The sequence below is a fragment of the Rhodococcus sp. IEGM1428 genome (assembly GCF_050321865.1).
Lineage (GTDB): Bacteria > Actinomycetota > Actinomycetes > Mycobacteriales > Mycobacteriaceae > Rhodococcoides.
On the sequence record NZ_JBNQFW010000002.1, the window covers coordinates 1,132,907 to 1,246,116 of the forward strand.

Consider the following 113,210-nt stretch of genomic DNA (forward strand, 5'->3'; position numbering starts at 1 on the left):
GAAGCGCGTGTCGAACGAGCCGGCCGGTGTTCGCATCCGGGTCGTCGAGCCACCGCGCTGCGGCCTGGACGACGATGTCCGGGACGTCTCGACTGAAATCGTTGAGATGGTTGGCAACCGAACGTCGAACGTACTCACTGTCGTCTCGGTACAGCCTGTCCAGAATCGGCACCGTGACGCCCGGACGCTCGAGTATCTCGGGGACCCGAACCGACCACGGAAGGTACGGGCGGGTCCCTTCCGATGCCAGACGGCGCACGTGCTCGTCCGAGGATTGCGTCCATTCGAGCGTGATGGCGAGAGAGCGATCCAGATCGGCTCGAAGGAAAGTGCGGATGGCGAATTCCGAACTGAGTCGGCCGGTGAGCTCGGCGAGCAACGACATCCCGTCGTCGAACGCGCTCGAGGTCTTCTCCTCGACGGCCTTCGATGCAACAGCGCTCGTGACGGGCCAGACCAACCAACCCTGGAAGTCCGGATCCGTGGCTGCCCGTCGGATGGTGTCGGCGAACTGGACGTAGGTGCCAGGCAGTCCCGTCAGCAGTGCATCACGTAGCAGATCGGCACGCGCTCTGAGCGCGAGCGGCCCCAGAAGACCTGGCGAGGCGTCGAGTAACGACAGATCAGCGCTCGGTGCGGCGGTGCGAACGGTACGAAACAGCGCGCCGGCTGTGTCCGGTCCGATGAGTTCGTCGGCGAAGGGCATGAGAGGTTCTTACCCCGAAGCAGTGACATCGTAGGGATGCTGACCGTTTGCGGGAACTGGGCGCAGGGGCGAGATCGGCTCCGCTCGTCGTCGTCGGGCACACGGAGATCCGAAATGGTCGCAGCGACAACCAAATTCGGGCGGCGCGAACGTCAGCGGTTCGAATCGGACTGGGATAGCCTTCGCGGATCAACAATGCGCTGGGCTGCTGGTCGACTGGAGTTCTCCGGCCGGACCGGCCCCTGTGCACCATGGGCCATAACCCTGGGGGGTCGCGTCGTGCCCGTCGTCCGTGTCGAGCTGCATCGGGGTGCGTGTTCCCGGCACCGTTCCGGAGAACGTTCACTGTGAGCGGGTGGCTTTCGGTGGTGATTCTCAACGGAATCACCGCTGCTGCGTATCTGGGGATCGTGCTGTTCATCGTCCGGGGGCTGCTGCGAACAGGGCAGCTCCGAACCAACCGGTTGGCGGTCGCGACGGCAGCGATCTTTCTGACCTGCGCCGCTCATCACCTGGTTCATGCGGTGCACTTGCTCGCGGGGTTCGACGGCCATGCCTCGCACCTCGCCGCAGGCTCCGACACGGGCATGCTCGACGCGATGCGCGAGTCGATGGGAGGAAGCGTCGACGTTGCGGTGACGGCGTCGACCGCGCTTGCCGGTGTGATCTACCTGGGGATGCGTCGCTTCTACGGTCCGTTGCTCGGCTCGCCGGCGATGTTCGACCATGCGAGCGAGGCCCGGTATCGGCAATTGGCGGCGAACCTACCGCACACGTCGGTGTTGCTCGTGGATTGTGATCTGCGGTTCGTCCTCGTCGAAGGTGGCGGACTCGTCGCGGAGGGTTACGACCCGCAGCGGATGGAGGGGCAGCTGTTGCGGGATGCGGTGCCACCGGACGTCTACGCCCAACTCGAGCCGCACTACCGAGCTGCGGTGGAGGGCAACGAGTCTTCGTTCGACACCGTCGGCCACCGAACGGGCGCGATCTTCCAGGTCAAGACCAGACCTTTGCGCGATGGTTCGGGCCGGATCGTCGGTGCGATGGTGCTCTCCGAGGACGTCACCGCCGAGCGGGAGGCAAGATCCGAGCTCGAGCAGGCGCGAGCTTTCCGTGACGCTGTGTTGACGGCGTCACCGGACATCACCACGGTGACCGCTGTCGATACCGGCCGCGTGACGTGGGCTTCTCGTAGCCTTCGGTCGCTGCTGGACGGGCCGAATGCGGACGGGTCGGTAGACGACGATCGGCCGCCGTGGAGCGGGCTCGGTAGGCCCGACGACGCGACCGACGGGGACGATCGACTGGACGGGGTGGTGGAAGAAGACGTCGATGTCGTTCGCGCCGCGGACCGGGAAGCGGCATCGCTGCCGGAGGGGGAAAGCGTCAGCATTCGGTATCGAGTACGGGCGTCCGACGGCACCCTGCGGTGGCTGTCACGACGCACCACGCCGTTTCGGCACGGGCCGTCGGGTGCGGTGGCGGAGGTGCTCTCGGTCGTGCGGGAGGTGACCGACGTCGTCGAGGCGGAGCTCGCTCTCGAGCGGGCAGCCCTGCAGGATCCTCTGACCGGTCTCCCCAACAGGATGATGTTGCTGGACCGAATCGGCTCGGCGATCGAGCGCGGCGCGAGTACGGGGGCTGCTGCTGCGGTGCTGTTCTGCGATCTGGACGGATTCAAACGAGTCAACGACACCGGCGGCCACGCTGCCGGTGACGCTGTCCTCGTCGAGGTTGCTCGACGTTTGCGCTCGGTGCTGCGAGCCGATGATTCGATCGCCCGAGTGGGTGGTGACGAGTTCGTTCTCGTCATCGAAGCGCTGCCCGCCGAAAGTGGATTCGGCACGCGAGTGGGCGGTGGATTGGCCGAGCGCGTCGCCGAGCGAATCCGGACGGTGCTCGCGGCACCGATCGTTCACCGGGGTCGTCAGTACGTGGTGTCGGCCAGTGTCGGGATGGTGCTGGTTCGCAAGGGTGCCAGCGCGCAGGAGGTGCTGCGGGACGCGGACTCCGCGATGTACCGGGCGAAGCAGCTCGGCAAGGACCGGATCGAACTGTTCGACGACGCGTTGCGCGCGAACGCACTCGAGCGTGCCTACGTCGAGCAGACTCTGCGGAGTGCGCTCGATTCCGGACGACGTGGGGCCGCGACGCTGAGCGTGGCGTATCAACCCGTCTACGATCTCGAGAGCCGGCAGCTCGCGAGTTTCGAGGCTCTGGCTCGCTTGCGTGACGACAGCGGCGCAGAGATCACGCCCGACAGATTCATCCCGGTGGCAGAGGACACCGGGCTCATTTCCGAGCTCGGTGAGCGGGTGCTCGACGATGCGCTCAGAACTCTCGCGCAGTGGCGGTTCGCGAACCCGCCCACCTCCGTGTCGGACGCCCCCGTCACTATCGCGGTGAACTTCAGTGCCCGGCAGGCTCAACACGTCGACATGTCAGCGGCGGTGGGTGCTGCCCTCGCTCGGCACGACATGGCACCGGTGGATCTCGTCCTGGAGCTGACCGAGTCGGTGCTTCTCGAATCGGGTTCCTCGATGCTGCGTCAGCTGGGCGAACTGCGCGCACTGGGCGTCGGAATTGCCATCGACGACTTCGGCACCGGGTTCGCGAGCCTGCGGTACCTCGCCACTCTCCCGGTCAGCGCGGTGAAGATCGATCGTTCGTTCACGGCCACCATGAGCAGCGATTCGACGAGCAGCAGCATCGTTCGGGCAATCATCAACCTCGCCCGCGATCTGAATCTGGGTTGTGTGGTCGAGGGCATCGAGACTCTCGACCAACTCGACGTACTGCCGAGTTCGGTTCAGGGACAGGGCTATCTGTTGGGCCGGCCGGCGAAGATCCCCGCTGACTCGTGGGGTTCCTGAACTTCTCGCCTGAGCTGCGGCAACCGGGAAGCATTGCGCTTGTCGGTGCGTTGAAGAGAAGTAATGGATGATCCTCTGGTTGCCCCCACCCGACTCTGGACGCCCTCTCGTGTCCTGGTCACCAAATCCGCGTCCGAGTTACCGCACACCGCAGAAATTCTTCGCCGTTGCGAGGCGGCCGGGGTCGACGACATCGACATCCTCCCAGGCGATCGCCTGACCGGATTGCGCGGTGAGTCCGAGCGAGAGACCTACGCGCAAGCCAAGACGACCATGGCCGTGGTGGTGGCACCGCCGAGTGTGTTGAAACCCCAACCCATTCCGCCCAGTGCGGACTGGCGCATCGACCTTGCGAAGGGGTGCCCGGCGCACTGCCAGTACTGCTATCTCGCGGGCTCTTTGTCGGGGCCACCGATCACCAGAGTGTTCGCCAATCTCGACGACGTCCTGGCCGGTATCGGCACTCATGCGGGCCGTGGTTCCATCACCTCCGGCACCGAGGAGCGGGGCCACGAGGGCACCACCTTCGAGTTGTCCTGCTACACCGACCCATTGGGGATCGAACACGTGACGGGGTCCCTTGCGGAGGCCGTTCGCAGAGTGGGCGCGGGTGCGTACGGCGTCGACGTATCGCTGCGTTTCACCACCAAATTCGACGACGTCAACGAGCTGGTGACGCTGGACCATGGTCGCCGCACCCGAGTTCGACTGTCGGTCAACGCAGATGACATCGCACACCGATTCGAGGGTGGAACCGCACGTATGCCGGCGCGGATCGAGGCACTGCGGCAGTTGGCGCTGGCCGGTTACCGAGTCGGTCTCACCATTGCCCCGATCATGCCCATCCCGGAATGGCGGGAGCAGTACGGGCGATTGCTCACCGATGTCGCCGACGCGTTGCGTGATGTCCCCGATCTCGATCTGACCGCCGAAATCATCACTCATCGGTTCACGCCGTCGAGCAAAGACGTGCTGCTGAGCTGGTATCCGGGCACGAAACTGGAGATGGACGAAAATGCGCGCACCGCAAAGAGAAACAAGTTCGGCGGAGTGAAGTACGTCTATCCCAAGGACGCGATGGCCGAGATGCGCAGCTGGTTCACCGACGAGCTTCGCGGGGTCCTGCCCGACGCGCAGCTGCTCTACTGGACCTGAAGTACCCCGTCCTCGGGCGTTTCGGACCTATGCGGGTGCTACGGCTGACTGTGGGCTCGACCGCTGGACCGGTACATCGATCCCGTGCTGTTTCGCTCGAGGAATCCGGTGTCGACGAGCTCGCGTCGTAGTGTTGCGTAGTCGTCGTCGAAGAGACTGCACAGCTCGTTGACGTGATGCTTTGTGGCCCAAGTCGTTTCGCTCATCTGGTCTGCGATCGCTTTCAGGAACGCGGGTCGATCACGGCTGTATCGAGACATCTCCGTCGGTGGGGGAGTCCTACGAGGGAGTTGCAGGAAGCTCTCGAACGTCGACCGGTCGATGACGAGCCCATCGTCGGTGCGAGACACGATCGACAGGGCGATCAGACGCGCGACCGCCTTGTTCAGCGCACGCTCGGCCAGCGAGGTGTGGGACCGAAGCGCGCCCAATGTCGAGACTCCACCGCCGATCGCGAACAGCACCGCTCGAAGATCCGCGTCCGCGAGAACGTGAAGAACGCCGGTTGCGTGATCCAGCAACGATGGATCGTCGTGAATGCCGATGGACTCGAATCGCACCGGCACACCGGTCGAGGCGACCATCTCGTCGGTGAAATTCACGGGGCGGAGGGACTCGGTTCGTCTCCTCAGGAGGCCGATCGCTGTCGCGTCGCCCATCCCGAGCGACGGCAGCGACAGGGCCTCGACGTCGTCGGCGGCGAAATGCAGGATGGCGTTCCACAGTGGGTTCGCGTCAGCGTGCTGCATCGCATTGTCGATACCGACAACTCCGCCTGCCGCGACGTGGGGCCACACACAATGCAGGAACCGGGCATCGTTCACCAGAGAATCACTACCGATCCAGACCAGGTCGAACGGACCGATGTCGTGTAGATGCCTCGCTGGTAGGTCGAACACGGAACCCGAGATGGGTTCGAGGAAATCGAACTTGGGCTGGTTCCCTCGAACGAAATCTTCGACGCTCGAATCGTTGGGATCGGTGACAACGCTCCGAATTCGGGTCGAGACCATGGGTGCGGACAATTCGACCGCCCGCGTCAGCGCAATTGTGGCGCTTGCGGACGCGAGAGTCAGAATCCGTTGTGGTCGAACTATTGTCGCCAGCGCGGCGAGGACCTCGGGTGCGTTCGTGGTGCGGTCGGTCGAGCTGGCAGACACGGTTGACCCTTCTGATCGTCGATGACGATGTTCACCCTCTCACGGGTCGTGGAGCACGTGAACTGATTAAAAGAGGTGGGAGCAGTGGTCACGTGATACGGTACGAAACGTGCCGTATCGTAATGGGAACGAGGAACGTGAGCAGCCGTCCACGTCCGTAGGGCGTCCGCGGGACGTGGAACGGGAAGCCGAAATTCTGAACGCAGTCATCGGCCTGCTGGGTGAAGTCGGCTACGACGCCGTGACATTCGAGGGGGTCGCACGTAGAGCCGGAGCGTCGAAAGCCACTCTGTACCGACGCTGGAAGACCAAGCGCGAGATGGTTATCGCAGCTGTCAAAGCCGGTCCGGCGCAGCGCGTCGACTCGGACGAGATCGACACAGGAACCTTGCGGGGAGACCTCCTGGCGCTGTGTGCACGCCTGCGGCACAGCATGACTGCCGCAGACAGCTCGATGCCATTACTACTCCTGCAAGCCGGGCTCGAGGACCCTGACCTATGCGAGAAGATCGAGCGAGCGACCGGCCCCACCGGTTCGCGGCTCCCGAATTCGGTACTCGATGCTGCGATACGCCGCGGTGAGCTACCCGAGGGGGCGGACCCGTTTCCATTCGAGGAAGTGGTCGGCTCGGTGGTTCTGCTTCGGCGCCTCAACGGGCTCTCGATCGATGACAGCTACCTCGCATCGCTGATCGATTCGGTTGTCATCCCCGCCTTGAAGGCCTCGGCACTCACGACCCGCCGGCTTCCGCCGGGGATCTTCTCCGGCCACCCCGATCACAGAACGAACGAGGAGCAACGATGAACGACATGAAGATCGACGATTTCGACTACACGATGATTGCGGTCGACGAAGAGGTCGAATCGAGTGTCGCCGTAGCAGGCAACGGCCCGGCACTGGTTCTGCTGCATGGCTTTCCGCAGACCCACTACATGTGGCGAGATGTCGCGCGTGAACTGGTGTCCCGCTTCACCGTCGTCGTGCCCGATCTCCGGGGATACGGCGCCAGCTCGAAGCCGGCCGAGCGTGATGCAACGACCTATTCGAAGCGCACCATGGCGAGAGACGTCGTGCGGGTGACGCAGTCACTCGGGTTCGAGCGGTTCGGGTTGGTGGGCCACGATCGCGGCGCGCTCGTGGGCGTTCGTGCGGCACTCGATCACCCGTCGGCGGTGCAGTACCTGGGCATCCTGGATGTGCTGCCGACGGCGGATACCTGGGAAGTTCTGCGGGGAATCGACGCGAAGGTGGCCTGGCACCTGTACTTGATGGCGCAGCCTGCGGGGTTGCCTGAGCGGATGATTCGGGCCGTTGCTGCCGAATTCTTCGGTTCTTTTCTCGACGCGTGGGACCCCGACGGCTCGACGTTCTCGGCCGAAGTCCGTCAGCACTACATCGACAGCTCGGTGGACGCAGTCGACTCCATCGTTGCCGACTACCGAGCGACTGCCGGCATCGACCTCGAGATGGATCTACAGGACCGCATCGACGGCAGGCGTCTCGCCATGCCCGTAGGGGTGATATCTCAGGACTGGGGTTCACAACTGGGCTTCGACGCGGCCGCGCTCTGGGGTGCCTGGGCACCTGATCTGACCTACGAGGCCATCGACGCAGGCCACTTCATGGCGGAGGAGAAGCCGACAGAGATCGCGCGCTTCATCACCCGTTTGTCCGAGCGTGCCGAGGTGTCATCGGTGCCGTCATAGGGCATCGAATCGGTCTCGCGCTCGGTCTATGTCGTCCATATGCGCGGTTGCCCACGCCAGCAGGACGTCGACGGGAGCCCGAAGCGTTTTGCCCAGGGGGGTGATTCGATATTCCACCGCCACCGGGCGGGTGCTCAGAACCGTGCGTTCGATGATCCCGTTGCGTTCGAGCTTCCTCAGAGTTGCGGTGAGGGACTTCTGAGTCACCTCAGGAATCGCGCGCCGGAGATCGTTGAATCGGCAGGGGCGCTCGCACAATTCGTTCAGTACTTGCAGCGACCATTTGTCGAGCACCTGATCCAGCAGTTCACGGTGCGGGGCGGTGATCGTCAGTTCTGAGTTGCCGTCGGCGGTATCGGTCATGAAACCAGGTTCCCTTGAAGTGTCCTTTGTGTACCAGGTATCAACGGTATACCTGAATTTCTTCTACGAAGGGAACACCTTGAGCGTCACTCGATTCACCCCGTCCGGCATGATGCAACCCACCCCGTATCACCACGTGGCGGTGGGTCAGGGTTCTCGACATATCCACGTCAGCGGCCAGATTGCACGGAACGGTGACGGGTCGGCGGTTGCCGAGAACGACCTGGCCGGGCAGGTCGCGCAGGCGCTCCGCAACACCGCGATCGGATTGACCGGTGCCGGAGCGACATTCGAGGATGTTCTGCGGTTGACGTTCTACGTCACGCATTGGGCTACCGAGCTGATCGACGAGTTCATGGACGGCGTCACGCGCGTCGCCGACGAGATCGGACTGCCGACTCCGATGCCACCGGCATCGCTGATCGGAGTGGACTATTTGTTCGAGCCCGACGTACTCGTCGAGGTCGAGGCGACGGCCATTCTGAAATGACCCGCCGACCGGTGACTTCTCGTCGGTGCGTAGGTCGATACTGACAAACCCACCGACCTCAGGAGTGACATGGCCATTCTGACGTACAACATGATCGTTTCCCTCGATGGCTTCGTCGAGGACTCCGCAGGCAGTCTCGATTACGCCATGCCCGACGCGGAGACGCATCGATTCTTCAATCGTCAGACGGAGGAGACCGCGGCCTTCCTGTTCGGCCGTCGAATGTACGAGGCCATGGAGGACTTCTGGACGGCCCCGGAACGCGCCGACGGCGAGGATATCGAGGCGGAGTTCGCACGGCTGTACGTAGACACGCCGCGCACGGTCTTCTCCGACACCCTCGACTCCGTTGCCGACGGGTGTCGGTTGGTGCGCAGTGCCGATGCAGTCGCCGAGGTGCAGCGGATCAAACGAGAGACCGAGGGCACCATAGCCGTCGCCGGTGCCGCACTGGCGAAGTCGCTGGTCGACGAGATCGATCAATTCGAGGTCATCCTCCTGCCGACAATCCTCGGCGGCGGGAAGCCCTACTTTCCGGTCGGGCAGCACCTCGACCTGGCTCTGGAAGAGCACCGAGTGTTCGCGGCCTCCGGGTGGGTCTACATGCGCTACAGCGTCTCTCGCTGACTTCGGCCCAGTCCATCGAGCACAGCGCACAATGAACACATGAGCTCCGGACATCTTCGCACTTGGTGGACCCTTCCATCGCATCAGCTGTGGCTCGACACCGAATCGTCTCGTCTTCTCGATTTCGGAACCTCACTCGACCACCCGGCCGGTGGCGCGGCGTGGTTGGACGACCGCGGGAACCCCGATCTCGATCACCCGGCGCTGACGTACATCACCGCACGGATGGCGCACGTGCACTTCCTGGCGTCGGTCCAGGGGTATCCCGGGTCTCGCAGGAAAGCCGATCGAGTGTTCGACGGCCTACTGACGACGTTGCGGGACAGCACGAACGGCGGGTGGTTCGAGTCCAGCGCCGACGCGACCTCGCCCGATGCTGTCAAGAACGCGTACACACATGCGTTCGTGGTGCTGGCCGCTTCGGCTGCCGCCGCCGCGGGGCACCCTGATGGTCGGGGTCTTCTCGACGAAGCCCTCGACGTCGTGGCCGCACGTTTTTGGGACGAGAACTACGGAATGTGCGCGGACACATGGACTGCCGACTGGACCGAACTCGACGAGTACCGCGGAATCAACGCCAACATGCACATGGTCGAAGCGCTGTTGGCTGCCGTCGATGCGGGTGCGCCCACGATCTGGCGTGAACGTGCAGTATGCATCTGCGACAACGTGTGCACGTGGGCTGCGGCCAACGACTGGCGCATTCCGGAACACTTCACTGCAGAATGGATTCCGCAGCTCGAGTTCAATTCGGACGACACCGCCAACCAGTTCAAGCCGTACGGGGCGACGGTGGGTCACGGATTCGAGTGGGCACGACTTCTGGTGCAGGCCAGCATGGTTGCGACCAGCGCCCACGGCCACGACTATGTCGAGTCGGCGAAGTCACTGTATCACCGAGCGGCGCTGGATGGCTGGCAACCCGGCCCGACCCCGGGGTTCGTCTACACCACCGACTGGTCCGGACGTCCCGTGGTGACCGAGCGCTTGCACTGGGTGCTGTGCGAGGCGGTCGCCGCCGCCGCGACACTGGGGCGTCACACCGGAGAAGATCGGTACGGCAACGACTATCGCGAATGGTGGGACGTCGCCGCCGACTCCTTCATCGACCACGTCGGCGGCTCCTGGCATCACGAACTCGATTCCGACAATGTTCCGGCGGCGACGGTGTGGAGCGGCAAACCCGATCTTTATCACGCCGTCCAAGCGACGTGGATCAGTCGATACGCGCCGAGTTCGAGCATGCTGGCGGTGCTGACCACCGGCTGATGTCGAAGAGCGCTACAGCTGAAAAACCTTCCGCTGGGTCTGTATTGTTTCCTAGTGCCCGAAGGAAGAAGATACAACGCCATCATCGACGTATCCGTCATCGTCACGGTCGTGGCCCTCGGGGTCGCTGCGGCGGGTCTGCTTCGATCGCCGGAGTCGGCTGTCGCCGTCGGTGATTCCGAAGTTGTGTCCGAGCCGATCGAGTATCCGGTGGACATCCCGGGGTGCGCGGAGGTCGAGCCGCCACCGTCGGGTGAGGGCGGGGCGTTCATGACGTCGTCGATCGTTCAGGGGTCTCCGTCATATGACAACCCCGACTATCCGTGGCTCACATCGGGCAAAGCCGGTGCAATGTCCGACGCCGTGCTTGCAGCCTTGCCCGGCGATGTGTCAATCAGTTTGGCGACGCCGTCGATGTCACTCGTGTTTCAACCAGTGGAGGATGACGGCGACGATGTTCCGGTGGGACTACAACCCAGCACCGATGCCATGGGCGAGTTGGAAAGGTCTGGTACGTCGGCGTTCGCAAGCATCAGTGTCCGACCCTCTGACGCCGGCGTGCCGGCCTGTGTCGCAGGCGCGCTCGATGCCAGAACCACCCAGTCGGACGGCACGGTCATCGATACCGACGAAAGTTGGTACGAATATGCCGGCGACCGAACGAATTTCCGCACGGCCACCGCATATCACCCGGATGGAACGCAGGTGATCGCGAATCTCACCGGCACGGAGTCGGCCGAACTTCCGCTCGAGTCATCGGAGTTGGCTCGCATCGCAGCGTTGCCGGAGCTGCGTGTCACGGTGCCCGCCCCGGAGGGAAGTGTTGCGCCTCGGCAGGATTGCTATATCGCGGCGCAGGGCTCCGGGACCGAACTCGACGTACGCCCGGAGGCTGTGGCCGCGGCGAACGACGCGTTGGCGGCAGCGTGGCAGGCGATTCCGAACACACCCGCACTGAATCGACCGATCGGGTCCCTCGTTCCCGGCGGATACAGCTCGGGTGTGTGCACCGACCTGGAGGTGGTCGGAACTCGCGTGGGGCTGTACATCTCGGTATCCGGAGGTGTGGAACTTCCAGTGCCACTCGATCCCTACGATCCAGAGTCCGCGTACGGACCCGTCATCGAAACACGAACGCTGCCCGACGGTTCGGTGGTCGAAAGCTATGACGCCGACATCATGAACAGCTTCGTCTCCGAGGACGGCACCACACAGCTCACGCGTTCGGTAACAGTGACACGACCGTCCGGGGTGCAGGTGTCGGTTCGCTCGACGGTCGACCTCGACCCCACCCAGTACGCACCGCTGGTGTTGCCGGAACCACTGTCTTTCGAGGTGCTCGATGCTGTGGCGCAGGCTCCGATTGCGCAGTGGCCATGACTGATTCGCAGAGAAGGTCCACCATTCGAGCCGGAGTTGCGGTGGCTGTTGCCGCCGTATCCGTCGTCGCTGCAGTCGTCGTGGTATCGATGCAGGATGTTCCCGTCGAACAGCCGTCGGACGTCCAGGCTATGACACCGACGTTCTCGGAGGAGACGACAACCACGCAGGCACCGACCGGGCCAATCCTCGACCCGACGTGGCAGATCGACGCGGAGACCGTCTACGGACGCGAGTTCGCCGCATTTCGTTCTCCCGCAGCAAATCTGCAATTCGATTCGAGTGTCGCCGGGGTGATCGACGCCGGTGATGTTCTCGTCACTGCCGCGGGACTGCCGAATCCTCGGTCGTATTCCGTGGATTCGATCGAGTTCGTGGCCATCGATGCCGAGGACGGGAGTATCCGGTGGAAGAAGTCACCCGGCAGTGTCGACCAGTGCGCAAGCGAGCTCGTGGGTAACGACATCGTCTGTCTGGATTCGTATTCCGACGTCCCGTCCATCGTGAGGATCGGCGTGGACGACGGGGAGGCACGGAGAACGCCGATCCCCGAAGCCTGGTTCCCGTACGCCATCGAGAGCGACGGGCAGTCCGTCTTCCTGCTCGAGGGCAACCCCGAGGACGGCGAATCGGTGTTGCACGGGGGTTCCATCGATGCCCTCGATCGGATGTGGTCGCGCCCGATCACGTCCTTCGCGGGCTGGGACGGCGTCGAGGGCCCGCTGATTCACGTGTCCGACGGACGAGGCCTTGTCACCCTCGGCGGTGAGGCCACATTCTTCGATCCCCGTACCGGAACGCCGCTCGAAGGTCTCGAATTGACCTCCGATACAACCGTCGTCGACGCAGGCGGTGCGGACGTGTGGACGCTGCGCGATCCGTACGCGTCCGAGACGACCGTCGGCAACACCGCTTATTCGTTCGAGGAGAACGCGCTCGTGGCCACCACGGAATCGAACGACGTGCGGTGGCGATGGCCACTGCCCGAACGGTCCGACGGATTCACCGAGTCGGGTTCGATCGTCGAGACCGCGTCGGGGGTGTTCTTTCTCGGAACCGATTCGATCGTCCGTCTCGAATCGGTGCCATCATGACCTCGTGATTCACCGAAAGCACAGTACGTCGAACTATTCGCGGTGGGGGGTTCGCTCACCGGTGTTCGGGTCGACGTCGAACAATTGGTCGGTGCTGTCGGGTGCGTAGACGACGGTGTCGATTTCACGAGCGCGGCGTCGGGCACCGTCTCGAACGGCGAAGAACGCGGCACCGAACAGCACGACGACGGTGACACCGGCAACGATGGCCCACCCTTCGAAGCCGCCCGCCAAGGCGGCGATCAGACCTCCTGCGGCCGCGATTCCGGCGAAAATCAAGATGACGGCCAACATGTTCTCGACCGCCCGTGCCCAGCTTGTCTTGGAAGGCCTTTTCTCGACCATGGGGGATGTTCCTCTCGCTAAGTTCCATCCCCGGATACCCGGAAGTCCGTCGACTATGCCTCCGCTACTGGGCCTTACGTGCGCGGTAGGCGGCAACTGCCGCTCGGTTGCCGCAGGTCGTGCTGCAGAACCGGCGTGAGCGGTTGCGTGAGAGATCGAGAACCAACCCGTTGCAGTCCGGATCGGCACAGACGTCGAAGCGGGACAGCTCGTCGGCGCGGATGACGTCGATCATCGCCATCGCGGTTTCGACGACGATGCGGGTCGCGAGCGGACTGTCGTCGGCCACAGCGTGAACGTGCCAGTCGAGGTCTCCGTGGCGGACCAGTCGCGGCAGGGCCGAGGACTCGGCCAGCAGTCGGTTGACCTCGACCACGGCGTCTTCGCGGCTGCTGGTGAGTAGAGCGCGCAGGGTCGGACGCAGTGCCCTCACCGCCTCGAGCTCGGTGTCGTCGCCGTCGAAGCGGCCGGAGTAGCCCTGCTCGGTGAAGAACTCGGCCAGCTCGTTGCGTGTTGTCAACGTGTCCGGATCCTCGGCGGAGTTGACCAATGCCACGGCGGACAGAAGCGACAGTTCTGCGTCATGAGCAAAAAGCATGTTGACACCTTACCAAGTCGGTCTCTACTGTCACATGTCATGACGGCTTACACTCATGACACGACGGTGGATCTCGCGGCCACACACGACGCTGCTGCCCGCTCGCGCCGGCTGTCGGGGCTCGGGTTCGCGTTGCTCTCGGCCGCGTCGTTCGGGCTCTCCGGTTCGCTGGCCACGGGATTGCTCGACGCCGGCTGGACGGCCGGGGCCGCGGTGACCGCACGGATTCTGTTGGCGGCAGCCGTCCTGCTGATTCCGTCGATCCTCGCGCTGCGCGGGCGGTGGGGCCTGCTGGCGAAGAACTGGAAGCTGCTCCTTGCGTACGGAGCGTTTGCGGTGGCCGGCTGCCAGCTCGCCTTCTTCAACGCCGTCGGACGTATGGAGGTGGGCGTGGCGCTGCTGATCGAGTTCACCTCGCCGGTGGCCGTCATCGGGTGGATGTGGTTCAGGCACCAGCAGCGTCCGGGCCGCCTGACCGTGGTGGGTGCGCTGTTGGCTGCGATGGGTCTGGTGCTGGTGCTCGACCTGATCTCCGGAGCCGACATCGACACGGTCGGCGTGCTGTGGGCACTGGGCTCGATGGCCGGCGCAGCCGTCTACTGGGTGCTCTCTGCCGACGAGAGCAACGGACTTCCGCCGATCGTGCTCGCCGGGGCAGGCCTACTCACGGGTGGGCTCATCCTGCTGGTTGCCGGACTCATCGGCATCATCCCGTTCGCTGCCCCGCTCACCGATGTCACCTTCGTCGATGCGGTCGTTCCGTGGTGGGTTCCGATCATCGGCCTCGGCGTCGTAACCGCCGCATTGGCCTACGTGCTCGGGATCGCCGCCGGCAGACGCCTCGGGTCGCGGTTGGCGTCGTTCATGGGATTGATGGAAGTTGTTGCCGCACTTGTCTTCGCGTGGCTGCTGCTCGGGCAGGCTCCGGCACCGATCCAATTGGCCGGTGGCGCACTGGTTCTGCTCGGCGTGGTCGTCGTCAAATCCGGCGAACGATCCACCGCGGACGCACCGGTGGAGCCTCTGCAGAGCAGAGCCTGAGCTTTCTGGTTCCGACCCTGCCGCTAGCCGTCGACGCGTCCGAACACCACAGCGGCCAGAATGGTGTGGGCGCTCGCGATCACGGATTCGAGAGGTTCGCGTTCCGGGGAAAGCAGCCACTGTTGGGCGATGGTGAGGACCGCGCCGACGAGTCCCATCGCCAATGTTCGACGGTTCGGCCCGGCCAGGCCGCGGCTGGACCCGACGGTCTCGGCCACCTGTAGCACCGTCGCGGAGAACGAGGTGGTGGTCTTGCGGTACAGCGCGTCGACGGTAGGGGATACGCCGAGGATTTCCACGAAGGCAATTCGAGCCGATTTGGGCTGCTCGGCGACGAACGTGAAGAAGCCGGTGAGTGCCCCTCGGAGCACCTGTTCGCTGGAATCCGTCTCGGCCGCTGCTCCGGCGAGAATGCTCTCGCGCATGGCGTCGGTGGCGCGGGCGTAGGTGGCCATCAGCAGGTCTTCGCTGTTGGTGAACGACTCGTAGAAGTAGCGCTTGGTCAGGCCCGCCTCGCTGCACACCTTCTCGACCGTCGCGGTCCGATAGCCGGTGGTGCCGAATACTTCGACGGCTGCGTCGAGCAGGCGGATCCGACGCTCCTGCTGCCGCTGCTGCGGATCGGCACCTCGGTAGGTGCGGCCGACTTCACTGTGATGGGTGGTCACACACAGATCTTGACACCGCTCGGTATCAGATGCAAAGTGTTCGCAGACAAGCATTCGCATCGAGGGGGAGCACATGGCGGCGTCGACGCTACGGAACAAGGTGGTTCTGATCACCGGAGCAGCACGGGGAATCGGTGCCGCCACTGCGCGCGACCTGGCAGGCAAAGGTGCCCGGCTGGTACTCGTCGACGTCGACGAGGCCCCGCTGCGAGAGTTGGCGACGCAGCTGAAGGCCGAGGCGTTCGTCGCCGACGTCCGAAATCTGGACGACATGCAGCGCGCTGTCGACGGCGGGATCGAGGCGTTCGGCGGCATCGATCTGGTGCTCGCCAATGCGGGAATCGCCAGCTACGGCTCGATCATGCAGGTGGACCCGACCACGTTCCAACGCGTCATGGACATCAACGTGATGGGCGTGTTCAACACCGTCCGCGCTGCATTGCCGTCGCTGATCGAACGCAACGGCTACATCCTCGTCGTCTCCTCGCTGGCAGCGTTCACCCCTTGCCCCGGGCTGGCGGCCTACAACGCGAGCAAGGCTGCGGCCGAGCATTTCGCGAATGCGCTTCGGCTGGAGGTCAATTACCGAGGTGTGGACGTCGGCTCCGCGCACATGGCGTGGATCGACACACCGATGGTGCAGGACGCCAAATCCGATCTCACGGCATTCCAGGACTTGCTTGCGGTACTGCCCGGCCCCCTCGGCAAGACGATGACCGTCGAGCAGTGCGTCGACGCCTTCGTCGACGGCCTGGCCAAGCGCAAGCGTCGCGTGTACGTACCGCGATGGGTGGGTGCAGCGTCCTGGTTCAAGGCCGTCATCACCTCGCGCGTCGGCGATCGCAGCATGCTGGCGCACGTGCCGACCATCCTGCCCAAGATGGACGAAGAAGTAGCTCGCCTCGGTAGGTCCGAGAGCGCTCGCAACAAGACCAGCTGACCCCCCACCTAAGGAATCGTTGCTGATATGACTGCCGTACTGACGACCCCCGAGGTCGATGTCCTCATCATCGGTGCCGGCCTGTCCGGCATCGGGGCCGCGCGTCACCTCGGGCACGATCTGCCCGGGAAGACGTACACCATCCTGGAAAGCCGCGGGGCGATCGGTGGCACGTGGGATCTGTTCCGTTACCCCGGTATTCGCTCCGATTCCGACATGTACACCCTCGGCTACAGCTTCAAACCGTGGATGGGGGAGAAGTCCATCGCCGACGGCACCGACATCCGCAACTACATCGTCGAGACTGCGCGAGAAGCAGGCGTCGAGAAGCACATTCGGTACCACCACAAGGTGATTGCCCTCGAATGGTCGTCCGAGCAGCAGTTCTGGACGGTCACTGCGCAGCGTAGCGACACCGACGAAACAGTAACTATCACCGCGTCGTTCGTGTTCTCCTGCAGTGGTTACTACAACTACGACAAAGGATTCAGTCCCGAATTCGCCGGCCAGGAGAACTTCGGTGGTCAGGTGATCCACCCGCAGCACTGGCCCGAGGATCTGGACTACGCGGGCAAGAAGATCGTCGTCATCGGCAGTGGTGCCACCGCGATCACGTTGGCCCCCAACCTCGCTCGCGATGCCGAGCACGTGACCCTGCTGCAGCGCTCGCCGAGCTACATCCTCTCGCTGCCGTCCAAGGACCCGATTGCGCAGGCATTGCGGAAGCGCCTGCCGAAGAAGTTGGCGTACAGCGTGACTCGACTCAAGAACGTGTCGATGGCCATGTTGATCTTCACGTTGAGCCAGAAGTACCCGGAATTCATGAAGAAGCGGATCCGGAAGCTCCAGGAGGGGTGGCTGCCCAAGGGATACGACCTCGACACCCACTTCACCCCGTCCTACAACCCGTGGGATCAGCGGCTGTGCCTGGTGCCCGACAACGATCTGTTCCGCTCGATCCGCAAGGACGAGGTCTCGATCGTCACCGATCACATCGACAGCTTCACCGAGACCGGCCTGAAGCTGAAGTCCGGGCAGCACCTCGACGCCGATATCGTGGTCACCGCAACGGGATTGAACCTGTCCGCACTCGGCGGCGCGACGTTCCGCGTCGACGGTAAAGACGTGGATCTGCCCAGCACCATGGCGTACAAGGGCATGATGCTCACCGGCATCCCCAACTTCGCTTTTGTCGTCGGGTACACCAACGCGTCGTGGACGCTCAAGGCCGACATGGTCTCGAACTACGTCATGCGTCTTCTCGCTCACATGGACGAGAACGGGTACAGCACCGTCGAGCTCGAACGCGATCCCTCCGTCGACGAGGAGCCGTTTCTCGACTTCGCCGCCGGTTACGTGCTGCGGGCCGTGGACAACTTCCCGAGGCAGGGCAGTGAAACTCCGTGGAAGCTGCGGATGAACTACTTCCGTGACCTGCCGGTTCTGCGGTACGGCAAGCTCGTGGACAAGGCGATGAAGTTCGGCCGGCCCCGCGCGAAAGTCTCGGTCGGGTCCTGACGGGAATAGATCCTGTCCGGGATCGTTTGTTCCGGACATGAAAATTGGCATCATCGGAAGTGGACAGATCGGCGGCACGCTCACGCGCCGACTCGCAGCGCTCGGTCACGAGGTTCGGTTCTCCAACTCGCGTGATCCGGAGACTCTTGCCGACCTGGCGGCGGAAACCGGAGCGACCGCGGTGTGGGCCGCGGATGCCGCGGAGGATGCCGACCTCGTCATTCTGAGTATCCCGCAGAAGAACGTTCCGGACCTCGCTCCAGGAATCACCAGTGCTCGCAAGCCCGGAGCGCCGATCATCGAGACGAACAACTACTACCCGCAGCAGCGCGACGGGCTGATCGAGGAAATCGAAGGCGGAACACCCGAAAGCGTGTGGGTGGCCCAACAACTCGGTGAGCCGGTGATCAAGGCCTTCAACGGAATTTGGTACAAGCATTTGCTCGAGAAGGGCGTACCGGCCGGGACCGACGGGCGCATCGCGCTTCCGATCGCAGGCAACGACGACGACTCGAAGAAGTTCGTGTTCTCGGTCATCGACGAGCTCGGCTTCGACCCGGTCGATGCCGGAACCCTCGAAGATTCCTGGCGACAGCAGCCCGGTTCGCCGGTCTACGGCAAGGACTTCGGAGTCGACGCCACCGTCGAGGCACTGAGCAAGGCAACCGAAGAACGCAGCGAGGAGTGGAAGGCCTGACTACAGGGCTTGAACTACCTGACGCGGCCCTCGCGGAGTGTGCGCTCCGCGAGGTCGCGTAGGGGCCCGGTCAGGGCAGAATCCCCGACTCGGCACGAATGCTCGCCCACCGACACGCTCCAGACGAATGTGTCGCGAGCGTTCGACTCGGCCGCGTCGGTGGCCTGCTGATCGGCAAGGTACGGCTGCGCGGCCTCGACCAACGACTGCCATTCCGGCTCGTCGGTCTCGACGATGCCACGCTTGGACATTCCGGCGACACCGCCGGTTCGTAGTACCTCGATGCGCAGGCTCATCTGCCCTCGATCACACCCGATCGTCGTTCGGCTTCCCGGTTGTCTTCACCCCCACGGTAGACCAACCCGTGGCCACGGCCTCGGCAACGTCGGACCCGGCTCCGAATCGCTTGTTCGCCGCCGCGCGTGTTGCGGCGGCAAAGCCGGCGAAGTCCACTGTCGGCGAGAGTCCCCCGGCGGTCATCGTGTCGAACCAGACCTGCCCGACGCGGTCCCACGCCGGACCTCCCAGAGTGGTCGCGGCAACGGCGAACGCACGGTTGGGAATACCCGAATTGATGTGCACCCCGCCCTCGTCCTCGGTGGTGACGACAAAATCGTCCATACTCGCCGGCTGCGGATCCTTGCCCAACACATCGTCGTCGTACGCGGTGCCCGGCTCGAGCAGCGAGCGCAGCGCTTTGCCCTGCACAGCAGGCAGGAACAGACCTTCACCGATCAGCCACGAGGCATCCTCGGCGTTCTGCTTCGCGGTGTACTGCTCGACGAGTGCGCCGAAGACGTCGGAGACGGACTCGTTCAGTGCGCCGGCCTGGTCCTTGTATTCGAGCGGGGTGGTGTACTGCGTGAACCCGTGTGCCAGTTCGTGCGCGATGACGCCCAGCGAGATGGTGAAGCGTGCGAACACCTCGCCGTCACCGTCGCCGAACACCATGCGTGAGCCGTCCCAGAACGCGTTGTCGTAGTCCTGGCCGTAGTGCACCGTCGCGTCGAGGGGCAGGCCGCTGCCGTCGAGACTCGAGTACCCGTAGACCTCGTCGAAGAACGCGTACGTTGCGCCGAGACCGTCGTATGCCTCGTCGGTTGCGGCATCACCGGTGGGATCCTCACCCTCGGCGCGGACCTGCTGGCCCGGGAGGTCGCGGGTCGATTTCGCGTCGGAGATGGTGCGTTCGAGTGTGCCGCCTGTCCGCGGCGCGATGGCGGTACGTGCCTGAACGACTTCTCGTCCCGCCCGCATCTCACGGTCGGCGAGCAGTGTGGCGCGGGCACCGGCTCCCTGGAGCCGTTCGAGCAGAAACGGTGGAACTACAGAATGGAACGTCATACGCGGTGACCCCCTAGGTCCGTGGCATGTGCGGTGCGTAGTTCCCAGTGTGCCCGAGGGCACCGACAATTCTGGTTTGCCCGGCGTGCCGAGCTCACTCGCACATCGTCGACAGATCGACGCGGTCCACCTCGCTCGGGGGACGCAGTGCGGTGACGGTCGCCCAGTTTCGGGCCAGCAAGGAGGCGTCGGAGTCGTCGTCTTCGGCCTGGATCGCGTCGAACCGGACGGTGACGAAATCTTCTCCGCGGTCTCCTATTTCGGCCTGCACCGCGCCGTAGCGAGCCAGTGACGCCGGGACGATTCCGGCGAAGTCGGCGAGGGGAACGTCGGGAATGTTGACGTTGACCACGGCATCGACGGTCAGGTGCGTGACCATCCATGTCACGGCCAGGTGTGCGACGTGTTCGGCGGTCTCCCAATGCGACGGCCGAGTGGCGAGCGACGACAGCGCCATGGCGGGAACCCCGTGCGTCAGGGCTGTCAACGCTGCGCCCACCGTTCCCGAATGCAGAACGGCAGCACCGGTATTGGGGCCGTGATTGATACCCGAGAGTACTAAGTCCGGTACGTCGCCGAACGCCCCTCTCGTGGCGACGAACGCGATGAGGGCCGGCGAGGCCTGCACCGCATAGGCCGTCACATCGGCTAGGCCGTCGATCTCGGTCAGCTCGATACCGAGGTGGTCGTCGACGCCCATCCCCGTCAACGAAGCGCTGGCACCACTGCGCTCCTCGTGGGGCGCGGCCACCACGACGTCGAGGCCGGCATCGAGGGCCACCCGTGCCAGCAGGGCGATGCCGTCGCTGTGCACGCCGTCGTCGTTGGTGATCAGGGCTCTCATTTCTTGCCCGCCTTGCTGTACGGACGCACGTCCACCGATTCGGTCAGCCCGAGTACCAGATCTTTTCGGCCACTACCGAGGCCGCGGCGGGTGACGTTGGCGGTGCCCGCGCCTCCGCCCAGCCGTAGCGCCTCCTGCATCGACATTCCCTGGGCGATTCCGGCGGCGATGCCGGCGCTCATCGAATCGCCTGCTCCGTGGTGGTCGACCATCTGCAGACCCGGGGTGACGATCTCGAGCGCGTCGCCCTCCACCAGAGCCAACGCCGGGTCTCCCGCTCGTGAGATCACGACGACCTCGGCACCGGCGTCGTGCATCTTTCGCATCGACTCGATCAGGTGCTTCGGGTCTTCGGACTCGGCACCGCCGTCGGCGATGAGATCCTCGTGACTGACCTTGAGCACCGTGAGACCGCCGGTGAGAGCAGCCTGCATCGTCGGTCCCGACAGGTCGGCTACCACCGGGACATCGAGCGCGCGCAGGTCTGCGCACAGCCGCTCGTACACCTCGGCCGGCACGATGTCGTCGGCATGCGGACCGCCGAGGATCGCGACGTCGCTACGGGCACCGGTGGCAAGTGCCGCGCCGAACAGATCGTCGAGTGCATGCCTGGCCAGCGGCGGCGGGTCGACCGTGGCCAGTACCTCACGCTTTCCGCTGCGGCGATCGTGCACGTAGGAGCCACTTTCCTGGCCGATATCGATGGAGACGACGGAGATGCCCTCACTCTCGATGATGCCGCGCAGCACGGCACCGATCTCGCCGCCGAAGACCCCGGCGAGGGTGACATCGAGACCGAGCACCGACGCCATTCGCGCGATCCAGTGACCCTGACCGCCTGCGTGTACGTGCAATTCGGTACTGCCGTTCGGGGCGGCGTCGAGAGTCACCGTCAGAAGCGGAGACGGTGCGAAGACGAGGGCAGTGGGTGTACGAGAGGAGGAAGGCACCGATCGCGAATGCCCGATTTGTCAGGTCCGAAACGGATTGAGCGGGAAGGGTCGGTCGAAGATGTCTTCAGAACCGACGACGCAGGCGCATCCCGATGGGTCGTCCGTCGGGGTCGACGAACAACCGGTAGGCGAGTGCGGCGAGTCGCTGTTGCCAGACGGGCGGCACCGAGATCTCGTGCCTGCGCAGTCGGCCGACGGGCCGGGACTTGGCGGACGGGTTGCGATGCCAGTTGTCGAGAGCGGTCGCGCTGGCCGAGACCACATCGAAGAACTGCTGCGGGTCGACGAGGTCTGCGTCGTCGCCGTCGGCCCGTCCCAGGTGCTCGCGGATCAGTTCGAGTCTCAGGTTCCGTGCGTGGGTTCTGGCACCGTCGCCGAGGCCCGCCGGGTCCAACGGTGCCCGATCGTCGCGCTGCTCGTCGACGATGGCCGCGGTCAGCTCCGAATCATGGGTCCAGGAGCGGCGATTGAAGTTGTCCGATCCCACCGCGGTCCACAAGTCGTCGATGATGCAGACCTTCGAGTGCACGTATACCGGTATGCCACGGTCGTTTTCGATGTCGAGTACCAGTACGCGATCACCGCCGGCCGCGCGGATGACCCCGAGCGCAGCCGAGTGTCCCAGCAGCGCAGAAGGAATGGTCAAATTGCTGTCGTCGTCGAGGTGCTTGGGGACCACCACCACCAACTTCAGATTCGGCTTTCGACGCAATGCTGCGGCGAAGACACGAGCCACGTCGACCGACCACAGATATTGATCCTCGATGTAGATCAGCTCGGTGGCCCTGTCGAGAGCTTTGGCGTACGCGCGGGCCGCGCTGCGCTCGCCCTTGGTGGCGAACGGGTAGGCGGGGCGTCGGCGGGGATAGGTGCGCAACAGCTGCACCGAGCACGTGCCCTCCGGCTCCGGGGCCGGCGCCGCCGGAGGGAGTTCCGACGGTTCGCGCGTGACTCCGCGCAGCAGGTCGGGTATCGCGTGCCACGGCAAACGGGAGAGAGCCGCTGGGTCTTCCCAGCGTTCGCGGAAGACGTCTTCCACGTCTCGCACCGCCGGGCCTTCGATCTGCACCTGCACGTCGTGCCACGCGGGAATCTCGCCGTACTCGGGTGGGAAGGGACGTGAGACAGGATCGCCGAAATGATCGGCATCATCGCGTCGAGCACGGGCCAGATCGATGCCACCGACGAACGCGACGTCGGGCAGATCTTTCCTGCCGTACCGCACGACCACGAACTTCTGATGGTGGCTACCGGTTACCAGCACGCGCTGGTCGAGAATGACCTCGCCGCCTGCCTCCTCCAGCCGCAGCGCGAGCTTGCGGTTCTTCGGGCCGGTGAATCCGAGGGTCTCCATGTGGGAGCGCCACACCATTCCCTTGACGATGCCACCGCGGTGCGCGACGGCGGCCAGAGCATCTTCGACGGTCACGCCGTCGTCGGTGAGGAGCTGCTCCGGGTCGCCGCGCCAATCGGTGAAGAGCACCAGATCGTCGCGCTCGGTCTGCTCGAGGGCTCGTGCGAGTGCAGCGAAGTAGGTCTTGCCGTGCACCAGATTCTCGACGCGGTTGCCTTCGGTCCACGCCGAAATTCGAGTGTCGTCGTTGCCCCGCTCGGGCGCGGTGAGGAACCACGGGTGCGCCGGGTCGAAGTGGCGCTCGGGGGCAATCAGAGCGGAGGTGGACCGGCCGAATTTCTCGGCAACTCCGTCTACGACGCGCCGGATGCGCTGCACTATCACGCACGCATCATTTCACCCGGTTTGAAGGCGAGAGTGGGCGGGCACCCCGGCCATATGACTCAGGTACCCAACGTCACGCTCAGAAACGGCAAGCAGATTCCCCAGCTCGGCTTCGGCGTCTTCCAGATCGACCCGGAGGAGACCGCGAAGGCCGTCGAAACGGCGCTCGAGATCGGCTACCGACACATCGACACCGCCGAGATGTACGGCAACGAGAAGCAGGTCGGCGAGGGCATCCGTAACTCCGGAATCGATCGCGAATCGGTCTTCGTCACCAGCAAGCTCAACAACGGTTTTCACCGGCCCGACGACGCGCGTAAGGCGTTCGACAAGACGCTCAGCGACCTCGGAACCGACTACGTGGACCTCTTCCTCATCCACTGGCCCCTTCCCACCCGCTACGACGGCGATTTCGTATCCACGTGGAAGACGTTGGAGGAGTTCGCAGCCGACGGCCGCGCCCGCAACATCGGTGTCTCCAACTTCCAGCCCGCTCACCTCGATCGCCTTGCAGAGGAGACCGATACGGTCCCCGCGGTGAACCAGATCGAGGTGCACCCGTACTTCGTCAACAACGACGTATGGGCCTACGGCCGTGAGCATGCCATCCCCACCGAAGCGTGGTCGCCGATCGCTCAGGGTAACGTCCTCGACGACGCGGAACTGCAGCGAATCGCCGACGCGGCAGGCAAATCCGTCGCGCAGGTGGTGCTCCGCTGGCACATTCAGCGCGGCAACATCATCTTCCCGAAGTCGGTGACGCCGGAGCGGGTCAAGGCCAACTTCGAGATCTTCGACTTCGAGCTCAGCTCCGCCGATGTCGACGCCATCACGGCTCTCGACAAGGGTGAGCAGGGTCGTACCGGACCGAATCCGGATACGTTCGACATGATTCCGGACTAGAACGTAATACTGTGGGCCCGAACGTCTTCGGATGTTCGGGCCCACAGTGTTTCGAGCCAACAGTCGTTCAGCTTTTCAGAGTCGATCCGGTTGCGGCGGTGACCTGCTCGGCGGTCACGCCCGGTGCCAGTTCCACCAGCTCGAGCGTGCCGTCGCCGACGACGTCGATGACGGCCAAGTTGGTGATGATGCGATTCACGACGCCCTGGCCCGTGAGAGGCAGAGTGCAGGCGTCGAGGATCTTGGGATTGCCGTCGCGGTCGGTATGTTCCATGACGACGATGACGCGTCGGGCACCGTGTACGAGGTCCATCGCGCCGCCCATGCCCTTGACCATCTTGCCGGGCACCATCCAGTTGGCGAGGTCGCCGGTGCGGGAGACCTGCATGCCGCCGAGTACCGCGGTATCGATGTGGCCGCCGCGGATCATTCCGAAGCTCAACGACGAATCGAAGTACGCGGCACCGGGATTGACGGTGACGGTCTCCTTGCCCGCATTGATGAGGTTGGCGTCGACCTTGTCCTCGGTGGGGTAAGGGCCGGTGCCCAGGATGCCGTTCTCCGAGTGCAGGGTGACCTTGACGTCGTCGGTGAGGTACCCCGGGATGAGCGTCGGCAGTCCGATGCCGAGGTTGACGTATTCGCCGTCGATCATCTCCGCCGCGGCGCGTTCGGCCATCTGGTCGCGTGTCCATCCTGCACTCATGCTCGAACTCCTGAACTGACGGTGCGCTTTTCGATGCGCTTGTCCTGTGGCCCGGTATGCACGACGCGTTGAACGAACACGCCGGGAAGATGTACGTGGGCTGGGTCGATCTCGCCCGGCTCCACGAGATTCTCTACCTGCGCGATGGTGATTCTGCCGGCCATCGCGGCGAGGGGGTTGAAGTTCATCGCAGTCTTGTCGAACACGAGATTTCCTGCTGTATCGCCTGTTTCGGCGTGCACCAGCGCGAAGTCGGCGTTGATCGACTCTTCGAGTACGTACCGCTTGTCGCCGAACACTCGCGTTTCCTTGGGCGGCGATGCGATCGAGACCGAGCCGTCGGCGTTGTATCGCCACGGCATTCCGCCGTCGGCGATGGGGCTGCCGACTCCGGCGGGGGTGAAGAATGCGGGAACGCCGTTGCCGCCGGCGCGGAGTCGTTCGGCGAGCGTGCCCTGAGGGGTCAGCTCGACCTCGAGTTCGCCGGCGAGGTACTGCCGGGCGAATTCCTTGTTCTCTCCGACGTACGAGGCGGTGACGCGGCGAATGCGTCCGGCGGCCAACAGTATTCCGAGTCCGTAGCCGTCGACGCCGCAGTTGTTGGAGAACACCTCCAGCTCGTCGGCGTCGGTGTTCGCGATGGCCTCGATGAGAGCGTCCGGGATACCGCACAGCCCGAAGCCGCCGACCGCGATGGTCGCCCCACGGCCGATGTCCGCGACCGCGTCGGCAGCGGATGCGTAGGTCTTTCCTGTCACAAGAACTCCTGATGTGTTCGTTGAGTAAACGATGACTTCAGTGAACCTGAGCTGCAGTTCGTTGTGGTAAGAACGGCTCTGATTGCTCGGTCGGTGAACGGATTGAGGAACGGTGTTCACTGAATGGACGTACGATCCTCTGGTGACGTCATCGGAGGCCAACGCGAGTGTGATCGGGAAGATCTGTTCGTTGCTGCGGGCAGCGGGAGCCGAGGAGCCGTCCGGTGCCTCCACCACTGCCCTCGCGCGGGCGGCCGGTATCGCGCGGCCCACCACCCATCGCCTGCTCTCCACGCTCGCCGAACAGGGATTCGTCGATCGTGACACTGCGACCGGCCGCTGGTCGCTGGGGCCGGAGATCTACCTGCTGGGGTCCATGGCGGCCCTGCGGTACGACATCACCGACCAGGCGCGAAAAGTTGTGCAGGCGTTGGCAACCGAGAGTGGTGAGAGTGCGTTTTTGTCGGCCCGTCGGGGTTCGGAGACGGTGTGCCTGCTCCGAGTGGAGGGAAGTTTTCCGCTGCGCTCGCATGTGCTGTACGAGGGAATCCGGCTGCCGCTCGGAGTGGCGTCCGCAGGGTTGGCCATTCTTGCGCACCTACCGGATCGGGAGGTCGACGAGTATCTCGATGCCGTGAACCTGGTGCCGGAGTGGGGAGAGAGTCACTCCGCCGTGGAGATTCGCAGGCGGATAGCGCATACCCGCTCCACGGGATTCGCCGTCAATCCGGCGTTGCTCGTGGAGGGTAGCTGGGGGCTCGGTGCCGCCGTGTTCGATCGCGCCGACAAGCCGGCATGGGCGCTGAGCTTGACCGGTGTCGAGACACGATTCCGCGACGATCGACGACGGGAGCTGGGCAAGATGCTCCTCGATGCGGCGCACCGACTCACCCTGCAACTGGGGGAGCGGCCAGGCCCCGGTTAGCTGTCGAGCTCGTCCAGAATGTCCGCGGCGTCCTGGCTGCCTGCGGCCGCCAGCCTGTGCAGCTCGACGCGATCACCGCGTTCACCGGCAAGTTCGACCAGGATGTCGACGGCATCGGTACTGCCTGCGTCGGCGAGGGAGCGCAGTTCGTCGAGGTCGTTTCGAGAGCCTGCGAGTTCGACCAACTGGTCGAGTGCATCCTGGTCGCCGCTGCTGGCCTGGGCACGCAACTCGTCCAGCTCGGCCGCGGTGGAATCGGGCTCGGTCATGGGTCGGAGTGTAGAACGATTCGTCGGATAGCGGCAGGCCAGCCGACCTTTGTGCGGCCTGTGCGTTCTTGTCGGTGGGTCGAGATAGTCTTCCTTCAGTTCGAACGCATGTTCTGAAATATTGCTCACCGGGGGGTGAAAAATGGGTGCAGTACCGACCGTGTCGCTGGAGGCGTTGACTGCTGCCGCGCAGGCAGAAAATCGTCACGCTGCACGGAAGGTCAACGCCTGCTACCGCGTGCACTGCGACTGGATCACCCACGACACCAAGCACAAGCACTACAGCCGGTACGGACGCACCGAGATGGCAGTGGCGTTGGGATGTTCGGCGACGGTAGCCGAATCGTACGTCTCCGTGGGCGTCGCCCTGCATACCCGACTCCCACTGCTGCGGTCCGCATTCGAGTCCGGGGAGATCGACCTCCCGCGGGTACGGACGGTGTGCCGGATCCTCGACAACCTCTCCGATGACATCGTCACGATGGTCGAGGATGAGATCGTCGAGGCGGCCCGTCGGTCGTCACCGGGTCCGCTGGAGAAGGAGATCTGGGACATCCTGCTGCGGGTCGCGCCCGAAGAAGCGGCAGCGCTGCGGGAGTTCGCGAAGCGGTTCCGTCATGTTTCGTACGGCCCGGCCGGGGAGCTGGCCCGCATCCGGGCCGAGCTGACCGCCCCCGAGGCCGCCGCCGCATGGCAGTTGCTCGAGGAGATGGCCGACACCCTCTGCCCGAAAGACCCTCGCGGCAAACAAGATCGCTTGTGTGATGCGTTCATGGCCCGCATGCACGGCGAACCCCGCCTGACATGCCTGTGCCGACGCGACGACTGCCCGAAAAAAGATGCAGCATTGCCCGATCGCCGGGTGCCGTTGACGATGGTCAGCGTCGACATCGCCACCCTCATCGGGTTGCTCGCCAACCCGGCGTACCTGGCCGGTCATGGATCGATCGACCCCGATCTCGCGCGGGAGTTGGCACGGAACAGTCAGTGGCAGATCCTGCTCACCGACGCTGTCACCCTCGCCGAGAAACTGGGACTGGCGGTGCAGAACCCGGAGACCGGGGAATGGGAACGACGCTCGGACAGCGAGAAGGCAGGGGCTGCAACAGGACCAGAGGCGGGAGAAGGAACGGGAACAGCGACGGAACCAGACGTAGACGCAGATGCCGACGCAGGCGCAGACAGAGACGAAGACGCGGATTCGGCTGCTGATGCGGCTGGTGATGCTGATGCCGATGAGGGAATGGGGTCGGCTATGGCTTCGGGGGCGGAGGCTGGTTCGTCGACCGAACCGACTTCGGCCAGTTCAGCGGGAGACAAGGTCGACGAGACCGAAGAGTCCACGCCCGTACCTGCGACCGACCCGTCGGCAACCCCCGACCTGGGTGCCGCCGATCCTGTCCGGAAGCACGCGGCAGTACGCTCAGGGGCGCCGGTGTCCGACCCGCCAGCGGAGGCAACGTCGGACACCGACCGTGAGGAATCGTCCGAACCGGCGACAGTTCCACGATCACCTGCGGAACTGACATCGCCGGCACTTGATATCGCACCGCGCTGTTCGGAATCAGGCTCTTCCACAACGGCATCCGGCTCCACAACGGCATCCGGCTCTACAACAGCCGATCCGACGGCAGTACCTGAACCAGCGGCGGACACCGCGTCACCGCCTACTCCGAGGCCTCCGTCCGAGCAAGGTTCGTTACCGGATCCAGTCCCAGCAGAGCCCGGCCCGACCGACCCGGCACCTGGCGACGATCGACCTCAGTGTCGCCTCCAGTCGCTCACCTCCGCTGCAGCCCTGTTCTGCACCCACACACCCGTCGTCCGGGGCACACGGCACAGCTCTGCCTTCGATCTGTCCTCCGCAATCCCGTGCAACAACCGAAGCATGCACACACCCGCCGGTCTCTACCTCGGCAACGCATCACTGGCTACTGCTCTCGAAGCAGCCCTTGCAGCGGACCCCACACTCGGAAAATCTGTCGGGCGGGATCCACTGACCGACCGCGCCCTGACCTACCGACCCGACACCCTCACCACCGCCGCGGTCCGCCTCCGCGACCGACACTGCCGCTTCCCCGGCTGCCACCGCCCCGCCGACCGCTGCCAACTCGATCACGTCATGCCGTTCGACCACACCAACCCCCTCGGCGGCGGCTGGACCACCGTCAACAACCTCCAATGCCTCTGCGAGTTCCACCACACCGTCAAAACCGCCGGCTACTGGAAAGCCGTCATGCTCCCCGGTGGCGCGATTCTGTGGACCTCCACCTCGAAGACCTCACGAATCACCCTGCCCGCCAACGGAACAGCCGTACCCATCCTCGGCAACGACCTGAGGCCACACATCCCCACCAATCCCAGACGATCCGGCATCATCGCCTACCCCGACCCACCCGACAACCAACAACCCGAGACAGACGACACGTCAGCACCACCGTTCTGAAATACACCGTTGTAAACGCACCGTTGTAAATGCACCGTTCAGTAGTCGAACGCCTCGAACCTGACGTCTTCACCTGCCACCCACTCCAGAACTGCTTCGTGCAAACGCGGTGCAGCGCATACGAAGAACTGTCTTCGCCCGACGCGTCCCACGGCTGTGACGTCGGCCTCGGTCATTCTTCGGGTGTGTGTTCGGGCTCCGAGCTGTTCGAGAACTCGAAGCTGAGAATGCTGGTCGTTGTCCATCTGTCCGGTAATGAACACGGTGATTGCCACCCCGAACTGGCTGACCCGCTCGACGACGTCGACGGCGAGAGCCAGATCCTCTGCGCGCACAGTCCAAAGCAAGGTCAGTGCGAGCCCGGATTCGTGGGCAGCGTGCGCCTGTGCCATGAATGGAGTGATCCCGACCCCCGATGCCACGACCACGACGTCGTCGGTATTCGGCTTGGTGTCGGCGTACTGGGTGTCGGCGTATCTGACGTCATCCTCGCCGCCGAAGCCCATGACAGTGACAGTCAGGTCCGAACCTGGGGTCCATCGCGACAGCAGTCCGGTGACCGGTCCGTGCTCTCGGACGGTGATCTCGAATATGTTGCTGCCCAACGTATGCGGTGCGCTCGACACAGTGAACGTTCTGACGAAGTCGTCGTTGAGGGAACTCGGGTCATGATCGCGCATGTGCGACCAGCCGCGATCGAGTCGATCCGAGAAGTCGAGGGTGACGTGTTGCCCGGCGCGCCACTGCACCGGCGTCGACGATCCGCCCGGAGCAAGTCGGAATGTGTATCGCGATATCGTCGGTGTGATCGGTAGCTTGTGGATCAGCGAGGCAAGAGTTCTTTCCGCTGGGCTGGGCTGCCGGCCCGAAACCCCGACCTCGCGGGCCAATCTCCTGACCGGCGGGTTGTACGGGGACGGGTCGAGAAGCGTGCCTCGGAACGCAAGGCCGTTTCTCACCAAGCGCACCGCCTCGATCTCGATCCTCACGGCCATTTTACTATGTGGCAGAACACTTTCAGCGGCATCGCCGATCAGTACCTCTGCGCTTCCCGAAAGGTAGAGCACGTCTCCGGTGTCGAAATCGGGAAAGGTGACTCCCACTGCCCGGTCGGAGGTGATGTTCCCCAACGTCTGGTAGAGGCGGTTCCCCGAGTACTCCGGATATACCAGGGTGACGCCCTCCGCCTCGGAGTTGCTGAAGACCCGGACGAATCCTGGTGCCCCGCCGCGGATGTTGGTGTCCATACTCTCGGCACCGTGTCGGCTGGAGATGAGCAAGGTGTCGGATTTGTCGATGATGTTGAGGGCCTCGGCTGGTAGCGGGAGGGAATCGCTGATCAACTGGGGTGAAGATTCGTAAGGTGTTATCGCCCGCTTGTTCAGATACTTGGGGCAGTTCCCGAGGGTTTCGTCGACCGCGATGTTTGCCAGGACGTCGGTGAGCCCGTCATTCTCTGAAGTTGTTGTCTTCGTGCTCTTTACCGCCACGATACCGTCGAGTATCCGTCCTGCGATCTTGACCCGGCCTCGGTGCTCCAGGTCCATGACGAGGCCCGAGACCAGCCTTCCTCGTCCGTTCGGCTGTTCGTCGCGTAAGAGAATTTCGAGCACCGGGTCTGCGGTGTGAGGTTCGAGCTGGGCCTGGAACCTCAACCGCAGGACCCCGTCCGCGGCCGCGGTTGCTGTTCCAGGAGCGCCCCCGAGCAGAGTTGTCCACACGCGATCGTCGACGCCGGTTGTTCCCAGCGCCACGAGTGGGCTCCGACTCATCCAGGGGCCGTACGCGGCGGGCAGACCCGGAACAGTGGGGTTGTCCTCGTAAGGCACCTGCAGCAGACGGTGCATCGTCTCTTCCCCTGCATGCCACTGGCTCGGCATATGGTCGTCAACTGCTCGCATGACGTCCAACCTTTCTCGGATATTGTTGGTCTACATGGCTATTCGAGGTAGAGCCGTAGCGGCGCGGAATCGAGAACGTGTTCGGGTCGGGGCGATCAGGCTGCCTGTCGTGCCCTGGTGAACCGGTGCAGGAAGGCGGTAATCAGGGAGGCTACTTCGTCGAGGTGGCTTTCGAGGAGGAAGTGGCCCCCGTCCAGCAGGTGAACTTCGGCGTCGGGAAGATCGCGCAGGAACGCACGCGCACCGTCGGGTCCGAAGATCTCGTCGTTCTTGCCCCAGACGGCAAGGAGCGGGGGTCGTGAATCGCGAAAGTAGCGCTGCACCGCTGGGTACAGGCGGACGTTCGACGGGTAGTCGGCGAAGAGTTTCAGCTGAATCTCGTCGATGCCGGGACGGGTGAGCAGCGCGTGATCGTGGATCCAGGCGTCGGGGCTCAGCAGCGTCGGATCGGATACGCCGTGGACGTACTGCCATCGGACGGCTTCCAGTTCGAGTGCCGCGCGCAGCGGTGCAGCGTTTTCCGGCGTGCGGCTCTTCGCGTAGGTCCACAGAGGCGCCCAGAACGAGTCCACGAACCCTTCCTCGTACGCGTTGCCGTTCTGGGTGACGATGGCGGTGATGCGATCGGGATGGCGGAGCGCGAGTCGCCACCCGACGGGTGCGCCGTAGTCCTGGGTGTAGATCGCGTACCGGTCGACGCTCAGTTGGTCGAGGAGGTGGTCGGTGACGGCGGTGAGGGTGTCGAAGGTGTAGTCGAAGTCGTCGACGGACGGAGCTGCCGAGTATCCGAAGCCGATGAGGTCGGGTGCGATCACGTGAAAATGGTTGCCCAACAACGGGATGAGGTCGCGAAACATGAAGGAGCTCGAAGGTGTTCCGTGTAGCAGCACGATGGTGGGATCGGTCGGATTGCCGGCCTCGCGATAAAAGACTTCGAGCCCGTCGACGGTGGTGGTGTGGTGATGAACGGCGACCATGGATAACCCCTATGGATAGTTTATGTGGTTACTCCAATGACCGAACCACAATTGTCGTAACCTGTCAAGTGAGCTATGGTGGTTACATGATGACCGAGGAGGCGCGGGCGATCGACGAAGCACTGCTGGTCGACCTGCTCAACACCACGCCGGTGGTCGACGATCGGCCGATCGATCTCTTGGCGGACGATGCGGACGGTCGCGACTGGCTGAATGCTCGCGGCGGGACCGGAAGCGGAGAAGAACTTCGGGTGAGCCGCGCTGTACGTGACGACCTCCAGCGGGTGGTGCGAGGTGCAACGCCACCGTCGTCGCTGTGCAGGTACCTGGATGGCCTCTCGCGGGTGCCGGTGCTGACCGATGACGCGCTTCACTGGGTTCTGCAGGTGTCCGAGGATCGCCGGCTGGCCGCACGGATTGTGCTGGCCTGGGCGGGGATTCGTGAGACGTTGCCTGGCGCACTGCGTCCGTGTGCGAATGACGAGTGCCGCTTGTTTCTGCTGGATCGTTCGCGTGCGGGCACCGCGCGGTGGTGCTCGATGGCCACGTGTGGCAACAAGATGAAGGCCCGACGGCACCGTGCTCGGGCGGCAGGCGACTGACTTTCGCGCGCAGCAGCGCTACAGGCGGACGTATCGGTGACACCGACGACTACCCCTTCATGTACCAGCGCCAGTTCGACGACCTCGACGGCTGCCACTACTCGCCGTTCTGGATGAAGCCGGACGCCGCTCCCGCCACGTGAGCGACCTCGCGGCTGCCCTCGACGTAGTCGGAGCACGGTGGGCACTGCTCATCGTGGAACGGTTGCTCCGCGGGCCGCAGCGTTACGGTGAACTGCAGCGCGAGCTCGGAGTGCCGACGAACATTCTTGCCACCCGGATACGCGAACTCGAGGCGGCCGGCGTGTTGACCCGTCTCCCGCTGGGGTGCCGAGGGCGATGAGGGGAGCACAGGACCTCGAGGACCGTCTCCCGCAGCGCCCAGACCTCCAGCGCTACCGAAGCAGGTTGCGATACGAAATGTCCGACCGGATGTCAGACCAGGTGCTGAATGTGATCGCGCGTGAATTCGATGCGCTCGTCGACGCGGCCGTCGCCTACCTTGTTCACCCACTCCGGATCGGACAGCAACGCGCGCCCGACGGCCACCAGATCGAACTCGCCGTCCTGGAATTGACCGACGAGAGCGTCCAATCCGGTCACACCCGACGCGGCATCCTCCGACCATGCCGAAGTGAACACCGAGTCGAGACCGACCGATCCGACGGTGATCGTCGGAACTCCGGTGAGCTTGCGGGTCCAACCGGCCAAGCCGAGCTTTCCGTCGTTACCGTCCAGCTCGGGGAATGCCGGATCCCAGTGGCGTCGGGTCGAGGCGTGCAACACGTCCACTCCAGCGTGGACCAGTGGCGTCAGGACGCGTCCGAGTTCATCGGGGTTCTGCGCGATCCGAGCGTCGAAGTGATTGCTCTTCCACTGCGAGAATCGGTACACGATGGCGAAGTCCTCGCCGACGGCCGCACGAATCGCAGCAACGACCTGTGCCGGAAAACGGGTACGGGCTTCGAGCGAGCCGCCGAACTCGTCGTCGCGCACATTTGTTGTGGCCCAGAGGAACTCGTCGAGCAGGTAGCCGTGAGCGCCGTGCAGTTCGAGGCCGTCGAAGCCGGTGTTCTGTGCGTTGACCGCAGCCTGTACCCACTGCGAGGTGAGTTCGTCGAGGTCGGCGTCGGTGAATGCTTTGCCGACCGAGGAACCGTCGAGAGCAATTCCGGACGGGCTGACGGTGGTGACGTCTGGGAACAGGCGAGGCTCGGTGCCCCGCTCGACGCCGAGGTGCCACAGCTGCGGGATGATCGCGCTGCCCTCGGCGTGCACCGCGTCGACGACGCCCTTCCAGCCTTCGAGGCTGGCGTCGCCGTAGATCCGTGGCACGCGGGTGTGAGGACCTGCGGCGGGGTCGGGGATGTAGGTGCCCTCGGTGATGATGAGGCCGGTGCCACCGGCGGCGCGTTTGCGGTAGTACTTGGCCACATCCGGGCCGGGGATGCCGTCGGGCGAGAAGGCGCGCGTCATTGGGGCCATGGCGAAGCGGTTGCGCAGCTTCAGCGACTTGACCTCGAACGGCTCGAAGAGCCCGGTGGTGGACAGATGCTGAGTTGTGGATGCAGTTTCGGTCACGCCTGCGCACAACCTGATGCAACACCGAGCTATTCCCCGTGTGGGGCTGTTAGCGTCGGATGCTTATGAGCCCTTCGCCGCTGATCTCTGCCGCCGAACTGCACGATCTCTTCGAGATGGGACGGGCCCCCGTCGTCCTCGACATCCGGTTCACGCTCCAGACCGGGAGCGACAGAGCAGGTTACGAGGCCGGGCACATCCCGCACGCCCAATTCGTCGACCTCGATGCCGATCTGGCCGCCCCGCCGGACCACGGGAGTGGAGCCAGCAGGAACGACCCGAATCACCGCGGTCGTCACCCATTGCCCGACGAGGAGACCTTCGTCGCAGCAATGCGCGGCGCCGGCGTCAGCGACGACTCCTCGGTAGTGGTCTACGACGGAGGACCGGCGACCGCGGCCGCGCGTGGCTGGTGGCTGTTGCGCTACTACGGCCACGCGGACGTGCGAGTCCTCGATGGCGGTCTGGCTCAGTGGGTGGCCGCCGGATTCCCGATCGGCACCGAACCATCGATCGTGGCAGCTGGATCGTTCAGCGCCCGGCCATCCTTGGCGCGCGTCCTCGACGTCGACGACGTACTCGATTTCGCCCGGGACAACGTACTGCTCGACGCGCGGGCACCCGAACGATTCCGCGGCGAGGTGGAGCCGGTGGACCCCGTGGCTGGTCACATCCCGGGCGCGATCAACCGACCGACGACCGACAACGTCGATTCGGACGGAAAGTTCCTGGATCCCGAGGTACTCGATGGCACATTCGGTGGACTTGTGCCGGAAGGGAAAGACGTCGCTGTCTATTGCGGATCCGGGGTGACCGCCGCACACCAGATTCTTGCCCTCGAGTTGGCTGGTATCGACGCTGCGTTGTATCCGGGCTCGTGGTCGGGATGGATCACCGATCCGACGCGGCCGAGGGCATGACACCCTGCCTGAGCTGGCCGTTCACCGAACCAGGGTTGAACTTGAATCTGACTTCAACTATACCTGGGGCATGAAGGTTGAAGGCAAGGTTGCCATCGTCACCGGCGGTGGTGGCGGAATCGGCGGGGCCATCGCTGCTCGACTCTCGGAGCACGGCGCACGCGTCGTCGTCTCCGACCTCGACGGGAAGGCGGCTCGAGCAGTGGTCGACGCCATCGAACGAGATCGGCCGGGGACGGCCGTCGCGGTCGCGGCGGACGCGTCGAACATCGCGGATATCGAGCGGCTGATCGCACAGGCCGAGGCCTCGTTCGGTCCGGTCGATCTTTACTTCGCCAACGCAGGCATCAGCGGCGCACCCGGACTCGACGCCACCGAACAGGACTGGGACCTCTCGTTCGATGTGAACGTTCGGGCACACATACGCGCAGCGCAGCTCTTGGTCCCGGGTTGGCTCGAGCGTGGTGAGGGGTATTTCGTCAGCACCGCCTCTGCGGCGGGTCTGCTCACCCAGATCGGTTCGGCCACATACGCGACGACCAAGCACGCGGCCGTCGGATTCGCCGAATGGATGAACGTCACCTACGGCAACCGAGGCATTCGTGTCAGTTGCCTGTGCCCCATGGGTGTCAACACCAAACTGCTCTACGAGGGACGCGAATCCGGAGATGCGTTGGGAGCGGCCGCAACTGCAGCGGTTCTGAGCGCTGGTGCCGTACTCGAACCCCTCGACGTTGCCGATGTGGTGCTCGACGCGATGGACCGCGAGCAGTTCCTCATCCTGCCGCACGAGAACGTACTGGACATGTACCGCAACAAGGGTGCCGACTACGACCGGTGGTTGCGCGGCATGCGTCGCTACCAGGACAGCCTGCTCGACAACAACCGATAGGGGCCCACTGTGGCATTTTTCGAGACCTCCGACCGTGCGAAGAAATACGAGTCGGATCTGTTGGAGTTCATGGACTCTCACGTCTACCCGGCCGAGGCCGTGTACGAGCAGCAGATGCTCGACTCCGGTGACCCGCATTTTCAGCCCCCGATCATCGAGGATCTGAAGAAGGAAGCGCGCTCACGTGGACTGTGGAATCTGTTCCACCCGCACCCCGAGTGGGGCCCCGGTCTGACCAACCTCGAGTACGCCCCGCTCGCCGAGATCATGGGCCGCAGCCTGCTCGCCCCCGAGGCGTGCAACTGCAACGCACCCGATACCGGCAACATGGAGGTCTTCACGCTCTTCGGCACCGACGAGCACAAAGAGAAGTACTTGAAGCCGTTGCTGGACGGCACCATTCGTTCTGCCTTTGCGATGACCGAGCCCGACGTCGCCAGTTCCGACGCCACGAACATCGCCATGAAGATGGACCGCGACGGGGACGACTTCATCCTCAACGGGCGCAAGTGGTGGACGTCCAACGCAATGCACAAGAACTGCAAGGTTCTCATCGTCATGGGCAAGACCGATCCCGAGGCGGCCACGCACCGTCAACAGTCGATGCTGGTGGTACCCATCGACGCACCCGGTGTCACGGTCCTGCGTAATCTGCCGGTGTTCGGCTACATCGACCGCGAAGGTCACGCCGAGGTGCTCTTCGAGGACGTGCGGGTGCCGGCAAAGGACGTGTTGAAGGGTCCGGGCGAGGGCTTCGCCATCAGTCAGGCTCGCTTGGGGCCCGGCCGTATCCACCACGCGATGCGCACCATCGGCGTTGCCGAGCGGGCGCTCGAATTACTCTGTCGCCGTGCAGTATCGCGAGTGACGTTCGGTAAGCCGGTGGCGATGCGCTCGAACATTCAGGACTGGATCGCCGAGGCGCGGATCGAGATCGAGAAGACGCGACTGCTCACGTTCAAAGCCGCGTACCTGATGGACACCGTCGGGAACAAGGAAGCGCGCACCGAGATCGCAGCCATCAAGGTTGCTGCACCCGAGATGGCACTGAAGATCATCGACCGTGCCATTCAGGTGCACGGCGGCGGCGGAGTGAGCAATGATTTCCCGCTCGCGATGATGTACGCCCACATCCGCACCCTGCGTCTGGCCGACGGTCCGGACGAGGTGCACAAGATGTCGATCGCGAAGATGGAGCTGAAGAAGTACCTCTGAAGGTAGGCCACCGCAGCAAGGTGAGCCTGTGCTAACTTCTGCGGATGAAACGGACATTCCTGGGGTGTGCACTCGGTCTGAGCACCGTATTGACGCTGGTCGCGTGCAGCAGCGGGGCAGCTGACGACGCCGGATCCGAAGCCCGCACTGTCACGATCGACACTCTTGCGGGACCGACACAGATCACGGGAACGCCGGAGCGCATCGTCGCCTTCGGACAGCAGTGGGTCGACGCGCTGCTCGAATTCGACGTGCAACCCGTCGGGTATGTCTCCGCAGGATCGAACGGCGACGAACGCGGGCTCTACCCCTGGCAGTCGGCAGTGAGTTCCGACGCCGAGATGCTCGACCCGGCTGCGGTCGACCAGATGGACGGTGCGGTGCCGACCGAGCAGATCGCGGCGCTGCAGCCGGATCTGATCCTGGTGTCGGGAATTGCGTCGATCGAACCGTATGCAGGTCTGGCGGATTTCGCACCTACAATTTTGCCCAAGTCGGACCGGGTCGAGACCTGGGAATCGCAGATCGAGACCCTCGGGCTCGTGCTCGATCGGGAAGACGACGCTCGGCGAATCATCGACGATGGCCACGCCGTCACCGACGACATCGAGAGGGATTATCCGGGACTCGAGGGTAAGACGGCGGTGCTCTCCCAGTTCGTCTTCGACTCCCAGCAGCTGGCTGTTGTCGCCGACCCCGAAGACGGTGCGGCCCAGGTGTTCGGCAGCATCGGGCTCAGTGTGCCGCAGAGTCTGGTCGATTCACCCGATATCTCTCACGGGCGCATCGTGCTCAGCCCCGAGCGGCTCGACGTGCTGACGGCCGACCTGGTCGTGATGCTTCCCAACGGGGGAACGCGGGAGGACCTGGAGAAGCTTCCGGGATTCTCCAGTCTGCCTGCGGCGTCGGGTGGTGGAGTAGCCGTGGTGGATTACGGGACGGTCGTCGGATTCAATACACCGTCGAAAGCGTCGGTCGAGTACTCGCTGAACAAGATTCGACCGCAACTGGAGGCCATAGCAAGTTAGCTCCGGGGCGTCCAGGCCGGGTCACGGCCGATGAAGGCCATCAGCTTGTCCTGAGCGGACGCGTCCTCGCCGACCGGGACGGCGGGCCCGTACTGTCCGCTGTCCCGTAGCATCTGCTCCATCGGTCGCATGGCGTCGAGGGCCGCAGCGCAGCGATCCTGGCCCAAGTCGTGTTCCAGGCCAAGGGCTTTCGCCAGGTCCCAGGAGTGCATCCAGATGTCGGCGGTGTAGAACATTGCGATCGCCTGGTCCACCGGCATGTCTCCCGTATGAGGGTTGCTCAGTATGCGATCGGCGGGGTCGTCGAGGATGGCCTGGATGTCGGCGACGTGGTGCCTCCATGCGGCTTTCGGGTCGGCGTCGATGTCCAGGGTCTGGAACTCGATTCCCGCGCCGCCGGCGAGAAAGCCGCGAGACCACTCGATCAGGTGCTTCACGACATCGATTGCGGCCCAGCCCGATACCGGGCTAGGGTGTGGCCAGTCCTCGGGCGAGGCGGACTCGACGAGCGCGGTGAACGCTGCCGCGTCCTGTAGGTGCTGCTGTGCCGGCCCCGTTCGTTGCCCGAGCAGTTCGTCGAGTTTGTCGTAACCCTCTTTCACCCCGACATCCATTCCGCTGGAAAGCATCCCGTCGCGAGTTGCGAAGTCCGACATCACACTGAGAACTTTCAGGAGCGTGCCCCCGTCGTCGCGGCCCTCGAAGGTGAGGGTCTCGAGGGCAACTGAATCGGGTTGGCCCTCGTAGGTGAACGTCCACACGATCCGCTCGTTGTTCCTGACCTCGTGGAAGCTGCCGAAGAAGGCTGCGATCTCCTCGCCGTCCCGATCGTTGGCAAATGCCCAGGAACCTCCGGTGTGGCCCTCCCACTTCAGAATTCGCGTGGTCAACGATCTGGGCCCCACCCACCGTCGGTACAGCTCCGGATCGATGTGAGCGCGGAACACCTGCTTCGGTGTTGCATCGAACTCCCGAACGATCTCGATCGTTGGTACTTTCTCGTCCGCGAGTATCTCGGTTTCGTACATGGTTACGACGCTTCTTTCGTGTGCGGGGTCTTCGTCTGGTTGTCCTCGATGTCCATGCTGTCCAGCAGGGCGTCGAGGCGTCGATAGCGTTGTTCTGCTTCCTGTCGATAGCGCTCGATCCATTTCGCCACGAGGCCGAACACCTCCGCGTCCAGATGCACCGGCCGACGCTGGGCATCTTTGCTGCGGGTTACCAGGCCGGCCTCCTCGAGCACCTTCACGTGCTTGGATACGGCCTGCAGGCTCATGTCGTACGGCTCCGCCAATTCGCTGACGCTCGCATCCGAGGCGGCGAGCCGCGCCACCATGTCGCGTCGAGTGGGGTCGGCCAAGGCCGCGAACGTTTTGTCGAGTTGCTCCGTGTGATCCTGCATCGGCTCCTCACTTTCTCGATGAAGCCGAGAGTAAGCCTCGTGACGTGCATAGTCAACCATTTGGTTGAGTACTTCCCTGGCCTATCCTCGTCGGATGGGCATCGGTGAGGACATGGTGCGGGACGTGATCTCTCGAGATCTGGGGCACCCACTACGAGTGGCGATCGACGGGGTGACGGCATCGGGAAAGTCGACCGTGGTGGACGGAACGTTTCTTCACCGGCCGCCGCTGCCTGACTACTGGGACTACACGGTCTTCGTCGACACCCCGATGGACGTCGCACGGGCTCGCGGAACAGTCAGGGATGCGGATGCGCTCGGGGGCGAAGTAGCCGCGGGTATTGCCTTCGACCAGCGCTATCACGCGGCATGCCGGGTCTATCTGGACGAGGTGGATCCGCGCGCGCGAGCCACTCGGGTGTTGCCGGGTATTGACAGCCTGCTGTCAATGGGGTGATGATTGACAGCATACTGTCAATCGATGCGAGGACGTTCCGATGACCACCATTGCGCTCTATGTCACCGACACCATGGCCGACTGGGAATACGGGTACCTCACCGCCGGCCTGGCCATGGCCCGTGAACAAGACCCGGAAGCCAACCGGCTGATCGTCGCCTCGGAGACGGGGGAGGCTGTGACGACGATGGGAGGATTGCGCATCACTCCGGACGTCGGCTTGGCGGATCTGCCGACACTCGACGCGTTGATTCTGCCGGGAGCGGGCAGTTGGGAGTCCGGGCACGACACGGTCCTGAAGCTCGCCGCCGAACTTATTGCGGCGGGGACTCCGGTGGCGGCGATTTGCGGGGCAACATTCGGGCTGGCTCGGACCGGACTGCTCGACGACCGGCCACATACGTCTAATGCTGCCGAATTCCTCACTACTGCAAAGCAATACAGCGGAGCCGAGCACTACCGAGAAGAAAGGGCAGTGTCCGACGGTACGGTCATCACTGCCGGCGCGACGGCACCCATCGAGTTCGCCAAGCTGGTATTCGAGCGGCTGAACGTGTTTCCGCAACCCGTCGTCGACGCTTGGTACGGCCTCTACACGACAGGAGAGCGAAAGTACTACGACCAGCTGGCGGGGGCATGACCGACCGCAGTCCGGAGGGTGATGCGCTGACGGCGGTGGTGCTGCCCGTTTTCGAGCTCAACGGCGAATTTCTCGCTGCCGCACAGGACATCACCGAGCCGACGGGCCTGACTCCGGCCTGGTGGCAGGTTCTGGGGGCCACCCTGGACGAGCCGTTGCCGGTCGCTGATATCGCGCGACGCGTCGGTTTGGGATTGGCGCGGCAGAGCGTGCAGCGGACGGCAAATCTGTTGGTGGACAAAGGCTGGGCGGTCTACGTAGACAACCCTCACCACAGGCGGGCCAAGCTACTCGAACCCACCTCCAAGGGGCGCGAGACGGTCGCCGCACTGAGAGATGCTCAACACGCGTGGTCGGAGGCCGTTGGTGCGGCGGTGGGTGAGGACGAATTGCGCTCATTCGCAGATACCCTCGAGAAGATCCTCGCAGCCTCCCGTCACTACCGCGGCGGCCGTGCATAATTCGGCAATGGCCGTGCTCGCACTACTGCTCTCCGGACTGCTGGCCGGATTGTTGTCGCAATCCGACGGAGTCGACATCTTCGGCGACACCAGCGTCGGCGGCGTGCTGTTCTCCAGCGGTGGAGGGGGAGTTGCGACAGCAGTGATTCTGGCGTCGGGTCTGGCTATGCTCGTTCGTCGGCGCAGTATTTTGGCCGGCCTGTCCATCGCCGCTGCCGTTGTCGCCGGGGTGACGGCGTTGCTGATGCCCTCCGACCTCGCCGAGGTGGTGGCAAGCGGAGTTCTTCTGGGATGCACTGCAGTACAGGCGAACGGTGCACGAGTTCGACAAGCGCTGCTGATCGGGTCGTTCCTTCTGGGCCTGCTCAGTGCAGGCGCGGTCGAGGCCCTGCAATACCCGAGTGTCCCGCGTCGCTACGCCGACTACCTCACCGAGTCCGATATCGGCACACCGGTGGTCGTACCGACCCTCTGCGCCCTCGTGGTGCTGACAGTGTTCTCGGCAGCTCGTGTCGACCGCGGTGACGACTGTTCGCCACCCGGGCGGGACATCCGTACGGTCGGGGCGATACTGCTGGTCTTGGTCGGTGGCCTTCTGCTCGATGTACTGTTCGGGCTCAGCGTGTTTCAGAGCGAGTACGGGTTCGTCGGTCGTTGGTACTTCGGAATCCTCGTCGTACCCGTACTGTTCGCGGCCGCTGCTCTGCTGCCGGGCCGCGGTGGCATGCTCGTTCTCGCCGGGACTGCCGTCCTGCTCACCTCGAACACCACATCCGGTGTGGGTGTCGATGTGTCGGACGGAGTCTGGGTACTCGGGCTCGTGGCTGTCACGGCACTCGCCGTGGCAGCCGGTGTGGCACTCGGAATACGCTGGGGGCGTTCGTGGATCGGCATCACTGCTCTGGCACTGGTCTGCGTGACCGCACTGTTCGAGTACCCGCCGCTGGACAATGTGCACTACGTGGCAAGTCTGGTGGTTTTCCCGGCCGCTGCGGCCTACCTGTACGTCTCGTGCACGCCCTCGGCCCCCACGACCTCGACCCCCACGGCCCTGACCCTGGGTCTCGCGATACCGGTGGCGATCACGGTGCCGATGGTCGTCACCTACGGCTGGACTGCCTACACACCGTTGACGTCGATCGACACGAGCACGTTCTCTCCCAGCATCGACCTGTGGCTCTCGACGGGAGCTGCCTTCACGACGGTGGTGCTCGCCGGCGTCGGCATGTGGGCGCTCGGTCGTCGGCCGGTGACGCATTCGCCTCCGGGCGACCGATAGGACCTCTACCGGCGCCGGAGTACCGTTTTCTGCATGGCTTACAGATACCTCGGAAACAGTGGACTCAAGATCTCGGAGATCACCTACGGAAACTGGTTGACGCACGGATCGCAGGTGGAGAACGACATCGCCACCCAGTGCGTACGCGCGGCGCTCGACGCGGGCATCACCACGTTCGACACGGCCGACGTCTACGCCAACGGAGCGGCAGAGACGGTGCTGGGCGACGCGCTGAAAGGTGAGCGTCGGGAATCGCTCGAGATCTTCACGAAGGTTTACTTTCCGGTCGGACCCAAGGGCCCCAACGACACCGGACTCTCACGCAAACACATCCTCGAAGGTATCGACGCCTCGCTGCGTCGACTCGGCACCGACTACGTCGACCTCTACCAGGCGCATCGCTACGACGTCGAGACTCCGCTCGAAGAGACCATCGCCGCGTTCGGTGACGTCGTCCGCCAGGGCAAGGCGCTCTACATCGGCGTCTCGGAATGGACCGCCGACCAGCTCCGCGCCGGGCAGGAACTCGCCCGCCAGAACGGCTTCTCGATCATCTCGAACCAGCCGCAGTATTCAGCTCTCTGGCGTGTCATCGAGTCTCAGGTGATCCCGACGTCGAAGGAACTGGGCATCTCGCAGATCGTCTGGTCGCCCATCGCCCAGGGTGTGCTCACCGGTAAGTACCTCCCCGGTCAACCCCTGCCGGATGGTTCGCGCGCCAAGGACGACAAGGGCGGCGACAAGATGATCGCGCGCTACCTCGACGATCAAACGCTCACCCGGGTGCAGCAGCTGAAGCCGATCGCCGATGATCTGGGAATCACCATGGCGCAGTTGGCCGTTGCGTGGGTACTGGCCAACGACAACATCGCCGCCGCACTCGTCGGGGCCTCCCGTCCCGAGCAGATCGCCGAGAACATCAAGGCCTCCGAGGTCACCCTCGACGCCGACGTGCTCGCAAAGATCGACGATGCGCTCGGTGATTCCGTCGAGCGTGACGCGAGCAAGACAGGCTCGCCCGAGGCACGTCTGGTCTGAGCACCCGAAGTTGCCGGTCCGACCGACAAGGCGAAGCGAACAGGGTAGTAAGGACGTATGGACACGATCATCGTCGATACACCTCAGGGCCAGGTTCGCGGTCGGACCGGCGCAGGGATCACCTCGTTCCTCGGAGTGCCGTACGCCGAGGCTCCGTTCGGACCCCGCCGATTTCAGGCTCCGTCGCCGCCGCCCACGTGGGGCGGAGTGCGCGACGCGCTCGAGTTGGGGGCCACCGTTCCCAAGGTGGGCTACCGTCCGCCGACCAGCGAGATCCTCAGTGAGCCGGTGGTACCCGGTGAGGACTGCCTGAACGTCAACGTCTTCACCCCAGATGTCGGCGGCTCGGCACCGGTGTTCGTCTGGATTCACGGTGGCGCATTCGTCAACGGCAGCAACGCCATTCCCACGTACGACGGTTCCGCCTTCGCGCGCGACGGCATCGTGGCCGTGGTGATCAACTACCGACTCGGCGTCGACGGTTTCGCACTGATCGATGGAGCCCCCGCCAACCGCGGGATGCTCGATCAGGTCGCGGCCCTCGAATGGGTACGCGACCACATCGCTGCCTACGGCGGCGACCCGGCCCGGGTGACCATCGCGGGAGAGTCTGCGGGCGCGATGAGCGTCGGCACCCTGATGTCGATGCCCCGTGCCGAGGGACTCTTTCAACGGGCGATTCTGCAGAGCGGAGCCGGCCACCACGTCATCACCGCCGAGACCGCCGCGAAGATCTCCGCTGCGTTGGCGGCCTCGCTCGGCGTCGAGGCGACGGTCGACGGCCTGGGGTCGGTGCCGGTGGATGCCTTGGTCGATGCTCAGCGTGAACTGTCCGATCGAATCACGGCCGAGGCCCCGACCGGAGCCTGGGGTGAGCTCGCCCTGAACGTGATGGCATTCGAGCCGTACATCGACGGTGATGTCGTTCCGGCGCTGCCATTTTCGCGCATCATCGGTGATGGCGCGAGCGCACAGGTGGACGTGCTGATCGGAACCACCAGCGAGGAACATGCGTTCTTCATCGTCCCGGCCGGAATTGTCCCGCACCTCACCGAGGACTACGTGAAGATGGTCCTCGCCGGGTACCGAGCCGACCCGTCGGCGCTGGACCGGTACCGCGAACAGCTGCCCGACGCCTCGGCCGGCGAGCTGATGATTGCCGTCATGACCGACTGGTTCTTCCGTATCCCGGCCACGCGTCTGGTCGAAGCCCGCTCCGGTAACGCCTTCGTCTACGAATTCACCTGGCGCTCATCACTGTTCGACGGCGCACTCGGGGCCTGTCATGCGTTGGAGATCCCGTTCGTGTTCGACATGCTGCACAAGCCCGAGACCGCACGAATCACGGGCCCGAATCCGCCGCAGAAGGTTGCCGACGAGATGCACCGTGCCTGGGTCGATTTCGTGCGCGACGGCTCTCCCGGTTGGGACTCGTACGGCAGCGACCGTGCGGTGATGATGTTCGGCGACGAGCCCGGCGTCGCCCTTGACCCGAGACCGGCAACACGCGCGGTGTGGGACGGGATACGCTGAGCGGCTGCGCCGCATGTGCACGGAACCTCGTACTCTGCTACGAGGTTCCGCGCACGACCGTCACCGAAGGTGATGCACTTCCTGCAGCCCGTAGACCGGGGTGTCGATGCCCTCGTAGCGCGCCTTGATCTGGAGCGCGAGGTAGAGCGAATAGTGCCGCGACTGATGCAGATTGCCGCCGTGGAACCAGAAGTTCTCCTGCTGCGTCGGCTTCCACATGTTGCGCTGCTCGCCCTCCCAGGGGCCGGGATCCTTGGTGGTGTCCGATCCGAGACCCCAGCATTTGCCGACCTTGTCTGCGGTCTCCTGATCGATCAGGTCGGCGACCCAGCCGTTCATCGAGCCGTAGCCGGTGGCGTAGACGATGAGGTCGGCCGGCAGCTCGGTACCGTCTTCGAGGACGACGCCGGTCTTGCTGATCCGCTCCACCTGTCCGGCAACGAGTTTGATCTTGCCGTCCGCGACGAGCTCGGATGCGCCGACGTCGATGTAGTAGCCCGAGCCCCGGCGCAGGTACTTCATGAACAGTCCCGAACCGTCGTCACCGAAGTCGTGTTGGAAGCCGGCCTTCTCGAGGCGATCGTAGAAGTCCTTGTCCTGCTCCGCGATCTGCTGATACACCGGGATCTGGAACTCGTGCATGATCCGGTACGGCAGCGACGCGAACGTGAGATCGGCTTTACCCGTGGTCATTCCGGACTCGACGGCCCGCTCGGAGTACAGATCCCCGAGCGCGATCTCACACAGCGAATCGGACTTGACGATGTGCGTGGACGAACGCTGCAGCATCGTCACATCGACGCCCGTCTCGTACAGCGCCTTGCAGATGTCGTGCGCGGAGTTGTTGGAACCGACGACCACCACGCGCTTACCGACATAGGCATCGGGACCGGGGTGTTCGCTGGAATGGTGCTGCTCGCCCTCGAATTCGTCCATGCCGGGGAAATTCGGGACGTTCTTCTTACCGGACATTCCGGTGGCCATCACCAACTGCTTGGGCCGCAGGATCACTTCCTCACCGTCGCGGTCGACGACGACCGTCCACTCCTTCGCCACCTCGTCGTAGGTGGCGGACTTCGCGGTGGTCTTGCTCCAGTACGGAACTTCCATGACCTTGGTGTACATCTCGAGCCAGTCGCCGATCTTGTCCTTCGGCGCGAACACGGGCCAGTTCGGCGGGAACGGCAGGTAGGGGAGGTGGTCGTACCAGACCGGGTCGTGCAGGCACAGCGACTTGTAGCGTCCACGCCACTGATCGCCGGGGCGTTCGGCGCGGTCGACGACTATCGCAGGCACCCCCAACTGTCGGAATCGAGCTCCCAGCGCGATACCGCCCTGACCGCCACCGATCACGAGGGCATATGGCTGCACGCTGTAGCCGAGTTCGTTCTCCTCGATCTCCTTCTTCTCCGCCCAGTTCTGGGTATCGGCGTTGGAGCCGTGCACCGCGCCTTTGATGCGGGACTTGCCTTGACGCTCCTCGTGGCCCTTGAGTTCCTGCATGGTCGTCAGCAGAGTCCAGGCCACGTCGTCGCCGGTGTCGGCGTCGACCGTCAGGCGCAGATGCCCTTTACCTCGGCTCGTTGCGGTCTCGAACTCGATCCACGCCGAGATGACGCCGTCCGCCTCGTCGGGCACCTCGGTGGTGTGGAAACCCGTCGGATCGGTGTCGTCGAGTCGCTGCGACAGCATGTCGCTGACGCCCTCGCGACCCTCGACGGTCTTGAGATTCCAGGTGAACGTGACGAGATCGCGCCAGAAGCTGCTGACGGCGAACATGCCGGCAACTCGGGGGATGTCTCGTGCGACCAGTGCGTCCTCGAAGCTCGTCAGCCAGGCGTCGACCCGTTCCTGCGGGGTGTGCGTGCGGGTGATCGAGGCCGGCTCGATGGTCTGGGTCATCAAAACTCCTAGCGGTTCGTGGTGCCTTCTATGTGACCCAGCACACTCCTCTTGTGGGTGTGGGTCGAGAGTTGCAATGCGTTGCAGCGGCTCAGGCGGGTGACAGCTTCTTCAGCCCCAACGACTGGAATCCGACGACATAGATCAACGTCCAGAGCACCAGCCAGTCGATGAAGCCCAGCGCGTTACCGGAGATGCCTGCCGCCACGACGGGCTCGTGCAGGACGTGCTCCGCAACGACGAAGTAGTAGGCCAGGAACGTGCCGATCGCCAGGGCGAAGGTCAGCACTGCGCGTCCCGCCGCGGGGAATCGATTGCCGAAGCCGTTGGCCCAGAAAATCATCCAGAAGGCCCAGCACACTCCGATCTGCGCCGGGAACTGGTTGATGACGCTGCCGAGTTCAGCGGTGGCGTCGGACCCGATGAGCAGTTTGGCGAGTGGAACCATCAGAAAGTAGATCGCGGTGCCGAGCGCCGCGTTGCCGACCGTTGCCGCCAGGGCGGTCCGTCCGCCGCCACCGGCCAGTTTCCACGGCCAGTTGTCGAGGGTCTGGCCGGTGAGGATCACCGAGACGACGATCGAGTAGAACCAGCCCAGTGCCGTGTCGACGGACATCAGTGGATCGGTGGCCGAGAGCGAGACCGACGGCAGTCCGAACACGAAGTACAGCGCTAGAGTCGGGACGGCAACGAAGGCGATCTCGCACAGCCCGATCAGCGGTTGCTTCATGCGCAGCACGGTCCACGGCCAGTGCTGCCAGTTCAGGACCACCATCACCCAGGTTCCGAAACCGAACAGCACGAACAGCGCACCGGCGAAATAGCCCAGTCCGCCCTCCCGGGAGCCGGCGAAATCCGGATACAACGCCCCGAGCCCGCTGCCGAGGATCCAGGTGACGGCAACGGCGAACACCGCCGTCGATGCCAGGATCGCGAGCCCGCGCATCGGTTGCTTCAGAGAGTCGAATCCCACGAACTCGCAATCGAATCCGATGAACACGATGAAGAGAATCGCCCAGAACAGCGCGGCGTTGAACGGCAGAGGATAGAAGTGCCACGGACTGGTGGTGGGGTCTGCCAGCAGATACCACGTCGCTAGCGACACGGCCACCACGACGGCGAGGTTGGCAACTCCGAACACGAGCCAGTTACTTTGTGGTGGAGTAATTTTCGGCTTGCTCAGTGGGCGGTCTGCGGTTGCGGTCATGTGCTGCTCGTTTCGTTCGAGGCGAAGGTGACGCCGTCACTATGAGCTGAATCACACCCGACCGTCAGGGTTGCGGGAGGTTGCACTGCGGCCGGCGCAGTGCAACGCGGTGCAACCCTGGCGGTTGTGCTCCGGGTCACATAAACCTGTGTGCATCCAATCCAGTCAGGAGTGAAGACCGATGCGCGCAGCTATGTACTACGGACCCAACAAGGTGGAGATCACCGACGTCCCCGAGCCCCATCCCGGTGAAGGGCAGGTCAAGATCAAGATCGGGTTCAATGGAATCTGCGGAACCGACCTGCACGAGTACTACGCCGGCCCCATTTTCATCCCCACATCGCCGCATCCGCTGACCGGTCAGGAGATGCCGCTGATCCTCGGACACGAGTTCTCGGGCACCGTCACCGAGCTCGGCACAGGAGTCACCGGCGTGAAAATAGGCGACCGCGTCGCCATCGAGCCGCTCTATCGCTGCGGACGCTGCGGGCCGTGCCGGGCGGGCAACTACAACATCTGCGCGCAGATCGGCTTCCACGGACTGATGTCCGACGGCGGAATGGCCGAGTACACCGTGGTCCCCACCGACATGATTCACGCGTTGCCCGACAACGTCTCTCTCGAACTCGGAGCCCTCGTCGAGCCGATGTCGGTCGCCTATCATGCTGCGACACTCGGAGATCCGAATCCCGAGGACACCGCGATGGTGTTCGGAGCAGGACCAATCGGTATCGGGCTGTGGTTCGCACTGCGCGGCAAAGGGCTCGACAACGTCTACGTCGTCGAACCGTCGCCGACGCGTCGAGCATCGATCGAGGCTCTCGGAGCGAAGACCCTCGATCCGACGGCTCTCGACATCCCGGCTCACATCGCCGACCTCACCGACGGCAAGGGTGCCGACGCCATCTACGACGCGGCCGGCGTGCAACCTGCCGTCGAGGCCGCGCTCGGTTGTATCGGTGCGCGTAAGCCGCTGGTCAGCGTCGCTATCTACGAAAAGCCTCTCACCACGCCGCTGCAGAAGCTGGTGATGAACGAATCCCGAATTCAGGGCTCGCTGTGCTACACCTCCGCCGACTACGAGGCCGTCATCGATCTGATGAGCCAGGGCCACTACGACACGACGGGCTGGGTGGACAAGATTGCGCTCGACGGCGTCATCGACGACGGGTTCGAGGCGCTGCACGCAGGCACGAAGATGAAGGTTTTGGTCGATCCTTCGACTGGAGCATCCGCATGAGCGCGGTGTTGGTGACGGGAGCGGGGCAGGGCATCGGCCGGGCCATCGCATTGCGGTTGGCATCCGACGGTCACGACATCGCCTTGGTGGATTTGGCCGAGGACAAGATTGCCGGCGTCGCCGACGAGGTGCGTCGAACTGGCTCGAAGGCAACGACATTCGTGGCCGACGTCAGTGATCGCGACCAGGTGTTCGCGGCCGTCGACCACGCGCACAGTGCGCTCGGCGGCTTCGACGTCATCGTCAACAATGCGGGAATTGCGCAAGTGGCCCCGCTCGACGATGTTCGACCCGAGGACGTCGCGAAGATCTGGGCCGTCAACGTCGACGGTGTGCTGTGGGGAATCCAAGCTGCTGCAGCGACATTCAAGTCTCTCGGGCAGAAGGGCAAGATCATCAACGCGTCGTCCATCGCGGGTCACGACGGATTTGCGATGCTCGGGGTCTACAGCGCAACAAAATTCGCGGTTCGGGCACTGACCCAGGCTGCAGCCAAGGAGTATGCCGCTGAGGGCATCACCGTCAACGCGTACTGCCCCGGCGTGGTGGGCACCGACATGTGGGTGACCATCGACAAACGATTCGCCGAGCTGACCGGCGCCGCGGAGGGCGAAACCTACGACAAGTTCGTCGGCGGTATCGCTCTCGGTCGGGCGCAGACGCCCGAGGACGTGGCAGCGTTCGTCTCGTATCTCGCCGGACCCGACTCGGACTACATGACAGGCCAGGCACCATTGATCGACGGTGGCCTGGTCTATCGGTAACCCCCGTTGATATCGATCTGTGAGCTGGAGCACAATTGACTGTGATGACGCAGTCGACAGGTCCTGAACCTGCGCTGGCGGCCGGCGAAGACCCGCGCCGCTACGCGCAGATTCTCACTGCCGTGTACGACGCGACCATGACCGGCGGCAAGTCGCCCGCACGTCCCCGCGAGGTCATCGGTGACTCGTGGCGGCGGTTGCAGACCCTGGGCATCGACCCCGAACTGGGCAACCCCGCCGAGACGCAGATGGACGTCTCGGATCTCGAGCTCAGCCGACGCGAGTCGGGGTTGTTCGACATCCTGGACGATCTGGCCCGCGGGCTGGAATCGGTGGTGCAGGACGGCGACAACATCCTCGTCGTCGCCGATCGCCACGGCCGCGTGTTGTGGCGCAGCGGATCGACGGCCGTCCTCGACCGCGCCGACGATCTCGGATTCGTCGAGGGGGCCAACTGGGCGGAGGATTCGGTGGGCACCAATGCCATCGGCACTGCACTGGTCTCACGCCGCGCGGTCCAGATCTTCTCGGCCGAACATTATGTGCGGAGCCATCATTCGTGGACCTGCGCCGGCGCGCCCATCCGTGATCCACGAACCGGACAGGTACTGGGAGCCATCGACGTCAGCGGTCCGGCCAAGACGGTGCACCCCACCACCATTGCGCTGGTCGACGCCGTCGCACGGTTGGCCGAATCCCAACTACGCGAGATTCATCGGTCCACCCTCGATCGACTTCGTTCGGTGGCCGCACCGATGCTCGCTCGACTGCAGTCCCCGGCGCTGGCCGTCGACGCGAACGGGTGGGTCGCGGCCGTCGAATCGGTAGCGCTGCGCAATCGCATCCTGCTTCCCGAGGATCTCGCGACGGGACGCTTCTGGCTGCCGACCCTCGGCGTGTGCGACTTCGAACCCCTGCCCGGTGGATGGCTCGTCCGACCCACCAGCACAATGGATTCCGGTTCCGCCGAGGTCGGATCGACGAGAATTCGCATCGACCTGCGCAATTCGCAGAAACCTCGCATCGAGGTGCGCAGCGAAGTGGGGGAGTGGACGCACGAACCGACGCCCCGCCACGCCGAAATTCTGTACCTGCTCGCCACCCATCGCCAGGGGCGTACCGCGTCGCAAATGGCGGCCGATCTCTTCGGCGACGACGGCCGGGCGATCACCGTGCGGGCCGAGATGTCGCGGCTGCGCAAACACCTCGCCGGCATCATCTCCACGCAGCCGTATCGGTTGGACGAATCGGCGACCGTAGAGGTGATCACGCCGTCGGACATGAGTCGGTTGCTACCGCATTCGTCGGCCCCGGCGATCCGGACGGCACGGGGCTGAACCGTAGCGCAGAATCGAGGAATGAACCGCCTCGCCCGAATCCTCGATGCCTCGGATCCGGGACAGGTACGGCTGCGGAGTGCGTCGGCGACCACGCTCACGGTGCTGCTGGCGATGGTGACGCTGGTGTTGACCACGCGCGCCATCGGGCAGCCGGTGACGGTCGCGATGCTCGGAACCGTGGTGGCGATGCAGGCATCGGCGGCAGTGAAGGACAAGGACCAGCACAGTCGGCTCATCACCACCGCGCTGATGGCGCTGCCGGCCTCGGCGGCAGTGACGTTGGCGGCGTTGCTCTCCGAGCTCGGCAAGGTGGCCGACGTCGGCTTCATTGCGGTGTTGTTCGCGGCCGTATGGGTCCGCAGGTTCGGTCCTCGCGGCACTGCGCTGGGGATGGTGGCGTTCATCTCGTACTTCTTCGCACTGTTTCTGCGCGCGACTCCGGGGCAGCTGCCGATGCTCATCGCGGCGATCCTCGGCGGTTTGGCGATCGCGCTGTTCGTGCGCGCGGTGATCTTCCCGGATCGGCCGATCGTGGAAGTCCGTCGGTTGCTGTTCGCCATGCGGGCGGTGTCGGTATCGGTGCTGGAGGCGGCGTCGAGGCGGGAAGACCGTGACTTGAACCTGTTGCGCCGCAGACTCGACCGGCTCGGCAACACAGCGCTGATGATCGACGACTGGCTCGACCGACACGACGCCGGTCAGCTGCTCAGTGTCACCAGCACCGATCTGTCGCTCCGCGTGTTCGACGCCCAGATCGCAACCGAACAACTCGTCAGCTCTCTGTGGGCTCTCGATCCGGCCAAGCCATGGCCCAAAGCGCTGGGCCAGGCGACGACGGCACTCGGGTCGGTCCTGCAGAACACGCCGTCCTCGGAACAGCTTCGGGCCGCCCGTCGGATGGCCGCAACGGCTGCCGAACGTGCCGATCCGTCGACCCCCGCCGGCATCGCCACGGTCTCCGCGCAGCGAGCCGTGCAGGCGCACATCGCTATTCATCACATCACCACCAATGCAGTCTCGGTTGCTGCGAGCCCCGCGCCCGAATCGACCGAGCCCGCGGCAAAGGACGAGCCGAGCGGACTGAACCCCAGCACCAAGGCCGCAATTCAGGTGGCCGTGGCCACCAGCGCGGCGACCGTGTTGGGTGAACTGGTCTCGCCCGACCGCTGGTACTGGGCGGTGCTGACGGCATTCTTGGTGTTCACCGGGGCTTCGACTCGGGGCGAAATCCTCACGCGCGCAGGCCAACGCGTCCTCGGAACCATTGCTGGCGTGCTGGCCGGTGTGGTGATCGCCGCACTGGTGGGCAACAATCAACCGCTGCAGCTGGTGTTGATCGTCGTCTGCGTCTTCTTCGCGTTCTACCTGGTGACCGTGGCGTACGCGTTGCTCTCGTTCTTCGTCACCATTCTGCTCGCGATGCTCTACGGGCTGTTGGGCACCTTCAGTATCGAGGTGCTCGAGCTTCGTATCACCGAGACCGCCGTCGGCGGCGTGGTCGGTATCGTCTCCGCGTACTTCATCTTCTCGACCGGAACTCGAAAGACCATGGTGGACAAGGTCGATACCTACCTCGAACAGTTGGACGCGTTGATCGAGGCCAGTGTCGAAGCGGTGGTGACGCCGGGAGGAGAGACCGACCTGGTGGCGTCGACCCGCGCGCTCGACAACGCATTGAAGGACGTCGTGACGGCCGGAAAGCCACTCGTCCTGGGGCCGACGACCCGCAGCAGGCGAGGGGCGAAACGACTGCTGCGAGTGTTGGCCGTCAGTAGCCGATCTGCCCATGCATTGGCCCGAGCCGGTGTGCTGGCCTCTCGCGCCGACGCGGAAACGGCCCCGTCGGACGACACGGCCCGGGCTCTGCGCGATGCTGCGGCTCTGGTGCGCGAGACCGTACGTCACGTCGAGGCGGCCGCGGCCGGCAAGCACGTCGAGCCGCCGGAGAAAGTCACCGAGACGACGGTCCTGGATGTCATGCTCACCTCCACCAACGCGCCCGGTCCACTGCGGGGTGCGGTGCGTGCACTGAACACGATGAACCGAACTCTCGCTGACGTGCTGAGTCGGGGTTGACCTTGGCACGGTGACAAGGTCTTGGCTGGGCCGCATGAACTCGATGAATTCGGTAAACGGGGCATTGCACCACAGCAATCCGTCGGCCCGGCTGCGGGCCGCGCTCGATCTCGGTACGACACCGGATCTGCAGTTCCTCGACGCACTGCTGCAGCGATGCGCCGTCGAACCGGATTTTCAGGTTCGGGAGATGTTGACCTGGGCCCTGATACGGCTACCCGCGTCGCCGACGGTTCCGCGGTTGATGGAGGAAGTGCGATCCGGCGGGGCACAGGCACGCAGCCAAGCGCTGCACACGTTGTCCAAGATCAAGGATCGGGCGGCATGGCAGGTCATCACCGAGGCGTTGATCTCCGACCCCGACGACGAAGTCGCACGTAGCGCGTGGCGAGCTGCGGTGGTTCTGGTTCCGACCGGAAGCGAAGAGCACCTGGCCGCGATGCTGGGCACGCAACTCGGGCGAGGTGGGCACGACGTCCAGCGGAGCCTGAGTCGCGCTCTGGTCGCACTGGGTTCGGTGATCGAGCCGATGCTGGTGCGCGCCGCGTCGAGCAAGGATATTGCCGTTCGAGTACAGGCGCGGGCGACCGAGACGCTGCTCCGAGACCCGGATGCCGGGTTCGCGTTGTTCGAGGCCAAACGCGCCGATGCCCTTGGCGTAGTCGATACAGCGGGGTGAGATAGGACGATGTTGATCGGTGAGGTGGCGCGGCGGTCCGGGGTCAGTGCGCGCATGCTCCGGCACTACGACCGTCTCGGGCTGGTGCAGCCGACCTCGCGGAGCAGTACCGGTTACCGCGAATACTCCCCGGAGGATGTTCGACGCCTGTTCCACGTCGAATCCCTGCGTTCACTGGGTCTGTCGTTGCACGACGTCGGTCGTGCGCTGGACGATCCGAGTTTTGCGGCCTCGGGACTCGTCGACGAGCTCGCGGCCCGAGCCGAAGAACGCATCGCGCGAGATACGGAATTGCTCACCCGGCTGCGTCGAATCGGCAGTGCCCGACCCGACGATTGGGGGGACGTGCTCGGCACCGTCGCGATGCTCGGCGATCTGCAGTCCGTGAGCGCAGGAAAGCGGCAGTCGGCGGCGCTGGCGTCCGTCGGAGATCGACCGATTCCGGCGGAGGCCCTGGCCGAGGCAGTGCTGCGCGAGCCCGCAACCAACGTGGCCGGCGCACTTCGGTGGGCTCTCGCACAGACGGGTAGCGATGCGATGGGGCCGCTGCGGGAAGGTCTGCGTTCACCGGACCCCGAGGTGCGCCGCCGCGCCGTCGATAGCGTCGTCGAGATTGCTCACCCCGACGCCACCGACGTGTTGCGTGAGGCGCTGGTCCACGACGATGCGCAGATCGGGCGCGTTGCTGCCCTGGAATTGGCGGCCCGAGGAATCACCGACGCCATCCCGACGCTGATCGAGATGGTGCACGACGGAACGAACGATGTGGACGCTGCAGATGCACTCGGGGTGCTGGGATCCGACTCCTCCACAGTTACGGCTCTGATGGACGGGCTCGACGATGTCGCTGTCAGACTGAGAGTGACGCAAGCGTTGGCGAGCATCCCGGGACCGGCAGCACTGCAAGCGCTGCAGGACTTGACCCGCGACTCGGACCGATCGATTGCGCTGACGGCCCAGTACATCCTCGGCCGGAGGGAATGAGCCCTTTCGGTACCGTCGAGGTCATGAAGGCATTCGGATTGTTCGCGGCACTGCTGATCACGTTGACTGCCTGCTCCACCGCCACCACCCCGGCCGCATCCACCGAACCCGTTGCCGAGAATCAGGTCACCGTCGCCGACCGGATGTACTCGCCGAAGACACTGACCATCTCCGTGGGAGAGACCGTCACGTGGGTGTTCGCGGACAAAGGCATGGCACACAACGTCGTCGCCGACGACAACTCGTTTCGCAGTCAACTCATGGAGACCGGCCAGTTCACGCACACCTTCGACACCGCGGGCACCTTCACATATCACTGCACGCCGCATCCGGACATGACGGCATCTATCGTCGTCGAGCCCTGAAACTCCTAGGCTCAGGGGCATGACGGCACCGACCCGATCGCGCAGCATCGCCGCACCCCTCGGTGTGGCCGCTGCGGCTGTCGGTGGGGCAGTGCTGCTGCACGTGCGCGACCCGCGGACCTCGACCTATGTTCCCTGCCCGTTCCACGCACTGACCGGACTGTGGTGCCCCGGATGCGGAGCCACCCGCGCTCTGGGTGACCTCAGCCGCGGAGACATCGCGGCGGCCGCGTCGAGCAATGTTGTTGCGGTGCTGCTCGCCATCGTTGCGGTCGTGGTGTGGGTGTTGTGGCTTCGAGCGCGCTGGATCGGCCGTTCGCTGCCGCGCCCGCGAGTCAATCGTCCGACGGTGATCGTCCTGATCGCTGTTCTCGCCGCCTTCACGGTGGTGCGCAACACCCCGTGGGGCAGCGCAATCGCCCCGACCTGAAACTCTAGGGAGTAGCTGTGCTGCTGGAAATCTTCTCGATCATCGTGCTGCTGGGCGTACTCATCGCGCTCATCCCCACTGCCCGACGCGTGTTCAAGAAAGGTGACGACGAATGAGTGACTCCCTGAAGGATCGGGTGCGCGCGAAGCTGCTCGCACAACTGGCCGACGACGGTGGAACGGCCGCCGAGCAGGCCGAGGGCGACGACCCGCGGCTCAACGCACTGCGCGACGACCTCGAGGCACTCGAGTCGGCGCAGGACGGGGATCCGATGATCGACGACATCGCCGCACGCCACTGGGTTCCCTGACTGTCCTGCCCCTGGGGAGTCAATGTGACGTTGAGTGGCCTTTTCGACGGTCAATGTCACGTTAAGTGGACCTTTCTAGGGTTCGCTCTTGGTGCACAGTTGAGGTGCATCTAGTATCTATGTTGTGCTCGAGACGAAATCTGCTGCCGATACGGCATACGCGACGGTCAAAGAGCTCATCGTTTCGGGTGATCTGCCCGGCGGTGAGCTCGTCAGCGAGGGTGAAATCGCAACCCGGCTCGAGATCAGTCGCACGCCCGTACGCGAGGCGTTTCTGCGTCTGCAAGTGGAGGGGTGGATGCGTCTGTACCCCAAGCGCGGGGCATTGGTGGTGCCGATCGCGGTGGGTGAGGCGGAAAGTGTCGTCGATGCGCGTCGCCTCGTGGAGGCAGGAAGTGTTCGCGCGTTCATCGGCGATGCGGGGGCACGCGAACGCGTCGTCGAAGCACTGCGCGAGAACCTGCAGTTGCAGGAGAATTTGGCGGTCGACGGCACCGCCGCGCAGTTCAGCGCCGTCGACGCCGACTTTCACCGCACCGTCGTCCGAGCCGGCGGCAATCCCTTGCTCGACGCGTTCTACGACGGACTTCGCGAGCGTCAGCGCAGGATGACCGCAGCCTCGGTGACGCGGGATCCGGGCCAGATCTCGCGCATCGTCGACGACCATCGCCGACTCACCGACCTGATCGAGGCCGGCGACGCAGACGGATTCGAGCGGGCCGTCGAACAACACATGCTCGGGGTGCACGGCCTGCGGCCAGGAAAAGGGGGATCGCGATGAGCGAAACGATCACGAACGATCGAGACATCGAGCTGACTGCGCGACGCTGGCTGCTGGTGGCGTCGGGCATGTTCGCCGTCGCCTGGGGCGGTAACGAGTTCACGCCGTTGTTGGTGATGTACCGGCTCGATCACGGCTTCTCGGCCGTGGTGGTCGATACGTTCTTGTTCGCCTACGTCCTGGGCATCATCCCGGCGATGTTGATCTGCGGGCCGCTCTCGGATCGACTCGGCCGACGTCCGATCATGTTGCCCGGCCCCGCAATTGCTGCAGCCGGGTCCATTCTGATCGCACTCGGACCCGACAACGCATACATGCTTTTCGGTGGCCGTGTACTCAGCGGCATCGCGCTCGGAATCGGTATGGCCGTGGGCGGTAGCTGGGTCAAAGAACTCTCCAGCCGTGATGCCACTGCCAAACCCGGTGCTGGAGCGCGTCGTGCCGCGATGTCGTTGACGGCGGGCTTCGCCCTCGGTGCCGGAGTTGCCGGTGTGCTCGCGCAGTGGGCACCGTGGCCGACGCACCTCGCTTACAGCGTGCACGTGCTCATCTGCATCGTCGCCAGTATCGGTATGCTCTCCGTTCCCGAAACACGCACGGCGACAGTGACATCGAAGAGCAAGAAGCTGCTCGACGACCTGAGGATCCCGTCCGCTTCGCATCGACGGTTCCTGTTCGTCGTATTGCCTTTGGCACCATGGGTGTTCGGTGCCGCAAGCGTCGCCTATGCGGTGCTGCCGTCACTGATGGCCGATGCGTTGGCCGACGAGCCCGGGGGCGGCTATCCCGTTGCACTCTCGGCCGCGATGGCGGTGATTGCCCTCGGCTCCGGATTTGCGATCCAGGCCGTCGGGCGACGAATCGACACACCCGCCAATGCGCGAGGCGCTCTGGTGGCGCTGACTCTGTTGGTGTTCGGCATGGCTGTCGCCGCCTGGGCCGCGTCGGTGCTGACCATCGCCGCAGCGCTGATCGCGGCAGCCGTACTCGGATGTGGCTACGGAATGGCGTTGGTCTCGGGTCTGCAAGAGGTGCAACGTATTGCGGGCCCCGACGACCTCGCCGGCCTCACCGCGGTGTTCTATTCGCTGACGTACCTGGGCTTCGCGGTGCCTGCCGTGCTGTCGGCGCTCACCGAGACGTGGCCCGGGGTGGTCACGTATCCGATCATCTTCGGGTTCGGCGCGGTGATGGCTGGAATCTGCGGCCTGGTGGTGCGATCGAAGACGTCTGCTCACCTGCCCTAGGGTCGTGGGGGGGGGGGGGGGGGGGGGGGGGGGGGGGGGGGGGGGAGGGGGGGGGGGGGGGGGGGGGGGGGGGGGGGGGGTGTGGGGAGGGGGGAGGGCTGTGGGTGGTGTTGTCGCGCCAGGCTTCCCCCCGCCCCCCTCCGTGATTTTTTTTTTCTCTCTGCGCACCCACCCACCCCCCCCCCCCCCACGACGGGGGTCAGGACCGCTGACGCGTTGCGATTTGCGTTCGTCGCTGGCGGGTCATCACCGCCGCACCGACAATTCCCGCTGCGACGAGGACCACACCTGCGGCGTTACTGGTGGGTGCGCGCCGACCGGTTCGGCTCTAGGATCAGCGGCATCATGCTGCAGTCCGCGCGCACTGTCCCGCCGCACCGAGTGCCTTCGACGGCGGCGCTCGCGGCTGCAACCGCGTGGAACCGACGCGAGGCGTACTGGTTTCTGATCGCCGTGATCGTGCCGGCTGCCTGCTGGTCGAGGTATCCCGCTCTGGTGCCGTACATGTTCGCGATCGTGCTGCTCGGGGCGCTGGTGCTTCGCTGCAGACGGATCGGTCAGTGGATGTCGATGCTGCGATGGGGAGTGATCGCAGACGTCGAGACCGTGGACACGGCACTGCGCGGTGATCACAACCTTCGGCTCGCGCACGCGACCGGCTGGAACGTCCAACGACGTTGGTACACAGGGGTTGTCACCGAGTCTGCGGTGCGGTATCGAGTCGGGGACTCGTGCGGTCACCTGTTCGTTCGGGGACTGCCGTTCACCACCGGGGTGGTGCTCGCGCACTCGAAGCAACCGGCCGCAGCGATGGTCATCAGCGACTTCCCCTGCGATCTGCAACTGGACGGCAAGGGACGCTGGGCGGCGTCGTTCCCGCAAGGCTTCTGGCGACAGGCGTTGGCGACGGTCGCGCTGTACGGCTACGCGATTGCTGGGTTGACGGTGTCGCTCGGGTATCGCTGACGCAGCCGGTGCGGTGGGTACCGTGGAGCGGGTACATCCCGCGTACGACGGGAGCGAACATGAAATACAACTACTCCGGACCGTGGCCGATTTTTGCAGTGCTGGGCGTCATCGTGTTCTGGGTGCTGTTTCAGGTTGTCGCACTCGATGCGAGTGTCGGCCGTGCGATCGCGTCGCCGATCAATCTTTTCGCGTTGCTGTCAGCGAGCTTCTCGACCATCGGCTTCGCGCAGAAGCGCCGTCGGCGAGTCTGACGACAGTCGGTCGGATGGCCACGACCTCGGTCTTACTCTGTCGCCGGTCCGGGGCGTATTGCGGATCGCAAAGCTTCGCCATCTCGGAGTCTTCGCAAACGCGCGCGCATTCGTCAGACGCGCGCATCGTCGTTGACTATTCCGGGCGGTTTTGGCAATCGCGCGCGCATTTGCGGAAGTCGGGGAGACGGGCAGCGGGCAGGAAACTACGGCAGCGACGGAAGTTGCGTGTCCACCAGCCATGCGTCCCACAGACTTCGGGGGCAACCGAAGCGGGAGGCGAGGTCGGTGAAGTCGGCGGTCGCCACGGTGGAGTAGCGGTACTTGGAGGTCCATTCCTGGATCAGTCCGAAGAAACGCTCGTCGCCGATGGTGCGTCGTACTGCATGCAGTGCCAGGGCACCGCGCTTGTAGACACGATCGTCGAAGATGCGCTCGGGCCCAGGATCGGTGAGCTGCAGATCCATGGCCAGACCACGCTGAATGGTGTGCGCTCGCTTGGCCTTGTCGTGAGCTGTTGCGCCGCCGGAGTTCTCGGCCCAGATCCACTCCGAGTAACACGCGAATCCCTCGTGCAGCCAGATGTCGGCCCACTTGCCGAGGGTCAGCGAATTGCCGAACCACTGGTGCGCCAACTCGTGCGCCACCAGACGCTCGTAGTACCGGGAACCCGAACAGTGATTGGCCCCGAAGATAGACAGCCCCTGTGCCTCGATCGGAATCTCGAGATCGTCGTCGGTCACCACCACGGTGTACGACGCGAAAGGGTAAGGGCCGTACAGCCGTACGAAAGTGTCCATCATCTGCGGTTGACGGCCGAAATCGTGGTCGAACTGTGCGCGCAGTCGCGGGGGAGTGATCGCCTTCATCGGCACCGGACCCGGGCTGACGATGCGATGCTCGTACGGACCGATCTGGATGGTCGCGAGATACGTGGCCATCGGCTCGGGCTGCTCGTACACCCACGTGGTTCGGCTGGCGCGAGTTTGCTTGCGCACCAACGTTCCGTTGGCCACCGCGTAGTACGGCGAATCGGTGGTGATGGTGATGCCGTAGCTGGCCTTGGAAACCGGATGATCGTCACACGGAAACCACGACGCAGCACCGTTCGGCTGACTTGCGACGATCGATCCCTCGGTGAGCTCTTCCCAGCCGACCTCACCCCACAAACCGTTGATGGGCTTGGGAGTTCCGCCGTACGTCACCGTCACCACCAACGCCGCACCCGAGGCGATCGGCTTGGCGGGCGTGATCTTCAACTTGCCGCGTTGATGGGTGAACTTCACCGAACGCGAACCGTTGACCGATACCTTCGACACGTTCATCGCCGGGCCGAGATCGAACGCGAACTTCGACACCGTCGCAGTGGTGACCGCCGTGATCTTCGCCTTGCCCGTCAACCGGTTGCTCTCCACCTTGTACTCGAGGTCGAGCTCGTAGCGTGAGACGCGGTAGCCGCGGTTGCCGTTCTGCGGAAGATACGTGTCGATCGGGTTGTCGCTGGAATCGACGTCGAACACCGGTGCCACCAATCTGCCTCCCACGATCACCCCTCGTTTCGGTCGTCGCGAATACGCGGAAAGGGATCACCCTTGGCCCACGGCGCGATCGGATTGCCTTGCCAACGAGTATGCGCGGGAACCGTATCGCCGCGCATCACCAGGGAGGCAGGCCCCACCGTCGCACCTTCACCTATACCCGAAGCGGGCAATGCGACACAGTGCGGTCCCAAAGTTGCGCCTGCGCCGAGATCGACAGTGTCCATGGACATGATCCGATCATGGAACAGGTGCGTCTGCACAACGCACCCTCGGTTGACCGTCGCACCGTCGGCCAACGTCACCAGATCGGCCTCCGGCAGCCAGTACGTCTCACACCAGACACCGCGGCCGATGTCCGCGCCGAGCCACCGCAGCCACATGTTCAGGACGGCGGTGCCCTCGGCTGCGCGCGCGAACCACGGCGCAGCGACGGTCTCGACGAACGTGTCGGCCACCTCGTTGCGCCACACGAACGAACTCCACAGCGGGTGGTCGGTCTTGCCGATCCGGCCCACCCACAACCACTTCGCCAACGCCGACACTGCCGCAGCCACGAAACCGGCGACGAGCAGCACGACACCACTGAGCAGCGCAGCCAACCAGTAGCCGACGGAGTCGGCGATGGCGGTGAGCCCGAACAGCACCCCGAGCCCGATGCCGAACGTCACGACGACAGGAATCAACCGGCAGGTCTCGACGAGTGCACGGGCGATCTTCAACTTCCTGGGCGGATCGAACGTGCGCGACGAGTCCGCGCTACCGGCAGCCCGACGCAATCGCACCGGTGGGCTGCCGAGCCACGACGAGCCCGACTTCGCCTTGTCCGGGGTCGCCGACAGCACCGCGACCAAGCCGTTCTTCGGAACGGTTCGTCCTGGCCCGGTCATACCGGAGTTACCGAGAAACGCCCGCTTGCCCACTTTGGCGTCGCCCAGATGCATCCAGCCGCCGCCGAGTTCGTAGCTGGCGACCATGGTGTCGTCGGCCAGAAACGCGCCGTCGGCGACGGTGGTGAACTTGGGGATCATCAGCACGGTCGACGCTTCGACGTCCTTTCCGATCTTCGCACCGAGGAGTCGGAGCCAGTGCGGCGTCAGCAACGATGCGTAGAGCGGAAAGAGGAACGTGCGCGCCGAGTCCATCAACCGTTCGGTGGCCCAGACCTGCCAGCCGATACGGCTGCGCACGGGGTGGTATCCGCCGACGAGTCCGATGCTGAGCAACCGCACCGCGACAACGGTGATCAGTGCGAACACCGCCAGCGACACCAGAGTGGCGACGGGCAACATCACCAATCCACGTTGGAAGGCGTCGAGCACGGAGTCGGCCGTGTGAATCCACCAGCCCATGAGCACCAGGCTGACACCGATGGAGAACAGTGCCATGCCCGAGAGGAACAGGGATGCGACGCCGTACGCGAACACCCAATGGGTCGCGCGCGGAGGTGTCTCGGCGGGCCACGGATGATCGGCCTTGCCGACCTTCTGCGCAGGCGAACCGGACCACATCTGCCCGGCCTTCACTCGTCCGACGACGGCAGAGCCGGCGGTGACGACCGCGTTCTTGCCGACCTTGGTTCCGGGCAGAAGTGTCGAGCGGGCACCGACGGTGGCCCCGGCACCGATCTCGATGCCGCCGATGTAGACGAGATCGCCGTCGATCCAGTGCCCGGACAGATCCACCTCGGGCTCGATGGAACAGCCGTCGCCCAGCTCGAGCATGCCGGTGACCGGCGGCAGCGTATGCAGGTCGACGCCTTTGCCGATCTTCGATCCGAGAGCGCGCGCGTAATAGACCATCCACGGCGCACCCGAAAGATTGGAGGCACCGCTGGCATCGGTCAATCGTGTTGCCGCCCAAAGTCTTATGTGCATGCTCCCGCCGCGCTTGTATGCACCGGGTTTCAACCCGGCCAACAGGACGCGAGATCCGATCACCGAAATTGCCATCCGCCCGACCGGCGTGATGAACAGGACGAATGCGAGCAGAATCCACCACCACGACAGCGTCGGAGCCCACGACACGTCGCCGAACCACGACATGACGTTGAACAGCAACCCCAGCCAGGTGACCCACTGCAACCCGGTCAAGGTGGTCAACGGAACCGTCGCCAGAATCTGCGCCCATTGGGCGGTGCGCGAAGTGGGGGCGACCTCACGCGGAACGGCCTCGACGACCGGCTTCAGGTCGTCGAGATACAGTGCGAGCGAACCCAATCGGGGATGGTCGTACAACTGCGCGACGGTGACCTCGGGGAACCGCTCACGCAATGCCGTCACCAGCTGCGCGGCCGAGAGCGATCCGCCGCCGTTGGCGAAGAAATCGGCGTTCTCGTCCGATACCTGAGCACCGAGGATGTTGGTCCACAGCTGCGCCACCCACCCCGCCGTGCCGCCGAGCGCCGACGCACCCGCCGAGCCGGGCAGTGGCCACGGCAGAGCATTGCGGTCGACTTTGCCCGAGGTGCGCGTGGGCATCTCGTCGACCAACGCGAGGCGCGGTACGAGCGCCGACGGAAGCTGCTCGGCCAACAGTGTTCGGGCGGCCTCGAGATCGAAATCGGGGTCGGTGCTGGCGAGATAGCCGACCAGAACCGAGTTTCCCGCACCGGTCTTGCGCACGGCCGCAGCAGCACCGCTGACACCCGGAAGTGCTTGCAGCGCATTGTCTATCTCGCCGAGTTCGATGCGTCGACCACCGAGCTTGATCTGATCGTCGGCGCGGCCCTGAAAGAGCAGGCCTTCGAGCTCGAGCTTGACCAGATCGCCGCTCCGATACGCCCGCTCCCATCCGAGTGAGGGCATGGGCGCGTACTTCTCGGCGTCCTTGGCCGGATCGAGATACCGCGCCAGTCCGACGCCGCCGATGACGAGTTCTCCGATGTCACCGACCTGTACCGGAGCGCCCGACGCGTCGACCACAGCCAGGTCCCACCCGTCCAACGGCAATCCGATGCGGACGGGACCCTTCCCGTCCATGATGGCCGCGCACGCGACGACCGTTGCTTCGGTGGGGCCGTAGGTGTTCCAGACCTCGCGGCCCTCGACGGCGAGTCGCTCGGCCAGCTCCGGGGGGCATGCTTCACCGCCGAAGATGAGCAGCCGCACCGCCTCCAGTGCGACCGCGGGCCACAGCGACGCGAGGGTCGGCACCGTCGAGACGACACTGATGTCGCGGGAGACGAGCCACGGACCGAGATCGAAACCGGACCGCACCAGCGAACGCGGCGCGGGCACGAGGCACGCACCGTGTCGCCACGCCAACCACATCTCCTCGCACGACGCGTCGAACGCCACCGACAGGCCGGCGAGCACGCGGTCGCCGGGGCCCAGTGGATCCTTCTGCAGAAACATGCGCGCCTCGGCGTCGACGAACGCCGCCGCGTTGCGATGACTGACCGCAACGCCCTTGGGTGTGCCGGTGGAACCCGAGGTGAAGATGACCCATGCATCGTCCTCGGGAGTGGGTGGCACAGCGCTGTGTTCGGGTTCGTCCTGGGGGATGTCCTGCTTGGGGGCAGTGCCGGCCGCGATACCGCCTGCGGTGACGATGGCCGTCACCTTGGCCTCCCCGAAGACCAGCTCGGCGCGCTCTTCGGGGTCGTCCGCGTCGACCGGAACGTAGGCAGCACCGGCCGCAAGGATGGACAGAATGGCCACGTAGAGCGAAAAGGAACCCGACGGCATGCGGATGCCGACGCGATCGCCGCGCCGGACGCCGGCATCGGCGAGCCACTTGGCGCCCTCGGCGATGTCGTCCAACAATTCGGAGTAGCTGACCGACACGGCACCGTCGTCGATGGCGGGGGCGTCGGGAAAACGATGGGCGGTGTCGCGGAGAACGTCGATGAGCGTCCGGGCGGGAGGAGCGAGAGACGAGCGAAGAAACGCCGCCGGTGCAGGCGCGATGTCCGCGCTCGAACCCGGCAGATCGTTCTCTTGATGCACAGACAACCGGGCGTCCTTATCGATTCGTTGGCAAGTGACTCTGTGGTGCTGGTGAGCAGCAGCGCCGTTGGTTATCTCACGTTCTGTTTGCCAGCAGGTGAACGAGCGCGCGTTCCCACCGCGGAAATCCTACTGCTGCACACGTGTGAGTCCCGGGTTGACAAAACCGCAGCGGGTTTGCAAAGGTTCTGTCCACGGTCACGAGTACCAGCATCAAGCCCCGGCTAGCTGGTCGGCAACCCTCCTTCGCGGTGGGGTGCTCCGGGTGACGACCAGGCTGTTGCCGGAAAACCGGCGCGGCAAGCGCGGACTCGTTCACGAACTCTTCGGTTGCGGGTCCCTCGAACGTGAGGGCTTGATCTGTCATGACATCTGTACTTTCCCGCCCCTGTGCTCCTTTTGCCCCTGTTTCGGGCACGGATCTGCAGGTACCCCTGGTGCAGGGTGGCACGTGCACCTACGCCAACTTCGACTACGCGGCCAGCGCGCCGGCCCTGGCGGCAGTGACCGATCGGATCGCCGAACTGCTGCCGTTCTACTCGAGCGTGCATCGAGGTGCCGGCTACGCCTCGCGCGTCTCGACGGCTGCCTACGAGAAGGCTCGGGTGACCGTCGCCGATTTTGTTGGTGGGCAGAAGGATTCGGTGGTGGTGTTCACGCGGAACACCACCGACTCGCTCAATCTGCTGGCCGCGTGTGTGCCGGGCGACACCGTGGTGCTCGATATCGAGCACCACGCGAACCTGCTTCCGTGGCGTGATCGCCGCGTCGTGGTGGCCGCGTCGACACTTGCCGAGACCATCGACCGTCTCGACGCCGAGCTGGCCGTGAAACCTGCTGCACTGCTGGCGATCACGGGTGCATCGAACGTCACCGGCGAGGTTCTTCCCATTGCGGAACTCGCAGCTCTGGCACATCGGCACGGCGCGCGGATCGCGGTCGACGGCGCTCAGCTGGTTCCGCATCGCCGCATCGACATCGCTGCCCTCGGCGTGGACTACCTCGCCTTCTCCGGGCACAAGCTGTACGCACCGTTCGGTGCGGGAGTGCTTGTGGGCGAACGTGATTGGCTCGACGCCGGTGAGCCTCACCTGGCCGGTGGCGGCGCGGTACGCAGCGTGAGCATCGACCACACGGAGTGGGCCCCAGCACCTCAGCGGCACGAGGCAGGCACTCCCAACGTGCTCGGAGTTGCCGCACTGGCTGCAGCCTGTGAGGCCATCGCGGGATTCGACGACGCCGAGCTGCAGGCACACGAGCACGAATTGTCGTCCCGGCTGCGGGCCGGCCTGGCTGCCCTGGACGGCGTCGAACTACTGCAGGTGTGGGCCGACGCGCCCGACACCGTCGGCATCGTCACCTTCACGGTGGCCGGACTCGACCCGGGTGAGGTGGCTGCGTATCTCTCGGCCGAGCACGGCATCGGCGTGCGGGACGGAAAGTTCTGCGCGCATCCACTGCTCCGCAGGCTGGGCCATGCGGACGGCGCGGTTCGAGCCAGCATCGGCCTCGGCAGTTCCTCGGCCGATGTGGATCGTCTCGTCGACGCACTCGCCGCCCTGGTGGAGTCCGGGCCGAACTGGCACTACGAAGAGGACGGCGGCTGGTGGAACCCCGTGCCGGACCCTCGACCCTTTCCGGGCCTGGTCGACGGGGCCGCCGGGGTTGGATCCCCGTGCACCCCGTCGGACGGTTAGCATGGCGTCATGACCGTGAGTGTCGCGTGGCTGGGCAACCGCCACTGGTGCAACAGATACGTGGATCTGTGCCGCACTGCGTCCGGCTCGTGTTCGATTTCGGCTCCGCTCCGACCGAATGCGTTCTCCGACTTCTAGAATCAGGACCACCACTCATGTCGCACAACCACACTCGCGTCGCTGTCGAATTCGATGCGATCTGGTCCGAACTGACCGTGGCTCCGGACGCGGACATCGTCCGAATCCAGGCCTCCGACCTGCGGGAAGCGCAGCAGCAACGCGCGCGGCTACGCGCCGAAGCCGTCGAGCGCGGCGAGTCGGCCGACAGCACGGCTGTGTTCCTCGACCTCGAGATCCACATCGCGGCCGATGCTCGGACGGCTCGTCGCGAGTTCGCCGGACTGGACGCGCCGATCAGCCCGTCGTCGATCCGCTACGTCGGCACACCGTCGGGATTGGCCAGTCTGATCTCCGACGTCACCGCGGCCGACGTCGCCGACGGGGTGACGTTGCAGGTCCACGACGATGTGAATCGGCAGTCGACATTCCTGAGTTCCGGGGTGCTGCCGCTGCTCGGATCGCGCGGCACTCGGTTCGACGTCGATGCCGTCGACGAAGTCCTCGGAGCATCGCGCATCGCCCCGACCCTCGCATCCTGAGGTCTCGCGTCTTCAGGGCGTCGGCGGGGGTCAGGTGACGTCGATCGCCAAGCCCGCGGTGATCCGCAACAACTCGGCGTACGTCGACCGAAAGATCGTGTTGGTGTGGCCGGCCGCGGCCCACACCTCGGCGTGAGCGGCCAGATCCTGGTCGACGAAAGTGTCCAGGTTCGTGGGGTGGCCGACCGGTGCGATACCACCGATCGGCTGTCCGGTCGCGTGTTTGGCCGTGTCGAGATCGGCCCGTGCCAACCTGCCACCGAGACGCTCACCGGTGTGCTCGAGATGAACATTGTGCGCTCCGGACACGAGCAACAGCACCGGCTCGTCGTCGAGCAGAAACACCATCGACTTCACGATCGCACCCACCTCGACACCCAGTGCCGCAGCGGCATCGGCGGCAGTGTGGGTGCCCTCCGGACTGTTCACCACCACTCCGTGATGACCACGTGAAATCAGAGTGTCGGCCACATGGGCTGCATTCGGATGAAGTAGCCGGGACATGAACCAACCCTATTGCCCCGGAGCCTTTCAGGCAGAGGTGACGAGATCACCGAACAGTCTCAATCGCGCCATCCCACCGTCGGGGAAGATGTCCATCCGAACCTCCGAGACCGGAGTCTCGTGGTCGAGTACGAAGCGATGCCGGGTGTCGGGCTGCAATGTCGTTCTCGGCAACAGCTCGATCCATTCGCCGTCACCGAGCCGTCCGCGCAACGATGCGGCACCCGGCGCATTGCCGAGGAAGCACGTGGTGTCGAGCTCGGCGAGGCGGACGAGTCCGGTGCCCGCCAGTTGCACCTGGACCCAGTCGTTCGCATCGTTGCGTCGACGTGAGGTCTCCCAGCCCTCACCCATCGACCGCGGAGGACCGGGGAACAGCAGATTGTTGGGGGAGCTGTAGAACATGTTGGAGCATGCCGAGACGTAGGCACCGTTCTCGAGTGCGGCCAGGTCGACCGGCCCGGCCGCGAGGAACTTGGGGTCGGGCTTGCCGCGGCCGAGGACTCGCAGGCGAGCAACTCCGCCATCGGGATAGATCGACAGCTTCACGTGCGTCCACCGAGCGTCGGAGGCGACCTGGAATCTGTTCTCGCTGTCACCGTTGACCGGACTACGGGCGACGATGGTGGTCCACTCGGTCTGCGTGCGTAGCTCGTCCGGGGAGGCAAACCCCTCGACCTCGGCGGCCTCGATCGAGATCTCCGGCGGGTAGTTGCCGGTGAACCACGAGGTGTCGACGACGATCGCTGATACGACGCCGGGTGCCCCGAGACGCACGATGGCCTCGTCGTATCCGGCCTCGCGGCGCCGACGCGTCTCCCAACCGTCGTAGATCTGGCCCTTGTGTCCGAACGTCGCCGTCGAATAGTCGGCTTTGCCCGGACTGACGAGATTCTCCTTCTCCGCGAACGTCTCGTCGTTCGCCCACACCACTGCCCCTCCGAGAGTGCGGACGGCGAGATCTGGCAGTGGCAGGGGGAAGGTGGCAGTCATGGGATCACACTTTACTGGTCTCGCGTGAGCTCACCGGGTGGTGTGCCCGCCGACGCCGCAGTGCCGCGGCACCCAGGAGCGCCGTACCGGCCAGGACGTAGAGCGCAAGTCCGAGTGCCGGCTGCCCCAGCCCGGTGCCGGAGAAGTACACGATGCTCCGCACGCCCTCGGTGCCGATGCCCGGGGTGATCCAGCGCCCGATCGAGGCGTAGAGCGACGGCAGCACATCGGCTCCGAATGCTCCTCCCGCGCTCGGGTTTCCGAGGATCACGAACAGTACGATCGCGGCAGGCACCGCAGCGACGCCGATCAGTGCGCGCAGACCCATGGTGACCAGTCCGGTGGCGAAGACCACGCCGGTGCCCAGCAGGGTGAGTGGGAACCAATGGCCGGCAAAGGTTTCCAGAACGTGGGTGGTGAGAAACGCTCCGAGCGCTCCGGAAGCGAGGGAGTACACCGCGAGAATGCCGACGTGTATGTAGGTTTCGCGGCGCGAGGACGGTGCCCCGATCAGCAGTCCGAATGCCGCGGCCAGAAGGTAGCCGCCGACGACCCAGCCGACCGAGAGGTAGAAACCGGACAACCCTCGGTTGTCGTGGACCCCGACCGGGATCTCGTCACGAACCACGAACTGGCGGCCCTGCGCGGCGTCCAACTCGGTGAAGATCGATTGCAACGCGGTGGCCTCGGAACTGCCTGCCGCACTGGCAGTGATGAGCGTGTCCGTTCCGTTCGCGCCGACGACATAGGCCCCGATGATGTCGCGGTCGCGGAGCAGCGAGCGAACCTCGGCGGTGTCGACTGCGGTGCGTGCGTCGAGCGGCGCACCGTCGATGGCGTCCAGACGATCGGCGGTCTGCTGATCGAGTCCTTCCGGGAGGCCTGCTTCGGTCACCACCGCGATCGGGATCGCGTGCGGCGTCGGCTGATGGAACGCCGAGACGTAGCTGAGGATGAAGCCGAGCTGTAGCACCAGGACTGCGGCGGCGAGCAATGACATCTTGCGCATGGGTGAACTCCTGAACCGTGTGAAATCTGCGGGGTCGATTCCCGTGAGTCTTGTCGATACCCGAGGTATTCAATACTCTAGGTATCGTGATTGCCGATGAGCAAGAAAAGTGGGGGTCGACACAGTCTCAGCGACGACCGCAGCGTGCCGACGTGCGAGACCGATTGCTCGCCGCCGCTGCCGACGAGTTCACCGAAAAAGGTTATGCAGCAGCGAAACTCACTGATATCGCGGACCGCGCCGGCTTCACCAAGGGTGCCGTGTACTCGAACTTCGAGTCCAAGCAGGCGCTGTTCGCCGAGTTGCTCGCCAAACGCTCACTCGACCTCGCGGCCCGCGTGCTGGCCCACATCTCCGATCTGGACTCCGGTGCCGCAGCAGGAGCAGGCGGCAACGAGATCGCCTCGTGGGTGGTCGGCGAACCTCGCTGGCCGCTGCTCACCGTCGAGTTCGGAATCCTGGCCGGACGCGACCCGGCCGTCGCCGAGCGCTACCGCACCGACCGTCGAGCGCTGCGGCGTGAGCTCGAACGTCTCATCGCCGAACGCGCGGACCAGTGGGGCGTGGGCGACAAGTTCGATGCCCGACGCGTCGCGACGTCACTGACGGCCTTGATCTCCGGATTGGCCGTCGAACATTCGGTGGATCCGGAGGACATCGACGAGGGAATCATCGCCGACGCGGTGTCCGAACTGTTCGCCGGAGCGATAGCTAGGGCACATCTCGATTGAGGGTGACCGCACCGGGTAACCACGCAAGATGAATGCTCAGAATCCGGATCCGGACGTCACCGCAGGACTCGAAGCGGGTGGCGGCGTCACCCCAGGAGACACCCCGCCCGCCGAGACAGGTATCGGCGGACCCAACCACGAACCGCCGCAGCGCAGCCGAGTGATGCCGATCGTGATCATCTGCGTGGTCGCATTGTTGGCCATTTTGATCGCCGGTGGATTGATCGGTCGCGTCGTCGGCCTGTTCGGCTGATCCCGGACCTGTCTCGGGCGGTCAGTACGGGGGCCACCCACCCTCGGGGCCGAGAAGTCGGTTCAGTCGAATGTGGTTGATCTCCGCGAGCTCGTTGCGCATGATCTTGCGCTCGGTGCGGTCGTCGTTGTCGAGTCGGTGACCCAGATCCACCAGGATCTCGCGTGGCTCGAACCCCTCGGGTCCGAACATCACACTGGCCACGTACGGAAATCCGAAGCGTTCGTCATAGGCGCGAGCAGCGGTTCTCAGCGCTCCTCGCGTGTTCGCGTCCATGGCGGCGCACACTTTGCCGGGCTCCGGAAGATTCGCGGCGAGCGAATCGACGTCCTGGTCCGACAACTCGGCCAGTTCGGCATCGGCGGCGGAGAACAGGTCGGCGCGGGAGCGATAGCTGCGGCCGTCGGCCACCCGTGAAGCCCACGCCACCGAGCAGCAGCACTCGTACAGTGCGTGCACCGCTTTGCGACGCGGCAGGTCGTTGAACGTTTCCAGTCCCAATCCCTGGTGCATCAGCATGTGTCGATAGTGGGCCGACTGCGCCGGATGTACCAGAGCTGAGCAGGGACTTAGCGCAGACGTTACGCGCCGTAACATGCGGTGCGGCAATCTCAGGCGATCCCGCTAGGCTCGCACGCATGACGGAACGTACCTGGAAAGCCTTCTCTGTCGAGATCGCGGACCACATCGCGCAAGTGACACTTCTCGGGCCCGGCAAGGGCAACGCAATGGGCCCCGACTTCTGGAGCGAGAGCACCGAGCTGTTCGCGCAGCTCGACGCGGATCCCGAGGTTCGGGCAGTGGTGCTCGCCGGCTCCGGCAAGAACTTCACCTACGGACTGGATCTGGCCGCGATGGCAGGCACGTTCGGTCCTCTCATGGCAGACAAGGCGCTGGCCGGTCCTCGAACGTCCTTCCACGACACCATCAAGACGATGCAGAAGGCGATCAACGCCGTCGCAGACTGTCGCAAGCCCGTCGTCGCAGCGATCCAAGGCTGGTGCATCGGCGGTGGAGTCGACCTCATCACCGCCGCCGACGTGCGATACGCCAGCGCCGACGCGAAGTTCAGCGTGCGCGAGGTGCGGGTCGCGATCGTCGCCGACATGGGTTCTCTGGCCCGGCTCCCCGCGATCATCGGCGACGGCCACCTGCGTGAGCTCGCGTTGACCGGCAAAGACATCGACGCGGCCCGCGCCGAGAAGATCGGCCTGGTCAACGACGTGTTCGAGGACCACGATGCCACCCTCGCCGCCGCCCGTGAATGCGCGGCGGCCATCGCCGCCAACCCGCCGCTGGTGGTGCAAGGCATCAAGACCGTACTGGACCACTCCCGGTCCTCCAGCGTCGACGACTCGCTGCGGTACGTGGCGGCCTGGAACGCCGCCTTCCTCGCCTCGCACGATCTCACCGAGGCGATCACCTCCGTGTTCGAGAAGCGGCCGGCTCAGTTCACCGGTAGCTGACGTGGTCGAGTTCGCCGAGGAGTTGGGCACCCAGCTGGTTCGATTGCAGCGCCTACGCGAGCGCAACATCGCGCAGATCTCGTCGTCGGGTGGTGTCGAAGGTGCCGCCTACGTCTGTCTGTTCCGGCTCTTGCGTGACGGGCCCATGAGGTCCAGTGAGCTTGCCGCCATGGTGAATTCGGATCCGTCGACGGTGAGCAGGCAGGTGGCTCAGCTCGTCGAACTGGGTCACGTCGAGCGGCTGCCCGACGAACGGGACGGTCGGGCCTTCGTCCTCGCGGTGACGCAGTCGGGCCAGGAAGTTGCCGCGGCGATTCAGCAACGCCGAACCGAGGCGCTCGGGCGAGTCATCGAGAAATGGGACAGGGACGACAGATCGGCGCTGGTCGGGCTGTTGGATCGATTCTTGACCGATTACGAAACCGTCAGGCCGGACCAACCCGATCAGCGCACGGGTAACGTCTGAGCCGCGAGGAACCTGAACAGCGTGGGATCTCGAGTTCGTCCCGTACTCGTGATCCCAGCGACGATCGGGACGCAGGCGATGCCTTACCCGGACGCTCGAACTGCCCGAACGGACGGAGGGAATGTGGTGCCAACCGATCACGACGGGCCTCCCCAGTCCTCCGACCGGGGACCAGGATCGGCTTCGGTTCGGCTCGAACGCCGCGTTGCGAGAGGAATCGCAGTTCTCGTTCCGTCGTTCGGGTTGATCGGCTCGATCATCATGCTGTCCGGCGACGGCCCGGTCGGCGCGACGGCCGTCGTGATCTGCATGATCGTGCTCCTCTCCACCCTGCCGGTGGGAGCGTGGTGGTGGCTGCGCTCCGTCGACGCGTCGCACATGCCCGGGTGGTTCGTGATCTACGCCGACGTGGGCGTGTCCGTGATGTTGCTGACCTTCGACGACCGGGATCTTGCCTTGTACGGCGCAGCCCTGTTCTCGGTGATCGGCACCTACATCGCCTACTTCTCCCGGCGCAACGTGCTCAAATTCCACACCGCATTCGTCAACGCCGTGATTCTTCTGCTCGCCGTGTTGGCCGTCGTCGAGCAGCCGGGCGATCCCGCGTCGATCGTCGCGCGGGCACTGGTGACGGTGTTGGTGGTCAACTCGGTGCTGGCGTTCAGAGCCGTCATTCAGCGCCAACTCGACCTCGCCAATACGGACTCCCTGACAGGCCTGCTCAACAGACGGGGTCTGGAATTGCGACTCGACCGAATGATGGCTCGATTGACGGAGGAGCAGTCGGCGGCGCTGATGGTGGTCGATCTCGATCAGTTCAAGCTGGTCAACGACACCTATGGTCACGCCGTGGGCGACCGGGTCCTGCGCCGAACGGCCCGCCGCCTCACCGCCGCGACGGGTAGACGGCCCTGCGTGGCGCGCACCGGGGGCGAGGAGTTCACGATCGCGGTACCGGTCTGCGGCGACTCGGCCGACCACCTCGCAGACGATATTCGCGAGGCAGTGCACGACGCGAGTGACGACGTGCCGGTCACGGTCAGCATCGGTGTCGCGGTACTCGATGCCGCTCGGTGGCGAGCGGCCGTGTCCTCGTACGCCGCAGCCGAGCTGGTGCGCAACGTGCTGCTCGATGCCGACACGGCAATGTACGAGTCGAAGCACGCGGGTGGAAACAGAACGACGGTGTATGCCGGCGATTGATCAGCCGGCACACACCGTCACTCGTTCGGGGAGAACGTCAGCGCAAGGCGCTCTTGGGGTCGTTCCACAACTGGTCCGTGAAATCCTCGAGCGCGACGAGAACGATGGTGTCCTCGGTGCGGCGCAGGATCGACTTGCTGGCGCGTACCTGAACGACGTCACCGGTCTTGTCGGTCATCCGCCACAGCGAATCCGCGCGGGTGGCCACCGTCGTCAAAAACATGTCGGCGACGTTGACCCCCTCCGGTGCCCGGTCGGGAAAGATGTCGTGCAGGTGGAAGTCCACGCGTTCGGTGCGGTCGAGACCGAACAGATCGTCGAAGGCCTCGTTTGCGAACACGATCGCACCGCTGGGATCGACAGCGAGGATCGGCACCGGAATTCGGTCGAGAACGACCGTCACCGGCAGATCGGGGAACTGCGTCGGATCCGAGATGGCCCGCGAGTCGAGATTGCGCCGATCACCGGCGGCGCCGTTGGAACTGCTGTCGGTCATAGGTCTCCCCAAACTGTGTTTCGTCGGCGCTCGGCCGAGACGAAGTGTGTAGTGCCGAAACGATCAGTGACCCGGATTGTCCGTCAAGCGCTTGAACGATGCGGCGATTTCGGCCTCTGCCTCTGCGCGCCCCACCCAGTCTGCCCCGGTGACGTGCTTGTTGGGTTCGAGATCCTTGTAATGGACGAAGAAATGCTTGATCGCGTCGAGTTCGAACGTCGATACGTCGCTCAGATCCTGGATGTGATCCCAGCGGGTGTCACCTGCAGGCACGCACAACACCTTGTCGTCGCCGCCCGCCTCGTCGACCATTTTGAACATCGCGACAGGCCGCGCCTCGACGATGACACCCGGGTAGACCGACTCGGGCAGCAGCACCAGTGCGTCCAGCGGATCGCCGTCCTCGCCGAGCGTGTTCTCGATGAAACCGTAATCGGCTGGATACGCCATCGCGGTGTAGAGGTAGCGGTCGAGGCGCACACGTCCGGTGACGTGGTCGACCTCGTACTTGTTGCGCTGCCCCTTGGGGATCTCGATGGTGACGTCGAACGGCACGTGCAGTCCTTACTGTCTTCGTCGAGCCGGAGGGGCCCGAGCGGTTACGAATGCGAAAGATGGTGGCGGCGCAAGGCTACCGGACCCGAGGATACTGTTGACTGGACGATCATGGGTACGACCACGGCAATGACGGAGGAACGGTGGCGGGGCTGACACGGCGGTTCCTCGGTCCTACAGCGGGCCGGCGGCGCAGGAAGAAGCGGTTGATCCTGACGCTGTGCGCGGTGTTCGTGGTGATCCTTGCCGTGACCACCGCCGCGCTCGTGCTCCCGTCGGTGTCCGACGGTGCCGAGACCGCGATCGCGCCGCCGCCCGACACCGTGCTGCCGAACCCGAAGATCACTGCCTTTCCCGAGTCCGCACCGTCGCCCAGCTCGGCGGGGCTGGCCGGCGCACTGGCCGGCGTGGTGGACGATTCCGATCTCGGCACCTTCACCGGAACCGTCGCCGACGCACAGACCGGCCAGGTTCTGTGGTCCCGGAACCCCGATGCGCCGATGACTCCGGCCTCGACGACCAAGGTGCTCACCGCGGCCGCCGCGATGCTCGCGCTCCCGGCCGATCACCGCGTCACCACTCGCGTCGTCCAGGGCAGCGGCGAAGGAAACATCGTGCTGATCGCGGGCGGAGACCCCACGCTCACCGCACTGCCGGTCGGCACCGTCGGGTTCTATCCAGGCGCGGCCCGCATCGACGATCTCGTGGAGCAGATCCGCCGCAGCGGAACGACGGTACGGAGCATCAGCGTCGATACCTCGATCTACTCCGGCGACACCATGGCGCAGGGCTGGTTTCCAGCCGACATCGCCGCCGGTTCCATCACCCCGATCGAACCGATCATGCTCGACGGCGGACGGTCCGATCCGCTCGTCGACGAGTCTCCCCGCAGCACAACTCCGGCGCTCGACGCGGGCCGCGCGCTGGCGGCAGGACTGGGCGTCGATCCGGCGGCGGTGACGACGGGTACGGCCGCCGAGGGTGCCGATCAGCTCGCGTCGGTGCAGTCCGCCCCGCTGCGAAACCGCTTGCAGCAGATGATCTATCGCTCCGACAACGTCCTCGCCGAGGCGGTCGGACGCGAACTCTCGATCGACATGAACACGGCGGCAAGCTTTTCCGGCGCGGTGGCGGCCATCGGACAGACTCTCTACACGGCGGGTTTCGATATGGCCGGGTTGGCTCTGGAGGATGCCAGTGGGCTGTCGGTGGACGGCAAGATTCCGGCCCGACTGCTGGATCAGGTGCTGACCTCGGCCGCCGGATCCGAACAGCCGACGTTGCGTCCGATGCTCGACTACCTGCCCGTCGCCGGTGCCACCGGAACGTTGTCGGATCGGTATGCCTCGGGGGATCGAACCGGAGCGGGTTGGGTGCGGGCCAAGACCGGAACCCTCTCCAATGCAAGCGCTCTCGCGGGATACGTCGTCGATGTCGACGGCCGTGTGCTGACCTTCGCGCTGATGTCGAACGACCGGCCACCCGAGGTCAGTCGCCCCGCCCTCGATGCCGTGGCATCGACCTTGAGATTGTGTGGTTGCCAGTGAAGTCAGCAGCAGCGGCGAGTGCCGACGAGAACGAGAGCACGTCCGGGTTCGCCGGTGCGGTCGATTGGTCGGTGGCCGCCAAAGCCGGGGCAAAGCTGGCCCGGCCGGGTCCGGCCACCTCGCGCTACACCGCCGAGGCGGCCGTGGAAGAGCTTGCCGCCGCATCGATTCGAGCCGAGGGGCCGGTTCGTGAGACCACCGGTCTGGCCGACGGACTCCCGGTGCCCGACGCACAGGTGGTCGATCGAGCAGGCTGGATCGCCGCGGCCGCGTCGTCGATGAAGCACCTCACCGGGGATGACGACGACACGCCACCGTCGGGGCTCCTCGGCGGAAAACCCGCAGGACTTCAGGCGGGCGCGATGCTGGCTTTTCTCTCCAGTGCCATTCTGGGACAGTACGATCCGTTCACCGGGGAGAACGGAACGTTGCTGCTGGTCGCACCGAACGTGATTGCCGTCGAACGGGCACTGCGCGTCTCGCCCAGCGACTTTCGCCTGTGGGTGTGCCTGCACGAAGTGACGCACCGAGTGCAGTTCTCCTCCGCGCCGTGGCTCGGCGGCTACATGCGCGAGAACGTGGGGGTGCTCTCCGACGGCACCGACGAGCCACTCTCGGACGTCGCCAATCGTTTGACCGGTGCGTTGAAGGCCCGCAAGAATCCGAGCGGAACGACAAAATCGGAGGACGCAGGCATCGTCGGCCTGCTGCGTGCCACCCAACCCCAGCCGCAGCGCGACGCCATCGATCGGCTCCTGGTGCTCGGTACTTTGCTCGAAGGCCACGCCGACCACGTGATGGACGCCGTCGGGCCGGCCGTCGTGCCGACCGTGACGCAGATTCGCGGTGCATTCGACCAGCGGCGGCGACGCAAGGTCAACCCGCTCCAACGCGTCGTCCGGGCGTTGCTGGGAATGGACGCGAAGATGGCGCAGTACGTCCGCGGCAAGGCATTCGTCGATCACGTCGTCGCCGCGGTGGGAATGGAACGCTTCAACACCGTGTGGACGGGCCCCGACACGCTGCCGCTGCTGTCGGAAATCGAGGACCCGGACGCGTGGATCGCGCGAGTTCTGGGCTAGTGGTCCTACCCGAGGGAGTGGAGCCCGCGGAACGACCCAGAAGGCCCGAGGGCCCCGCGTTGCTCGAGATCAGGCATGCGGTGCGGGCGTGGCTCGGTGCGCACCCCGGTCCGGTTGCCGTTGCGCTGTCCGGTGGCGCGGATTCGCTCGCCTTGACGGCCGCGAGTGTGGCCGAGGCCCCGAACGTGCGTGCGCTGATCGTTGACCACGGTCTTCAGGAGGGTTCGGCCGAGGTCGCGGCAACGGCGGCGGCGCGGGCGCTGGAGTTGGGTGTGGTCGACGCGCGCGTTCTGCCGGTGCACGTCACCGGTTCGGGCGGAACGGAAGCAGCGGCCCGCAGAGCCAGATACGACGCGTTGAATCTCGCCCGCGGCGACGCGTCGGTGCTGGTGGCGCACACTCTCGACGACCAGGCCGAGACGGTGCTTCTGGGATTGGGCCGCGGATCGGGGCCGCGGTCGATTGCGGGCATGACGGCGTTCGCCGCACCGTGGGGCCGTCCGCTGCTCGGAGTCAGGCGGGCGATCACCCGGGCCGCGTGCGTCGAGCTGGGGCTGGAGCCGTTCGAGGATCCGCACAACACCGATACCGATTTCACTCGGGTGCGGCTGCGCCACGAGGTGTTGCCGTTGCTCGAGGACGTGCTGGGCGGCGGCGTCGCCGCTGCGCTCGCGCGGACGGCCGAGCAGTTGCGTGAGGACGGCGACGTGCTCGACGCGCTTGCCGGGTCCGTTGCAGACACCGACGGACCGGACATCGAGGTCTCGGCGATCGAGACGCTCGCCCCCGCAGTACGCCGCCGCGTCCTGCGCCGGTGGTTGCTCGGCCGGGGAGTGACGTCATCGACCGATCGACAGCTCCGAGCCGTCGACGCCCTTGTCGTACGGTGGACTGGCCAGGGCGGGGTTGCCCTGCCAGGCGGAACGCCCGACGCCAGGTTGGTGTGCTCGCGCCGACGTGGCAGGCTGAGCGTCGGCCTGGAGAACGAATGAAGGGAAACCCCGTGTACGAGGGCGACATCGAATCGGTTCTCATTTCCGAGGAACAGATCAAAGCGCGCACTGCGGAACTCGCAGAAGAGATCGCCAAGCGGTACCCCGAAGGCTCCCCTGAAGGCGACCTGCTCCTGGTCGGTGTCCTCAAGGGCGCGATCATGTTCATGACCGACTTCGCCCGGGCCCTGCCCATCCCGGCGCAGCTCGAGTTCATGGCGGTCAGCTCCTACGGATCGTCGACGTCGTCGTCCGGTGTCGTCCGAATTCTCAAGGACCTCGACCGCGACATCACCGGACGCCACGTGCTGATCGTCGAGGACATCATCGACTCCGGTCTGACGCTGAGCTGGCTCAAGCGCAACCTCGCGACCCGCTCGCCTGCCTCGCTCTCGGTGGTGACCCTGCTGCGCAAGCCCGACGCCATCAAGGTCGACGTCGAGGTCGCGAACGTGGGCTTCGACATCCCCAACGAATTCGTCGTGGGATACGGCCTCGACTACAACGAGCGCTACCGAGATCTGCCGTACATCGGCCTGCTGGACCCCAAGGTCTACAGCTGAGCCGAGTCGTTCGGTCCACCCGGTTCGCGTGAACCTCCCCGCGTGAATGGACCATTGCCGCGCCGACACGTATGCAATGGTCCATCGATGCGGATAGGGTGCCGAAGAGGTGGGGAACTGCCGGGGGAGTGCGGTCGTTGGAGGGGAAGAAGCGTCGACGCAAACAGGTGCGTGGACGCAGAGCGCCAGGTATGAGCGAGTCAGATGTCCGAGTCTCGCGCTAGCCTGGAGTATCCGGCGGGCAGGGAGCAGCCAGCGCGCGGGAGCGGACTGAAAGGACACGGCCGAGTCGGCTGAAGCTGTATGAATCGGAAGACAGTAATACGAAATCTTGCCATCGTTTTCGGCATTCTGTTGGTGATCTATGCCTTCAGTTACTTCGGTAACGACACGCGGGACTGGAAGACGGTCGACACCTCGGTGGCGATCGCCCAGCTCGACGATCGCAACGTCGAGTCCGCGCAGATCGACGACCGTGAGCAGCAGGTTCGGCTGACCCTCAAACAGGCTGCCGATGGCACGGACAACGAAACGAAGATCATCGCGAAGTACCCGGATTCGGCGTCCGAGCAGATTTTCGACAAGGTCGATTCCCAAGGTCTCGAAAGTTACAACACCACCGTCACTCAGGAGAGCTGGTTCAGCTCCTTCCTGCTGCTGATTCTTCCGATGGTCCTGATCCTCGGCGTGATCATCTTCGTGATGAGCCGCATGCAGGGTGGCGGTCGCGGCGGAGTCATGGGCTTCGGCAAGTCCAAGGCCAAGCAGCTGACGAAAGACATGCCCAAGACCACCTTCGCCGACGTGGCAGGTGCGGACGAGGCCGTCGAAGAGCTGTACGAGATCAAGGACTTCCTGCAGAACCCGGCGCGCTACCAGGCGCTCGGTGCCAAGATCCCGCGCGGCGTGCTGCTCTACGGCCCTCCCGGAACCGGTAAGACCCTGCTCGCGCGCGCCGTCGCAGGCGAGGCGGGTGTCCCGTTCTTCACCATCTCGGGCTCGGACTTCGTCGAGATGTTCGTCGGTGTCGGTGCATCCCGAGTACGCGACCTCTTCGAGCAGGCCAAGCAGAACAGCCCCTGTATCATCTTCGTCGACGAGATCGACGCCGTGGGTCGCCAGCGCGGCGCAGGTATGGGCGGCGGTCACGACGAGCGCGAGCAGACGCTCAACCAGTTGCTCGTCGAAATGGACGGCTTCGGTGAGCGCACCGGCGTGATCCTCATCGCCGCGACCAACCGCCCCGACATCCTCGACCCCGCGCTGCTGCGTCCGGGCCGCTTCGATCGGCAGATCCCGGTCGGTGCCCCCGACCTGGCCGGCCGTCGAGCAATCCTGAAGGTGCACTCGGCAGGCAAGCCCGTTGCTCAGGACGCCGACCTCGAGGGTCTCGCCAAGCGAACCGTCGGAATGTCGGGTGCAGACCTGGCCAACGTCATCAACGAAGCGGCACTGCTCACCGCGCGTGAGAACGGCACCGTCATCACCGAGGCCTCCCTCGAGGAGTCGGTGGACCGCGTCGTCGGTGGTCCGCGTCGCAAGAGCCGCATCATCAGCGAGCACGAGCGCAAGATCACCGCGTACCACGAGGGTGGACACACACTCGCCGCGTGGGCGATGCCCGATATCGAGCCGGTCTACAAGGTCACCATCCTCGCGCGCGGTCGTACCGGCGGCCATGCGATGACGGTGCCCGAGGACGACAAGGGCTTGATGACGCGGTCCGAAATGATCGCTCGTCTCGTGATGGCCATGGGCGGCCGCGCGGCGGAGGAGCTCGTTTTCCACGAGCCGACCACCGGTGCGTCATCCGACATCGACCAGGCCACCAAGATCGCCCGCGCGATGGTCACCGAGTACGGCATGAGCAGCAAGCTCGGAGCCGTTCGGTACGGGCAGGAACAGGGCGACCCGTTCCTCGGCCGTTCGATGGGCCAGCAGTCCGACTTCTCGCACGAGGTCGCCCGCGAGATCGACGAGGAGGTGCGCAAGCTCATCGAGGCTGCGCACACCGAGGCGTGGGCCATCCTCAACGAGTACCGCGACCTGCTCGACACCCTCGCCTCCGAGCTGCTCGAACGTGAGACGCTCACCCGCAAGGACCTCGAGAAGATCTTCCACAGCGTCATAAAACGCCCGCGGATCACCCTGTTCAACGACTTCGGTGACCGCAAGCCCTCGGACAAGCCGCCGGTCAAGACACCGCGCGAACTCGCCGCCGAGCGCGGCGAGCCATGGCCTCCGGTGCCGCCGGCTCCGAAACAGCTTCCGCCGCAACAGGTTCCGCAGCCCAGCTACTCCGGTTCGCCGCAGCTGAGCAAGGGCGGCTACCCGAACGGAAGCAACGGATACAACGGCGGCCCGGTCAACGGTGCTCCGACGAACGGCGCTCCCACGAACGGTGCCCCGACGAACGGTGCCCCGACGAACGGTGCCCCGACCAACGGTGCCCCGACCAACGGGATTCCGAGCAACGGTGCCACGAGCAACGGCGGCCCGATGCATGGTGGCGGCTACAACGGCGGTGGCCCCAACGGTAATTATGGTGGTGCTCCCAACGGTGGTGCTCCTAACGAGGGCGGCTACTCCGAGGGCTATCGCAGACCGGAACCACGGCCGGCCCCCAACTCGGGTTCACGGCCCGATTACGGCGCTCCGGCAGGATGGTCTGCTCCGGGATGGCCGCCGCGCGATCAGCCGTCGGTCCCGCGCTACCAAGGCCCGACCACTCCACCGGCCCAGAACCAGCCGACTCGTGAGCAGCCGGAATCGGATCGGCCGGAACAGAATCGGTACGAGCCTCCTCAGGGCCAGCCGACCTACCGACAGCACCCGACGTATCAGCAGCCGCCGTCGTACCAACCGCCGACCGGCCAACAGGCTTACCAACCGCCGCAGTATCAGCCGGATCCGTTCCGGCCGGATACGCGGGATCAAGGTCGGACGTCTCGACACGCGCCTCCGTACGGCGAGAACGCGGACGTTTCCGCCCACGAGGAGCCGTCGGCTCCGTCGTGGCAGGTGCCCGGTCCGTCGCAGAACTACCCGCTTCCCGGCGACGACCGTTCCGGCGACACTTCGTCCGAGGATTCGCGGCGCGACGAGCGAGACGGCGACGGCGACGGCGACGAAGGTCCGCAGACGCACCGATGGGAAGGGCCGGGGGGTTCGTACCGCTAGGCCTGTCATTAGGCTTGCTGGGTCGATCGTGACGGTCGGCCCAGCACGTCGTTCGAACTGTGTTGGGCTCATCCGCAATTGTTCTCTTCGGACCGTTGCAGGTGGGCCCAGCCGTCACATTCGTGAAGCCCAAACGGAGGTACGTTCACGTGTCAGTCAATCGGACCGACGAGTCGACCAGCGGCTCGGCAGAAGTCCCGGCAGTCGAGCAGCGAGCGGTAGAGCAGACGGTTGCCTACGCCACCGGGGCAGTCTTCGACCAGCCTCGCGCCGAAGCCGCAGTACGTGAGTTGTTGATCGCCGTCGGCGAGGATCCCGATCGCCCCGGCCTGCTCGACACCCCGGCCCGCGTCGCACGTTCCTACCGCGAAATCTTCGCCGGGCTCTACACCGACCCGGACACGGCGTTGAATACGACGTTCGACGAGGGACATCAGGAACTGGTACTCGTCCGCGACATCCCGATGTACTCCACATGCGAGCACCACCTGGTCTCGTTCCACGGCGTCGCACACGTCGGATACATCCCCGGCAAGAGCGGCAAGGTCACGGGCCTGTCGAAACTGGCGCGCGTGGTGGACATGTACGCCAAGCGCCCTCAGGTGCAGGAACGTCTGACCAGTCAGATCGCCGACGCCTTGATGCGCAAGCTCGACCCGCGCGGAGCGATCGTCGTTATCGAGGCCGAACACCTGTGCATGGCGATGCGCGGAATTCGCAAGCCGGGGGCCAGCACCACCACCTCGGCCGTGCGCGGTCTGCTGCAGTCCAGCGCGGCATCGCGTTCGGAAGCACTGGACCTGATTCTGCGGAAATGACGCGACCGGTCGATACCCGATGAGTCTTGCGAGGAGTATCCCGTCGGCCCCCGTCGTCATGGGCGTTCTCAACGTCACTGCCGATTCCTTTTCCGACGGCGGTCGGTACCTCGACGTCGACGCCGCCGTCGAGCACGGGTTGGCGATGCATCGCCGCGGAGTCGACGTCGTGGACATCGGTGGTGAATCGACGCGTCCAGGGGCCGACCGAATCGATCCGATTCTCGAGGCCGAGCGTGTGGTGCCGGTGATCGCAGCGCTGGCCGCAGAAGGCGTGGTGACCAGCGTCGATACGATGCGCGCCTCGGTCGCCGAGGCCGCCATCGAGGCGGGCGTGTCGATAGTGAACGACGTGTCGGGCGGACGAGCCGATTCGGCCATGGCCGGGGTGGTCGCGGACGGCGGGTTGCCGTGGATCCTGATGCACTGGCGTGCCGCCGGGTCCGAGTATCGGCACTCCGGTCCGGCCGACCGGTACGACGACGTGGTTGCCGACGTACGCAGCGAACTACTGGAACAGGTCGATCGTGCGGTGGCCGCGGGGGTCGACGAATCGGCGCTCGTGCTCGACCCCGGCCTCGGCTTCGCCAAGAACGCCCAGCACAACTGGCAACTGCTTCGCGGCCTACCCGAGCTGGTGGCGGCCGGTTTTCCGGTACTCGTCGGTGCCTCTCGCAAACGCTTCCTCGGGTCGCTTCTGGCCGACGAAGACGGTTCGCCTCGACCGCCGGACGGACGTGAGATCGCCACGGCTGTCGTATCGGCACTCGCCGTCGCAGGCGGCGCATGGGGTGTGCGGGTGCACGACGTCCAGGCGTCACTCGACGCGGTCGCCGTGGTGAAGGCATGGCAGGGTGATCGGGCATGAGCGAGAGCAGTGGCCCCAAGATCAGTGGCCGCGAGATCAGTGGCCCCAAGGTCAGTGGCCGCGCCGGTCTCGGAACGCGTCGCAGCGACCGCATCGAACTACGTGGCCTGACGGTGCGCGGCAATCACGGAGTCTTCGACTTCGAGAAGCGTGACGGTCAGGACTTCGTCGTCGACATCACCGTGTGGATGAATCTTCGTCCCGCAGCCGAGACCGATGATCTGACCGAGACGCTGCACTACGGCGAACTGGCCGAACGTGCCGCGGCCGTGATCTCGGGACCTTCCAGGGACCTGATCGAGACGGTCTCTGCCGAGATCGCCGAGGTCGTGCTGGCATACGATTCCCGCGTCGACGCGGTGGAAGTAGTGCTGCACAAGCCGTCTGCCCCCATCCCGCTGTCATTCGAGGACGTGGCCGTGGTGGCGTACCGGGAGCGGATGTGACGCGTGCGGTGCTGTCGATCGGCAGTAACATCGGCGACTCGATGGGCCACTTGCGTTCTGTGACAACAGAATTGGGATCGCGACTGGTGGCCTTTTCGGCCGTGTACCGATCTGCGCCCTGGGGTGGCGTCGAGCAGCAGGATTTTCTCAATGCGGCCCTGGTGGCCGAGGACGACGCGTACGACCCGTGGGACTGGTTGCGCCTGGGGCAGCAACTCGAGGAAGCGGCGGATCGCGTTCGAGTGCAGCGGTGGGGGCCACGCAGCCTCGACGTCGACGTGATCGTGTGCGACGACGTGATCAGCGAAGACCCTCGACTGCTACTGCCGCATCCCCGCGCGCACGAGCGGGCGTTTGTGCTGCTGCCATGGCTGGACGTCGAACCCGACGCCACCTTGCGCGTCGGTGACGAGGATGTGCCGGTGACCGAGTTGCTGTCGCGATTGAGTGCGGAGGAGCGTGCCGGAGTCGTACGTCTCGACGGCATCGGTGATCGCCTGTGGTGACCAATCCCACCAAGGTCGGGGATGTCTTGGGTATTTTCCTGGTCGCCTCGGTCGGCACTTGGCTGCTGGTCCGGGTTTTCTACGGTTCGTTGCCGCCGATTCCGGTGTACGCCGGGGCGTCGTTGTATCTGGTGGCGGTGGTGGAAGTGGTGACCGCGGTGATCGTCCGCAATCGCATCGCGGAGCACCGCGTGGGCACCGGTCTGCACGATCTGAATCCGTTGACTGTCTACAGGGCACTGGTGCTGGCGAAGGCATCGATGCTGGTGGGGACGGCTGTCGCCGGGGTGTGTGTCGGATTTCTGGTGTATGTGATGCCGCGCGCCACGACGGTGCGGGCCGCGTCGTCCGATCGGGTCGGGGCGATGGTGGCGCTGGTTGCGGGAGTGGCCGTCGTCGGTGCCGCGGTGTGGCTCGAGCAGTGTTGCCGAACCCCGAAAGATCGGGACGACGAGCGTTCCCGGTAACGCACGAAACATTTGATTGTTACCTCGGTTGTGTAAGCGATCGGCCGAGGATGACTATTTGCGAACGGGTTGCCAGTTACCCTTGTGAACATGACAGATCAGACTCGCGCAAAGAAGGGGCGCCGAAACAGGCGTAGTGCGAGCCAGCTGTTTCTTGCGGCGCTCGTCGTGTTCGGCATCGTCGCCAGCGTGTTCCTGTTGTTCACCGAGAGTGTCCAGTGGATGAGGGTCGGCGTTCTGTCGGCGCTGTGGGCTGCCGTGATCGGTGCTTTCGCAATGACCAAGTACCGTCGGGAATCGGCTGCGGACCAGACCAAGGCCAAGGATCTGCAGACGGTCTACGAGTTGCAGTTGGCCCGTGAAATTTCGGCACGACGCGAGTACGAGATGAGCGTCGAGGCCCGGGTTCGTAGCGAATCGCGAATGGAGATCGACGAAGTCGCAGCATTGCGCAACGAACTCGCCGCGCTCCGCCAGAACCTGCAGGTGCTGTTCGACGGCAATCTGCCGACCGAACGTGTCGCGTTGCGGGCCGAGGCGATGAGAATGCAGGAACTCGGCGGTCGACGATACGACAGCTACCAGCCTGCGCCGTCCGGCTTGTACATCCCCGGTGGTGGGAACAGCAACGGTGTCGGAACTCCCTACGACGAGCCGGTCACGGCCGAGACGTCGGTGGTGTACCCCGAAGGACCGGACGAGATGCCGCAGGCCACCGCCGCGCACGCTTCGTACGCCGAGAACTCGTTCGAGACCGAGGAGCCGAGCTACGACGCGACGGCAACGGCGGTGGACGAGGCCGGTGCTTTCGAGCGCCCGGCAGCGCGGCCGCGTCCGTACGGCGCGCCGAGGCCGGCCGCGCGAGTCACTCCGCCCAGCTCGCCGTTCACGGCGTACAACTTCGAGCAGACGCGTCCGCCGGCAGCGGAGCCGGACGCGCAGGACTACGAACCTCGGCCCGCCGCGGAAACGTACGAGGCCGAGGCCGACGTGGCCGAGGAATACCAGGCCCCCGAGTACCAGGCCCCCGAGTACTCGACCCCCGTCGAGCCTCATCAGCCCGAGTATTCCGAGACCGAGCCTGCAGCGGACTACGTTTCCGGTCCTGCTTACGGATCGGACTCGACCCAGGACGGCGACCCCTACCCGGCGTCCCGCAGTGCGCTGCGTGAATCGGCGGATGCGTTCTTCTCGGCCGATCGTGACCACGAGACTTCGGCTGCGGATACTTCCAGTTCGCCTCGGCGCGGTCGTAGGCGCGCAGAGTCGACCGACGAGGATGCCACCGGCGCACACTCGAACGGCCGATCCGTGGCCGAGATCATGGCCGGTCTGGCCGGCGGCGACTCGGCCGACATGACGACCACCGACGCAGGCACCCGTCGTCGTCGCCGTCGCGCAGACTGAGAACCAGATCACACCGGTTTTCCATGGCACCGTCGGTGCCGCTGTCGCTATTGTTCCCTGCAGGACGTCTGGTACCCGCCGAGCGGGACTGGAACGAACGAGAGGAAGTTTTCGGTGACCTCATCAGGGTTCACTGGTGGTCTGTCTCCAGCTCGATTGACGGTGGGTGTCGTCTCGGCCGGGCGGGTAGGTACTGCATTCGGTGAGGCGCTCGAACGCGTCGGACACGTTGTCGTCGGTGCTGCCGCTGTGTCGGACGCGTCGCTCGCTCGGGTGCGCGACCGTTTGCCCGAGTCGCAGGTTCTGCCGGTCGACGACGTCGCTCGCCGCGCAGAACTGCTCATTCTTGCTGTGCCGGACAGCGAACTGGCGTCGATCGTCGCCGGCCTGGCAGCAACGGGAGCGGTGGCGCCCGGCAAGTTGGTGGTGCACACCTCCGGTGCGAACGGCGTCTCGGTCCTCGAACCACTGGCCGCCCTCGGTGCCGTGCCTCTCGCGATCCATCCGGCCATGACTTTCAGCGGCAGAGCCGAGGACACCGACCGGATGACGGCTGCGTGTTTCGGCATCACCGCCAGTGACGAGATCGGCTACGCCGTCGCGCAGGCTCTGGTGCTCGAGATCGGCGGCGAGCCGGTGCATGTGGCCGAGAACAATCGGGCGCTCTACCACGCTGCGCTCGCGCACGGTAGCAATCACCTCGTCACCCTTGTGGTCGACGCGGTCGAAGCGCTTCGAGTTGCGTTGGCCGGACCGGGTTTTCCTGGCTCCGACGCCGAACGTGGTGTGCCCGAGCGTGTTCTGGCTCCACTGCTCGAAGCTGCGCTGGACAATGCACTGCGCAACGGGCAATCGGCGCTCACCGGCCCGGTGGCCCGAGGCGATACCGCCGCCGTCGGTAAGCACCTCGACGTGCTGGGGACCGTCGATCCTCGAATCGCTGCCGGGTATCGGGCGCTGTCTCTTCGCTCTGCGCAGCGCATCGGTGCCAGGGCAGACCTGATCGAACTTCTGGAAGGGAAGCAATGACCCTCGCGGGTAGCTACACCAAGGGGCAGTTGACAGTTCACCACGATCCCGCGGTGATCACGTCGGTGTCCAAGGCCCTACGGGGTGTCGGGAAGCAGGTCGCGCTGGTGCCGACCATGGGCGCGCTGCACGCAGGTCACTTGCAATTGGTACGCCAGGCCAAGCTCACCGGCGCGGTGGTCATCGTGTCGATCTTCGTCAACCCCCTTCAGTTCGGGGTCGGCGAGGATCTCGATGCCTACCCACGAACCCTCGACGCCGATGTCGCTCTGCTCCGCGAGGAGGGCGTCGAGCTGGTCTTCGCGCCGTCGGTATCGGACATGTATGCGTCGGGTCCGCGCACCACCGTCAATCCCGGACCGCTCGGCGCAGAACTCGAAGGCGGCAGCAGGCCAACGCATTTCGCGGGCATGCTCACCGTCGTCGCCAAGCTGCTGCAGATCGCGGCTCCCCATCGCGCGTACTTCGGGGAAAAGGACTATCAGCAGCTGACGCTGATCCGGCAGATGGTGCGAGATCTGAACTTCGACGTCGCCGTCATCGGGGTACCGACGGTCCGCGAGCAGGACGGTCTCGCACTGTCCTCGCGTAACCGGTATCTCGATGCCGAGCAGCGCGATGCGGCGATGGCGCTGTCGGCCGCGCTGGTGGCCGGGGCACACGCTGCGGCGGGCGGCACGGAGGCCATCATCGCCACTGCGCGTGCGGTCCTCGACGAGGCACCGCTGGTGCAGGTCGATTACCTCGAGGTAAGAGACCCGCATCTCGGCCCGGCTCCCGAGCGCGGAGACGGCAGACTGCTCGTGGCAGCCAAGGTGGGCACCACGAGATTGATCGACAACGTCGGTGTCGCCGTCGGCACGGGCTTTCTTGAATACCCCGACGATCCCAAAAGTGGAGAGTGACACGATGTTTCGTACCATGATGAAGTCCAAGATCCATCGCGCCACCGTCACGCATGCAGACCTGCACTACGTGGGCTCGGTGACTGTCGATCAGGATCTGATGGAGGCCGCCGATCTGCTCGAAGGCGAGCAGGTCACCATCGTCGATATCGACAACGGGGCTCGGCTGGAAACCTATGTGATCACCGGTGAGCGCGGCAGCGGGGTCATCGGAATCAACGGAGCTGCAGCGCATTTGGTGAACCCAGGTGACCTGGTCATTCTGATCGCCTACGGGGTGATGAACGAGCAGGAAGTAGCCGACTACGCGCCTCGGGTCGTGTTCGTCGACGAGAAGAACCGGCCGGTCGAACTCGGCAGCGACCCGGCTCATGCGCCTGCGGGCTCGGGTCTGATCACGCCGCGCGATCTGCGGGCCGATTCCGTGCTGGTCTGATTTCGATGCTCCTCGCGATCGATGTGCGCAATACCAGCACCGTGGTCGGGCTGTTCACCGGCACCGGTGATCACTCGAAGCTGCTGCGGGACTGGCGCATTCGAACCGACCCTCATGTGACGGCCGACGAGCTGGCGTTGATGTTGCGTGGGTTGCTCGGAGCCGATTCGGAACAGATCACCGGTATCACCGCGCTGTCGACGGTGCCGTCGGTGCTGCGAGAGATGCGCACCATGCTCACGCGCTACTGGGATCATGTGGTACACGTGGTCGTCGAACCCGGCGTCCGGACCGGTGTTCCGCTGCTGGTGGACAATCCCAAAGAAGTCGGAGCCGATCGGATCGTCAATACCCTTGCCGCGCATGATCTGTACGACTCGGCGTGCATCGTGGTGGATTTCGGCACCACCACCTGCGTCGACGTCGTATCGGCCAAAGGGGAATTCCTCGGCGGTGCCATTGCACCCGGCCTCGAAATGTCGGCGTGGGCGATGTCGACCCGCACCGCCACGCTGCGCGAGGTGGAGATGGTCCGACCGCGGTCGGTACTGGGCAAGAACACCGTCGAATGCATCCAGTCGGGCACCATCTTCGGGTTCGCGGGCCTGGTGGACGGTCTCGTCGGACGGATCAGGCGCGAGGTGCCGGAGGTTACCGGTAAGGACGTCGCGGTCATCGGCACCGGAGACATCGCGGCGCTGATCCTGCCCGAGTCGACCACCATCGAGCACCACGAACCGGACCTGACGCTCGAGGGGCTCCGCTTGGTCTACGAACGCAACATGGCAAAGCGGCGGCCACGCTAGATGTTTCAGTGGCGTCCGCGCTGAATGCTTCGGTGAGCGGGTAGCGCATCGGGCGTTCGTGTGTCAGAATCGTCGGCGTGATGACGTGCATGGCCACCCAGGAGTGTTGTCGAGGCTGACCGCTGCCTCGTTCGTCACACACCCCTGGAGTAGAGCTTCATGCTTTCCACACCTGTATTTTCTGCACCCTCCCGACCCACATTGTCCTCGCGGTCGGTCTCGACGTTTCCGACGCGGCTGCGTCCTCCCGACCTGCTGCGGATCACCGACCAAGGCGCATCGGACGTCCTAGAAGGTCGCTTCGACCACCTGCTACCCGGCGGTGGGCTGTGGCCTACCGACGAGCGCTGGGCCACTCGACTGCATTCCGACGACGATCTGGACCTTTGGTTGATCAGCTGGGTTCCCGAGCGATCCACCGAACTGCACGATCACGCCGGATCGCTCGGTGCACTGACCGTCCTGAGTGGGTCCCTGCTCGAATATCGTTGGGCAGGAACCGAACTGAAGGAGCGTCATCTCGACGCTGGAGATCAGGCGGCCTTCCCGCTGGGATGGGTGCACGACGTGATGCACGATCCGGCGTCGACCACGACCGGGCCCACTCTCAGCGTGCACGCATACTCACCGCCACTGACGGCGATGTCCTACTACGAGGTCACAGAGCGCGCGACTCTGCGCCGCACCCGCAGCGAGCTCACCGACGAACCCGAGAAGGCCACACGATGACCATTCACACCATGACCATCGTCGACATGCTCGAATCCGCTCGCGAGACCATCGACCGCATCACCGTCTTCGAGCTGCGCGACGCAGTCGACCGCGGTGCCGTCGTGATCGACATTCGCCCGCAGGCCCAGCGTGCCGTCGAGGGAACGCTGCCCGGCGCGCTGGCCATCGAACGCAACGTTCTCGAATGGCGTCTGGATCCCACCAGCGACGCGCGTCTGGCGATCGCCACCGACCACGACGTCGAGTGGATCGTCATCTGCTCCGAGGGCTACACCTCCTCGCTCGCGGCCGCGTCGCTCAAGCTGCTGGGTCTGCACAAGGCCACCGATCTGGTCGGCGGCTATCAGGCCCTCAAATCGGCCGGGCTGCTCGGAGTGTTGACGCAGGCCAAGCACTGTGTTCGCGAAGCCGAGGCCGTCGCAGCGCACTGACCGTCCTTACCCGCTCGGACTGTAAAGTATCTGCGCGTGAGTGATACAGCTTCTACCCAGCCCGCCGACGACACCCCGGAGCAGCTACGGATTCGTCGTGCCAAGCGCGCTGCGCTGCTCGAGCGCGGGGTCGAGGCGTACCCGGTGTCGGTTCCACGGACCCATTCTCTGCTCGAGATCCGCACCGAGTTTCCCGAGCTCGAAGCCGACACGACCACCGGTCTCATCGTGGGAGTCGTCGGCCGCGTCATCTTCGTCCGCAACACCGGCAAGCTCTGCTTCGCCACGCTGCAGGAGGGCGACGGTACCCAGCTGCAGGCGATGATCAGCCTGGCCGGCGTCGGCGAGGACGCCCTCGCAGCATGGAAGGCCGATGTCGACCTCGGCGACTTCGTGTTCGTGCACGGAGAGGTGATCAGCTCCCGACGCGGCGAGCTCTCGGTCATGGCAGATGCGTGGCAGATCGCGTCGAAGTCGTTGCGGCCGTTGCCCGTCGCGCACAAGGAACTGAGCGAAGAGACGCGCATCCGGCAGCGTTACCTGGATCTGATCACAAACCCGACCTCGCGTGAAACTGCGCGCAAGCGCATCGCTGTGGTTCGCGAGCTGCGCAACGCGCTCGAGCGTCGCGGCTTCCTCGAAGTCGAGACACCGATGCTGCAGACGCTGCACGGCGGTGCCGCGGCCCGGCCGTTCGTCACCCATTCCAACGCCATGGACACCGATCTCTACCTGCGGATCGCGCCGGAGCTGTTCCTCAAACGATGCGTCGTCGGCGGCATCGAGAAGGTCTTCGAGATCAATCGCAACTTCCGTAACGAAGGTGCCGACTCCTCGCACTCGCCGGAGTTCGCGATGCTCGAGACGTACGAGGCCTACGGCACGTACGACGATTCGGCGAAGATGACGCGTGAGCTCGTTCAGGAAGTGGCCATGGCCGCGCTCGGATCGACGGTCGTGACGTTGCCCGACGGCACCACCTACGACCTCGGCGGAGAATGGACGACGCTGGAGATGTACCCGTCGTTGTCGGAGTCGCTCGGGTTCGACGTCACCCCCGACACCACCGTCGACGAACTGCTCGCGATCGCGGACAAGGTCGGGCTGGACGTGCCGCGCAAGGACGGCGTCCCGATCTACGGCCACGGCAAGCTGGTCGAGGAGCTGTGGGAACACCAGGTGGGTGACGCGTTGACCGAGCCGACGTTCGTTCGCGATTTCCCCGTCGAGACGTCCCCGCTGACGCGGCAGCACCGCAGCAAGCCCGGCGTCACCGAGAAGTGGGACCTGTACGTTCGTGGATTCGAGCTGGCGACCGGATACTCCGAGTTGATCGACCCGATCATCCAGCGCGAGCGTTTCGAGGACCAGGCGCGTCAGGCTGCGGCGGGCGACGACGAGGCGATGGTTCTGGACGAGGACTTTCTCGCCGCGATGGAGCAGGGCATGCCGCCGACCACCGGAACGGGCATGGGCATCGACCGTCTGTTGATGGCGCTGACCGGCCTCGGCATCCGCGAAACGATCCTGTTTCCGATCGTCAAGCCTTCCCAGGCCTGATCGGTCGGTACAGCGCTGTTCGCCAGCAGCGGACATCGAATGGGAAACGTTTTGCATTGTGCCTGCGTTATGAACAGTAAGCAGGCAAGGCAGTCCGTATTCGCGGGCGGTTGCGCAGCATTTCAGGGGTGGAGGGTCGGCGTTAGTAACGTCGGCCAACTACAGTGAGTACCAGTCTTACCTTCAAATGCACAAGCGACCTCAGCGTATGGACACTGCGGCGCTAGAAGAACTGGTGGGCGAGCTACCACCCACCAAGAAGTGAGGGAGAGCGATGTTCGAGAGGTTCACCGATCGCGCGCGGCGTGTTGTCGTCCTGGCTCAAGAAGAAGCCCGGATGCTCAACCACAACTACATCGGCACGGAGCACATTCTGCTCGGCCTCATCCACGAGGGCGAAGGCGTCGCCGCCAAGTCTCTCGAGTCGCTGGGCATCTCCCTCGAAGGAGTACGCAGCCAGGTCGAGGAGATCATCGGCCAGGGCCAGCAGGCTCCGTCCGGTCACATCCCGTTCACCCCGCGCGCCAAGAAAGTACTCGAGCTCAGTCTGCGTGAAGCACTGCAGCTCGGCCACAACTACATCGGCACCGAGCACATCCTGCTCGGCCTGATCCGCGAAGGCGAAGGCGTCGCAGCTCAGGTTCTGGTCAAGCTCGGAGCCGACCTCAACCGGGTACGCCAGCAGGTCATTCAGCTGCTGTCCGGTTACCAGGGCAAGGAGCCGTCCGAGAGCGGCAGCGGCCGCGGCGAGGCGGGCACCCCGTCCACGTCACTGGTCCTCGATCAGTTCGGTCGCAACCTCACCCAGGCCGCGCTCGAAGGCAAGCTCGACCCGGTCATCGGTCGCGCGAAGGAAATCGAGCGCGTCATGCAGGTGCTCTCGCGTCGTACCAAGAACAACCCTGTTCTGATCGGCGAGCCTGGTGTCGGTAAGACGGCCGTCGTCGAGGGACTGGCTCAGGCCATCGTCAACGGCGAAGTTCCCGAGACGCTCAAGGACAAGCAGCTCTACACACTCGACTTGGGCTCGCTCGTGGCCGGCAGCCGTTACCGCGGTGACTTCGAGGAGCGCCTGAAGAAGGTGCTCAAGGAGATCAACACCCGCGGCGACATCATCCTGTTCATCGACGAGCTGCACACGCTCGTCGGCGCGGGTGCTGCCGAAGGTGCCATCGATGCCGCGTCGATCCTCAAGCCGAAGTTGGCTCGTGGTGAGCTGCAGACGATCGGTGCCACCACCCTCGACGAGTACCGCAAGTACATCGAGAAGGATGCCGCACTCGAGCGTCGTTTCCAGCCCGTCCAGGTCGGCGAGCCGACCGTCGAGCACACCATCGAGATCCTCAAGGGTCTGCGCGATCGCTACGAGGCACACCACCGCGTCTCGATCACCGACGGTGCACTCGTCGCGGCTGCCACGTTGGCCGACCGGTACATCAACGATCGGTTCTTGCCCGACAAGGCAATCGACCTCATCGACGAGGCGGGCGCGCGGATGCGCATCCGCCGGATGACCGCGCCGCCAGACCTGCGCGAGTTCGACGACAAGATCGCCGACGCGCGCCGGGAGAAGGAATCGGCCATCGACGCACAGGACTTCGAGAAGGCTGCGAACCTGCGCGACAAGGAGAAGACCCTCGTCGGTCAGCGTGCCGAGCGTGAGAAGCAGTGGCGCTCAGGCGATCTCGACGTCATTGCCGAGGTGGACGACGAGCAGATCGCCGAGGTTCTGGGCAACTGGACCGGCATCCCCGTCTTCAAGCTCACCGAGGAAGAGACCACTCGTCTGCTCCGCATGGAGGACGAGCTGCACAAGCGGATCATCGGTCAGGTCGAGGCAGTCAAGGCCGTCTCGAAGGCGATCCGTCGTACCCGTGCAGGTCTGAAGGACCCGAAGCGTCCGTCGGGCTCGTTCATCTTCGCCGGCCCGTCCGGTGTCGGTAAGACCGAGCTGTCGAAGGCTCTCGCGAACTTCCTCTTCGGTGAGGACGACGCGTTGATCCAGATCGACATGGGCGAGTTCCACGACCGCTTCACCGCCTCGCGTCTGTTCGGTGCTCCTCCCGGATACGTCGGCTACGAAGAGGGTGGCCAGCTCACCGAGAAGGTTCGCCGCAAGCCGTTCTCCGTCGTGCTGTTCGACGAGATCGAGAAGGCCCACCAGGAGATCTACAACACGCTCCTGCAGGTGCTGGAAGACGGTCGTCTCACCGACGGCCAGGGACGCACGGTCGACTTCAAGAACACCGTGCTGATCTTCACCTCGAACCTCGGTACCTCGGACATCTCGAAGGCAGTGGGCCTCGGCTTCTCCTCGGGTGAAGGCACCGGCTCGAACTACGAGCGGATGAAGCTCAAGGTCAACGACGAGCTGAAGAAACACTTCCGCCCCGAGTTCCTGAACCGTATCGACGACATCGTCGTGTTCCACCAGCTCACCAAGGACGAGATCATCCAGATGGTCGATCTCATGCTCAACCGAGTCGAAGGTGCGCTCAAGAACAAGGACATGGCGATCGAGGTCACCGAGAAGGCGAAGTCGTTGCTCGCCAAGCGCGGATTCGACCCCGTCCTGGGTGCGCGGCCGCTGCGTCGCACCATCCAGCGCGAGATCGAGGACCAGTTGTCGGAGAAGATCCTCTTCGGCGAAATCGAAGCCGGCCAGATCATCCTGGTCGACGTCGAGAACTGGGACGGCGAAGGCGCAGGCGAGGACGCGAAGTTCACGTTCCGCGGCGAGAAGAAGGCCATCATCGTCCCCGACGAGGTCCCGGTCGATCTGGCCAAGGCCACCGGAGACAGCGACAGCGAGTAAGTTCCAACAGCTCCACACAACGGGCGATCCTCTTCGGAGGGTCGCCCGTTGTCGTGTGTCCAGCCGTTCCCCCGACCCCCTCAACCCCCCACCGCCGCCCGCCCCGCCCCGACGCCCAGCCCGCCGCCGCCCACTCCGCCGCCGACCCCTCCGCTTTGTGGATCAATGTGGATTTCAGTCAGTCAGACTGCAACAAAGGCGCATTGATCCAGACCCGAGGGACGAGGGCAACGGCGATGACCGCAAGTTCGGCGAGCACGATCCAGAACAGCAGCGTCACATCCGGAGCCCAGCGGGACAGGGTCGAAATGGGGGCACCGGTGAGCATCGGCATCCCGAAGTACAGCGTTCCGCCGGCAATGACGGCCATCACGATGTGTGCAGGTGCCCATCTTCCCGGGGCAGTCCTGATGCGAAGCAGGGTTCGGCCCGCGCAGAGCGCCAGCAACACCGCGAGTGTGCTCGACGCGATCAGCGCGATCTCGTATAGGCCGAGGTCGGTGCTGCGGGGTTCGTCCATTCCGAGTCGGGTGAGGACGAGTGAGCGGGCTGCCGACGCCAGTTCTTCGGCCTCCAGTTCGCCGTATCTGTTGGTCGCGAACACCACGGCCAGGTGGCGTTCGGGAATCAGCGCAACGTGCGTGAAATAGCCGGGCACCGCCCCGGAATGCCATCGCATCCGAGTACCGTCGGGTAGCGTTTCGACGTACCACCCGTCTCCGTATGCCGTGCCCGAGCCCGAGCCCGTCGGCACCGTATCGAGACTGTTCGACGCCGGGTCGGTCAGCTGCCGCGCCGCGTAACGCGAGAGTTCGTCGATCGAACCACCGAGGTAGCCGTAGCCGAGTCCGGCGGCATCGATTCCGGTGTCGACGCGCCGGGGTAATCCGAAGAACGGAACGTGTCCGGGCGCGACGGCACCCACGGTGTGCACTCCGGTTTCACGAGCCACGACGTTCGCAAACGGTTCGGCAGTGATCTTCTCGACGATGGCCTGCAGCAGTAGGTAATTCAGGCTGGAGTATCGGAAAGTGCCGCGCTCGGCAGCGGTGACGTCGAGGGTGGGCACGACGTCGAGTGCCCGGTCGGTTCGTCCCCACACATCGAGTCGGGCGACGTTGTGGGGGAGTCCGCTGGTGTGGTGGATCAGGTCGGTGATCGTGACGTCGTCGGGAAGGATCGAATCACTCTCCGGAAGAACCGAATTCACGGTGCCACCCAGATCGAGGCGATGCTGCGAGGCGAGCGAGTGCACCGTCGCCGCCGTCACCGACTTCGACACCGAACCCCAGACGAACGGCGTACCGTCGTCGATCGGGGCACCGTGTCCGTCCACCCCGTATTCGACGTTCTCGATGACCTCACGTTCGGAGACCACTCGAAAAGCCACTCCCGGCAGGCCCAATTCCTGGGCGACGACCTCGACATCCGACGCGGTCTCACCACCGGGCAAGGTAGGCGATGCGGTCAGGACTGCTGCGACGGTCAGGAGGGCGTGCACGATTCGCATGGATGGAGTGAACCAACGTCACCGGGGTCGACGCCTCGGTGAACACCCTGATTTCACACCTGAGATCAGCTCGAGCGCACGAGGTCTGCGATCCAGGGCAGCACGTCGGAGTATGCGGCCAGTGATCCGGGGAGGTGGTTCGCGCCCTTGTAGGGAATGGCCGGAAACTCGTACTCGCGGTACGTGACCTGCGCGCCCAGATCCTGCCAGCGCTCGCGGAGAGTTCGACTCTGCTCGACGGGCACGGTGTCGTCCTCGACTGCATGCGAGAGGTACACCGGCATGGTGGGAGCGATGCGGCCGACGGTGTTCGCTGCGGTCACCTCGACGAAAGCTGGGTTGCTCAGCTGCTCGATCAGTGGTCGGCCGTCCCGTGTTAGTTCGCTGGTGTGCACGATCTCGGTGGCCGCGGGGTCGGTGGTGCACCAGTTCTGCGCGGCATCGAGCGCGGCGATGCCGTCGGAGTCGAAGAAGCTGCGGATGTTCTCCGCTCGTTCCGGGTAGGAGTTGATCATGCCGTCGACGGCGAAGAGTACGGCGCTGCCGAGAGTCGTGTTGTCAAGGTTGTCGATGTTGAGCGTCGGATCTGCCGGTGGCGCACCGACATACGCCCCGACGATATCGAGGTCCGGGGCGTAGGTGGCAGCGAGTTCGGCGGCGGCCCCCGACGCGAATCCGCCTTCGGAGTAGCCGAATAACACGACCGGGGTGGCTGGGTCGGCGTCTGCCGCTCTGGCTGCGTCCAGCAGAGCGCGGCCCGAGGCGATCCGGTTCAGATACGTGTGTCCGCCGGGAGTGCCCAGCCCCTGGTAGTCGGTTGCGACGACGCGGTATCCGGCGAGGAGCAGCGGCAGGATGGCCGGGGACGACCCGACGGTGCCGAGAACTGCCGAGCCGGCGCAGCGGTCGGCCATGCCGGAGGTGCCGGGTGCGTAGGCGATCACCGGCCGCGGGCCGGGGCCAGGCCACGGAGCGGTGGGGGTCATGGAGTAGCCGGACACGACCATGGGGTCGTCGTGAGTGTCGTTGGACCGATAGAGAATGCGTTCGATGTCGAAGCCCAATCCGAATCCCTTGGGTGAGGTGACCGGCTTTGTCCGCACCACCTCGCCAGGGGCCGCTGTGGCGATGGTCGGCACGGGCGCGTCGTAGAAGTCGCGCAGTGAATCGGCACCTGCCACCGGTGTCGACATCACTGCACTCGCCAGCATCACCGCCGCTGCGATCACGACTGCTCGAGAGCAGTTCTTCATCTGTTGCACCCTTCGTGTCGAGATTCCCGCACTCGATGGCCCGGCCGTGCCGCCGACGTTAGCCTGAGTATCGGTCCTACACAGGGTCGACAACGAAAGGATTGAAGTCCGATGCCAACTCGTACCTCACGCACAGCTTGGAACGGCACTCTCGAGCAGGGTTCCGGCCAGGTCGAGCTGTCCAGTTCCGGCGCAGCGACTTTCGACGTCTCGTTTCCCAAGCGCGCCGCCGAGAATGCCGACGGCACCACCAGCCCCGAGGAACTGATCGCAGCTGCTCACTCGAGTTGCTACGCGATGCAGCTGTCGGCCCTGATCGCCGAGGCGGGTGGTACCCCGCAGAGCCTCGAGGTCACCGCCGACGTGTCGCTCGGTCCCGACCAGCCCGGGTTCAAGTTGACGGGTATCAAGCTGACCGTTCGAGGCGAGGTCGACGGTCTCGACGCAGACGGGTTTGCGAAGGCTGCTCAGGCTGCAAAAGAAACATGCCCCGTCAGTAAGGCGCTGACCGGCGTGGACATCACTTTGGATGCGTCTTTGGAGAGCTGAACAGACGTGTCGCCCGATGTGAGACTGGCGAACGATCGCCAGGTTTGAAATAGTTCGTCAATTGACCCATCTTCGGATGATTCGGTGACGAATCGAGGTCAAACGTCGGGTTCGATCGGCTGTTGCGTACGTTCGGGGTACGCACCGAGCGGCCTAGGAAGGATCGGCCCACCATGTTGTGGACGCGCTTCCTGGGTCTCGGTGCGATTGCGGTGGTGGCCTACGCAATTGCCCCGCAGGGATTACCCCGGAACGCGATCTACGCAATCGTGGTCTCGGCCACAGTGGCTGCCTTCGTGCACCGCTACGTGGGTGAACCCGGCCCGGACAAGCGGACGTGGAAGTACATGGCCGTCGGCTTCGGCAGCTGGGGCATCGGGGACGCGCTGATAGCTGTGATGAAGATCGACGGTGGTCGGGTGCCGACGTTCTCCGCTGCCGACGTGCCCTACCTTCTCGGGTACGCGATCATCGCAGTCGGGTTCGCCCGGGCCGCCGACGAGAACGGTCGGGTGTTCGGGCTGGAGGAACTGTACGAGTGCCTGATCGTCGCCGTCGGATTCGGTCTCGTCACCTGGGTGTTCGTCATCTCCGACGGCTCGACCCGGTCGTTCTCGGAGGCCATGGCCCTGTGGCCGGCAACGGCATACCTCACCGTCGACGCGTTCCTGTTGACCCTCGTCGGCAGTTTGTACCTCGTCACGCGGTCGGCCACAGTTCCCCTTCTGGCCGCGGCCGCAGGGGTAGTGATGCTCGTATCGGCCGACTTCGCGTCCTACGCCGCCGCGAGCAATACCGAGGTCTACCGATCGACGATTCCGAACGTGTTGTGGTTGGCCTCGTACGTCTGCTTCGGAGTGGTCGCCCTGCACGATGTGCAGAAGTCGGCCAGGCGGGCCGCCCGGCCCGGTCCGTTCAAATTCGGTAGGGGCCGGTTTTTCGGACTCTCGGTTGCGGTCGCAGTGACACCGACGGTGATGACTGTGCAGCTGGCCCGCGGCGTCCCCGTCGAGCAATGGGGTTGGGTCATCGTGGGTTCCTCGGCGCTGGTCATCCTGCTTGTCGGGTTCCGGATGGCGCGCTTCGTGCGAACTCTGCGACTGCAGGCCGCCATTCTCGAGGACGTTGCCCGTACCGACGCGGTGACCGGACTCGCCAGTCGGCGTCTGCTGCGGGAGCGGTTGGACACGATGCTCGCCACTCGCGGTGATTCGGACGTCTTCACGCTGGTGGTCGATATAGACCGCTTCGCGCAGATCAACGAGACGTTCGGTTACAGCGTGGGCGACAGTGTGCTGCGCGAGATCGGCCATCGACTCGTCGCATCGGTTCGATCCGACGATCTGGTCGGACGCCTCGGTGGTGATCAATTCGTTGTGGCGATGCGCAGAACTTCCGATCGGATCGATGTGTGCGAGACCGCCGCACAGCTGCAGTTCGCCGTCAGTCGCAAGATGTTCGTCCACGACATCAACGTCGCCCTCGACGCGACGGTCGGAATAGCGGCCATCGAAGAGTCGGCGGTACGTGCACACCGGCCGGAGGGCGCATCGGCGACGCCGATCGACGGTGAGGCGATGATGCAGCAGGCTCACGTGGCGCTGACCGCGGCCAAGACAGCGCAGACCAGAGTCGGTCGATACGAACCCGACATGGATCGTGACCGCCACGATCAGATGCGGTTGCTGGGCGAGCTCGACACTGCGATTCGGGATCATCAGCTTCGGGTGTTCTTCCAGCCGTGCCTGGATCTGGAATCGGGCAGCGTCGATCGCGTCGAAGCTCTGCTGCGGTGGCAGCATCCACGTGAGGGCTTGATCGGTCCTTCGATCTTTCTGCCCGACGCCGAGCGCACCGGTATGCTGCCCGCCATCACCGCGTTGGTGCTCGACGAGGCGTTGGCGCAGTGCAGCGCGCTACGGCGAGGCGGCATCAATCTGTCTGTCTCGGTGAATCTTTCGGTCCGGAATCTGCTCGACGAGACGCTCACCGAACAGGTGTCGGCTGCGCTGGCCAAGTACGCGGTGCCCGCGCACACCCTGGAATTCGAGGTCACCGAAACAACCGCGATGACCGACCCCGTGCGTTCGGTGAACGCGCTGGCGTCCCTGCGCAGCCTGGGAGTGACCATCGCTATCGACGATTACGGCACCGGGTACAGCTCGTTGGCGTATCTGCAGAGTCTGCCGGTGCAGACGCTCAAGATCGACCGCTCGTTCGTGTCGAAGATGAACACCGACGACACCGATGCGTCGATCGTGCGCTCGACCATCGACCTGGCTCGAAGCCTCGGCGTGCGAGTGATGGCAGAGGGGGTCGAGGACGCGGGCACGCTCGATGCGCTCCGACTGCTCGGGTGCGACGGTGCCCAGGGCTACTTCCTGGGTAGACCGATGCCCGCAGAGTTCCTGGCCGAAGCCGTGACGAAACTTGATTCGGAGATGCCGACGAAACTCGAGTGGGAACTCGCTCGCGAACGCATCTGAGCACCGTTGCTCACGATGTGGCAGGCACGTCCAGCACAACCTCGAATTCGAGCAGTGACGCTCCCGACGACACCGGTTTGCCCTCACCGGAACCGGCGTGTGCCTGGCGAGACGGTCCACCGGACCAGGCCTGGAACGACTCCTCGTCGTCCCACTGGGTGACGACGAAATAGCGCGATTCACCCTTGACCGGCCGGAGCAATTGGAACCCGAGGAATCCGGGGGAGCCGTCGACGGTTCCGGCACGCGCGGCGAAGCGCTTCTCGAGTTCGGGTCCTGCGCCCTCCGGTACGTCGATCGCGTTGATCTTCACAATGGCCATTCTCGAGAGATTACTCCGCCGTTATGCTCGGCGGTGATGCTCTACGACGAGGGTGGATCCGGCCGTTCGATACTGCTGCTGCACGGGTTGATGGGCAGTGCGGCCACCTGGCGTCGACAGGTTCCGTGGCTTCGAGAATTCGGGCACGTGCACACCTACGACGCACCCGGGCACCGGCGGCCGGCACCGGCCGAGCTCACGACCGAGTCGTTCGTAGCGGACCTTCTGCAGAGTCTGGAGTCGCTCGGCCCGAGTGTGTTGATCGGCCATTCGATGGGAGCGCTGCACGCCTGGTGCGCGGCAGCACGGCGACCCGACCTGGTGACCGCCCTCGTCGTCGAAGACATCGCGCCGGACTTCCGGGGCCGCACCGCCGACGATTGGGCCACCATGATGCGAGCATGGCCGCAACCCTTTTCCGACGCGGATGCGGTGCGTGCGTTTTTCGGAGACGTTGCAGGACAATACTTTCTGGACTCCTTCGAGCGCGATGACGACGGCTGGCGACTGCACGGCGACATCGACACTTTCGAGGCGATCTCGCAGGAATGGGGTACGCGTCATTTCTGGGACGAGTGGGATGCCGTCGATGCTCCGGTGTTGCTGATCGAGGGCGAACACACCATCACACCGCCCGGGCAGATGAGACAGATGCACGCACGCAATCCCGAATCGACGTATGTGCGGATCGAGAACGCAGCGCACCTGATTCACGACGAGTGCCCCGAGCGATATCGCACGGCCGTCGAGGGGTTCCTGCGCACACTAAGATGATCCGATGCCGCTCGCGAAGCTCAACGGAATCGACCTCAACTACGACGTGACCGGTGACGGCCCACTGGTGGTGCTGGTGATGGGCACCGGTAGTCCGGGACGAGTGTGGCGAACCCATCAGGTTCCGACCCTGGTGAAGCAGGGATACCGGGTCGTCACATTCGACAATCGCGGCATCGCACCGTCTTCCGAGTGCGCAGGCGGGATGATGCTCGACGACCTGGTGGCCGACACCGCCGCCCTCGTCGAGCACCTCGGTGGTGGCCCCGCGCGCGTCGTGGGTACCTCGATGGGTGCCCGCGTCACCCAGGAATTGGCTTTGGCCCGGCCGGATCTGGTGTCGCATGCAGTGATGATGGCCACCTTCGGTAAGACCACCACCTTTCGTGCGCAGATGTCGAAGGGCGAGAAGGATCTCCACGACGCCGGAATCGAGCTTCCCGCGTCGTACCGCGCGGCAATGACTGCGATGCAGAACTTTTCACCGAAAACCCTGGCCGACGACAGTGCGATCGGTGACTGGCTGGCAGTTCTCGAATATTCGGGCGGCAGGAAGACGGCGGGAATGCGGGCGCAGATCGGACTCGAAATGCGCTCCGGGACAGACCGATTGGCGGCGTACCGGGCAATCAGGGCGAAATCTCTGGTGATCGGATTCGCCGACGACCGCATGATTCCGGTGCAGCAGTGCCGCGACGTTGCCGCCGCGATACCCGGTGCGCAGTACGTCGAAATCGCCGACACCGGTCACTTCGGCTACCTCGAACGCCCCGATGCGGTCAACGCCGCGCTCGTGGAGTTTCTGGCGTCCTAACCGTCCGAGCCCTCACCCGCGAGGGCGAACAATCCCGACTCGGTTTGTTCGATCAAGCCGTCGGTCAGCAGTGAATCGAGAGCTCGATCGCGCTGGGTCGGGTCGGTGGGCCAGACGATGTCGAGCTGAGCTCGCTCGACGGGGCCAGTGCTCTCGCGCAGCACCGACATGAGTTTGCCGCGAACCTGTCGGTCGGTGCCCGCGAACTTCTGGACCTTCTTCGCAGGGCCGGTGTGCGCCGGTCTGCCCGCCTCGATCCAGGCGCACTCCGGCAGCGGGCACAGCAGGCACGCAGGATTCTTGGCGGTGCAGATCAACGCGCCGAGCTCCATCAATGCCGCCGAGTATCGGGCGGCCCGGGGGACGCTCACCGGAAGCAGCTGTTCCACATCGGCCAGATCTCGCGAGGTGGACGGATTTCCGGGCTCGGCGTTGCCGTGCTGTGCACGCGCGACAACGCGTCGAACATTGGTGTCCACCACAGGAACTCGCTGACCGTAGGCGAAAGTCGCGACCGCTCTTGCTGTGTAGGCACCGATGCCCGGCAGGCTCAGTAGTGTCTCCACGTCGCTCGGCACCTCGTCGCCGTACTCCTCGGCAAGCACTCGCGAGCACTCGTGCAACCGCAGCGCTCGACGCGGATAGCCCAACTTGCCCCACGCACGCAGTACCTCGGCCTGCGAGGACGCGGCCATCGCCGAGGGCACCGGCCACCGCTGCACCCACTGCTCCCAGATGGGTGCCACTCGCACCACCGGAGTCTGCTGCAGCATGATCTCGCTCATCAGGATCTGCCAGGCGCTGACGCCCGGACGACGCCACGGCAGGTCGCGTCCGTCGGTGTCGAACCACCCGAGCAGAGCCTCGGCATCGATCGGCAACTGTGCGCCCTTCTTCTCGTGTCTGTGATCGGTACCAACAGTAGTGAACCCGACTCGCCCCGCGCCCGCTCCGCGTGCACAATGAAACCCATGCCTGCTTCGAATCCGATCGCTGCCTGGAAGTCACTCAAGGAAGGCAACCAACGGTTCGTCTCCGGAGAGGTCCTGCACCCGTCGCAGGGCATCGAGGACCGTGCTCGCCTCGAGAGCGCTCAGCATCCCGGTGCCATCCTGTTCGGCTGCGCCGACTCGCGCGTTGCGGCCGAGATCATCTTCGATCAGGGCCTCGGTGACATGTTCGTCGTTCGCACCGCCGGTCACGTGGTGGACTCCGCCGTCCTCGGTTCCATCGAGTACGGGGTCGCGGTGCTGAACGCGCCACTGATCGTGGTGCTCGGTCACGACCACTGCGGCGCAGTGCAGGCGACCGTCGATGCCCTCGAAAGCGGAGACGTCCCCGGTGGCTACATCCGCGACGTCGTCGAACGCGTCACCCCGTCGGTGCTCTCGGCCCGACGTGACGGTCACGAGGCGGTCGACGAGTTCGAGGCGCGACACGTCCAGGAGACCGGCAACCTGCTGATGCAGCGCTCCCGCATCGTGGCCGAGAAGGTAGAGGCCGGGGAACTCGCGATCGTCGGCCTCACCTACCAGCTGTCGAAGGGGCACGCTCAGCTCCGCGAGGTCATCGGCGACATCGGCGAACAGCCCGCCTGACTCGTGACCGAGCCCGTGCGAGCGAGTCGTTCGCGCGACACGCCGCGTGGGCTCAGGGAAAGGTTGCCTCCGGCCGCATACGGTTGATTCGTGTTGGAACCGAGCGGGCCTTTGCCTCCCGAAATCTATTGGCGACGCCGCGCGCTCGCCATCGGTGCGGCCGTTGTCGTCCTCGGATTGATCGTGTGGTTCATCGCTTCGCTCAGCGGCGGTTCCGACGACACCGAGGCCGCACCGGCCGGTGTCGTGTCGGCACCGGCATCGACCTCGGCTCTGCCATCACCCAGTTCGTCCGCTACCGAAGGTGATTCCGGCGGCTCGGGTGGCTCCGGCGGCGGTTCCGGTGGATCGGGCGGATCAGGTGGAGGCACCGACTCTGCAGCCGGTGGCGGTGCAGCAGTGATCACCAGCGGTGCACCGGCTCCGGTGATCGCCAATCAGTGCCCGGACCAGTCACTGGCAATCAAGGTGACGCCGGAGAAGGCCACCTACCGTCTGGGTGAAGAGCCCGTGTTCACCGTGGTCATCACCAACATCGGCTCCGCGGAATGTCAGCGCGAAGTCGGTGCCGGTCTGCAGCAGGCGCTCGTCTACACCCTCGACAATCAGCGCATCTGGTCCAACGTCGACTGCTTCCCCAACGCCGCGTCCGATCTGCGTACCTTCAAGCCCGGCGAGCAAGCCGGATTCACGGTCAAGTGGTCGGGCACCAACTCCGTCCCCGGCTGCGGTGAAGAGCGCATCCCGGTGGGTGTCGGTGCGTACCAGGCGATCGCGCAGCTCGGCGAGCTCAAGAGTGTGCCGGAGCCGTTCAACATCACCGGCTGAGTACGGTCGAATCTCATGACCACTTCGACAGCCCTCGCCCGTGCCGCCTACAAGACTCTCGAACCCTTTCACGTCACCGCCTACTTCAATCCCGAGTTGGGGACGGCCTACGAGGACACCGGACTCGACGGTCATGCCTGGTACGTCGGTGCACGGGCCGCCCCGATGGGCCCGTGCGCGCCGAGTGTCGTTGCGGCTGCGTTCTACAACTTCAACCCGGTACTGATCGAGCGCGCGTGGCCTGCCGCTGTGGCCGTCGGTCTGGATGCGGTGTCCGACCGTCGGTGGGCACTGCTCGATTCCGTTCTCGGAACGGCTCTCGGCTCCTTGGCGGACGACCCGGCGCTCGCCACGTTGGCTGGCCGTCTGGGCGATATCGGCGACACCGCCTCGTTCGCCGGTCGGCCGCTCTCCGCAGCGTGGCATTCCACCGAACGACCCGACGTGCCGCATCTTGCCCTCTGGCATTCGATCACCGTTCTGCGTGAATGGCGCGGCGACGGCCACCTCGCCGCCTTGATCGACGCAGAACTCGACCCGACGGAAGCGGCCGTGTTCCACGAGGCCGTCCGCCCGACCCCGCAGCCCGGCCGCCGAGCACTCGGCAAGCGCATCACGCAGCTGACGAGGCAGTGGTCCGAGAGCGAATGGGACTCGGCCGCAGAACGACTCGCCACCCGCGGACTGCTCACCACCTCTGCCGACGGTGAGACTCTGACCGACAACGGCACCGCTCTCGATCAGCACATCGAAGACCGTACCGACGCCATGGCGTCGGCAGTATGGAACAACGTCTCGGACGCAGAGCAGTTGATCACGAGCGCACGGCCGTATGTGAAGGCCGTGATCGACGCCGGGTTCCTGCCGGGGACGAAGACGAAGGCGTCCTAGTCGTACGGACCCGAGATCGAGGCCTCCGCCAGCCTGGACAGGCCCTCCCTGATGTGTCGAGCCCACAGTCCACCGATTCCGTCGACCGATTGCAGATCGGCAGCAGTGGCCGCGAGCAGCCCCTGCAGGGTGCCGAACGCGCCGACGAGTCGATGAATCTGGCTGAACTGCAACCGCGGAACGCGCGTCAGTACTCGATACCCGCGAGGACTCATCGGGGTGTCGAGGGCCTCGATGGTCGCGGGGTAGCCGAAGGCGCGGGCCAGAGTGGTCAGATCCAGCAGATCGACGTCGGTCAGCTTGTCGAGGGCGGCGAGTGCCTTCTCCACCCCGGTGGTGCTCGACGGCTCGTTGCCGGCCAGGTAGTCGCGCACCACCAGTTGGCGATCGACGTCGTTGTCGCCCAACAACTCTTCGAGCTGCAGGGCGAGCTGGCGGCCGTCGGTACCGAGTTCGAGAACGTTCTGTTCGATCTCCACCGACACTCGTCGCACCATCTCGAGCCGCTGCGCGACGGTCAGGGCGTCGCGCAGAGTCACGAAGTCCTCGATTTCGACGACCGAGAGCTGGCGAGTGTTCTCGTCGAGGCGGGCCTTGTAACGCTCGAGGGTCGCGACGGCCTGATTGGCGCGAGAGAGGATGGTGGCCGAGCCCTCGACGACGTGTCTGATGCCGCCGATGTACACGCTGACGATGCTCATCGACTGGCTCACGGAGACAACGGGATAGCCGGTCTGCATGGCGGTGCGCTCGGCGGCACGGTGCCGAGTACCGGATTCGACCGTAGGAATCTTGTGGTCGGGTACCAGCTGGACATTGGACCGAACGATGCGTTTGCCGTCGGTCGAAAGCACCACTGCGCCATCCATTTTCGACAACTCGCGAAGCCTGGTCGGGGCGAACTCGACATCGAGCTCGAAGCCTCCGTCGCAGATCGCTTCGACTTCTTCGTCGTAGCCGAGGACGATCAACCCGCCGGTGCGGCCGCGCAGAACTCGCTCCAGGCCGTCACGCAGGGCGGTCCCCGGTGCGAGCCGAGCAATGGTCTCGCGCAACGCTGGGGACGGCGTGGTGCCCTCCATGGCCAACCCCCTCGTGTTCATATCGGCGTCGTGCTGCGGATCTACTCGTGCGAACACAGAGTACTGCGCTGCTACATGTGGGCAGCCCGACAAAGAATACTGCCCGGTGTCATACGGGGCGCATACGCGTATAGGTCAACGCCTCTCCGACGTTGGTCACCGTCTTGACCTTGATGCCGTCGGGAATGGGGCCTGCGTCCTCGGGGACGATCGCGTAATTGAAACCCAGTCGTGCAGCTTCGGCGAGTCGGCGGCCCAACCCGGCCACGCGTCGCACCTCGCCGGCCAGGCCCACTTCGCCCAGAATCACCATTCCCGCAGGGAGAGGTTGATCGCGCACGGCCGAGGCCACGGCCGCCGCGAGAGCGAGGTCAGCGGACGGTTCGCTGGTGCGCATGCCGCCGACGGTGGCCGCGTAGACCTCGGCCTTGGAGACCTTGACCCCGCACCGGCGTTCGAGGACGGCCAGGATCATCGCCACTCGAGCATGGTCGAGTCCGCTGACCGCACGCCGGGGCGACGGCATCGACGTGTCGACGATCAATGCTTGCAACTCCGCCAGCAGTGGCCGCTTGCCGTCCATGGTGACCGTGACGGCCGTACCGGGGACGGCGTCGCTTCGATGATGCAGAAACAACCCGGACGGATCGCTGATGCCGACGATGCCGGTCTCTCGCAGCTCGAAGCACCCCACCTCGTCGGAGGCCCCGAACCGGTTCTTGACGCCCCGGATCATCCGCAGCGTGGAGTGCTTGTCACCCTCGAAGTTGAGCACCACGTCGACCAGATGCTCCAGCGACCGCGGACCTGCCACCGCGCCGTCCTTGGTGACATGTCCGACGAGCAACACCGCCACCCCGGTGGTCTTGGCCAGGGTGGTCAGGGCACTGGTGATGGCACGAACCTGCGTGACTCCGCCGATGACGCCGTCGACGTCCGCGGCGAGCATCGTCTGTACCGAATCGACGATCAACAGGCTGGGCTCGACCTGCTCGACATGGCCGAACACCGTGGCCAGATCCGACTCCGCGGCGAGGAAGACTCGCTCGTGTACCGCGCCGGTGCGGTCCGCGCGCAACCGAACCTGGCCGGCTGATTCCTCGCCCGTGACGTAGAGCGCGCGGCGATCCGGCGCCGAGCGGGCCCACCGATGCACGACCTCGAGCAGCAGGGTCGATTTTCCGACTCCGGGCTCACCCGCGAGCAGAACGACCGAACCGGGCACCAAACCGCCGCCCAGTACGCGGTCGAACTCGTCGATCCCGGTGGTGTTGGCCTGAGACGTGGCACTGCTGATGGTCGTCAGAGCAGCTGCGGGCGTGGTCGGGATCATCGCCCCGCCGCCGGAACGCAGTGCCGACGCGCCTGCGCGGGTGGTCAGAGGAGCGGCGGTGGCCTGGACCTCGTCCATCGATCCCCAGTTACCGCATTCGGGACAGCGCCCGACCCATTTCGAGACCGAGTGATGACATGCGGAGCATCGGTAGCTCGACTTCAGTTTGACCACTGTTGGAGCCTAACGATCGGCACCGACAGGGTGATGTGACCTCGAGAGGGAGGTCAGTGGCCGCCGCTGTGCTCGGAGACTGCCTCTTCGGAACGCTCGAGCTCGTGACCGGCGTCGACGGGCACGTTGACGACGACCTCGCCTGCGTTCGCGAACTCGAACGTGACCGGAAGGGTCAGGCCCGGACGTACGTTCTCGCTGATGTCGGCCATCTCGACCTTGATCAACTGGATCGGCAGAAGGGGATCGTCGAGCTGAACGTCGGCGGGCGAACCTGCACCGAGCGCGGTGAGCGGAGCGATCTCGTTGCTTCCCGATTCCGCCTCGTCGACGATGGTGATCTGCGCCTCGGGGGACGAGATGCCGGTCAGTTCGTCGGAATCGGCGGGATTGGAGTTGATGGCAGTGAAGCCGAGCTCGACGGTACCGCCGGGCTCGATGCTGTACTCCTGCGAATCGGGGTACACCACGTGGACGTTGCGCAGCTGAATTGCCCCGACGTCGGCGGAGTTGCCGTTGACAGCGGCGACCTGGGTGGCAGTCTGGGAAATCTGGCCTGCGCCGCACGCCGTGAGGGCGAGTGCGCCACCGGCGAGAAGAGCGAGAGTGGCGGCCACTTTACGATGGCGGCCAAGCGGTGTCGCAGCGTGGATTGCAGTCACTTCGGTCGTCCTCCATGTGGTGCCGGGCCGGCTCGGTCCATCTCGTCCACTAGGCAGAGTAGTAGTTCTCGTCCACCGACCGCTCGTGGGGTCTGCCAGCGGCCCGATGATGCCAGGTGGGGGTGCCTGTCAGGAGAAGAACATGCAGAACGGCCCGCGTGAAAATGTGGCCCCGGATACACGTCGAGCCGTCTGTGTCAACCCCTGATTCGGCATCGCTATGCCCCTGACCTGCACCGTTGATATCGGACGTGGTATTCTGGGTAAATCGAAAGGGGCACTTGTCACATGATTTTCAAGGTCGGAGACACCGTCGTTTACCCCCATCACGGAGCGGCGCTGATCGAAGCGATAGAGACACGCACCATCAAGGGTGAACCGAGAGAGTATCTGGTTCTCAAGGTCGCGCAAGGCGACCTCACCGTTCGAGTCCCCGCGGACAACGCGGAGTACGTAGGCGTTCGCGACGTCGTCGGGCAAGAAGGTCTCGACAAAGTCTTCCAGGTGCTGCGCGCACCGCACACCGAAGAGCCCACCAACTGGTCTCGCCGCTACAAGGCGAACCTGGAGAAGCTGGCCTCCGGTGACGTGAACAAGGTAGCCGAGGTCGTCCGCGATCTCTGGCGACGCGAACAGGATCGTGGACTGTCGGCAGGCGAGAAGCGCATGCTCGCCAAGGCACGTCAGATTCTGGTCGGCGAGTTGGCACTGGCCGAAGGAACCGACCAGGCCAAGGCCGACACCATGCTCGACGAAGTTCTCGCCACAGCTTCGTAGTGTGAACAGCTTCGTAGAGTGAGCGGTGCTGCCGGCGACGTAGTCGCGCTGGTACCCGCTGCAGGCAAAGGCCTTCGGCTCGGACACGACGAGCCGAAGGCATTCGTCTGTCTGGGTACCGACTCTCTTCTGACGCGGTCCGTCGACGGACTTCGGGCCTCGGGTGCCGTCGATCGCATCGTCGTCATAGTCCCCGCGGATCTTCTCGACGTGGCTCGCAGCCACGTGGGTGCCGATGTCCTCGTCGTAGCGGGTGGCATCGAGCGCACCGATTCCGTGCGAGCCGGTCTCGCTGCTGTCGGTGACGCGTCCATCGTGTTGGTGCACGACGCCGCGCGTGCCCTCACTCCACCGACGCTGATCGCCCGCGTCGTGGCCGAGGTCCGCGCCGGCCGCTCCGCCGTGATTCCGGTTCTTCCGGTCGTCGACACCATCAAGTCCGTCGACCTCATGGGCGCAGTGGTCGGCACACCCGATCGCGCGAGTCTGCGAGCGGTACAGACACCACAGGGCTTCGACGCCGACGTCCTGCGTCGTGCGTACGACGCGGCCACCGACGTCTCCACCGACGACGCGGGTTTGGTCGAGCGCATCGGCGAAACGGTGCACACCATCGTCGGCGACGCCCTCGCATTCAAGATCACCACACCACACGATCTGTTACTGGCACAGGCCCTGCTGTGAGAGGCGCGTTATGAGAGTCGGCATCGGCACCGACGTCCATCCGATTGCTCCCGGCCGACCCTGCTGGCTGGCCGGATTACTGTTCGAGGACGCGGACGGACTCGAGGGACATTCCGATGGTGACGTCGCCTCCCACGCTCTGTGCGACGCGTTGCTGTCCGCAGCAGGTCTCGGCGACCTCGGCTCGGTCTTCGGCACCGGCCGTCCAGAATGGGACGGGGTCAGCGGAGCTGCCATGTTGACCGAGGTCAAGCGGCTGCTCGACGCGGACGGATTCGCTATCGGCAACGCTGCGGTACAGATCATCGGCAACAGGCCCAAGATCGGACCGCGCCGCGTCGAGGCGCAGGAGGTTCTCTCGCGCGTGCTCGGTGCGCCGGTATCGGTGTCTGCGACCACCACCGACGGGCTCGGCCTGACCGGTCGCGGTGAAGGAATTGCCGCCATCGCGACCGCACTTGTCATGACGGGGTAAAACCACCGGTAGCATTGCTGGTCGTGACCCTTCACCTACACGACACCGAGACGAGGGCCTTGCGGGAATTCACCCCCTTGGTCCCTGGCCATGCATCGGTGTACCTGTGTGGGGCGACTGTGCAGGGTGAACCTCACATCGGTCATGTGCGCAGCGGTGTCGCGTTCGACGTGTTGCGGCGGTGGTTGCTGGCGCACGATTACGACGTCGCCTTCGTCCGCAACGTCACCGATATCGACGACAAGATCCTCAACAAGGCACGCGATGCGGGCCGTCCGTGGTGGGAGTGGGCCGCGACCTACGAGCGGTCCTTCACCTGGGCGTACGACCGACTCGGGGTACTTCCGCCGTCGGCCGAGCCGCGCGCCACCGGGCACATCACCCAGATGGTCCAGATGATAGAGCGCCTGATCGAACGCGGCCACGCTTACGCCGACGAGTGCGGCGACGTCTACTTCGACGTGCAGAGCTTCCCGAGTTACGGCGCGCTGTCCGGCCACAAGCTCGACGACGTGCACCAGGGCGAGAGCGTCGCCGAGGGCAAGCGTGATCCCCGCGATTTCACGCTGTGGAAGGGTGCCAAGCCCGGCGAGCCGTCATGGCCGACGCCGTGGGGCCCGGGTCGCCCGGGTTGGCACCTCGAATGCTCGGCAATGGCGGAGACGTACCTCGGCGCGGATTTCGACATCCACTGCGGCGGGCTCGATCTGGTGTTCCCGCATCACGAGAACGAGCGCGCGCAGTCGATGGCGGCCGGAGACGGTTTCTCGCGGTACTGGCTGCACAACGGGTGGGTGACGATGGGGGGCGAGAAGATGTCGAAGTCCCTCGGTAACGTTCTCTCGGTACCCAATGTGCTCAAAAAGGTTCGGCCGCAAGAGCTTCGGTTCTACCTCGGTG

114 protein-coding genes, 1 pseudogene and 1 riboswitch (2 of these 116 running past the window's edge) are annotated in these 113,210 nt (G+C 64.9%); of the genes and pseudogenes, 79 read left to right on the forward strand and 36 right to left on the reverse strand.

Annotated elements, in window-relative coordinates; translation table 11 throughout:
• Nucleotides 1-706, reverse strand: the 5' portion of a protein-coding gene (locus tag ACQR3T_RS13975) for a DNA alkylation repair protein (RefSeq protein ID WP_428693798.1). It extends 392 nt beyond the left edge of the window; only the first 706 of its 1,098 coding nucleotides appear in the window; the start codon lies at nt 704-706; its stop codon lies off the left edge, out of view.
• A 347-nt stretch (nt 707-1,053) separates the two neighbouring features.
• Between ACQR3T_RS13975 and ACQR3T_RS13980 the strand changes: the two genes are divergently transcribed.
• Nucleotides 1,054-3,579 carry a putative bifunctional diguanylate cyclase/phosphodiesterase gene (locus ACQR3T_RS13980; protein WP_428693799.1) on the forward strand — a complete coding sequence of 842 codons (2,526 nt, stop codon included), beginning with the start codon at nt 1,054-1,056 and terminating at the stop codon, nt 3,577-3,579.
• Nucleotides 3,580-3,642: 63 nt separating this feature from the next.
• Nucleotides 3,643-4,734 carry a spore photoproduct lyase family protein gene (locus ACQR3T_RS13985; RefSeq protein ID WP_428693800.1) on the forward strand — a complete coding sequence of 364 codons (1,092 nt, stop codon included), beginning with the start codon at nt 3,643-3,645 and terminating at the stop codon, nt 4,732-4,734.
• Between the two features lie 38 nt (nt 4,735-4,772).
• Here the strand turns inward: ACQR3T_RS13985 and ACQR3T_RS13990 are convergent, their stop codons facing one another.
• Entirely contained in the window at nt 4,773-5,894 is a 1,122-nt protein-coding gene (locus tag ACQR3T_RS13990) for a DUF2087 domain-containing protein (protein WP_428693801.1), read from the reverse strand.
• A gap of 109 nt (nt 5,895-6,003) precedes the next feature.
• On the opposite strand from ACQR3T_RS13990, the gene ACQR3T_RS13995 reads away from it, so the two are divergent.
• The gene (locus ACQR3T_RS13995) at nt 6,004-6,699 is read left to right on the forward strand and encodes a TetR/AcrR family transcriptional regulator (protein ID WP_428693802.1); all 696 of its coding nucleotides are present in this window, start codon (nt 6,004-6,006) and stop codon (nt 6,697-6,699) included.
• Nucleotides 6,696-7,601 carry an alpha/beta fold hydrolase gene (locus ACQR3T_RS14000; RefSeq protein ID WP_428693803.1) on the forward strand — a complete coding sequence of 302 codons (906 nt, stop codon included), beginning with the start codon at nt 6,696-6,698 and terminating at the stop codon, nt 7,599-7,601. The genes ACQR3T_RS13995 and ACQR3T_RS14000 overlap by 4 nt, the downstream gene beginning before the upstream one ends.
• On the opposite strand, the gene ACQR3T_RS14005 is transcribed toward ACQR3T_RS14000, so the two are convergent.
• On the reverse strand, nt 7,596-7,964 hold the full coding sequence (locus tag ACQR3T_RS14005) for a winged helix-turn-helix transcriptional regulator (protein WP_428693804.1): 369 nt from the start codon (nt 7,962-7,964) through the stop codon (nt 7,596-7,598). The two genes, ACQR3T_RS14000 and ACQR3T_RS14005, sit on opposite strands and share 6 nt — an antisense overlap.
• A gap of 109 nt (nt 7,965-8,073) precedes the next feature.
• On the opposite strand from ACQR3T_RS14005, the gene ACQR3T_RS14010 reads away from it, so the two are divergent.
• The 5 genes from ACQR3T_RS14010 (at nt 8,074) to ACQR3T_RS14030 (ending at nt 12,824) form a co-directional block, all read left to right on the forward strand.
• A complete protein-coding gene (locus ACQR3T_RS14010; protein WP_428693926.1) occupies nt 8,074-8,454 on the forward strand; it encodes a RidA family protein in 381 nt (126 codons plus the stop codon).
• A gap of 69 nt (nt 8,455-8,523) precedes the next feature.
• Nucleotides 8,524-9,081 carry a dihydrofolate reductase family protein gene (locus ACQR3T_RS14015; RefSeq protein WP_428693805.1) on the forward strand — a complete coding sequence of 186 codons (558 nt, stop codon included), beginning with the start codon at nt 8,524-8,526 and terminating at the stop codon, nt 9,079-9,081.
• A 39-nt stretch (nt 9,082-9,120) separates the two neighbouring features.
• Nucleotides 9,121-10,350, forward strand: a complete 1,230-nt coding sequence (locus tag ACQR3T_RS14020) for an AGE family epimerase/isomerase (RefSeq protein ID WP_428693806.1) — start codon at nt 9,121-9,123, stop codon at nt 10,348-10,350.
• A 54-nt stretch (nt 10,351-10,404) separates the two neighbouring features.
• Nucleotides 10,405-11,730 carry a hypothetical protein gene (locus tag ACQR3T_RS14025; RefSeq protein ID WP_428693808.1) on the forward strand — a complete coding sequence of 442 codons (1,326 nt, stop codon included), beginning with the start codon at nt 10,405-10,407 and terminating at the stop codon, nt 11,728-11,730.
• Complete coding sequence (locus ACQR3T_RS14030) at nt 11,727-12,824, forward strand: hypothetical protein (RefSeq protein ID WP_428693809.1); 1,098 nt, start codon at nt 11,727-11,729, stop codon at nt 12,822-12,824. The genes ACQR3T_RS14025 and ACQR3T_RS14030 overlap by 4 nt, the downstream gene beginning before the upstream one ends.
• A gap of 33 nt (nt 12,825-12,857) precedes the next feature.
• Here the strand turns inward: ACQR3T_RS14030 and ACQR3T_RS14035 are convergent, their stop codons facing one another.
• On the reverse strand, nt 12,858-13,169 hold the full coding sequence (locus ACQR3T_RS14035) for a hypothetical protein (protein ID WP_141215839.1): 312 nt from the start codon (nt 13,167-13,169) through the stop codon (nt 12,858-12,860).
• Nucleotides 13,170-13,233: 64 nt separating this feature from the next.
• On the reverse strand, nt 13,234-13,767 hold the full coding sequence (locus ACQR3T_RS14040; RefSeq protein WP_037149106.1) for a CGNR zinc finger domain-containing protein: 534 nt from the start codon (nt 13,765-13,767) through the stop codon (nt 13,234-13,236).
• Nucleotides 13,768-13,806: 39 nt separating this feature from the next.
• On the opposite strand from ACQR3T_RS14040, the gene ACQR3T_RS14045 reads away from it, so the two are divergent.
• Nucleotides 13,807-14,808 carry an EamA family transporter gene (locus tag ACQR3T_RS14045; RefSeq protein ID WP_428693810.1) on the forward strand — a complete coding sequence of 334 codons (1,002 nt, stop codon included), beginning with the start codon at nt 13,807-13,809 and terminating at the stop codon, nt 14,806-14,808.
• 23 nt (nt 14,809-14,831) lie between these two features.
• On the opposite strand, the gene ACQR3T_RS14050 is transcribed toward ACQR3T_RS14045, so the two are convergent.
• Nucleotides 14,832-15,476 (reverse strand): TetR/AcrR family transcriptional regulator, encoded by a 645-nt coding sequence (locus ACQR3T_RS14050; protein WP_032380076.1) that lies wholly within the window; start codon nt 15,474-15,476, stop codon nt 14,832-14,834.
• A gap of 73 nt (nt 15,477-15,549) precedes the next feature.
• Between ACQR3T_RS14050 and ACQR3T_RS14055 the strand changes: the two genes are divergently transcribed.
• The 3 genes and pseudogenes from ACQR3T_RS14055 to ACQR3T_RS14065 all read left to right on the forward strand — a co-directional run.
• Nucleotides 15,550-16,416 (forward strand): SDR family oxidoreductase, encoded by an 867-nt coding sequence (locus ACQR3T_RS14055; protein ID WP_032380077.1) that lies wholly within the window; start codon nt 15,550-15,552, stop codon nt 16,414-16,416.
• A 27-nt stretch (nt 16,417-16,443) separates the two neighbouring features.
• A complete protein-coding gene (locus ACQR3T_RS14060; protein ID WP_428693811.1) occupies nt 16,444-17,934 on the forward strand; it encodes a flavin-containing monooxygenase in 1,491 nt (496 codons plus the stop codon).
• Nucleotides 17,935-17,956: 22 nt separating this feature from the next.
• Nucleotides 17,957-18,631 (forward strand): annotated as a pseudogene (locus ACQR3T_RS14065) (NADPH-dependent F420 reductase); the annotation flags it as partial.
• Between the two features lie 14 nt (nt 18,632-18,645).
• Here ACQR3T_RS14065 and ACQR3T_RS14070 read toward each other — a convergent pair.
• The 5 genes from ACQR3T_RS14070 to ACQR3T_RS14090 all read right to left on the reverse strand — a co-directional run bounded on the left by ACQR3T_RS14070 (nt 18,646) and on the right by ACQR3T_RS14090 (nt 23,510).
• Complete coding sequence (locus ACQR3T_RS14070; protein ID WP_052065549.1) at nt 18,646-18,927, reverse strand: protealysin inhibitor emfourin; 282 nt, start codon at nt 18,925-18,927, stop codon at nt 18,646-18,648.
• Nucleotides 18,928-18,937: 10 nt separating this feature from the next.
• Nucleotides 18,938-19,975, reverse strand: coding sequence for a M4 family metallopeptidase (locus ACQR3T_RS14075; protein ID WP_428693812.1), 1,038 nt, complete (start codon nt 19,973-19,975; stop codon nt 18,938-18,940).
• Nucleotides 19,976-20,069: 94 nt separating this feature from the next.
• Complete coding sequence (gene surE / locus ACQR3T_RS14080) at nt 20,070-20,819, reverse strand: 5'/3'-nucleotidase SurE (RefSeq protein WP_428693813.1); 750 nt, start codon at nt 20,817-20,819, stop codon at nt 20,070-20,072.
• Nucleotides 20,816-21,769 (reverse strand): 1-phosphofructokinase family hexose kinase, encoded by a 954-nt coding sequence (locus tag ACQR3T_RS14085; protein WP_428693814.1) that lies wholly within the window; start codon nt 21,767-21,769, stop codon nt 20,816-20,818. The genes surE and ACQR3T_RS14085 overlap by 4 nt, the downstream gene beginning before the upstream one ends.
• Before the next feature lie 67 nt (nt 21,770-21,836).
• Nucleotides 21,837-23,510 carry a phospholipase D family protein gene (locus tag ACQR3T_RS14090; RefSeq protein ID WP_428693815.1) on the reverse strand — a complete coding sequence of 558 codons (1,674 nt, stop codon included), beginning with the start codon at nt 23,508-23,510 and terminating at the stop codon, nt 21,837-21,839.
• Between the two features lie 54 nt (nt 23,511-23,564).
• Between ACQR3T_RS14090 and ACQR3T_RS14095 the strand changes: the two genes are divergently transcribed.
• Nucleotides 23,565-24,413, forward strand: a complete 849-nt coding sequence (locus tag ACQR3T_RS14095) for an aldo/keto reductase (RefSeq protein ID WP_094609330.1) — start codon at nt 23,565-23,567, stop codon at nt 24,411-24,413.
• 67 nt (nt 24,414-24,480) lie between these two features.
• On the opposite strand, the gene ACQR3T_RS14100 is transcribed toward ACQR3T_RS14095, so the two are convergent.
• Together ACQR3T_RS14100 and ACQR3T_RS14105 are read right to left on the reverse strand one after the other, a co-directional pair.
• Entirely contained in the window at nt 24,481-25,119 is a 639-nt protein-coding gene (locus ACQR3T_RS14100) for a 3-oxoacid CoA-transferase subunit B (protein ID WP_428693816.1), read from the reverse strand.
• Nucleotides 25,116-25,877 (reverse strand): CoA transferase subunit A, encoded by a 762-nt coding sequence (locus tag ACQR3T_RS14105; RefSeq protein WP_428693817.1) that lies wholly within the window; start codon nt 25,875-25,877, stop codon nt 25,116-25,118. Before ACQR3T_RS14105 ends, ACQR3T_RS14100 begins: the two co-directional genes overlap by 4 nt.
• A 142-nt stretch (nt 25,878-26,019) precedes the next feature.
• On the opposite strand from ACQR3T_RS14105, the gene ACQR3T_RS14110 reads away from it, so the two are divergent.
• Nucleotides 26,020-26,802, forward strand: coding sequence for an IclR family transcriptional regulator (locus ACQR3T_RS14110; protein ID WP_428693818.1), 783 nt, complete (start codon nt 26,020-26,022; stop codon nt 26,800-26,802).
• Here the strand turns inward: ACQR3T_RS14110 and ACQR3T_RS14115 are convergent.
• Nucleotides 26,799-27,071 (reverse strand): hypothetical protein, encoded by a 273-nt coding sequence (locus ACQR3T_RS14115; protein WP_428693819.1) that lies wholly within the window; start codon nt 27,069-27,071, stop codon nt 26,799-26,801. The two genes, ACQR3T_RS14110 and ACQR3T_RS14115, sit on opposite strands and share 4 nt — an antisense overlap.
• A 142-nt stretch (nt 27,072-27,213) precedes the next feature.
• Between ACQR3T_RS14115 and ACQR3T_RS14120 the strand changes: the two genes are divergently transcribed.
• Nucleotides 27,214-29,517 carry a DUF222 domain-containing protein gene (locus ACQR3T_RS14120; RefSeq protein ID WP_428693820.1) on the forward strand — a complete coding sequence of 768 codons (2,304 nt, stop codon included), beginning with the start codon at nt 27,214-27,216 and terminating at the stop codon, nt 29,515-29,517.
• Nucleotides 29,518-29,555: 38 nt separating this feature from the next.
• On the opposite strand, the gene ACQR3T_RS14125 is transcribed toward ACQR3T_RS14120, so the two are convergent.
• Nucleotides 29,556-31,418 (reverse strand): pyridoxamine 5'-phosphate oxidase family protein, encoded by a 1,863-nt coding sequence (locus ACQR3T_RS14125; RefSeq protein ID WP_428693821.1) that lies wholly within the window; start codon nt 31,416-31,418, stop codon nt 29,556-29,558.
• A 95-nt stretch (nt 31,419-31,513) separates the two neighbouring features.
• A complete protein-coding gene (locus ACQR3T_RS14130; protein WP_428693822.1) occupies nt 31,514-32,395 on the reverse strand; it encodes an alpha/beta fold hydrolase in 882 nt (293 codons plus the stop codon).
• Nucleotides 32,396-32,481: 86 nt separating this feature from the next.
• On the opposite strand from ACQR3T_RS14130, the gene ACQR3T_RS14135 reads away from it, so the two are divergent.
• The gene (locus tag ACQR3T_RS14135) at nt 32,482-32,997 is read left to right on the forward strand and encodes a CGNR zinc finger domain-containing protein (protein WP_428693823.1); all 516 of its coding nucleotides are present in this window, start codon (nt 32,482-32,484) and stop codon (nt 32,995-32,997) included.
• Between the two features lie 139 nt (nt 32,998-33,136).
• The gene (locus tag ACQR3T_RS14140; protein WP_428693824.1) at nt 33,137-33,340 is read left to right on the forward strand and encodes a winged helix-turn-helix transcriptional regulator; all 204 of its coding nucleotides are present in this window, start codon (nt 33,137-33,139) and stop codon (nt 33,338-33,340) included.
• Nucleotides 33,341-33,432: 92 nt separating this feature from the next.
• Here ACQR3T_RS14140 and ACQR3T_RS14145 read toward each other — a convergent pair whose 3' ends face one another.
• Nucleotides 33,433-34,578 (reverse strand): NADH:flavin oxidoreductase, encoded by a 1,146-nt coding sequence (locus ACQR3T_RS14145; RefSeq protein WP_428693825.1) that lies wholly within the window; start codon nt 34,576-34,578, stop codon nt 33,433-33,435.
• Between the two features lie 65 nt (nt 34,579-34,643).
• Between ACQR3T_RS14145 and ACQR3T_RS14150 the strand changes: the two genes are divergently transcribed.
• From ACQR3T_RS14150 to ACQR3T_RS14165, 4 genes are all read left to right on the forward strand, one after another.
• Nucleotides 34,644-35,498, forward strand: a complete 855-nt coding sequence (locus ACQR3T_RS14150; protein ID WP_428693826.1) for a sulfurtransferase — start codon at nt 34,644-34,646, stop codon at nt 35,496-35,498.
• A gap of 70 nt (nt 35,499-35,568) precedes the next feature.
• Nucleotides 35,569-36,390, forward strand: coding sequence for an SDR family oxidoreductase (locus ACQR3T_RS14155; RefSeq protein WP_428693827.1), 822 nt, complete (start codon nt 35,569-35,571; stop codon nt 36,388-36,390).
• 69 nt (nt 36,391-36,459) lie between these two features.
• Nucleotides 36,460-37,605 (forward strand): acyl-CoA dehydrogenase family protein, encoded by a 1,146-nt coding sequence (locus tag ACQR3T_RS14160; RefSeq protein ID WP_428693927.1) that lies wholly within the window; start codon nt 36,460-36,462, stop codon nt 37,603-37,605.
• A 44-nt stretch (nt 37,606-37,649) separates the two neighbouring features.
• Nucleotides 37,650-38,633: an ABC transporter substrate-binding protein gene (locus ACQR3T_RS14165; protein ID WP_428693828.1), complete on the forward strand. Its 984-nt coding sequence runs from the start codon at nt 37,650-37,652 to the stop codon at nt 38,631-38,633.
• On the opposite strand, the gene ACQR3T_RS14170 is transcribed toward ACQR3T_RS14165, so the two are convergent.
• The gene (locus tag ACQR3T_RS14170; protein ID WP_428693829.1) at nt 38,630-39,661 is read right to left on the reverse strand and encodes a TIGR03086 family metal-binding protein; all 1,032 of its coding nucleotides are present in this window, start codon (nt 39,659-39,661) and stop codon (nt 38,630-38,632) included. The genes ACQR3T_RS14165 and ACQR3T_RS14170 overlap by 4 nt on opposite strands.
• Nucleotides 39,662-39,663: 2 nt before the next feature.
• A complete protein-coding gene (locus ACQR3T_RS14175) occupies nt 39,664-40,035 on the reverse strand; it encodes an ArsR/SmtB family transcription factor (RefSeq protein WP_428693830.1) in 372 nt (123 codons plus the stop codon).
• Nucleotides 40,036-40,129: 94 nt separating this feature from the next.
• On the opposite strand from ACQR3T_RS14175, the gene ACQR3T_RS14180 reads away from it, so the two are divergent.
• Genes ACQR3T_RS14180 through ACQR3T_RS14205 form a run of 6 tightly spaced genes read left to right on the forward strand, consistent with a single transcriptional unit; the run spans nt 40,130 to nt 45,443 of the window.
• Complete coding sequence (locus ACQR3T_RS14180; protein ID WP_428693831.1) at nt 40,130-40,492, forward strand: hypothetical protein; 363 nt, start codon at nt 40,130-40,132, stop codon at nt 40,490-40,492.
• 40 nt (nt 40,493-40,532) lie between these two features.
• Complete coding sequence (locus ACQR3T_RS14185; RefSeq protein WP_428693832.1) at nt 40,533-41,132, forward strand: DJ-1/PfpI family protein; 600 nt, start codon at nt 40,533-40,535, stop codon at nt 41,130-41,132.
• The gene (locus ACQR3T_RS14190; RefSeq protein WP_428693833.1) at nt 41,129-41,593 is read left to right on the forward strand and encodes a MarR family winged helix-turn-helix transcriptional regulator; all 465 of its coding nucleotides are present in this window, start codon (nt 41,129-41,131) and stop codon (nt 41,591-41,593) included. The genes ACQR3T_RS14185 and ACQR3T_RS14190 overlap by 4 nt, the downstream gene beginning before the upstream one ends.
• A gap of 7 nt (nt 41,594-41,600) precedes the next feature.
• Complete coding sequence (locus ACQR3T_RS14195; RefSeq protein WP_428693834.1) at nt 41,601-42,872, forward strand: hypothetical protein; 1,272 nt, start codon at nt 41,601-41,603, stop codon at nt 42,870-42,872.
• 33 nt (nt 42,873-42,905) lie between these two features.
• A complete protein-coding gene (locus tag ACQR3T_RS14200; RefSeq protein WP_428693835.1) occupies nt 42,906-43,910 on the forward strand; it encodes an aldo/keto reductase family protein in 1,005 nt (334 codons plus the stop codon).
• 57 nt (nt 43,911-43,967) lie between these two features.
• Nucleotides 43,968-45,443: a carboxylesterase/lipase family protein gene (locus ACQR3T_RS14205; RefSeq protein WP_428693836.1), complete on the forward strand. Its 1,476-nt coding sequence runs from the start codon at nt 43,968-43,970 to the stop codon at nt 45,441-45,443.
• A gap of 60 nt (nt 45,444-45,503) precedes the next feature.
• On the opposite strand, the gene ACQR3T_RS14210 is transcribed toward ACQR3T_RS14205, so the two are convergent.
• On the reverse strand, nt 45,504-47,345 hold the full coding sequence (locus tag ACQR3T_RS14210) for a flavin-containing monooxygenase (RefSeq protein ID WP_032380101.1): 1,842 nt from the start codon (nt 47,343-47,345) through the stop codon (nt 45,504-45,506).
• A gap of 91 nt (nt 47,346-47,436) precedes the next feature.
• Nucleotides 47,437-48,552, reverse strand: coding sequence for a hypothetical protein (locus ACQR3T_RS14215; RefSeq protein ID WP_428693837.1), 1,116 nt, complete (start codon nt 48,550-48,552; stop codon nt 47,437-47,439).
• A gap of 181 nt (nt 48,553-48,733) precedes the next feature.
• Here ACQR3T_RS14215 and ACQR3T_RS14220 point away from each other — a divergent pair, with 181 nt between their 5' ends.
• The 13 genes from ACQR3T_RS14220 to ACQR3T_RS14280 all read left to right on the forward strand — a co-directional run bounded on the left by ACQR3T_RS14220 (nt 48,734) and on the right by ACQR3T_RS14280 (nt 59,988).
• Entirely contained in the window at nt 48,734-49,792 is a 1,059-nt protein-coding gene (locus tag ACQR3T_RS14220) for a 2,3-butanediol dehydrogenase (protein WP_428693838.1), read from the forward strand.
• Nucleotides 49,789-50,556, forward strand: a complete 768-nt coding sequence (locus ACQR3T_RS14225) for an acetoin reductase (protein ID WP_032380104.1) — start codon at nt 49,789-49,791, stop codon at nt 50,554-50,556. Before ACQR3T_RS14220 ends, ACQR3T_RS14225 begins: the two co-directional genes overlap by 4 nt.
• A gap of 44 nt (nt 50,557-50,600) precedes the next feature.
• Nucleotides 50,601-51,893 (forward strand): GAF domain-containing protein, encoded by a 1,293-nt coding sequence (locus ACQR3T_RS14230; protein WP_032380105.1) that lies wholly within the window; start codon nt 50,601-50,603, stop codon nt 51,891-51,893.
• A gap of 21 nt (nt 51,894-51,914) precedes the next feature.
• On the forward strand, nt 51,915-53,972 hold the full coding sequence (locus tag ACQR3T_RS14235; RefSeq protein WP_428693839.1) for an FUSC family protein: 2,058 nt from the start codon (nt 51,915-51,917) through the stop codon (nt 53,970-53,972).
• A 43-nt stretch (nt 53,973-54,015) separates the two neighbouring features.
• A complete protein-coding gene (locus ACQR3T_RS14240; RefSeq protein WP_230594750.1) occupies nt 54,016-54,651 on the forward strand; it encodes a HEAT repeat domain-containing protein in 636 nt (211 codons plus the stop codon).
• Between the two features lie 9 nt (nt 54,652-54,660).
• Entirely contained in the window at nt 54,661-55,635 is a 975-nt protein-coding gene (locus ACQR3T_RS14245) for a HEAT repeat domain-containing protein (RefSeq protein ID WP_428693840.1), read from the forward strand.
• A gap of 23 nt (nt 55,636-55,658) precedes the next feature.
• Nucleotides 55,659-56,000, forward strand: a complete 342-nt coding sequence (locus ACQR3T_RS14250; RefSeq protein ID WP_032380705.1) for a cupredoxin domain-containing protein — start codon at nt 55,659-55,661, stop codon at nt 55,998-56,000.
• 19 nt (nt 56,001-56,019) lie between these two features.
• Nucleotides 56,020-56,430 (forward strand): DUF2752 domain-containing protein, encoded by a 411-nt coding sequence (locus ACQR3T_RS14255; protein WP_032380109.1) that lies wholly within the window; start codon nt 56,020-56,022, stop codon nt 56,428-56,430.
• 112 nt (nt 56,431-56,542) lie between these two features.
• Nucleotides 56,543-56,740, forward strand: a complete 198-nt coding sequence (locus ACQR3T_RS14260; protein ID WP_428693841.1) for a hypothetical protein — start codon at nt 56,543-56,545, stop codon at nt 56,738-56,740.
• 124 nt (nt 56,741-56,864) lie between these two features.
• On the forward strand, nt 56,865-57,521 hold the full coding sequence (locus ACQR3T_RS14265) for a GntR family transcriptional regulator (RefSeq protein WP_428693842.1): 657 nt from the start codon (nt 56,865-56,867) through the stop codon (nt 57,519-57,521).
• Complete coding sequence (locus ACQR3T_RS14270; protein ID WP_428693843.1) at nt 57,518-58,768, forward strand: MFS transporter; 1,251 nt, start codon at nt 57,518-57,520, stop codon at nt 58,766-58,768. The genes ACQR3T_RS14265 and ACQR3T_RS14270 overlap by 4 nt, the downstream gene beginning before the upstream one ends.
• 345 nt (nt 58,769-59,113) lie before the next feature.
• Nucleotides 59,114-59,734 carry a hypothetical protein gene (locus tag ACQR3T_RS14275; RefSeq protein ID WP_428693844.1) on the forward strand — a complete coding sequence of 207 codons (621 nt, stop codon included), beginning with the start codon at nt 59,114-59,116 and terminating at the stop codon, nt 59,732-59,734.
• Between the two features lie 59 nt (nt 59,735-59,793).
• Complete coding sequence (locus ACQR3T_RS14280) at nt 59,794-59,988, forward strand: hypothetical protein (RefSeq protein ID WP_032380113.1); 195 nt, start codon at nt 59,794-59,796, stop codon at nt 59,986-59,988.
• Nucleotides 59,989-60,194: 206 nt separating this feature from the next.
• Here the strand turns inward: ACQR3T_RS14280 and ACQR3T_RS14285 are convergent, their stop codons facing one another.
• Nucleotides 60,195-61,532: a M1 family metallopeptidase gene (locus ACQR3T_RS14285; RefSeq protein WP_155293417.1), complete on the reverse strand. Its 1,338-nt coding sequence runs from the start codon at nt 61,530-61,532 to the stop codon at nt 60,195-60,197.
• Between the two features lie 2 nt (nt 61,533-61,534).
• Entirely contained in the window at nt 61,535-65,476 is a 3,942-nt protein-coding gene (locus ACQR3T_RS14290) for a Pls/PosA family non-ribosomal peptide synthetase (protein WP_080730716.1), read from the reverse strand.
• A 196-nt stretch (nt 65,477-65,672) separates the two neighbouring features.
• A riboswitch (SAM riboswitch) is annotated at nt 65,673-65,788 on the forward strand.
• Nucleotides 65,789-65,841: 53 nt separating this feature from the next.
• Here ACQR3T_RS14290 and ACQR3T_RS14295 point away from each other — a divergent pair.
• The 3 genes from ACQR3T_RS14295 to ACQR3T_RS14305 are packed head-to-tail and all read left to right on the forward strand — an operon-like array spanning nt 65,842 to nt 67,832.
• Nucleotides 65,842-67,173, forward strand: a complete 1,332-nt coding sequence (locus ACQR3T_RS14295) for an aminotransferase class V-fold PLP-dependent enzyme (protein WP_032380114.1) — start codon at nt 65,842-65,844, stop codon at nt 67,171-67,173.
• Nucleotides 67,174-67,182: 9 nt separating this feature from the next.
• Nucleotides 67,183-67,311 (forward strand): hypothetical protein, encoded by a 129-nt coding sequence (locus ACQR3T_RS14300; RefSeq protein ID WP_254925613.1) that lies wholly within the window; start codon nt 67,183-67,185, stop codon nt 67,309-67,311.
• A 17-nt stretch (nt 67,312-67,328) separates the two neighbouring features.
• Nucleotides 67,329-67,832 carry a hypothetical protein gene (locus tag ACQR3T_RS14305; RefSeq protein ID WP_032380115.1) on the forward strand — a complete coding sequence of 168 codons (504 nt, stop codon included), beginning with the start codon at nt 67,329-67,331 and terminating at the stop codon, nt 67,830-67,832.
• Between the two features lie 30 nt (nt 67,833-67,862).
• On the opposite strand, the gene ACQR3T_RS14310 is transcribed toward ACQR3T_RS14305, so the two are convergent.
• From ACQR3T_RS14310 to ACQR3T_RS14320, 3 genes are read right to left on the reverse strand one after another with little or no spacing between them, the layout of a single operon-like run.
• Complete coding sequence (locus ACQR3T_RS14310; protein WP_428693845.1) at nt 67,863-68,336, reverse strand: YbaK/EbsC family protein; 474 nt, start codon at nt 68,334-68,336, stop codon at nt 67,863-67,865.
• Between the two features lie 27 nt (nt 68,337-68,363).
• A complete protein-coding gene (gene alc, locus ACQR3T_RS14315) occupies nt 68,364-69,329 on the reverse strand; it encodes an allantoicase (RefSeq protein ID WP_032380117.1) in 966 nt (321 codons plus the stop codon).
• 4 nt (nt 69,330-69,333) lie between these two features.
• Complete coding sequence (locus ACQR3T_RS14320) at nt 69,334-70,338, reverse strand: hypothetical protein (protein ID WP_428693846.1); 1,005 nt, start codon at nt 70,336-70,338, stop codon at nt 69,334-69,336.
• A 152-nt stretch (nt 70,339-70,490) separates the two neighbouring features.
• Here ACQR3T_RS14320 and ACQR3T_RS14325 point away from each other — a divergent pair, with 152 nt between their 5' ends.
• Complete coding sequence (locus tag ACQR3T_RS14325; protein WP_428693847.1) at nt 70,491-71,069, forward strand: TetR/AcrR family transcriptional regulator; 579 nt, start codon at nt 70,491-70,493, stop codon at nt 71,067-71,069.
• A gap of 28 nt (nt 71,070-71,097) precedes the next feature.
• Nucleotides 71,098-71,322 (forward strand): DUF6480 family protein, encoded by a 225-nt coding sequence (locus ACQR3T_RS14330; protein WP_032380119.1) that lies wholly within the window; start codon nt 71,098-71,100, stop codon nt 71,320-71,322.
• A gap of 21 nt (nt 71,323-71,343) precedes the next feature.
• Here the strand turns inward: ACQR3T_RS14330 and ACQR3T_RS14335 are convergent, their stop codons facing one another.
• Nucleotides 71,344-71,841 (reverse strand): 2-oxo-4-hydroxy-4-carboxy-5-ureidoimidazoline decarboxylase, encoded by a 498-nt coding sequence (locus ACQR3T_RS14335; protein ID WP_428693848.1) that lies wholly within the window; start codon nt 71,839-71,841, stop codon nt 71,344-71,346.
• Nucleotides 71,842-71,960: 119 nt separating this feature from the next.
• Between ACQR3T_RS14335 and ACQR3T_RS14340 the strand changes: the two genes are divergently transcribed.
• The 3 genes from ACQR3T_RS14340 (at nt 71,961) to ACQR3T_RS14350 (ending at nt 74,457) form a co-directional block, all read left to right on the forward strand.
• Nucleotides 71,961-72,788 (forward strand): crotonase/enoyl-CoA hydratase family protein, encoded by an 828-nt coding sequence (locus tag ACQR3T_RS14340; protein WP_032380121.1) that lies wholly within the window; start codon nt 71,961-71,963, stop codon nt 72,786-72,788.
• 1 nt (nt 72,789) lies between these two features.
• On the forward strand, nt 72,790-73,254 hold the full coding sequence (locus tag ACQR3T_RS14345) for a MarR family winged helix-turn-helix transcriptional regulator (RefSeq protein ID WP_428693849.1): 465 nt from the start codon (nt 72,790-72,792) through the stop codon (nt 73,252-73,254).
• Nucleotides 73,255-73,380: 126 nt separating this feature from the next.
• A complete protein-coding gene (locus ACQR3T_RS14350; protein ID WP_428693850.1) occupies nt 73,381-74,457 on the forward strand; it encodes a GGDEF domain-containing protein in 1,077 nt (358 codons plus the stop codon).
• Nucleotides 74,458-74,494: 37 nt separating this feature from the next.
• Here ACQR3T_RS14350 and ACQR3T_RS14355 read toward each other — a convergent pair whose 3' ends face one another.
• Both ACQR3T_RS14355 and ACQR3T_RS14360 read right to left on the reverse strand, forming a co-directional pair.
• Nucleotides 74,495-74,953 (reverse strand): PAS domain-containing protein, encoded by a 459-nt coding sequence (locus tag ACQR3T_RS14355; RefSeq protein ID WP_032380123.1) that lies wholly within the window; start codon nt 74,951-74,953, stop codon nt 74,495-74,497.
• A gap of 63 nt (nt 74,954-75,016) precedes the next feature.
• A complete protein-coding gene (locus tag ACQR3T_RS14360; RefSeq protein WP_032380124.1) occupies nt 75,017-75,508 on the reverse strand; it encodes an inorganic diphosphatase in 492 nt (163 codons plus the stop codon).
• A gap of 143 nt (nt 75,509-75,651) precedes the next feature.
• Between ACQR3T_RS14360 and dacB the strand changes: the two genes are divergently transcribed.
• From dacB to ACQR3T_RS14455, 19 genes are all read left to right on the forward strand, one after another.
• Nucleotides 75,652-77,055, forward strand: a complete 1,404-nt coding sequence (dacB, locus tag ACQR3T_RS14365) for a D-alanyl-D-alanine carboxypeptidase/D-alanyl-D-alanine endopeptidase (RefSeq protein WP_032380125.1) — start codon at nt 75,652-75,654, stop codon at nt 77,053-77,055.
• Nucleotides 77,040-78,137: a zinc-dependent metalloprotease gene (locus tag ACQR3T_RS14370; RefSeq protein WP_428693851.1), complete on the forward strand. Its 1,098-nt coding sequence runs from the start codon at nt 77,040-77,042 to the stop codon at nt 78,135-78,137. Before dacB ends, ACQR3T_RS14370 begins: the two co-directional genes overlap by 16 nt.
• Nucleotides 78,138-78,154: 17 nt before the next feature.
• Entirely contained in the window at nt 78,155-79,129 is a 975-nt protein-coding gene (gene tilS / locus ACQR3T_RS14375; RefSeq protein WP_428693928.1) for a tRNA lysidine(34) synthetase TilS, read from the forward strand.
• An 11-nt stretch (nt 79,130-79,140) separates the two neighbouring features.
• The gene (hpt, locus tag ACQR3T_RS14380) at nt 79,141-79,692 is read left to right on the forward strand and encodes a hypoxanthine phosphoribosyltransferase (RefSeq protein ID WP_032380712.1); all 552 of its coding nucleotides are present in this window, start codon (nt 79,141-79,143) and stop codon (nt 79,690-79,692) included.
• Nucleotides 79,693-79,995: 303 nt separating this feature from the next.
• The gene (gene ftsH / locus ACQR3T_RS14385) at nt 79,996-82,872 is read left to right on the forward strand and encodes an ATP-dependent zinc metalloprotease FtsH (RefSeq protein ID WP_428693852.1); all 2,877 of its coding nucleotides are present in this window, start codon (nt 79,996-79,998) and stop codon (nt 82,870-82,872) included.
• Between the two features lie 149 nt (nt 82,873-83,021).
• Complete coding sequence (folE, locus tag ACQR3T_RS14390; RefSeq protein WP_428693853.1) at nt 83,022-83,690, forward strand: GTP cyclohydrolase I FolE; 669 nt, start codon at nt 83,022-83,024, stop codon at nt 83,688-83,690.
• A 19-nt stretch (nt 83,691-83,709) separates the two neighbouring features.
• A complete protein-coding gene (gene folP / locus ACQR3T_RS14395) occupies nt 83,710-84,558 on the forward strand; it encodes a dihydropteroate synthase (RefSeq protein WP_428693854.1) in 849 nt (282 codons plus the stop codon).
• On the forward strand, nt 84,555-85,004 hold the full coding sequence (gene folB / locus ACQR3T_RS14400; RefSeq protein ID WP_428693855.1) for a dihydroneopterin aldolase: 450 nt from the start codon (nt 84,555-84,557) through the stop codon (nt 85,002-85,004). The genes folP and folB overlap by 4 nt, the downstream gene beginning before the upstream one ends.
• Nucleotides 85,001-85,510 (forward strand): 2-amino-4-hydroxy-6-hydroxymethyldihydropteridine diphosphokinase, encoded by a 510-nt coding sequence (gene folK / locus ACQR3T_RS14405; protein ID WP_428693856.1) that lies wholly within the window; start codon nt 85,001-85,003, stop codon nt 85,508-85,510. The genes folB and folK overlap by 4 nt, the downstream gene beginning before the upstream one ends.
• Nucleotides 85,507-85,977, forward strand: a complete 471-nt coding sequence (locus tag ACQR3T_RS14410; RefSeq protein WP_032380716.1) for a DUF3180 domain-containing protein — start codon at nt 85,507-85,509, stop codon at nt 85,975-85,977. The genes folK and ACQR3T_RS14410 overlap by 4 nt, the downstream gene beginning before the upstream one ends.
• Before the next feature lie 90 nt (nt 85,978-86,067).
• Nucleotides 86,068-87,384: a DUF6779 domain-containing protein gene (locus tag ACQR3T_RS14415; RefSeq protein ID WP_428693857.1), complete on the forward strand. Its 1,317-nt coding sequence runs from the start codon at nt 86,068-86,070 to the stop codon at nt 87,382-87,384.
• Nucleotides 87,385-87,498: 114 nt separating this feature from the next.
• Nucleotides 87,499-88,413 (forward strand): Rossmann-like and DUF2520 domain-containing protein, encoded by a 915-nt coding sequence (locus ACQR3T_RS14420; protein ID WP_032380129.1) that lies wholly within the window; start codon nt 87,499-87,501, stop codon nt 88,411-88,413.
• On the forward strand, nt 88,410-89,318 hold the full coding sequence (gene panC, locus ACQR3T_RS14425) for a pantoate--beta-alanine ligase (protein ID WP_428693858.1): 909 nt from the start codon (nt 88,410-88,412) through the stop codon (nt 89,316-89,318). Before ACQR3T_RS14420 ends, panC begins: the two co-directional genes overlap by 4 nt.
• Nucleotides 89,319-89,322: 4 nt before the next feature.
• A complete protein-coding gene (panD, locus tag ACQR3T_RS14430; RefSeq protein ID WP_032380718.1) occupies nt 89,323-89,754 on the forward strand; it encodes an aspartate 1-decarboxylase in 432 nt (143 codons plus the stop codon).
• Between the two features lie 5 nt (nt 89,755-89,759).
• The gene (locus ACQR3T_RS14435) at nt 89,760-90,560 is read left to right on the forward strand and encodes a type III pantothenate kinase (RefSeq protein ID WP_032380131.1); all 801 of its coding nucleotides are present in this window, start codon (nt 89,760-89,762) and stop codon (nt 90,558-90,560) included.
• Between the two features lie 159 nt (nt 90,561-90,719).
• Nucleotides 90,720-91,289 carry a cysteine dioxygenase gene (locus tag ACQR3T_RS14440; protein ID WP_032380132.1) on the forward strand — a complete coding sequence of 190 codons (570 nt, stop codon included), beginning with the start codon at nt 90,720-90,722 and terminating at the stop codon, nt 91,287-91,289.
• An 11-nt stretch (nt 91,290-91,300) separates the two neighbouring features.
• Complete coding sequence (locus tag ACQR3T_RS14445; RefSeq protein WP_032380719.1) at nt 91,301-91,723, forward strand: rhodanese-like domain-containing protein; 423 nt, start codon at nt 91,301-91,303, stop codon at nt 91,721-91,723.
• 36 nt (nt 91,724-91,759) lie between these two features.
• Nucleotides 91,760-93,283, forward strand: coding sequence for a lysine--tRNA ligase (gene lysS, locus ACQR3T_RS14450; RefSeq protein ID WP_032380133.1), 1,524 nt, complete (start codon nt 91,760-91,762; stop codon nt 93,281-93,283).
• A 274-nt stretch (nt 93,284-93,557) separates the two neighbouring features.
• The gene (locus tag ACQR3T_RS14455) at nt 93,558-96,098 is read left to right on the forward strand and encodes an ATP-dependent Clp protease ATP-binding subunit (RefSeq protein WP_032380134.1); all 2,541 of its coding nucleotides are present in this window, start codon (nt 93,558-93,560) and stop codon (nt 96,096-96,098) included.
• A gap of 178 nt (nt 96,099-96,276) precedes the next feature.
• On the opposite strand, the gene ACQR3T_RS14460 is transcribed toward ACQR3T_RS14455, so the two are convergent.
• Nucleotides 96,277-97,608, reverse strand: a complete 1,332-nt coding sequence (locus tag ACQR3T_RS14460; protein WP_428693859.1) for a serine hydrolase domain-containing protein — start codon at nt 97,606-97,608, stop codon at nt 96,277-96,279.
• Between the two features lie 65 nt (nt 97,609-97,673).
• Nucleotides 97,674-98,861, reverse strand: a complete 1,188-nt coding sequence (locus tag ACQR3T_RS14465) for a lipase family protein (RefSeq protein ID WP_428693860.1) — start codon at nt 98,859-98,861, stop codon at nt 97,674-97,676.
• Nucleotides 98,862-98,972: 111 nt separating this feature from the next.
• On the opposite strand from ACQR3T_RS14465, the gene ACQR3T_RS14470 reads away from it, so the two are divergent.
• Complete coding sequence (locus ACQR3T_RS14470; RefSeq protein ID WP_428693861.1) at nt 98,973-99,410, forward strand: OsmC family protein; 438 nt, start codon at nt 98,973-98,975, stop codon at nt 99,408-99,410.
• Nucleotides 99,411-99,583: 173 nt separating this feature from the next.
• Nucleotides 99,584-101,896 carry a putative bifunctional diguanylate cyclase/phosphodiesterase gene (locus tag ACQR3T_RS14475; protein WP_428693862.1) on the forward strand — a complete coding sequence of 771 codons (2,313 nt, stop codon included), beginning with the start codon at nt 99,584-99,586 and terminating at the stop codon, nt 101,894-101,896.
• Nucleotides 101,897-101,906: 10 nt separating this feature from the next.
• On the opposite strand, the gene ACQR3T_RS14480 is transcribed toward ACQR3T_RS14475, so the two are convergent.
• Nucleotides 101,907-102,218, reverse strand: a complete 312-nt coding sequence (locus tag ACQR3T_RS14480; protein WP_428693863.1) for an antibiotic biosynthesis monooxygenase family protein — start codon at nt 102,216-102,218, stop codon at nt 101,907-101,909.
• A 36-nt stretch (nt 102,219-102,254) separates the two neighbouring features.
• Here ACQR3T_RS14480 and ACQR3T_RS14485 point away from each other — a divergent pair, with 36 nt between their 5' ends.
• Both ACQR3T_RS14485 and ACQR3T_RS14490 read left to right on the forward strand, forming a co-directional pair.
• Entirely contained in the window at nt 102,255-102,992 is a 738-nt protein-coding gene (locus ACQR3T_RS14485; protein ID WP_428693864.1) for an alpha/beta fold hydrolase, read from the forward strand.
• Nucleotides 102,993-102,996: 4 nt separating this feature from the next.
• Nucleotides 102,997-103,806 (forward strand): alpha/beta fold hydrolase, encoded by an 810-nt coding sequence (locus tag ACQR3T_RS14490; protein WP_032380138.1) that lies wholly within the window; start codon nt 102,997-102,999, stop codon nt 103,804-103,806.
• Here ACQR3T_RS14490 and ACQR3T_RS14495 read toward each other — a convergent pair.
• A complete protein-coding gene (locus ACQR3T_RS14495) occupies nt 103,803-104,687 on the reverse strand; it encodes an A/G-specific adenine glycosylase (protein WP_032380139.1) in 885 nt (294 codons plus the stop codon). The genes ACQR3T_RS14490 and ACQR3T_RS14495 overlap by 4 nt on opposite strands.
• Nucleotides 104,688-104,777: 90 nt before the next feature.
• On the opposite strand from ACQR3T_RS14495, the gene ACQR3T_RS14500 reads away from it, so the two are divergent.
• The 3 genes from ACQR3T_RS14500 (at nt 104,778) to ACQR3T_RS14510 (ending at nt 107,123) form a co-directional block, all read left to right on the forward strand.
• Nucleotides 104,778-105,404, forward strand: coding sequence for a carbonic anhydrase (locus ACQR3T_RS14500; RefSeq protein WP_032380723.1), 627 nt, complete (start codon nt 104,778-104,780; stop codon nt 105,402-105,404).
• 90 nt (nt 105,405-105,494) lie between these two features.
• Entirely contained in the window at nt 105,495-106,232 is a 738-nt protein-coding gene (locus tag ACQR3T_RS14505; RefSeq protein WP_428693865.1) for a hypothetical protein, read from the forward strand.
• A gap of 15 nt (nt 106,233-106,247) precedes the next feature.
• Complete coding sequence (locus tag ACQR3T_RS14510; RefSeq protein ID WP_428693866.1) at nt 106,248-107,123, forward strand: SCO6745 family protein; 876 nt, start codon at nt 106,248-106,250, stop codon at nt 107,121-107,123.
• On the opposite strand, the gene disA is transcribed toward ACQR3T_RS14510, so the two are convergent.
• The 3 genes from disA to ACQR3T_RS14525 all read right to left on the reverse strand — a co-directional run bounded on the left by disA (nt 107,120) and on the right by ACQR3T_RS14525 (nt 110,374).
• The gene (gene disA / locus ACQR3T_RS14515; protein WP_428693929.1) at nt 107,120-108,205 is read right to left on the reverse strand and encodes a DNA integrity scanning diadenylate cyclase DisA; all 1,086 of its coding nucleotides are present in this window, start codon (nt 108,203-108,205) and stop codon (nt 107,120-107,122) included. The genes ACQR3T_RS14510 and disA overlap by 4 nt on opposite strands.
• A 109-nt stretch (nt 108,206-108,314) precedes the next feature.
• On the reverse strand, nt 108,315-109,712 hold the full coding sequence (radA, locus tag ACQR3T_RS14520) for a DNA repair protein RadA (protein ID WP_428693867.1): 1,398 nt from the start codon (nt 109,710-109,712) through the stop codon (nt 108,315-108,317).
• A gap of 53 nt (nt 109,713-109,765) precedes the next feature.
• Nucleotides 109,766-110,374 (reverse strand): hypothetical protein, encoded by a 609-nt coding sequence (locus tag ACQR3T_RS14525; RefSeq protein WP_428693868.1) that lies wholly within the window; start codon nt 110,372-110,374, stop codon nt 109,766-109,768.
• Between the two features lie 288 nt (nt 110,375-110,662).
• Between ACQR3T_RS14525 and ACQR3T_RS14530 the strand changes: the two genes are divergently transcribed.
• The 4 genes in view from ACQR3T_RS14530 to cysS are tightly spaced (at most 23 nt apart) and all read left to right on the forward strand, a layout consistent with a single transcriptional unit that may run on beyond the window.
• The gene (locus tag ACQR3T_RS14530; RefSeq protein ID WP_027494344.1) at nt 110,663-111,151 is read left to right on the forward strand and encodes a CarD family transcriptional regulator; all 489 of its coding nucleotides are present in this window, start codon (nt 110,663-110,665) and stop codon (nt 111,149-111,151) included.
• Between the two features lie 18 nt (nt 111,152-111,169).
• Nucleotides 111,170-111,835, forward strand: a complete 666-nt coding sequence (ispD, locus tag ACQR3T_RS14535; RefSeq protein ID WP_032380145.1) for a 2-C-methyl-D-erythritol 4-phosphate cytidylyltransferase — start codon at nt 111,170-111,172, stop codon at nt 111,833-111,835.
• A 10-nt stretch (nt 111,836-111,845) separates the two neighbouring features.
• Entirely contained in the window at nt 111,846-112,310 is a 465-nt protein-coding gene (ispF, locus tag ACQR3T_RS14540) for a 2-C-methyl-D-erythritol 2,4-cyclodiphosphate synthase (protein ID WP_032380146.1), read from the forward strand.
• A 23-nt stretch (nt 112,311-112,333) separates the two neighbouring features.
• Nucleotides 112,334-113,210: the 5' portion of a cysteine--tRNA ligase gene (gene cysS / locus ACQR3T_RS14545; RefSeq protein WP_032380724.1), read on the forward strand. Its footprint extends 539 nt past the window's final position; 877 of the gene's 1,416 nt are visible here — the first part of the coding sequence; it begins with the start codon at nt 112,334-112,336; its stop codon lies beyond the right edge, outside the window.

Bases quoted from the DNA above. Each gene is read 5' to 3' on its own strand.
- folP (WP_428693854.1), top strand. From the start codon at position 83,710: ATGAGTCTTGCGAGGAGTATCCCGTCGGCCCCCGTCGTCATGGGCGTT.
- ACQR3T_RS14125 (WP_428693821.1), bottom strand. From the start codon at position 31,418: ATGCGAGCAGTTGACGACCATATGCCGAGCCAGTGGCATGCAGGGGAA.
- ACQR3T_RS14035 (WP_141215839.1), bottom strand. From the start codon at position 13,169: ATGGTCGAGAAAAGGCCTTCCAAGACAAGCTGGGCACGGGCGGTCGAG.
- ACQR3T_RS14005 (WP_428693804.1), bottom strand. From the start codon at position 7,964: ATGACCGATACCGCCGACGGCAACTCAGAACTGACGATCACCGCCCCG.
- surE (WP_428693813.1), bottom strand. From the start codon at position 20,819: ATGAGAGCCCTGATCACCAACGACGACGGCGTGCACAGCGACGGCATC.
- ACQR3T_RS14135 (WP_428693823.1), top strand. From the start codon at position 32,482: ATGATGACCGAGGAGGCGCGGGCGATCGACGAAGCACTGCTGGTCGAC.
- ACQR3T_RS14130 (WP_428693822.1), bottom strand. From the start codon at position 32,395: ATGGTCGCCGTTCATCACCACACCACCACCGTCGACGGGCTCGAAGTC.
- panD (WP_032380718.1), top strand. From the start codon at position 89,323: ATGTTTCGTACCATGATGAAGTCCAAGATCCATCGCGCCACCGTCACG.
- ACQR3T_RS14210 (WP_032380101.1), bottom strand. From the start codon at position 47,345: ATGACCCAGACCATCGAGCCGGCCTCGATCACCCGCACGCACACCCCG.
- ftsH (WP_428693852.1), top strand. From the start codon at position 79,996: ATGAATCGGAAGACAGTAATACGAAATCTTGCCATCGTTTTCGGCATT.
- ACQR3T_RS14510 (WP_428693866.1), top strand. From the start codon at position 106,248: ATGACCACTTCGACAGCCCTCGCCCGTGCCGCCTACAAGACTCTCGAA.
- ACQR3T_RS14340 (WP_032380121.1), top strand. From the start codon at position 71,961: ATGACGGAACGTACCTGGAAAGCCTTCTCTGTCGAGATCGCGGACCAC.
- ACQR3T_RS14100 (WP_428693816.1), bottom strand. From the start codon at position 25,119: ATGAGTGCAGGATGGACACGCGACCAGATGGCCGAACGCGCCGCGGCG.
- ACQR3T_RS14060 (WP_428693811.1), top strand. From the start codon at position 16,444: ATGACTGCCGTACTGACGACCCCCGAGGTCGATGTCCTCATCATCGGT.
- ACQR3T_RS14015 (WP_428693805.1), top strand. From the start codon at position 8,524: ATGGCCATTCTGACGTACAACATGATCGTTTCCCTCGATGGCTTCGTC.
- ACQR3T_RS14045 (WP_428693810.1), top strand. From the start codon at position 13,807: ATGACGGCTTACACTCATGACACGACGGTGGATCTCGCGGCCACACAC.
- ACQR3T_RS14205 (WP_428693836.1), top strand. From the start codon at position 43,968: ATGGACACGATCATCGTCGATACACCTCAGGGCCAGGTTCGCGGTCGG.
- ACQR3T_RS14485 (WP_428693864.1), top strand. From the start codon at position 102,255: ATGCTCTACGACGAGGGTGGATCCGGCCGTTCGATACTGCTGCTGCAC.
- ACQR3T_RS14160 (WP_428693927.1), top strand. From the start codon at position 36,460: ATGGACTCTCACGTCTACCCGGCCGAGGCCGTGTACGAGCAGCAGATG.
- ACQR3T_RS14240 (WP_230594750.1), top strand. From the start codon at position 54,016: ATGAATTCGGTAAACGGGGCATTGCACCACAGCAATCCGTCGGCCCGG.
- ACQR3T_RS14270 (WP_428693843.1), top strand. From the start codon at position 57,518: ATGAGCGAAACGATCACGAACGATCGAGACATCGAGCTGACTGCGCGA.
- ACQR3T_RS14530 (WP_027494344.1), top strand. From the start codon at position 110,663: ATGATTTTCAAGGTCGGAGACACCGTCGTTTACCCCCATCACGGAGCG.
- alc (WP_032380117.1), bottom strand. From the start codon at position 69,329: ATGACTGCCACCTTCCCCCTGCCACTGCCAGATCTCGCCGTCCGCACT.
- ACQR3T_RS14180 (WP_428693831.1), top strand. From the start codon at position 40,130: ATGGGCATCGGTGAGGACATGGTGCGGGACGTGATCTCTCGAGATCTG.
- ACQR3T_RS14300 (WP_254925613.1), top strand. From the start codon at position 67,183: ATGACCGTGAGTGTCGCGTGGCTGGGCAACCGCCACTGGTGCAACAGA.
- ACQR3T_RS14460 (WP_428693859.1), bottom strand. From the start codon at position 97,608: ATGCGAATCGTGCACGCCCTCCTGACCGTCGCAGCAGTCCTGACCGCA.
- ACQR3T_RS14490 (WP_032380138.1), top strand. From the start codon at position 102,997: ATGCCGCTCGCGAAGCTCAACGGAATCGACCTCAACTACGACGTGACC.
- ACQR3T_RS14070 (WP_052065549.1), bottom strand. From the start codon at position 18,927: ATGAGCCTGCGCATCGAGGTACTACGAACCGGCGGTGTCGCCGGAATG.
- ACQR3T_RS14320 (WP_428693846.1), bottom strand. From the start codon at position 70,338: ATGCGCAAGATGTCATTGCTCGCCGCCGCAGTCCTGGTGCTACAGCTC.
- ACQR3T_RS14170 (WP_428693829.1), bottom strand. From the start codon at position 39,661: ATGTACGAAACCGAGATACTCGCGGACGAGAAAGTACCAACGATCGAG.
- ACQR3T_RS14335 (WP_428693848.1), bottom strand. From the start codon at position 71,841: ATGCTGATGCACCAGGGATTGGGACTGGAAACGTTCAACGACCTGCCG.
- folB (WP_428693855.1), top strand. From the start codon at position 84,555: ATGAGCGAGAGCAGTGGCCCCAAGATCAGTGGCCGCGAGATCAGTGGC.
- ACQR3T_RS14455 (WP_032380134.1), top strand. From the start codon at position 93,558: ATGTTCGAGAGGTTCACCGATCGCGCGCGGCGTGTTGTCGTCCTGGCT.
- ACQR3T_RS14150 (WP_428693826.1), top strand. From the start codon at position 34,644: ATGAGCCCTTCGCCGCTGATCTCTGCCGCCGAACTGCACGATCTCTTC.
- ACQR3T_RS14230 (WP_032380105.1), top strand. From the start codon at position 50,601: ATGACGCAGTCGACAGGTCCTGAACCTGCGCTGGCGGCCGGCGAAGAC.
- ACQR3T_RS14330 (WP_032380119.1), top strand. From the start codon at position 71,098: ATGAATGCTCAGAATCCGGATCCGGACGTCACCGCAGGACTCGAAGCG.
- ACQR3T_RS14075 (WP_428693812.1), bottom strand. From the start codon at position 19,975: ATGACGTTCCATTCTGTAGTTCCACCGTTTCTGCTCGAACGGCTCCAG.
- ACQR3T_RS14355 (WP_032380123.1), bottom strand. From the start codon at position 74,953: ATGACCGACAGCAGTTCCAACGGCGCCGCCGGTGATCGGCGCAATCTC.
- ispF (WP_032380146.1), top strand. From the start codon at position 111,846: ATGAGAGTCGGCATCGGCACCGACGTCCATCCGATTGCTCCCGGCCGA.
- disA (WP_428693929.1), bottom strand. From the start codon at position 108,205: ATGGAGGGCACCACGCCGTCCCCAGCGTTGCGCGAGACCATTGCTCGG.
- ACQR3T_RS14260 (WP_428693841.1), top strand. From the start codon at position 56,543: ATGAGTGACTCCCTGAAGGATCGGGTGCGCGCGAAGCTGCTCGCACAA.
- ACQR3T_RS14165 (WP_428693828.1), top strand. From the start codon at position 37,650: ATGAAACGGACATTCCTGGGGTGTGCACTCGGTCTGAGCACCGTATTG.
- ACQR3T_RS14175 (WP_428693830.1), bottom strand. From the start codon at position 40,035: ATGCAGGATCACACGGAGCAACTCGACAAAACGTTCGCGGCCTTGGCC.
- ACQR3T_RS14250 (WP_032380705.1), top strand. From the start codon at position 55,659: ATGAAGGCATTCGGATTGTTCGCGGCACTGCTGATCACGTTGACTGCC.
- ACQR3T_RS14195 (WP_428693834.1), top strand. From the start codon at position 41,601: ATGGCCGTGCTCGCACTACTGCTCTCCGGACTGCTGGCCGGATTGTTG.
- ACQR3T_RS14040 (WP_037149106.1), bottom strand. From the start codon at position 13,767: ATGCTTTTTGCTCATGACGCAGAACTGTCGCTTCTGTCCGCCGTGGCA.
- ACQR3T_RS14305 (WP_032380115.1), top strand. From the start codon at position 67,329: ATGTCGCACAACCACACTCGCGTCGCTGTCGAATTCGATGCGATCTGG.
- ACQR3T_RS14225 (WP_032380104.1), top strand. From the start codon at position 49,789: ATGAGCGCGGTGTTGGTGACGGGAGCGGGGCAGGGCATCGGCCGGGCC.
- ACQR3T_RS14215 (WP_428693837.1), bottom strand. From the start codon at position 48,552: ATGACCGCAACCGCAGACCGCCCACTGAGCAAGCCGAAAATTACTCCA.
- ACQR3T_RS14010 (WP_428693926.1), top strand. From the start codon at position 8,074: ATGATGCAACCCACCCCGTATCACCACGTGGCGGTGGGTCAGGGTTCT.
- ACQR3T_RS14235 (WP_428693839.1), top strand. From the start codon at position 51,915: ATGAACCGCCTCGCCCGAATCCTCGATGCCTCGGATCCGGGACAGGTA.
- ACQR3T_RS14310 (WP_428693845.1), bottom strand. From the start codon at position 68,336: ATGTCCCGGCTACTTCATCCGAATGCAGCCCATGTGGCCGACACTCTG.
- ACQR3T_RS14475 (WP_428693862.1), top strand. From the start codon at position 99,584: ATGTTGTGGACGCGCTTCCTGGGTCTCGGTGCGATTGCGGTGGTGGCC.
- ACQR3T_RS14500 (WP_032380723.1), top strand. From the start codon at position 104,778: ATGCCTGCTTCGAATCCGATCGCTGCCTGGAAGTCACTCAAGGAAGGC.
- ACQR3T_RS14295 (WP_032380114.1), top strand. From the start codon at position 65,842: ATGACATCTGTACTTTCCCGCCCCTGTGCTCCTTTTGCCCCTGTTTCG.
- ACQR3T_RS14445 (WP_032380719.1), top strand. From the start codon at position 91,301: ATGACCATCGTCGACATGCTCGAATCCGCTCGCGAGACCATCGACCGC.
- panC (WP_428693858.1), top strand. From the start codon at position 88,410: ATGACCCTCGCGGGTAGCTACACCAAGGGGCAGTTGACAGTTCACCAC.
- ACQR3T_RS14030 (WP_428693809.1), top strand. From the start codon at position 11,727: ATGACTGATTCGCAGAGAAGGTCCACCATTCGAGCCGGAGTTGCGGTG.
- ACQR3T_RS14465 (WP_428693860.1), bottom strand. From the start codon at position 98,861: ATGAAGAACTGCTCTCGAGCAGTCGTGATCGCAGCGGCGGTGATGCTG.
- ACQR3T_RS14020 (WP_428693806.1), top strand. From the start codon at position 9,121: ATGAGCTCCGGACATCTTCGCACTTGGTGGACCCTTCCATCGCATCAG.
- ACQR3T_RS14200 (WP_428693835.1), top strand. From the start codon at position 42,906: ATGGCTTACAGATACCTCGGAAACAGTGGACTCAAGATCTCGGAGATC.
- ACQR3T_RS14115 (WP_428693819.1), bottom strand. From the start codon at position 27,071: ATGACCGAGCCCGATTCCACCGCGGCCGAGCTGGACGAGTTGCGTGCC.
- ACQR3T_RS14275 (WP_428693844.1), top strand. From the start codon at position 59,114: ATGCTGCAGTCCGCGCGCACTGTCCCGCCGCACCGAGTGCCTTCGACG.
- ACQR3T_RS14440 (WP_032380132.1), top strand. From the start codon at position 90,720: ATGCTTTCCACACCTGTATTTTCTGCACCCTCCCGACCCACATTGTCC.
- ACQR3T_RS14120 (WP_428693820.1), top strand. From the start codon at position 27,214: ATGGGTGCAGTACCGACCGTGTCGCTGGAGGCGTTGACTGCTGCCGCG.
- ACQR3T_RS14185 (WP_428693832.1), top strand. From the start codon at position 40,533: ATGACCACCATTGCGCTCTATGTCACCGACACCATGGCCGACTGGGAA.
- ACQR3T_RS14280 (WP_032380113.1), top strand. From the start codon at position 59,794: ATGAAATACAACTACTCCGGACCGTGGCCGATTTTTGCAGTGCTGGGC.
- ACQR3T_RS14480 (WP_428693863.1), bottom strand. From the start codon at position 102,218: ATGGCCATTGTGAAGATCAACGCGATCGACGTACCGGAGGGCGCAGGA.
- ACQR3T_RS14255 (WP_032380109.1), top strand. From the start codon at position 56,020: ATGACGGCACCGACCCGATCGCGCAGCATCGCCGCACCCCTCGGTGTG.
- ACQR3T_RS13985 (WP_428693800.1), top strand. From the start codon at position 3,643: ATGGATGATCCTCTGGTTGCCCCCACCCGACTCTGGACGCCCTCTCGT.
- ACQR3T_RS14155 (WP_428693827.1), top strand. From the start codon at position 35,569: ATGAAGGTTGAAGGCAAGGTTGCCATCGTCACCGGCGGTGGTGGCGGA.
- ACQR3T_RS14470 (WP_428693861.1), top strand. From the start codon at position 98,973: ATGCCAACTCGTACCTCACGCACAGCTTGGAACGGCACTCTCGAGCAG.
- ACQR3T_RS14220 (WP_428693838.1), top strand. From the start codon at position 48,734: ATGCGCGCAGCTATGTACTACGGACCCAACAAGGTGGAGATCACCGAC.
- ACQR3T_RS14000 (WP_428693803.1), top strand. From the start codon at position 6,696: ATGAACGACATGAAGATCGACGATTTCGACTACACGATGATTGCGGTC.
- ACQR3T_RS14190 (WP_428693833.1), top strand. From the start codon at position 41,129: ATGACCGACCGCAGTCCGGAGGGTGATGCGCTGACGGCGGTGGTGCTG.
- ACQR3T_RS14245 (WP_428693840.1), top strand. From the start codon at position 54,661: ATGTTGATCGGTGAGGTGGCGCGGCGGTCCGGGGTCAGTGCGCGCATG.
- ACQR3T_RS14435 (WP_032380131.1), top strand. From the start codon at position 89,760: ATGCTCCTCGCGATCGATGTGCGCAATACCAGCACCGTGGTCGGGCTG.
- ACQR3T_RS14095 (WP_094609330.1), top strand. From the start codon at position 23,565: ATGACTCAGGTACCCAACGTCACGCTCAGAAACGGCAAGCAGATTCCC.
- ACQR3T_RS14415 (WP_428693857.1), top strand. From the start codon at position 86,068: ATGACAGATCAGACTCGCGCAAAGAAGGGGCGCCGAAACAGGCGTAGT.
- ACQR3T_RS14055 (WP_032380077.1), top strand. From the start codon at position 15,550: ATGGCGGCGTCGACGCTACGGAACAAGGTGGTTCTGATCACCGGAGCA.